This window comes from Myxococcales bacterium, assembly GCA_016717005.1.
Classification (GTDB): domain Bacteria; phylum Myxococcota_A; class Polyangia; order Haliangiales; family Haliangiaceae; genus UBA2376.
Window position 1 is genome coordinate 77501 of sequence record JADJUF010000008.1, and the last position, 115343, is coordinate 192843.

91 protein-coding genes, 2 tRNA genes, 1 rRNA gene and 8 pseudogenes (1 of these 102 cut by a window edge) are annotated in these 115343 nt (G+C 74.2%); 46 read left to right on the forward strand and 56 right to left on the reverse strand.

Annotation, left to right across the window (positions count from 1 at the left end):
• The first annotated feature begins 182 nt into the window (after positions 1–182).
• Together rrf and IPL61_10115 are read left to right on the forward strand one after the other, a co-directional pair.
• A 5S ribosomal RNA gene (gene rrf, locus IPL61_10110) occupies positions 183–299 on the forward strand.
• 734 nt (positions 300–1033) lie between these two features.
• The gene (locus IPL61_10115; protein MBK9031668.1) at positions 1034–2878 is read left to right on the forward strand and encodes a PQQ-binding-like beta-propeller repeat protein; all 1845 of its coding nucleotides are present in this window, start codon (positions 1034–1036) and stop codon (positions 2876–2878) included.
• Between the two features lie 484 nt (positions 2879–3362).
• Here IPL61_10115 and IPL61_10120 read toward each other — a convergent pair whose 3' ends face one another.
• On the reverse strand, positions 3363–8669 hold the full coding sequence (locus IPL61_10120; protein MBK9031669.1) for a hypothetical protein: 5307 nt from the start codon (positions 8667–8669) through the stop codon (positions 3363–3365).
• An 803-nt stretch (positions 8670–9472) separates the two neighbouring features.
• On the opposite strand from IPL61_10120, the gene IPL61_10125 reads away from it, so the two are divergent.
• From IPL61_10125 to IPL61_10140, 4 genes are all read left to right on the forward strand, one after another.
• Positions 9473–9628, forward strand: coding sequence for a hypothetical protein (locus IPL61_10125; protein ID MBK9031670.1), 156 nt, complete (start codon positions 9473–9475; stop codon positions 9626–9628).
• A gap of 888 nt (positions 9629–10516) precedes the next feature.
• Positions 10517–11962, forward strand: coding sequence for a hypothetical protein (locus IPL61_10130; protein MBK9031671.1), 1446 nt, complete (start codon positions 10517–10519; stop codon positions 11960–11962).
• Between the two features lie 481 nt (positions 11963–12443).
• Positions 12444–12821 carry a cation transporter gene (locus tag IPL61_10135; GenBank protein MBK9031672.1) on the forward strand — a complete coding sequence of 126 codons (378 nt, stop codon included), beginning with the start codon at positions 12444–12446 and terminating at the stop codon, positions 12819–12821.
• An 11-nt stretch (positions 12822–12832) separates the two neighbouring features.
• Positions 12833–13477 (forward strand): hypothetical protein, encoded by a 645-nt coding sequence (locus tag IPL61_10140; GenBank protein MBK9031673.1) that lies wholly within the window; start codon positions 12833–12835, stop codon positions 13475–13477.
• Positions 13478–13502: 25 nt separating this feature from the next.
• On the opposite strand, the pseudogene rny reads toward IPL61_10140, so the two are convergent.
• The 3 genes and pseudogenes from rny to IPL61_10155 all read right to left on the reverse strand — a co-directional run bounded on the left by rny (position 13503) and on the right by IPL61_10155 (position 16142).
• Positions 13503–15056: pseudogene (gene rny / locus IPL61_10145) on the reverse strand (ribonuclease Y).
• Positions 15053–15598: a 5-formyltetrahydrofolate cyclo-ligase gene (locus IPL61_10150; protein MBK9031674.1), complete on the reverse strand. Its 546-nt coding sequence runs from the start codon at positions 15596–15598 to the stop codon at positions 15053–15055. The pseudogene rny and the gene IPL61_10150 overlap by 4 nt, the downstream one beginning before the upstream one ends.
• Before the next feature lie 202 nt (positions 15599–15800).
• Positions 15801–16142, reverse strand: coding sequence for a PilZ domain-containing protein (locus tag IPL61_10155; GenBank protein MBK9031675.1), 342 nt, complete (start codon positions 16140–16142; stop codon positions 15801–15803).
• Between the two features lie 130 nt (positions 16143–16272).
• Here IPL61_10155 and IPL61_10160 point away from each other — a divergent pair.
• The 3 genes from IPL61_10160 (at position 16273) to IPL61_10170 (ending at position 17076) form a co-directional block, all read left to right on the forward strand.
• Positions 16273–16344: transfer RNA gene (locus IPL61_10160), tRNA-Lys, on the forward strand.
• A gap of 9 nt (positions 16345–16353) precedes the next feature.
• A tRNA-Glu gene (locus tag IPL61_10165) sits at positions 16354–16426 on the forward strand.
• Positions 16427–16521: 95 nt separating this feature from the next.
• Positions 16522–17076: an ankyrin repeat domain-containing protein gene (locus IPL61_10170; GenBank protein MBK9031676.1), complete on the forward strand. Its 555-nt coding sequence runs from the start codon at positions 16522–16524 to the stop codon at positions 17074–17076.
• Positions 17077–17179: 103 nt separating this feature from the next.
• Here IPL61_10170 and IPL61_10175 read toward each other — a convergent pair.
• The 5 genes and pseudogenes from IPL61_10175 to IPL61_10195 form a co-directional block, all read right to left on the reverse strand.
• Positions 17180–17800 (reverse strand): annotated as a pseudogene (locus tag IPL61_10175) (PEGA domain-containing protein).
• Entirely contained in the window at positions 17797–19302 is a 1506-nt protein-coding gene (locus IPL61_10180) for a type II/IV secretion system protein (protein ID MBK9031677.1), read from the reverse strand. Before IPL61_10180 ends, IPL61_10175 begins: the two are co-directional and overlap by 4 nt.
• Before the next feature lie 155 nt (positions 19303–19457).
• Positions 19458–19880: a hypothetical protein gene (locus IPL61_10185; GenBank protein ID MBK9031678.1), complete on the reverse strand. Its 423-nt coding sequence runs from the start codon at positions 19878–19880 to the stop codon at positions 19458–19460.
• A 1394-nt stretch (positions 19881–21274) separates the two neighbouring features.
• Complete coding sequence (locus IPL61_10190; GenBank protein MBK9031679.1) at positions 21275–22951, reverse strand: adenosine deaminase; 1677 nt, start codon at positions 22949–22951, stop codon at positions 21275–21277.
• Between the two features lie 90 nt (positions 22952–23041).
• Positions 23042–24055: a hypothetical protein gene (locus IPL61_10195; GenBank protein MBK9031680.1), complete on the reverse strand. Its 1014-nt coding sequence runs from the start codon at positions 24053–24055 to the stop codon at positions 23042–23044.
• Positions 24056–24227: 172 nt separating this feature from the next.
• Here IPL61_10195 and IPL61_10200 point away from each other — a divergent pair, with 172 nt between their 5' ends.
• Complete coding sequence (locus IPL61_10200) at positions 24228–25685, forward strand: dicarboxylate/amino acid:cation symporter (protein MBK9031681.1); 1458 nt, start codon at positions 24228–24230, stop codon at positions 25683–25685.
• Between the two features lie 184 nt (positions 25686–25869).
• Here IPL61_10200 and IPL61_10205 read toward each other — a convergent pair whose 3' ends face one another.
• A complete protein-coding gene (locus IPL61_10205) occupies positions 25870–26457 on the reverse strand; it encodes a DUF3365 domain-containing protein (protein ID MBK9031682.1) in 588 nt (195 codons plus the stop codon).
• Positions 26458–26703: 246 nt separating this feature from the next.
• Between IPL61_10205 and pnp the strand changes: the two genes are divergently transcribed.
• Together pnp and dut are read left to right on the forward strand one after the other, a co-directional pair.
• Entirely contained in the window at positions 26704–28827 is a 2124-nt protein-coding gene (pnp, locus tag IPL61_10210) for a polyribonucleotide nucleotidyltransferase (GenBank protein ID MBK9031683.1), read from the forward strand.
• An 8-nt stretch (positions 28828–28835) separates the two neighbouring features.
• Positions 28836–29279: a dUTP diphosphatase gene (gene dut, locus IPL61_10215; GenBank protein ID MBK9031684.1), complete on the forward strand. Its 444-nt coding sequence runs from the start codon at positions 28836–28838 to the stop codon at positions 29277–29279.
• A gap of 244 nt (positions 29280–29523) precedes the next feature.
• Here the strand turns inward: dut and IPL61_10220 are convergent, their stop codons facing one another.
• A complete protein-coding gene (locus IPL61_10220; GenBank protein MBK9031685.1) occupies positions 29524–30075 on the reverse strand; it encodes a hypothetical protein in 552 nt (183 codons plus the stop codon).
• Positions 30076–30301: 226 nt separating this feature from the next.
• Between IPL61_10220 and IPL61_10225 the strand changes: the two genes are divergently transcribed.
• Together IPL61_10225 and IPL61_10230 are read left to right on the forward strand one after the other, a co-directional pair.
• A complete protein-coding gene (locus IPL61_10225; protein ID MBK9031686.1) occupies positions 30302–31228 on the forward strand; it encodes a trypsin-like serine protease in 927 nt (308 codons plus the stop codon).
• A gap of 9 nt (positions 31229–31237) precedes the next feature.
• Positions 31238–32419, forward strand: coding sequence for a class I SAM-dependent rRNA methyltransferase (locus IPL61_10230; GenBank protein MBK9031687.1), 1182 nt, complete (start codon positions 31238–31240; stop codon positions 32417–32419).
• 42 nt (positions 32420–32461) lie between these two features.
• Here IPL61_10230 and IPL61_10235 read toward each other — a convergent pair whose 3' ends face one another.
• From IPL61_10235 to IPL61_10270, 8 genes and pseudogenes are all read right to left on the reverse strand, one after another.
• On the reverse strand, positions 32462–34366 hold the full coding sequence (locus IPL61_10235) for a GMC family oxidoreductase (GenBank protein ID MBK9031688.1): 1905 nt from the start codon (positions 34364–34366) through the stop codon (positions 32462–32464).
• Between the two features lie 50 nt (positions 34367–34416).
• A complete protein-coding gene (locus tag IPL61_10240) occupies positions 34417–35643 on the reverse strand; it encodes a hypothetical protein (GenBank protein MBK9031689.1) in 1227 nt (408 codons plus the stop codon).
• 133 nt (positions 35644–35776) lie between these two features.
• Positions 35777–36142: pseudogene (locus IPL61_10245) on the reverse strand (HEAT repeat domain-containing protein).
• Complete coding sequence (locus tag IPL61_10250) at positions 36142–36507, reverse strand: hypothetical protein (protein ID MBK9031690.1); 366 nt, start codon at positions 36505–36507, stop codon at positions 36142–36144. Before IPL61_10250 ends, IPL61_10245 begins: the two are co-directional and overlap by 1 nt.
• A 236-nt stretch (positions 36508–36743) precedes the next feature.
• Complete coding sequence (locus IPL61_10255; protein ID MBK9031691.1) at positions 36744–38903, reverse strand: (Fe-S)-binding protein; 2160 nt, start codon at positions 38901–38903, stop codon at positions 36744–36746.
• Between the two features lie 126 nt (positions 38904–39029).
• Positions 39030–40505 carry a hypothetical protein gene (locus IPL61_10260; protein ID MBK9031692.1) on the reverse strand — a complete coding sequence of 492 codons (1476 nt, stop codon included), beginning with the start codon at positions 40503–40505 and terminating at the stop codon, positions 39030–39032.
• Positions 40506–40512: 7 nt separating this feature from the next.
• On the reverse strand, positions 40513–41145 hold the full coding sequence (locus tag IPL61_10265; GenBank protein MBK9031693.1) for a phosphoribosylglycinamide formyltransferase: 633 nt from the start codon (positions 41143–41145) through the stop codon (positions 40513–40515).
• A complete protein-coding gene (locus tag IPL61_10270) occupies positions 41142–42182 on the reverse strand; it encodes a phosphoribosylformylglycinamidine cyclo-ligase (GenBank protein ID MBK9031694.1) in 1041 nt (346 codons plus the stop codon). The genes IPL61_10265 and IPL61_10270 overlap by 4 nt, the downstream gene beginning before the upstream one ends.
• A 112-nt stretch (positions 42183–42294) precedes the next feature.
• Between IPL61_10270 and IPL61_10275 the strand changes: the two genes are divergently transcribed.
• Positions 42295–42954: a glycosyltransferase gene (locus tag IPL61_10275; protein MBK9031695.1), complete on the forward strand. Its 660-nt coding sequence runs from the start codon at positions 42295–42297 to the stop codon at positions 42952–42954.
• A 19-nt stretch (positions 42955–42973) separates the two neighbouring features.
• Positions 42974–43636 carry a Crp/Fnr family transcriptional regulator gene (locus IPL61_10280; GenBank protein ID MBK9031696.1) on the forward strand — a complete coding sequence of 221 codons (663 nt, stop codon included), beginning with the start codon at positions 42974–42976 and terminating at the stop codon, positions 43634–43636.
• Positions 43637–43759: 123 nt separating this feature from the next.
• On the opposite strand, the gene IPL61_10285 is transcribed toward IPL61_10280, so the two are convergent.
• Complete coding sequence (locus tag IPL61_10285; protein ID MBK9031697.1) at positions 43760–44074, reverse strand: hypothetical protein; 315 nt, start codon at positions 44072–44074, stop codon at positions 43760–43762.
• Between the two features lie 261 nt (positions 44075–44335).
• Here IPL61_10285 and IPL61_10290 point away from each other — a divergent pair.
• From IPL61_10290 to IPL61_10300, 3 genes and pseudogenes are all read left to right on the forward strand, one after another.
• Positions 44336–45253, forward strand: a pseudogene (locus IPL61_10290) (acetyl-CoA carboxylase carboxyltransferase subunit beta).
• On the forward strand, positions 45234–46499 hold the full coding sequence (locus tag IPL61_10295) for a bifunctional folylpolyglutamate synthase/dihydrofolate synthase (protein ID MBK9031698.1): 1266 nt from the start codon (positions 45234–45236) through the stop codon (positions 46497–46499). The pseudogene IPL61_10290 and the gene IPL61_10295 overlap by 20 nt, the downstream one beginning before the upstream one ends.
• A gap of 44 nt (positions 46500–46543) precedes the next feature.
• Positions 46544–47116, forward strand: coding sequence for a hypothetical protein (locus IPL61_10300; protein ID MBK9031699.1), 573 nt, complete (start codon positions 46544–46546; stop codon positions 47114–47116).
• Between the two features lie 75 nt (positions 47117–47191).
• Here IPL61_10300 and IPL61_10305 read toward each other — a convergent pair whose 3' ends face one another.
• Positions 47192–48451 carry a serine hydroxymethyltransferase gene (locus IPL61_10305; GenBank protein ID MBK9031700.1) on the reverse strand — a complete coding sequence of 420 codons (1260 nt, stop codon included), beginning with the start codon at positions 48449–48451 and terminating at the stop codon, positions 47192–47194.
• A 32-nt stretch (positions 48452–48483) separates the two neighbouring features.
• Positions 48484–49359: a GNAT family N-acetyltransferase gene (locus tag IPL61_10310; protein ID MBK9031701.1), complete on the reverse strand. Its 876-nt coding sequence runs from the start codon at positions 49357–49359 to the stop codon at positions 48484–48486.
• 66 nt (positions 49360–49425) lie between these two features.
• On the opposite strand from IPL61_10310, the pseudogene IPL61_10315 reads away from it, so the two are divergent.
• The 7 genes and pseudogenes from IPL61_10315 (at position 49426) to IPL61_10345 (ending at position 56155) form a co-directional block, all read left to right on the forward strand.
• A pseudogene (locus tag IPL61_10315) lies at positions 49426–50945 on the forward strand (chorismate-binding protein).
• A gap of 1 nt (position 50946) precedes the next feature.
• Entirely contained in the window at positions 50947–51540 is a 594-nt protein-coding gene (locus IPL61_10320) for an aminodeoxychorismate/anthranilate synthase component II (protein MBK9031702.1), read from the forward strand.
• An 86-nt stretch (positions 51541–51626) separates the two neighbouring features.
• A pseudogene (gene trpD / locus IPL61_10325) lies at positions 51627–52590 on the forward strand (anthranilate phosphoribosyltransferase).
• Positions 52587–53375, forward strand: coding sequence for an indole-3-glycerol phosphate synthase TrpC (gene trpC / locus IPL61_10330; GenBank protein MBK9031703.1), 789 nt, complete (start codon positions 52587–52589; stop codon positions 53373–53375). The pseudogene trpD and the gene trpC overlap by 4 nt, the downstream one beginning before the upstream one ends.
• Positions 53372–54022, forward strand: coding sequence for a phosphoribosylanthranilate isomerase (locus IPL61_10335; GenBank protein MBK9031704.1), 651 nt, complete (start codon positions 53372–53374; stop codon positions 54020–54022). The genes trpC and IPL61_10335 overlap by 4 nt, the downstream gene beginning before the upstream one ends.
• Positions 54023–54122: 100 nt before the next feature.
• Positions 54123–55337, forward strand: a complete 1215-nt coding sequence (trpB, locus tag IPL61_10340; GenBank protein MBK9031705.1) for a tryptophan synthase subunit beta — start codon at positions 54123–54125, stop codon at positions 55335–55337.
• Positions 55338–55348: 11 nt separating this feature from the next.
• Complete coding sequence (locus IPL61_10345; protein ID MBK9031706.1) at positions 55349–56155, forward strand: tryptophan synthase subunit alpha; 807 nt, start codon at positions 55349–55351, stop codon at positions 56153–56155.
• On the opposite strand, the gene IPL61_10350 is transcribed toward IPL61_10345, so the two are convergent.
• Genes IPL61_10350 through IPL61_10365 form a run of 4 tightly spaced genes read right to left on the reverse strand, consistent with a single transcriptional unit; the run spans position 56152 to position 58395 of the window.
• Entirely contained in the window at positions 56152–56682 is a 531-nt protein-coding gene (locus tag IPL61_10350) for a DUF721 domain-containing protein (protein ID MBK9031707.1), read from the reverse strand. The two genes, IPL61_10345 and IPL61_10350, sit on opposite strands and share 4 nt — an antisense overlap.
• A gap of 2 nt (positions 56683–56684) precedes the next feature.
• Positions 56685–57305 (reverse strand): PilZ domain-containing protein, encoded by a 621-nt coding sequence (locus IPL61_10355; protein MBK9031708.1) that lies wholly within the window; start codon positions 57303–57305, stop codon positions 56685–56687.
• Between the two features lie 49 nt (positions 57306–57354).
• Positions 57355–58077, reverse strand: a complete 723-nt coding sequence (locus IPL61_10360) for a polyprenol monophosphomannose synthase (protein MBK9031709.1) — start codon at positions 58075–58077, stop codon at positions 57355–57357.
• A 33-nt stretch (positions 58078–58110) separates the two neighbouring features.
• Positions 58111–58395 (reverse strand): hypothetical protein, encoded by a 285-nt coding sequence (locus IPL61_10365; protein MBK9031710.1) that lies wholly within the window; start codon positions 58393–58395, stop codon positions 58111–58113.
• Positions 58396–58500: 105 nt separating this feature from the next.
• Here IPL61_10365 and IPL61_10370 point away from each other — a divergent pair, with 105 nt between their 5' ends.
• The 3 genes from IPL61_10370 to IPL61_10380 are packed head-to-tail and all read left to right on the forward strand — an operon-like array spanning position 58501 to position 62371.
• Positions 58501–59346 (forward strand): aminotransferase class IV, encoded by an 846-nt coding sequence (locus IPL61_10370; protein MBK9031711.1) that lies wholly within the window; start codon positions 58501–58503, stop codon positions 59344–59346.
• Between the two features lie 9 nt (positions 59347–59355).
• The gene (locus tag IPL61_10375) at positions 59356–61065 is read left to right on the forward strand and encodes a cyclic nucleotide-binding domain-containing protein (protein MBK9031712.1); all 1710 of its coding nucleotides are present in this window, start codon (positions 59356–59358) and stop codon (positions 61063–61065) included.
• A 1-nt stretch (position 61066) separates the two neighbouring features.
• On the forward strand, positions 61067–62371 hold the full coding sequence (locus IPL61_10380; GenBank protein MBK9031713.1) for a hypothetical protein: 1305 nt from the start codon (positions 61067–61069) through the stop codon (positions 62369–62371).
• A gap of 804 nt (positions 62372–63175) precedes the next feature.
• Here IPL61_10380 and IPL61_10385 read toward each other — a convergent pair.
• From IPL61_10385 to IPL61_10395, 3 genes are all read right to left on the reverse strand, one after another.
• The gene (locus IPL61_10385; protein ID MBK9031714.1) at positions 63176–63751 is read right to left on the reverse strand and encodes a hypothetical protein; all 576 of its coding nucleotides are present in this window, start codon (positions 63749–63751) and stop codon (positions 63176–63178) included.
• Positions 63752–63815: 64 nt separating this feature from the next.
• Positions 63816–64598, reverse strand: coding sequence for a hypothetical protein (locus IPL61_10390; protein ID MBK9031715.1), 783 nt, complete (start codon positions 64596–64598; stop codon positions 63816–63818).
• A 39-nt stretch (positions 64599–64637) separates the two neighbouring features.
• A complete protein-coding gene (locus IPL61_10395; GenBank protein MBK9031716.1) occupies positions 64638–65246 on the reverse strand; it encodes an AgmX/PglI C-terminal domain-containing protein in 609 nt (202 codons plus the stop codon).
• A gap of 332 nt (positions 65247–65578) precedes the next feature.
• Here IPL61_10395 and IPL61_10400 point away from each other — a divergent pair, with 332 nt between their 5' ends.
• Positions 65579–66157, forward strand: coding sequence for a hypothetical protein (locus IPL61_10400; GenBank protein ID MBK9031717.1), 579 nt, complete (start codon positions 65579–65581; stop codon positions 66155–66157).
• Here the strand turns inward: IPL61_10400 and IPL61_10405 are convergent.
• The 7 genes from IPL61_10405 to IPL61_10435 form a co-directional block, all read right to left on the reverse strand.
• Positions 66055–66447: a hypothetical protein gene (locus tag IPL61_10405; protein ID MBK9031718.1), complete on the reverse strand. Its 393-nt coding sequence runs from the start codon at positions 66445–66447 to the stop codon at positions 66055–66057. The two genes, IPL61_10400 and IPL61_10405, sit on opposite strands and share 103 nt — an antisense overlap.
• 56 nt (positions 66448–66503) lie before the next feature.
• Positions 66504–67631, reverse strand: a complete 1128-nt coding sequence (locus IPL61_10410) for a tetratricopeptide repeat protein (GenBank protein MBK9031719.1) — start codon at positions 67629–67631, stop codon at positions 66504–66506.
• On the reverse strand, positions 67628–70795 hold the full coding sequence (locus IPL61_10415; GenBank protein ID MBK9031720.1) for a tetratricopeptide repeat protein: 3168 nt from the start codon (positions 70793–70795) through the stop codon (positions 67628–67630). The genes IPL61_10410 and IPL61_10415 overlap by 4 nt, the downstream gene beginning before the upstream one ends.
• Positions 70792–72780, reverse strand: coding sequence for a hypothetical protein (locus IPL61_10420; GenBank protein MBK9031721.1), 1989 nt, complete (start codon positions 72778–72780; stop codon positions 70792–70794). The genes IPL61_10415 and IPL61_10420 overlap by 4 nt, the downstream gene beginning before the upstream one ends.
• Before the next feature lie 4 nt (positions 72781–72784).
• Positions 72785–73561 carry a hypothetical protein gene (locus IPL61_10425; protein ID MBK9031722.1) on the reverse strand — a complete coding sequence of 259 codons (777 nt, stop codon included), beginning with the start codon at positions 73559–73561 and terminating at the stop codon, positions 72785–72787.
• Positions 73562–73640: 79 nt separating this feature from the next.
• Complete coding sequence (locus IPL61_10430) at positions 73641–74333, reverse strand: outer membrane beta-barrel domain-containing protein (GenBank protein MBK9031723.1); 693 nt, start codon at positions 74331–74333, stop codon at positions 73641–73643.
• A complete protein-coding gene (locus IPL61_10435) occupies positions 74330–75064 on the reverse strand; it encodes an outer membrane beta-barrel domain-containing protein (GenBank protein MBK9031724.1) in 735 nt (244 codons plus the stop codon). Before IPL61_10435 ends, IPL61_10430 begins: the two co-directional genes overlap by 4 nt.
• Positions 75065–75160: 96 nt before the next feature.
• Here IPL61_10435 and IPL61_10440 point away from each other — a divergent pair, with 96 nt between their 5' ends.
• Complete coding sequence (locus IPL61_10440; GenBank protein ID MBK9031725.1) at positions 75161–76522, forward strand: sigma 54-dependent Fis family transcriptional regulator; 1362 nt, start codon at positions 75161–75163, stop codon at positions 76520–76522.
• Positions 76523–76796: 274 nt separating this feature from the next.
• On the opposite strand, the gene IPL61_10445 is transcribed toward IPL61_10440, so the two are convergent.
• From IPL61_10445 to IPL61_10460, 4 genes are read right to left on the reverse strand one after another with little or no spacing between them, the layout of a single operon-like run.
• Positions 76797–78086 carry a DUF3570 domain-containing protein gene (locus tag IPL61_10445; protein ID MBK9031726.1) on the reverse strand — a complete coding sequence of 430 codons (1290 nt, stop codon included), beginning with the start codon at positions 78084–78086 and terminating at the stop codon, positions 76797–76799.
• Complete coding sequence (locus IPL61_10450; GenBank protein MBK9031727.1) at positions 78077–78301, reverse strand: DUF4266 domain-containing protein; 225 nt, start codon at positions 78299–78301, stop codon at positions 78077–78079. The genes IPL61_10445 and IPL61_10450 overlap by 10 nt, the downstream gene beginning before the upstream one ends.
• A 9-nt stretch (positions 78302–78310) precedes the next feature.
• A complete protein-coding gene (locus IPL61_10455) occupies positions 78311–79096 on the reverse strand; it encodes an SH3 domain-containing protein (GenBank protein MBK9031728.1) in 786 nt (261 codons plus the stop codon).
• On the reverse strand, positions 79096–79617 hold the full coding sequence (locus IPL61_10460) for a hypothetical protein (protein MBK9031729.1): 522 nt from the start codon (positions 79615–79617) through the stop codon (positions 79096–79098). Before IPL61_10460 ends, IPL61_10455 begins: the two co-directional genes overlap by 1 nt.
• Positions 79618–79728: 111 nt before the next feature.
• Here IPL61_10460 and IPL61_10465 point away from each other — a divergent pair, with 111 nt between their 5' ends.
• Both IPL61_10465 and IPL61_10470 read left to right on the forward strand, forming a co-directional pair.
• Positions 79729–82443 (forward strand): tetratricopeptide repeat protein, encoded by a 2715-nt coding sequence (locus IPL61_10465; protein ID MBK9031730.1) that lies wholly within the window; start codon positions 79729–79731, stop codon positions 82441–82443.
• A gap of 2 nt (positions 82444–82445) precedes the next feature.
• Positions 82446–83708, forward strand: coding sequence for a hypothetical protein (locus IPL61_10470; protein ID MBK9031731.1), 1263 nt, complete (start codon positions 82446–82448; stop codon positions 83706–83708).
• Between the two features lie 112 nt (positions 83709–83820).
• On the opposite strand, the gene IPL61_10475 is transcribed toward IPL61_10470, so the two are convergent.
• From IPL61_10475 to IPL61_10485, 3 genes are read right to left on the reverse strand one after another with little or no spacing between them, the layout of a single operon-like run.
• Positions 83821–85233: an acetate--CoA ligase family protein gene (locus tag IPL61_10475; GenBank protein ID MBK9031732.1), complete on the reverse strand. Its 1413-nt coding sequence runs from the start codon at positions 85231–85233 to the stop codon at positions 83821–83823.
• A complete protein-coding gene (locus tag IPL61_10480) occupies positions 85230–86030 on the reverse strand; it encodes a hypothetical protein (protein ID MBK9031733.1) in 801 nt (266 codons plus the stop codon). The genes IPL61_10475 and IPL61_10480 overlap by 4 nt, the downstream gene beginning before the upstream one ends.
• Positions 86027–86977 carry an electron transfer flavoprotein subunit alpha/FixB family protein gene (locus IPL61_10485; protein MBK9031734.1) on the reverse strand — a complete coding sequence of 317 codons (951 nt, stop codon included), beginning with the start codon at positions 86975–86977 and terminating at the stop codon, positions 86027–86029. The genes IPL61_10480 and IPL61_10485 overlap by 4 nt, the downstream gene beginning before the upstream one ends.
• A 106-nt stretch (positions 86978–87083) precedes the next feature.
• Between IPL61_10485 and IPL61_10490 the strand changes: the two genes are divergently transcribed.
• The gene (locus tag IPL61_10490; protein ID MBK9031735.1) at positions 87084–87425 is read left to right on the forward strand and encodes a Rieske 2Fe-2S domain-containing protein; all 342 of its coding nucleotides are present in this window, start codon (positions 87084–87086) and stop codon (positions 87423–87425) included.
• Between the two features lie 7 nt (positions 87426–87432).
• Here the strand turns inward: IPL61_10490 and aroC are convergent, their stop codons facing one another.
• On the reverse strand, positions 87433–88515 hold the full coding sequence (aroC, locus tag IPL61_10495; protein ID MBK9031736.1) for a chorismate synthase: 1083 nt from the start codon (positions 88513–88515) through the stop codon (positions 87433–87435).
• A gap of 81 nt (positions 88516–88596) precedes the next feature.
• Here aroC and IPL61_10500 point away from each other — a divergent pair, with 81 nt between their 5' ends.
• The 4 genes from IPL61_10500 (at position 88597) to IPL61_10515 (ending at position 92893) form a co-directional block, all read left to right on the forward strand.
• Positions 88597–89391 carry a hypothetical protein gene (locus IPL61_10500; protein ID MBK9031737.1) on the forward strand — a complete coding sequence of 265 codons (795 nt, stop codon included), beginning with the start codon at positions 88597–88599 and terminating at the stop codon, positions 89389–89391.
• Positions 89392–89615: 224 nt separating this feature from the next.
• Positions 89616–92486: a tetratricopeptide repeat protein gene (locus tag IPL61_10505; protein MBK9031738.1), complete on the forward strand. Its 2871-nt coding sequence runs from the start codon at positions 89616–89618 to the stop codon at positions 92484–92486.
• Positions 92486–92650, forward strand: coding sequence for a hypothetical protein (locus tag IPL61_10510; protein MBK9031739.1), 165 nt, complete (start codon positions 92486–92488; stop codon positions 92648–92650). Before IPL61_10505 ends, IPL61_10510 begins: the two co-directional genes overlap by 1 nt.
• A 21-nt stretch (positions 92651–92671) precedes the next feature.
• The gene (locus tag IPL61_10515; protein ID MBK9031740.1) at positions 92672–92893 is read left to right on the forward strand and encodes a hypothetical protein; all 222 of its coding nucleotides are present in this window, start codon (positions 92672–92674) and stop codon (positions 92891–92893) included.
• Positions 92894–93196: 303 nt separating this feature from the next.
• Here the strand turns inward: IPL61_10515 and IPL61_10520 are convergent, their stop codons facing one another.
• The 7 genes from IPL61_10520 to IPL61_10550 form a co-directional block, all read right to left on the reverse strand.
• Positions 93197–93826: a threonylcarbamoyl-AMP synthase gene (locus IPL61_10520; GenBank protein MBK9031741.1), complete on the reverse strand. Its 630-nt coding sequence runs from the start codon at positions 93824–93826 to the stop codon at positions 93197–93199.
• Positions 93823–94440, reverse strand: coding sequence for an RlmE family RNA methyltransferase (locus tag IPL61_10525; GenBank protein MBK9031742.1), 618 nt, complete (start codon positions 94438–94440; stop codon positions 93823–93825). The genes IPL61_10520 and IPL61_10525 overlap by 4 nt, the downstream gene beginning before the upstream one ends.
• An 85-nt stretch (positions 94441–94525) precedes the next feature.
• A complete protein-coding gene (gene rplC, locus IPL61_10530) occupies positions 94526–95254 on the reverse strand; it encodes a 50S ribosomal protein L3 (protein MBK9031743.1) in 729 nt (242 codons plus the stop codon).
• A gap of 55 nt (positions 95255–95309) precedes the next feature.
• The gene (locus IPL61_10535; GenBank protein MBK9031744.1) at positions 95310–96104 is read right to left on the reverse strand and encodes a TatD family hydrolase; all 795 of its coding nucleotides are present in this window, start codon (positions 96102–96104) and stop codon (positions 95310–95312) included.
• Positions 96101–96541, reverse strand: a complete 441-nt coding sequence (locus IPL61_10540; GenBank protein ID MBK9031745.1) for a hypothetical protein — start codon at positions 96539–96541, stop codon at positions 96101–96103. The genes IPL61_10535 and IPL61_10540 overlap by 4 nt, the downstream gene beginning before the upstream one ends.
• Positions 96538–97110 (reverse strand): HEAT repeat domain-containing protein, encoded by a 573-nt coding sequence (locus IPL61_10545; GenBank protein MBK9031746.1) that lies wholly within the window; start codon positions 97108–97110, stop codon positions 96538–96540. Before IPL61_10545 ends, IPL61_10540 begins: the two co-directional genes overlap by 4 nt.
• Before the next feature lie 19 nt (positions 97111–97129).
• On the reverse strand, positions 97130–97609 hold the full coding sequence (locus IPL61_10550; GenBank protein MBK9031747.1) for a hypothetical protein: 480 nt from the start codon (positions 97607–97609) through the stop codon (positions 97130–97132).
• Positions 97610–97671: 62 nt separating this feature from the next.
• Between IPL61_10550 and IPL61_10555 the strand changes: the two genes are divergently transcribed.
• The gene (locus IPL61_10555; GenBank protein MBK9031748.1) at positions 97672–98088 is read left to right on the forward strand and encodes a hypothetical protein; all 417 of its coding nucleotides are present in this window, start codon (positions 97672–97674) and stop codon (positions 98086–98088) included.
• 65 nt (positions 98089–98153) lie between these two features.
• Here IPL61_10555 and IPL61_10560 read toward each other — a convergent pair whose 3' ends face one another.
• Positions 98154–99122, reverse strand: coding sequence for a hypothetical protein (locus tag IPL61_10560; protein MBK9031749.1), 969 nt, complete (start codon positions 99120–99122; stop codon positions 98154–98156).
• A gap of 834 nt (positions 99123–99956) precedes the next feature.
• Positions 99957–100805 carry a DNA polymerase III subunit delta' gene (gene holB, locus IPL61_10565; protein ID MBK9031750.1) on the reverse strand — a complete coding sequence of 283 codons (849 nt, stop codon included), beginning with the start codon at positions 100803–100805 and terminating at the stop codon, positions 99957–99959.
• A gap of 119 nt (positions 100806–100924) precedes the next feature.
• On the opposite strand from holB, the gene IPL61_10570 reads away from it, so the two are divergent.
• Together IPL61_10570 and IPL61_10575 are read left to right on the forward strand one after the other, a co-directional pair.
• Complete coding sequence (locus IPL61_10570) at positions 100925–102238, forward strand: pyridoxal phosphate-dependent aminotransferase (protein ID MBK9031751.1); 1314 nt, start codon at positions 100925–100927, stop codon at positions 102236–102238.
• A gap of 100 nt (positions 102239–102338) precedes the next feature.
• Positions 102339–103211, forward strand: coding sequence for a hypothetical protein (locus IPL61_10575; protein MBK9031752.1), 873 nt, complete (start codon positions 102339–102341; stop codon positions 103209–103211).
• Positions 103212–104167: 956 nt separating this feature from the next.
• On the opposite strand, the pseudogene IPL61_10580 reads toward IPL61_10575, so the two are convergent.
• Positions 104168–105691 (reverse strand): annotated as a pseudogene (locus tag IPL61_10580) (3,4-dehydroadipyl-CoA semialdehyde dehydrogenase).
• Positions 105692–105741: 50 nt separating this feature from the next.
• Between IPL61_10580 and IPL61_10585 the strand changes: the two are divergent.
• From IPL61_10585 to IPL61_10595, 3 genes are all read left to right on the forward strand, one after another.
• Positions 105742–106776, forward strand: coding sequence for a potassium channel protein (locus tag IPL61_10585; GenBank protein ID MBK9031753.1), 1035 nt, complete (start codon positions 105742–105744; stop codon positions 106774–106776).
• Positions 106777–107158: 382 nt separating this feature from the next.
• Positions 107159–109012 (forward strand): trypsin-like peptidase domain-containing protein, encoded by a 1854-nt coding sequence (locus IPL61_10590; GenBank protein MBK9031754.1) that lies wholly within the window; start codon positions 107159–107161, stop codon positions 109010–109012.
• A gap of 13 nt (positions 109013–109025) precedes the next feature.
• Positions 109026–110039, forward strand: a complete 1014-nt coding sequence (locus IPL61_10595; protein MBK9031755.1) for a fructose-bisphosphate aldolase class I — start codon at positions 109026–109028, stop codon at positions 110037–110039.
• Between the two features lie 42 nt (positions 110040–110081).
• Here the strand turns inward: IPL61_10595 and IPL61_10600 are convergent, their stop codons facing one another.
• Positions 110082–110654, reverse strand: coding sequence for a Uma2 family endonuclease (locus IPL61_10600; protein MBK9031756.1), 573 nt, complete (start codon positions 110652–110654; stop codon positions 110082–110084).
• A 106-nt stretch (positions 110655–110760) separates the two neighbouring features.
• On the opposite strand from IPL61_10600, the pseudogene dnaE reads away from it, so the two are divergent.
• Positions 110761–114278 (forward strand): annotated as a pseudogene (dnaE, locus tag IPL61_10605) (DNA polymerase III subunit alpha).
• 57 nt (positions 114279–114335) lie between these two features.
• On the opposite strand, the gene IPL61_10610 reads toward dnaE, so the two are convergent.
• Complete coding sequence (locus IPL61_10610; GenBank protein ID MBK9031757.1) at positions 114336–114728, reverse strand: hypothetical protein; 393 nt, start codon at positions 114726–114728, stop codon at positions 114336–114338.
• Positions 114729–114969: 241 nt separating this feature from the next.
• Here IPL61_10610 and IPL61_10615 point away from each other — a divergent pair, with 241 nt between their 5' ends.
• Positions 114970–115343 carry the 5' end (the start) of an SUMF1/EgtB/PvdO family nonheme iron enzyme gene (locus IPL61_10615; GenBank protein ID MBK9031758.1) on the forward strand. Its footprint extends 514 nt past the window's final position, so only the first 374 of its 888 coding nucleotides appear in the window; its start codon is at positions 114970–114972; the stop codon falls past the right edge of the window.

A 115343-nucleotide genomic window follows, 5' to 3' on the forward strand; every position in this document is an offset into this window, starting at 1 on the left:
CCGACCCTCCACGGTCGGGGCGGCACACGAATCTTCGGGTTCGTGGCGCGCCGGGACATAGGCCAGGTCGGTCAGTCATCTATCGATTCGCATCACAAGGCTGGCGACCCCACCCGGGGCGCAGCCGTCCAGACGAACCTCGAACGTCAGCACATCGTTTGCTCGTGCTTCGGTATTTTTTTCCCGGCGGCAATTCCGGAGAGGCCACACCCGTTCCCATCCCGAACACGGAAGTTAAGCTCTCCAGGGCCGATGGTACTGCAGGGGCAACTCTGTGGGAGAGTAGGTCGCTGCCGGGGTCTTTTTGCGCTGGTCTCAGGACATGTCCTGGGCTGGTCACAGCCCGCATCTAACGATGCGGGCTGTTTTCTTTTTTCGGTTGGAGCGGCTTGGGCTCCGGCTTGGGCTCGGGCTCCGGATCGGGCTCCGGATCGGGCTCCGGATCGGGCTCCGGATCGGGCTCCGGATCGGGCTCTGGCTCGGGCTCCGGCTCCGGGTCCGGCTCGGGCTCCGGCTCGGGCGCCGGCGCCGGCGCCGGCCTTCGGCCTGGTGGAGATGGTTGCCCGGCGAGGGTGTGGCCGAGGCGCAGGCGGTGGCGCACCCATGGGCCGTGCTCAAACATGCCTCGCGCTGACGAGATCCCCGACCGAGTGCTCCTGCGGTCGTCGGCGTTGCTCGAGGTGAGCTCGTGGGCGCTGCGGAACTGCGCGCGGCCCATGGGTGCGTCACCTGGCGCCTCGGAGAAGCGCTGGCCACCGTTTGACCGCTGCGGCCCGGCACGCGAAGCGTGGGGACAGGCTCCTGGGTCGCAGGTGCGCGAGATCGCGAGGGAATTTGGAGCTGGCGCGGCGGAAAAAGGGACAGGCTCCTGGGTCGCAGGTGCGCGAGATCGCGAGGGAATTCTGGGCTACCGCGGCGGAAAAAGGGACAGGCTCCCGGAAAAGGGGACAGGCTCCTGGGTCGCAGGTGCGCGAGATCGCGAGGGAATTCTGGGCTACCGCGGCGAAAATGGGGACAGGCTCCTGGGTCGCAGGTGCGCGAGATCGCGAGGGAATTCTGGGCTACCGCGGCGGAAAAAGGGACAGGCTCCTGGGTCGCAGGTGCGCGAGATCGCGAGGGAATTCTCGGCTACCGCGGCGGAAAAAGGGACAGGCTCCCGGAAAAGGGGACAGGCTCCTGGGTCGCAGGTGCGCGAGATCGCGAGGGAATTCTGGGCTACCGCGGCGGAAAAAGGGACAGGCTCCTGGGTCGCAGGTGCGCGAGATCGCGAGGGAATTTGGAGCTGGCGCGGCGGAAAAAGGGACAGGCTCCTGGGTCGCAGGTGCGCGAGATCGCGAGGGAATTTGGAGCTGGCGCGGCGGCAAAGGGACAGGCTCCTGGGTCGCAGGTGCGCGAGATCGCGAGGGAATTTGGAGCTGGCGCGGCGGAAAAAGGGACGGGCTCCTGGGTCGCAGGTGCGCGAGATCGCGAGGGAATTCTGGGCTACCGCGGCGGCAATGTGGTTGGCTGCGGCGAGCGGTTCGAGCGGGGGGCGCGGTATGCTGGCAGCGTGCGCGCCATCAATGTCCGTTGTCCCAACTGCGGCGCGAGCCTGACTGTCGACGACGGCGCCTCGTCGGTGGCGTGCCAGTACTGCGGCACGTCGGCTCGGATTCAGACGCGCAGCCGGGTCTTCCAGGTGCCGCGCGCGTTGCCCCTGGCGCAGGGGCCGATCGCGCGCCAGCCATTCAACAGGGCCGTGCTCATCGGCCCGATCTTGTTCTTGGTCATCGCGGCCGCGGTCGGGGTGTCAGTCGTCGTGCGGGCGCCGCGCCGGGCCTCGCCTGCGGCGGCCCCGCAGGCGCCGCAGCCCGGTCAGAGCGTGAGCGTCGAGGCGCCGCCGCCGAAGATCTACCCGGACACCTGGGCCACCGGCTTTCCGCTGATCACCGATGTCGACGGCGACGGCGGCGACGACATGATCGGCCTCACGCGCAACGTCCACGACGGCGACCGGGGCCAGATCGGCGCGTTCTCGGGCGACACGGGCGCACCGCTTTGGCGCGGCGACCCCATCGGCACCTACAGCGAGTCGGTGCAGAACACCCTCTACCTCGCCGGCGACCTGATCCTGATGGCGACGCCGGCCGGCGAGCTGCGGGCGTTCGCGCGCGCCGACGGCGCTCCACGCTGGACCGCCGCGCTCGGTGAGCGGATCAACGTCGCGTGCGTCATCGGCGACCAGGTCGCGGCGGCGGTCGTCGGCACCAACGATCGTCGCTGGCACACGGTCGCGCTGGTCGACGGCGAGCAGGCCGATGCCGCGGCGCCGCGGCGGGTCGAGCCCCGCGACCGCACCCGCACGTCGCTGGCCTGGGTCGAGGGCAAGCTGCCGGCGGGGACGTGCGTGCCGCTCCCCTCGAACGACCGCAACGCCATGCCCGGCCTCGCCACGGCGGACTCGTGGTCGAAGCTGCCGAAGATCGAGGGCATGTCGGTGGTCCGGCTCGTCCGCCGTGGCGAGGGCCCGATCGTCGCGGTCGGCCGCAAGTGGCCGGGCACGGGCGTCCCGATGCTCGCGGTCCTCGACGGCCGCACCGCTCGCTGGACCACGGTGGTCCCGGACGCCAACCCGCTCGAGGCCCGCGCCGACGATCACCACGTCACCGTCGGCGCCGATGCGGTCTTCCAGGTCTGGGAGGGGAAGGACGGCCCCCACCTCACCGCCTTCGACCTCGCCGACGGACGCCGGCGCTGGGACGTGGCCCTCGACAAGGACCAAGCCCGCGTCGTCATCGGGGCGGTGATCGTCGGCGCCCGCGTGGTCGTCGCGGGGTGGGGCGGCCTTCAGGCCTTCGGCGTCACCGACGGCGCGTTCGCCTACACGCTCGGCGGCTGACGCGATCCGGAGCGCGCGGCCTGCGATCGTCGGCGGTTGCGCGCGGCGGCTCGGCTTCGGGGACCGGCTCCTGGGTTCCAGGTGCTCGAGATCGCTATGGAATTCGAGCGTACCGCGTCAGGAATGGGGACAGGCTCCTGGGTTCCAGGTGCTCGAGATCGCTATGGAATTCGAGCGTACCGCGGCCGGAATGGGGACAGGCTCCTGGGTTCCAGGTGCTCGAGATCGCTATGGAATTCGAGCGTGCCGCGGCCGGAATTCTGCCGCGGTAGGGCGGAATTGGTCATCGATTTCGGGCAGTTGCGACCCAGGAGCCTGTCCCCAATCCTGCCGCGGTAGGGCGGAATTGGTCATCGATTTCGGGCAGTTGCGACCCAGGAGCCTGTCCCCAATTCGGCCGCGGTAGGGCGGAATTGGTCATCGATTTCGGGGAGTTGCGACCCAGGAGCCTGTCCCCAATTCGGCCGCGGTAGGGCGGAATTGGTCATCGATTTCGGGTGGTTGCGACCCAGGAGCCTGTCCCCGGGAGGTCGATGTCGACCTGGTGCTCGTGCTGGTCGTCGAAGAGGGGGATGGTGTGGTCGGGCTGGAGGGTGCCGTCGCAGACGACGCGGTGCGTGCCGCGGTGGTTGCGGACATGGATGTGGAAGCAGGTGGCGCGGTGGCGGTAGTGGAGCTCGAAGCCGTCCCAGGCGTCGGGGAGGAGGGGCTCGACGCGCAGGCGATCGACCTCGAGCTGGACGCCGAGGAGCGACTCGAGGATGAGCCGGTACATCCAGGCGGCGGAGCCGGTGTACCAGGTCCAGCCGCCGCGGCCGGCGTGCTGCGGGTTGGTGTAGACGTCGGCGGCGACGACGTAAGGCTCGACCTTGTACACGTCGATCGCCGCAGGGGTGTCGCCGTGGTGGACCGGGTTGATGAGGCCGAACAGCTCCCAGGCCCGTGCGCGATCCCCGGCGGCCGCGAACGCCATCGCGGTCCAGACCGCGGCGTGGGTGTACTGGCCGCCGTTCTCGCGCACGCCGGGGACGTAGCCCCGGATGTAGCCGGGCCGGAGGTCCGAGGTGTCGAACGGCGGATCGAACAGCTGGATGAGCCCGAGATCGCGCCGCACCAGGCGCTCGTCGACGGCGGCCAGCGCGCGCCCGGCACGCTCGGGGTCGCCGGCGCCCGACAGCACGGCCCAGCTCTGGGGCAGTGAGTCGATCTGGCACTCGGCGTTGGTCGCCGAGCCCAGCGGCGTGCCGTCGTCGAAGTAGGCGCGTCGGTACCAGCCGCCGTCCCAGCCCTCGGCCTCGATCGCGATCCGGACCTGCTCGGCGCGGGCGACGCAGGTGTCGGCGAAGGCGTCGTCGGCCCGGGTCCGGGCCAGCGCGGCGAACCGGGTCAGCACGTCGTGGAGGAACCAGCCCAGCCACACGCTCTCGCCCCGGCCGTGCTCGCCGACCCGGTTCATGCCGTCGTTCCAATCGCCGCTGCCCATCAGCGGCAGGCCGTGGGCGCCGAACCGCAGGCCGTTGCGGATCGCCCGCACGCAGTGCTCGTACAGCGTCGCGGTCTCCTCGGCTCGGGCCGGCAGATCGTAGTAGCTGTCCTCGTCGTCCTTGACCTTGCGGCCGTCGAGGAAGCCGACCTGCTCGTCGAGCACGCCGGTGTCGCCGATGGTCGCGACGTACCGGCAGACCGCGAGCGGCAGCCACAGGTAGTCGTCGGAGATGTGGGTCCGGACGCCGCGGCCGAGCGGCGGGTGCCACCAGTGCTGGACGTCGCCCTCGCGGAACTGGCGCGCGGCCGAGCCGAGGATGTGCTCGCGGAACAGGGCGGGCTGGGCGTGGATCAGCGCCATCGCGTCCTGGAGCTGATCGCGGAAGCCGTAGGCGCCGCCCGACTGGTAGAAGCCGCTGCGGCCCCACATCCGACAGGCCAGCACCTGGTAGAGCAGCCAGCCGTTGGCCAGGAAGTCGAGCGCGGGATCCGGCGTCTGGACGTGGACCGCGCCGAGGGTCCGGCTCCAGGTGGCCCAGACCTGCTCGAGCGCGGCCCGGGCCGGCCCGACGCCGCGGAAGCGGTGCACCAGGTGGCCGGCGTCGCCGAGATCGCGGCCGGAGCCGAAGGTGAACGCGACCTCGCGCGCCTCGCCGTCGCCGAGCTCGATCACCGTCTGCATCGCGAGGCAGGGGTCGAGCGCCGCGCCGACCATGCCCGACAGCCGGGCGGCGCTCATCGCCGCCGGGCGGGCCATCGTGCCGTTGCGGCCGAGGAACGAGGTCCGATCGCCGGTGACCGCGCGCTGGTCCTCGCTGCAGTCGAGGAACGCGACCCGGGCCGCGAACTCGGTGTTGTAGGCGTTGCGGGCCATCAGGCCGCGGCTGCCGCTGTCGAGCTCGGTGACCACGTGCGGCAGGTTGGTGGTCCGGTTCGCGCCCAGGACCAGCTCGAAGTAGCCGGTGAGCGAGACGCGGCGGGGCCGGCCCGACTCGTTGCGCAGCTTGATCACGACGAACTTCACCGGCGCGTCGGTGGCGACGAAGGTGGTGAGCTCGCTCGCGAGGCCGTAGGCGGTGGTCTCGAACACGCTGTAGCCGAAGCCGTGGCGGGTCGCGTAGACCGAGGCGGCGCCCGCCGGCAGCGGCGTCGGCGACCAGCACCGGCCGTCGTCCTCGTCGCGCAGGTAGAAGGCCTCGCCGCTGACGTCGGTGACCGCGTCGTTGTGCCAGGGCGTCAGGCGGTAGCTGTGCGCGTTCTCGCACCAGGTGTAGGCGCCGCCGCTCTCGCTGACGACGGTGCCGAACCACGGGTTGGCGAGCACGTTGACCCACGGCGCCGGGCTGCGGGCGTCGCTGCTGGTGGTGATGACGTACTCGCGGCCGTCGGGGGTGAAGCCGCCGACGCCGTTGAACCCGACGAGGTCGGGGCGCTCGACCGGCTCCGCGGCCGCCGGCGCGCGTTGCAGCCTGGGCGCGACGCGGCGGTCGCCGCCGCGCAGCAGCGGCGTGGCGGCCTCGGCGCGGACCCGGCGGTCGAGCAGCTCGGCGATCGAGGCGCCGCTGTCGCTGACGATCAGCCGGGCCACGGTCTGCATCAGGACCTTGTCGTCCTCGGAGATCTGCTCGCCGCGGCGGACGAAGATGCCGCCGGGGCGATCGATCAGGCTGCTGTCGGTCACCGCGGCGATGACCGCGAGGATCTCGTCGTGCAAGACCTGGCGGTAGCCGGACGGGTCCTCGTTCCAGATCACCAGGTCGGCGGCGACCCCCTTGAGCCGCCAGTAGGTGTGGGCCCGGACCAGCTGCCGGATGAGGTCGAGGTGGGCGACGTCGGCGATCCGGACCAGCACGATCGGCAGGTCGCCCGAGATCGAGTACGCCCACAGGTTGGCCTGGCCGCCGCGGTTGCGGGCGATCAGGCTGCGGGGCGCGCGCAGGATCGGGTTGGCGTACAGCACGCTCGAGGCCAGGCGATCGTAGAGCTGGGTGTCGAGGTTGGAGGCGTCGAGCCGGCGCTGCACGACCCGGCCGTGGGTCCACGACAGCTCGAGCACGCGATCGGGCGCGTGCCGGTCCCGGTACTTCTCGATCAGGTGCAGCGCGCCGGCGCGGGTCTCGCTGACGCCGGTGGCGACGTGGAAGCGCGCGGTCGCGTCGGGCGCGACCACGATCCGGCCGCGGATCGCGACGATCGGATCGAGCACCGCGCCGGCGCTGTCGGTGAGCCGGTCGCGGTACATGGCCACCGGATCGGTCACCGAGCGGCCGCGGCCGAGGAAGGCCGCGCGCGAGGTCTCGTACGACACCGGCCCGGCGCCGGCGCCGTGCAGGGTCAAGAGGTGGAGCATCCACGGCGGCTGGTCGTCGCCCGAGCGCGGTCGGCGGGTGGCGAGGATCGCCTGCTGGTCGGCGACCAGCTCGGTCTGGACGAACAGGTTGCTGAACGCGGGGTGGGCCGCGTCGGCGGCGGCGGTGGTCAGCACCACCTCGGCGAAGGTGGTCAGCTCGATCGTGCGCGCGGTCCGGCCGCGGTTGGTGACCGTCACCCGGCGCAGCTCGACGTCGTCCTCGGGCGACACGCTGATCTCGACGTGGGTCTCGAGGTCGCCGTCGGTGCGGCGGAACTCCGCCCGGCCCGGGGCGTAGATGGCCTCGTAGCGATCGGCGGCGACCAGGGTCGGCTGGTGGGCGACCGACCAGAACCGGCCGCGGTCGACGTCGCGCAGGTACCCGAACGAGCCCCAGCAGTCGCGGGTCGGATCCTCGTGCCAGCGCGTGACCGCGAGGTCGCGCCACCGGCTGTAGCCGCCGCCGGCGTTGGTGATCACGACGTGGTAGCTGCCGTTGGACAGCAGGTGGACCTCGGGGCTGGGCGTGTTCGGCGTGGTGTAGACCCGCAGGTCGTGCTCGGCGTCGGCCGCGGCCGCGCCCGCGGACGAGACCTCGGCCGGGTGCGGGTTGATCCGCGCGACCTGCGGCACGCGCTCCTGCAAGAGCAGCTCGGTCGCGCGCACCGCCGGATCGGCGACGAACCGGCGCTGCATCGGCCGATCGAGCAGGACGTAGGCCAGGGCCAGGAAGCTCATGCCCTGGTGGTGAGCCATGAACGACCGGATGGTCACGTGGCTGGCGCCGGGCGGCAGGCGGGCCGGGGTGTAGTCGATGGCCTCGTACAGGCCGTGGGCGCCGAGCTGGCCGTCGGCGATCAGCCGGCGCAGGTTCTCGGTCGCGGCCCGCGGCGCGACCATCAGCCCCATCACCGTCGAGTACGGCGACACCACGAGGTCGTCGCCGAGCCCGCGCTTGAAGCCCAGGCCGGGGACGCCGAACGATCGGTACTGGTAGTTGAGCTGCGCGTCGGTCTTGTTGTAGCCGGACTCCGAGATGCCCCACGGCACGCCGCGCTCGCGGCCATACTCGATCTGGCGCTCGACGATCGCGGTGCAGGTCTGATCGAGCAGCGTGCCGTCGTACGTCGGCATGATCAGCAGCGGCATCAGGTACTCGAACATCGAGCCGCTCCACGACAGCAGCGCCGGCTGGCGGCCGGCGGTCGTGAGCTGGCGTCCGAGGCTGAACCAGTGCTCCTGCGCCAGCTTGCCCTGCGCGATCGCGAGGAAGCTGGCGAGCCGGGCCTCGGACGCGAGCAGGTCGTAGTTGCCGGGGTCGAGCTGGTGGTCGGCGACGGCGTAGCCGATGCTGAGCAGGCGGCGGGCGGGGTCGTAGAGGAACTCGACGTCGAGGTCGGCGAACGCCCGGCAGCGGCCGGCGAGCGCGGTGAGCTCGGCGGCGCGCTGATCGGCGCGCGCGGTCGCCAGGTCCGGGTCGGCCGGCGCGAGCCACGCCCGCTCGGCGCGCGCGCGCGCGCCGTCGTCGACGAGGGCCTGGGCCCACGCGCTGGCCTCGGGATCGTCGTGCGCGTCCACCAGCTCGCGCAGCGCGTCGGCCTCGACGGCGAGCTGGGCGAGCTGGGCGTCGGCGGCGGTGTCGGCGTCGTCGACCGCGTCCGGGACCGACCCCGCCGCGGGCTGCAGCCCCGCGCGCGCCCGGGCGATGGCCTCGGCGACCTCGGGCCAGGCCGCGGTGGTCTCGGCGAGCACGTCGAGGATCGCGCCGAGCCCGCGGACCAGCGCGGCGCCGCGGGGCGCGCGCGTGGCGGAGCTCGTCGAGCCCGCCGGCGAGCGTGAGCAGGTGGCCGGCGAGGTTGCCGCTGTCGACGGTCGAGACGTAGCGGGGCAGCAGCGGCGCCAGCGTCGTGGTGTCGTACCAGTTGAAGAAGTGACCGCGGAAGCGCTCCATCCGATCGAGCGTGTCGAGCGTGCGCGTGGTCCGCACGATCAGCTCGCCGGCGGTGACGTAGCCGAAGTCGTAGGCGGCGAGGCTGGCGGTGAGCGACAGCCCGATGTTGGTGGGCGACGTGCGGTGGGCCACGCCGAGCGGCGGCTCCTCCTGCACGTTGTCGGGGGGCAGGTAGTTGTCCCCGGCGACCACGAAGGTGGTGAAGAACCGCCAGGTCCGGCGGGCGAGCCCGTGCAGGAACAGCTCCTCGGTCGGTGACAGCGCCGGCTGGGCGCGCGCGACCGGTCGGCTGAGCCACCACGCGAACACCGGGGCCACCGCCCACGCGGCCAGCACCAGCGCGGCCGGCGCCAGCGCGGCCGGCGCCAGCGCGGCCAGCACCCCGGCCGAGCTCAGGGCCACCGCCGGGCCGACCCAGCCGGCGACGAACGCGCCGCGCAGGGTCGGCGGGCCGCCGCGCTGGGCGTCGGCGTTGGTGCGCCACTGCAGCAGGTGTTGCCCGGTGACGAGCATGCGGCCGGCGGTGCGGAAGATCGCGTCGAGCGACAGCAGCGCCTCGAACGGCAGGCTGGCCAGCGCGAAGGCCTCGCGGCCGAGCTGCCGGGCGAGGCTGCGCGCGGTGTCGCGGAGGTGGCGGCCGCGGGCCTGCTGCTTGGGGCGCCGGGCGAGCGCGGCCGCGCTGACCAGCAGGCCCGGCACGACCAGGATCGCGACCACCGCCAGCGTCGCGCCGAGCGCGGCGCCAGGCTGCGTCCAGCCGATCAGCACCAGCGCGAGCAGCGCGATCGGCACGACGCTGCGCCGGAGGTTGTCGAGCACCTTCCACTGCGACAGCCCGGAGATCGGGTTCCGGTACGAGGCCTTCGCCCCCGGCACGCGCCGCCGCAGCCACGCCACGATCTGCCAGTCGCCGCGGGTCCAGCGGTGGCGCCGGTTGACGTCGGCGGCGTGGGTCGAGGGGTAGTCCTCGATCAGGATCACGTCGCTGACCAGGCCGGCGCGGGCGTACGCGCCCTCGAGCAGATCGTGGCTGAGGATGTGATTCTCGGGCAGCCGGCCGGCCAGCGCGCGCCGCAGCGTGTCGACGTCGTAGATGCCCTTGCCGACGAACGAGCCCTCGTCGAAGACGTCCTGGTACACGTCCGAGACCGCGCGGGTGTACGGATCGATGCCGGGCTCGCCGCCGAACCAGCGGGCGAAGCGCGAGCGGGCGATGCTGGCCATGCTGGCGCCGACCCGGGGCTGCAGGATCGCGTAGCCCGCGGTGACCCGGCCGAGCGCGTCGTCGAAGTGGGGCCGGTTGAGCGGGTGGGCGAGGGTCGCGGCCAGGAGGTGGGCCGCCTCGCGCGGCAGCGCGGTGTCGCTGTCGAGGGCGATCACGTACCGTACGCCGGCGAGCCGGTCGACCGGGCCGACGACGGTGTCGAAGCGCGCGAGGTCGCCGCGCAGCGCCTCGTTGAGCTCCTCGAGCTTGCCGCGCTTGCGCTCCCAGCCCATCCACAGCCGCTCGCGCGGGTTCCAGCAGCGCTTGCGGTGGAGCAGGAAGAAGCCGCCGTCGCCGGGGTAGCGCGCGTTGAGCGCGTCGATCGCACCGCGCGCGCGCAGCAGCAGCGCGGCGTCGCCCTCGGCCTGCTCGGTGGCGGCGTCGCGGAAGTCGGTGACGAGCGCGAAGCCGAGGTTGGGGTCGCGGTTGGCGAGGAACCGGATCTCGAGCGCCTCGACCAGCTCGTCGACCTCGGCGGCGTCGGTGAGCATGGTCGGGACCGCGACCAGCGTGCGCTGGGCCGCGGGATGCCCGCGCGAAGTCGAGCCGCGGCAGCACCGCCGGATGGATCAGCATCGTCGCGGCCCAGTGGACCAGCGCGATCGCGATCTGGCTGGCGCACAGCGCGAGCACCGCCAGCCACGCGATCGCGAGCCAGCCCCCGTGGCCGAGCGGGACCAGCGCGGCCAGCCCGACGGTGGCGGCGGCGGTCGCCAGGACGACCGCGCCGCCGTAGGCGGTGTGGCGGGCGCGCTGGAGCCCGCGTCGGAGCCGCAGGCGCACCGGGCGGCGCATCCCGGCGACGCGCTCGAGCTCGCCCCGGCCGCGATCGATCAGGAACCAGCCGACGTGCGCGGTGCGGCCGGCGCCGGCGGCGGCGAGCGCCAGCGCCGCGCGCGCGATCTCGACCTCGGTCAGGGCGCTGCGCCGGGCGATGTCCTCGACGACGTGGCGGTAGCGGTCGCGGGTGGCGAAGTCCATCGCCGGGTAGGCCCCGGCCGGATCGCCGCGCAGCGCGCGCTCGACGACGCTCATCGACTCGACGAAGACCCGCCAGTCGGTGGCGACCAGGAAGCGCAGGCTGCCGATGCTGTTGCCGATCGAGACCTGATCGGCGGCCTGGGTCTGGCTGGCCTGCTGGAAGACCTGCTCGATGGTCTGGCCCTGTTCGGCCAGGCGCTGCTCGAGCCACGCCGCCGGGAGCGCGAGCGCGGCGCCGTGACCGCGGAGGCGGCTGGCCAGCTCGGCCAGGAACGGATCGGTCAGCGCCGGCGCGTCCTCGACCATGTCGGCCAGGACCAGCACGACCTGCGCCGGATCGCCGAGCCCGACCTCGGTCATCCGCTCGACCCAGCCGGCGGCGCGCTCGCGGTCGCGGCGGCCGGCGGCGACCGCGGACACCACCCGCCGCAGGTTCTCGAGCAGCGCCAGACGCAGCATGATCGGGATCGCCCACAGCTCGCCGAGGCGCAGCGGCGCGATGACCTGGTACGCGCCGATGAACGCGCTCAGCCCGTCGCTGTCGACCCGCCCGTGGGCGTGCGAGATCAGCTCGAGCGCGAGGTCGTAGACCCGGGGCGTGTCGGGGCGGGCGGCGTTGGCGAGCCGCGGCAGCTGGCGGCTGTAGGAGCGCGGCAGGTGCAGGCGCGCGGTCTGGATCTGCTCCTCGATCAGCGGGTAGTTGTCGATGAACCACTCGGCGGCCGGCGTGATCCGGCGGCCTCGGGCGACCGCGTCGGTGATCAGCGCGTAGGCGTCGGCGAGCGCGGCCTGGTTCTCGCCGAGCCGCGCCAGCAGCCGGTCGGGGCCGCGGCGGCGCGCGACGTCGAGCTCGTGCCAGCCCGCCATCTTCGTCGCGTGGCGGGCGAGCTGATCGACGCTGAACAGCTCGGCCCGGATCGGCGCGCGCGCGCCCGCCGGGTCGCGCGCCCCGTCGACCGAGGTCTCGCCCGGCGGCGACCGTGGCTTGCGGTGTCGTCTCCCCCGGCGCCGCCGCCAGCACGCTCACGGACGATCGCGATTCATCTCCGGTAGATACCCCGCGAATCCGGCCTTGTCTGACGCAAAAGATTCGTGGCTTCGTCATTGACGGCGACGCAGCGTCGGTGGTCGACGGGCGCCGTCGACGGTCGTGGCGCGCTGTCGACGGTCGCCGCGCGTCGTCGCGCGTTGCCGACGGTCGCCGCGCGTTGTCGACGGTCGCCGCGCGTCGTCGACGGTCGCCGCGCGTCGTCGACGGTCGCCGCGCGTTGCCGACGGTCGCCGCGCGTCGCCGCGCGTTGTCGACGGTCGCCGCGCGTCGTCGACGGTCGCCGCGCGTTGCCGACGGTCGCCGCGCGTCGTCGACGGTCGCCGCGCGTTGCCGACGGTCGCCGTGCGTGCCGACGGTCGCCGTGCGTGCCGACGGTCGTCACGCGGCGCCGCCGGTGCTGACGGCGCCGGGTGCGCCGCGGCGGGTGTCGCGGTCGCCGGGGCCGGGTCCCGGGCGCCGACCTGATGTATATACCCGGCCCCGATGGCGACGCCTGCCTCCCCGATCAAGGCCGTGCTCGCGGCGCTGGCCGCGAACCTGTTCGTCGCGATCATCAAGCTGATCGCGTTCCTGCTGTCCGGCTCGGGCGCGATGCTGTCGGAGGCGATCCACAGCGCCGCGGACACCGGCAACCAGCTGCTCCTGTTCTTCGGCCTGCGCCGCAGCGCGCGCGAGGCCGACGACCGCTTCCACTACGGCTACGCCGGCGAGCGCTTCGTCTTCGGCATGCTGTCGGCGGCCGGCATCTTCTTCGTCGGCTGCGGCGTCACCGTCTACCACGGCGTCACCGCGCTCCAGCACCCGCACATGCCCGAGCTGAGCGCGGTGACCTTCGTGGTGCTCGGCGCCCCTCGTTCGTGATCGAGGGCGGCGTGCTGCTCTACGCCATCCGCACGCTCGCCCGCGGGCGCGGCGAGCTGCCGTTCTTCCAGTACGTCCGCGAGCGCGCCGACCCGGCGACGGTCGCGATCCTGCTCGAGGACGGCGCCGCGGTGCTCGGCCTGCTCTTCGCGGGCGGCGGCATCATCGCCGCCTACGTCACCGGCGATCCGGCCTGGGACGCGGTCGGCTCGATCGTGGTCGGGGTCGTGCTCGGCGCCGTCGCGGTCCACCTGGTGTTCGCCAACCGCGAGCTCTTGCTCGGGCGCTCGGTGCCCGAGGGCATCGAGGACCGCTTCACCGAGATCCTGCTGCGGCGCCCCGGGATCCGGGCGGTGCGCGACGTCAAGACCCGGCAGCTCACGCCGGAGCTGTTCACGTTCAAGGCCGAGATCGTGCTCGAGGACGAGCACCTGGCCCGGCTGCTCGACGGGGCCGTGCCGACGACCCCGGCGGCCCTCGACGGCGCCGCCCGGGCCCCGACGATGCGGCGGATCGCGACCGCGGCGATCCACGCGGTGGCCGCCGAGATCCAGGCGACCGAGCGCGCGGTGCGGGTCGAGATCCCGCAGGCGACGCACATCGATCTCGAGATCGCCGACCCCACGCCCGACCCCGACGACGCCGTCAAGATCTGAGCCGCCGGCGCGGCCCCGCCGACGCTCAGCGGGCGTAGTCGGAGGCGCGGGTCTCGCGCACGACCACGACGCGGATCTGGCCGGGGTACGACGACTCGGACTCGATCGCCCGGGCCAGGTCGCGCGACAGCACGATCGCCTGGGCGTCGTCGACCTGATCGCTCTGGACCATCACCCGGACCTCGCGCCCGGCCTGCAGCGCGAACGCCTTGCCGACGCCGTCGAAGCGCTGGCAGATGGCCTCGACGTCGTCGAGCCGCTTGATGTACGAGGCCAGGGTCTCGCGCCGGGCGCCGGGCCGGGCCGCCGACAGCTGGTTGGCGGCCGCGACCACGTGATCGAGGATCGACGTCGCGGGCACGGTGCCGTGGTGCGCGGCGATCGCGGACACGACCTTGGGCGACTCGCCGTGCTTGCGCGCCAGCTGCGCGCCGATGTCGGCGTGGTCGCCCTCCTGCTCGTGGTCGACGCCCTTGCCGATGTCGTGCAGGAGGCCGGCCCGGCGGGCCAGCTTGACGTTGAGGCCCAGCTCGCCGGCCATGATGCCGGCGAGGTACCCGACCTCGACCGAGTGGGCCAGCAGGTTCTGGGCGTACGACGACCGCATCTTGAGCTGCCCGAGCAGGCGCACCAGCTCGGGGTGGACCCGGTGGATGCCGAGATCGAACGCCGCCTGCTCGCCGGCCTCGCGGCAGACCTTGTCGACGTCCTTCTCGGCCTTGCGCACCACCTCCTCGATCCGGGTCGGGTGGATGCGGCCGTCGGCGACCAGCGCGCCGATCGCGAGCCGCGCGATCTCGCGTCGGACCGGGTTGAAGCACGGATCGTGATCGCCTCCTGGGTGTCATCGATGATCATGTCGATGCCGGTCGCCGCCTCGAGCGCGCGGATGTTGCGGCCCTCGCGGCCGATGAGCCGGCCCTTGAGGTCATCGGAGGGGAGGGGCACGACCGCGATCGTGCGCTCGTGCACGAACTCGCTGGCGTAGCGCTGGATCGCGGTCGCGATGACGGTCTTGGCGCGCGCCTGGCTCTCGCGCTCGGCCTCGTCGGTGATGGGCTTGATCTCGGCGGCGGCGGCGGCCTGGGCCTCGGCGGACGGCGTCCTCGAGCCGGGCCCGGGCGGCCTCGGCCGACAGGCCGGCGACCTCCTCGAGCCGGGTCTTGGCGGCGGCCTGGGCGGCCTCGGCCTTCTCGAGCGCGGCGTCGACCTGCTTGGTCTTGCCCTCGGCCGAGCGCTCGCGCTTGTCGAGCTCGGCGCCGCGGCGCTCGCCGTCCTTGCGCTGCCGATCGAGCTCGCGCTCCCGGGTGGTCAGGCCCTCCTCGCGCTTGCGCAGCTCGTCGCGCCGCTGCCGCAGCTCGTCGTCGAGCTCGCTCTTGCGCTTGGCGGCCAGCTCCTGGCCGGCCAGCTCGGCGGCCTTCTTGATCCCGGCGGCCTCGGCCTCGGCCGCGGTCCGCAGCTTGGCGACGGTCTCGTCGGCCACGCCGGCGTCGCCGGCGCCGCTGCGGCCGGCGCGCCCGAGCACGAGCCCGAGCACCGCGCCGCCGATGATGGCGACGATCACATAGACGATGGTCATGGGGGCGAACCTCGTCGGGCGCGCGCGGCGCCCGCGGACAACGCGACCTCGGTCGCGATCATGTGGACAGGCACGTCGTGGGGCGAGGGCGCCAGGTGGTCGACGAGCTGCAGCTCGAACACCAGGCCGATCCGCAGCGCGCCGACGCAAGCGGGGAGGGTGCGATCGTAGTGCCCGGCGCCCCAGCCGAGCCGGTTGCCGCGCCGGTCGAGCACCAGCGCCGGGACGATGACGGCCGCGAGGCGGTCGAGGCCGACCTCGGGGCACGCCTCGGGCGGCTCGGGGATCTGCCAGCGCCCGACCGGGACCAGGGCGTCGGGGCTCGCGAGCCGGAACTGCAGCGCCACCCGGCCCGGGCGCACGACCGGGTACGCCAGCGCGACCCCGCGGGCCAGGAGCCCGGCCGCGATCGCCGTGGTCGCGAGCTCGCCGCGCATCGCGCTGTAGAGCGCCACGACCGCGCCGGCCGGGACCTCGGCCAGCCCCGCCAGCGCGTGGGCGCAGGCGGCCGCGGTCGCGGTGGTCCGAGCGTCCCCGGACAAGGCCGCCCGCGCGGCCCGCCGCGTCCCGGGCGACCTGGCGCGTCCGTCCGCGCGACCGCAGGGTCAGCCACGGTGCCCTCGGGCCGCGCGATACGTCTGGCCGGGACCATGCTCGGCATCATACTTTCGGGCCCCCCTGGATCAAGCGAGCGCGACCAGCTTGCGCGCGAACCCGAGCTTTTTCGCAGCGATCCGCGGCGGCTCAGCGCGACGAGTGGGCCGAGAGCACGATGTTGGCGATCTGCCGCCGCGCGTGGTCCTCGAGGTCGTCGAACGAGAAGCCCAGGCCGCCGTGGGGCCCGGGATCGTGCCGGGCGACCCGCCCGCGCAGCACCAGCTGGCGGTCCCGGAGGTGGACCTCGACCACGCCAGCGGTGCCGATGTCCTCGGTGTGGAGGCCCGCGAAGAACAGCCCGTGGCGTGACAGGTCGGTCACGACCCCGTGGATCGCGCCGTGGACCGAGCGGTAGGTCGCGGTCAGGCGGACCGGGACACGCTCGGCGATCCGGCGGTCGGTCACGATCGACCACCCCGGGGCAGGCATCCCACGCTAGAGTCGGGTGCCGGGTACATCGCGCGCGAGGATAGCAAGCGCACCCACTGTTGCGAAGGTCCCTGGACGGGATCCTTGCAAGCGCCCCGGCCTTGGGGCAGATTGCGTTGCCCCGGAGCTAGGTCCCATAGCTCAGCGGTAGAGCAGCGGCCTTTTAAGCCGTTGGCCGAAGGTTCGAATCCTTCTGGGCTCACGTACTTACGACCCCATCGTCTAGAGGCCTAGGACACCTGCCTTTCACGCAGGCGACACGGGTTCAAATCCCGTTGGGGTCGCTTCTATTGGTGAACCAAGCCGCCTTCGCCACGCGCCCGCGCCCCGGCGCTGCCGGCGGCCGCCGTCGTCCGTGGCGCTGGTCTAGGCTACCGGCGTGGCGATCCATGACGATGTGGCGGCGGGCGACCTCGCCGCCTTGCGCACGTACCTCGGGGCCGGCGGCGACGTCGACGCGCGTGACTACCGGAGGTTCACGCTGCTCCATCGAGCGGCGGGGGTGGGTCAGCGCGAGCTGGTGGCGCTGCTGCTCGATCGCGGCGCCGACGCGCGCGCCCTGAACACGTATGCGGCCACGCCGCTCCACGAGGTCGCGGGCGGTGGCGGCCGGCGTCCTGCCGCCGCCCGCATCGCGATCGTCGAGAGACTGCTCGCCGCCGGATGCCCCATCGACGCACAAGACTCGACCGGTCGCACCGCGCTCTGGTACGCCGCCGCGACCTCGACCGCCGCGTGGCCGCCCGATGAGGCGCGCGTTCGCCTCGCCGTGCTCGATGCGCTGCTCGCCCGTGGCGCCGATCGCACCATCGCCGCGAGGGGTACGCAGGGCACGCCGCTCGACGCCGCACACGGCCGCCATCAGTCGAAGAAGTACGCGCGCGCGTGGCCCGAAGCGGTCGCGGTGCTGTCGCGACCGGCGCGTCGATCGTAGGCCGTAGCGGCACGCCGCGCGGTCGCCGTGTCGCGACGCCGACCCCGGTGCCGGCTTGCGGCGGGGCAATCAGCGGCCGGGGGGCGCGCGCGAGCGCCGGGGCGATCGCGAACACCAGATCGCGCTCGCATGTGACCGTCGTGCGCCACGGCGCGTGGCCGGTGGCGGTGAGCTCGACCGTCACCTGGGATCCGGTGAGGCAGGGGACGCTGGCGAGCAACGGGGTGGTGCCGCGCTCGACGCCATCGATGATCACGCGGGCGCCCGCTGGCGTGGCGTCGATCGAGAGGTAGGCGGTGGTGCCGGAGCCCGCGCGGGCCCAGGCATCGGCCGGGGCCTCGCGCGCCTGGCCGTCGCGCGCCGGGCGGAGCAGCCGCGCCCTGCGGTCGAGCGCGTCGTGGATCGCGGGGTAGAAGAAGGCGGCGGCGAGCAGGAGCGCCAGGACGGCGGTGAGGAGGCGGGCGGCGTCGAGGCCGCGCCCGGGCGGGCGCGCAGCGAGGGTGCGCGTCGGGGCGGCGTCGGGCGGCGCCGCGGCCAGGAGGTCCGCGGGCGACGCCGGCAAGGGCGATACGACCGCGGTGGCGGTGGCGGACGGCTTCGGCTCTCGCTGGTAGCGCTCCTGGATGTACAGGATCTCGTCGGCCCGGCCGAGCTGGACCGGGTCGTCGCCGGGCGAGCCCGCGCCTGCACCGCCATCGGCCGCGCGCGGATCGCGGTCGCTCATCCGCACACCCGGAGGACCTCGCGCAGCGAGGTGGCGCCGGTCCGGACGCGCTCGATGCCGGCGTGGAGGAGCGGCACCATGCCCTGGCCCTCGGCGGCCGCGTGGATGCGTGGGGTCGGCACCTTGGCGTTCACCAGCTCGCGGATCGCGGGCGTCACCTCGAGCAGTTCGTAGATCGCGGTCCGCCCGAGGTAGCCGGTCCGGTCGCACTTGGGGCAGCCGCGCGGGGCGTAGAACTGCTCGTCGGCGATCCCCGCGAGCTCGAGGCGGAGCCGCTCGTCGGATGACGGCGGCTCGAGGACGCGGCAGTGCGGGCACAGCGACCGGACCTGTCGCTGGGACAGGCAGGCCAGCGACGCCGAGGCGAGGAGGAACGGCTCGACGCCCATCTCGATCAGGCGATTGAACACGCCGGCCGCCGAGTCGGCGTGGACCGTGGTGACGATCTGGTGGCCGGTGAGGCCGGCCTGCACCGCGATGTGCGCGGTCTCGCCGTCGCGGATCTCGCCGACCATGATCACGTTGGGATCCTGGCGGAGGATCGAGCGCAGGCCAGCGGCGAAGGTGAGCCCGACGTCGGGCTTCACCTGGGTCTGGGTCAGGAACGGCACGTCGAACTCGATCGGGTCCTCGATCGTCGCGATCTGCGTGGTCTCGCCGCGCGAACGCTTGATGTGCGCGAGCGACCCGTAGATCGTCGTGGTCTTGCCGCTGCCCGTCGGTCCGGTGAGGAACACGATGCCCTGGGGCCGCGTGAGCATCATCCGGTAACGCTCGAGCAAGCGCTCGGGCAGCCCCAGCGCCCCGAGATCGGGGAGCGCGAGCCCGATGTTGGCGACGCGCAGGACCGCGCGCTCGCCGTGGTTGGTCGGCAGGACCGAGATGCGGAAGTCGACGGGGTTGCCCGCGACGGTGAGCACGAAGTGTCCGTCCTGCGGTTGGTCGGCGCGAAACGTGATCAGCCTCGCCATCACCTTCAGCCGCGCCACGAGCTGCTTGTGGTGATGGCGTGGGCACGTCATCACCTCGTGCAGGACGCCCTGCACGCGGAACGCGATGTCGGTGCCGGCCGCGAGCGGATGCAGGTGGACGTCGCTGGCGCCGATGCGGACCGCGCCCGTGAGCATGGCGTCGACGAACGCGACCATGTCGGGCTCCTTGGCGTCGGTCAGGCGCCGGAGCTGACGGCGCAGATCGATCAGGACCTCGTGGACGACGTCCGCGGCCAGCGCTTCGATCGTCGTCGGGGGGAGCGCGGGCGCGGTGGGGCGGGTGGCGGAGGGGCGCCGGCGCTTGAGCGCGAACCCGGCGAGCCCCGCGACCACGAACCCGATCCCGGCCCCGACCACCGCGCCGTCCGCCGCGCGGTCCGCCGCGTAGCGCTGCGCCTGGCGCCCGGCGGCCGACGCGCTGCTCGGCCGGTACGCGCCGACGAACGCGGCCACGCCCCCAGTGACCACGAGGACCGCCAGCGTCCAGGTCGTCCAGATCGCCGCCCGCATCGACGGAATCTACCGGAGCAGGTGGCCCGGCGCCAGCAGCTCGCCCGTCGTGCCTCCACCGCGCGGCCGCGAGGTTCGACGGTCGCGAATCGCGCCCCATCGCGAAGTGCCGGACGAACGGCCCGGACCCTTGATCCGCCGAGATCGCGGGCGCTTCACCGCCCAGTCGTCCGGGTGGAAGCCTGGGGCTGGCGGCGGCGATCGTCGACAAGCTCGAACCTTCGGCGCACGCGGCGCGGCACCGGCGCCGGACGACCGGGCACCGGCCCGTCGCGCATGATCGTGAGCCGGCGCGATCCTGGCCTCGCGCGCAGGGCGAGCGCGACGGCGCGTCCAGGCACGTCATGCCGCGCTGATCGACCTCCTCCGCGGGTGATCGTGGTGCCGTCGAGGATCACCGGGCAGTTGCGCGTGCGGTCGCCGGTGGCGCCGCCGAAGCGGAGGGCGTCGGTGCCGGCGCCGGCCTTCGACGCGCCGACCACGTACGCCGCGTGGGCGCGGATCGTCGCCACGGCCGACGCGTCGCTGGTGGTGATCGTCGCGGTGTAGCCGCCGTCGATGTCCTCGGCCAGCGCCACCGTGGCCTAGCCCGGGTAGGCCGGCATGTCGGCGACGTCGGCCGCTTGACCCCGCGCCGGTCGGGCCCGGGCCGGTGCAGCTGCCGGAGCACGGCCCGGCGCGCCGCCGGTCGATGAGTCGGGCGTCGACCGCGAAGGCGATCGCGGCCAGGAGGATGCCGGTCATCAAGACTGAGAACTTCCTCCGCTGCAGCCTGCCGACGCACGGTCGCGCGGGCCGATGCGCGACGAGTCGGTCGAGCCGCGCGTCGAACACCGGCATCCGGCCGCGGCCCGAACTTCGAGCAAGCGGCCGGGCCGAGCTCGGCGAGTTATCGCGTCGCGGCGCCGGGCGATCGAGCGCGGGGCGGCGCGGCACCTCGACCGGGTCGGCCACCGTGAGGTCGCCGACGCCCAGTCCGACCTGGCGACGGCAGCTCGCTCCAGTCGGCGCAGCGCGCGGGGCGCCGCTGGCCGCGGCCGGGGCGTCGACGACCAGCGCCGGAGCGCCACGCGGCGAGAGCCGCGGTGACTCGTCGCGGATCGGCGGATCGACGACCACCCGGCGCCGAGGACGAGGTGATGATCGCGGTAGCGGCGCGCGACCAACGGTCGCGCCACGCGCCGACGCGGTCGCAACGGCCGCGTGGCGACCTTGAACGCGTAACGGTCGGGGTGGCGCCATCGATGGACTCCGGCACGAGCTCGGCCGAGCGGACCTGCGAAGCGGCACGACATCGATCGCGACGGGACGATCGTCGAGACGCGGTCGCCGTCGACCGTGCGGACCCCAGGCCGGGGTGGAGCACCGGCGCCACGGTCCTGGCGGTGCTGCAGCCACCGAACGCCGGCGGCGATCTGCCGAGCGACGGGGATCGCACCGATCTCGGGCGCGCGGGCCAGGAAGGGCGTCGGCGTCGGGAGCGTTCCGGGACAGGCGGTGACGCGCACGGCGAGCGCGCCCATGACGAGCGCAGATCGGGTTGGCGCCTTGCGCACGATGCGGATTGCAACGCCGCGCCCGGGGCGCGGGCCATCCCTGCGGCGGCCGGGCATCAGCGTCATCGAGCGATCGCGGTGGTCCATGACCCGCGGCGGGGACAACGTGACAGCACGCTCGTGGCGCCCGGGCCATGACCTGCGCGGGCCCTGGCGACGGCGAGCCCGCGGTGACAGCACCGGGCAGACGCTCAGGATGGCGCGCGCCTTGCTCCGCGGGGGCCAGGAGAGTCCGGGCGGTGGTCCTCGGCGGCTGGCCGCCGACCTGGTCGGCGCGGTCGGTCCGCGCGATGGCGCGCGCCGGCCGCGGCTGCCCACGACGACGTGGTCCGCGGGGACGCGCAGCGACCATCCTCGGCGCCGGCCCCTGAGCCCGGGCCCGGGCCGCAGTGGCGAGGGCGCGCCGGCGGCGGACCTCACGCCCCGGGCTGGCTGCGCTCGAACGACAGGAACCGGCGCTCGAGCTCCCACTGCAGGCGGGCGCGCTCGCTGGTGTCGAGGAACTGCTGGCAGGCGGGCGCGGGCGGGCCGCCGACGGCGACGGTGGCGGTGGCGGCGCAGGCGGCGACGGGGGCGACGGTGGTGATCGAGGTCCAGAGGCTGGGGCCGGGGGCGAAGGCGTGCTCGAGGCTGGCGCGGGCCATGGCCTTGAGCTGGCGGTAGGTCAGGTGCTGGTCGAGCGCGGCCCGCCGGTACTCGCCGGCCAGGCTCGAGCGCGACACGCCCTGATCGTCGGTCGCGAGCGCGACCGGCACGCCGCGCGCGAGGTACGCGGCCAGCGGGTGGGCGGCGCCGCTGACCTCGAGGATCTGGTCGTTGCTGCTCAGGCAGATCTCGACCAGCACGTCGCGGTCGCGCAGCAGGTCGAGCAGGCCGGTGGCGTCGGTCTCGGACAGGACGTCGAGGCCGTGGCCGATGCGCGTGGCGTGGCCGACCTCGACCGCGCGGCGGATGTGGAAGGTGTTGGCGGTGCTGCCCGGCGGCAGGAACGCCGGCGTCAGCTCGCCAGCGTGGAGCGTGACCTGGAGCGGGCTCACGCCCGACTCGGTGTACTGGTGGTACAGGAAGTCGAGCATCGCCATGTGCAGCTCGTAGTTGGTGAGCGCGGCGCTGTCGTCCTCGGGCGACGACAGGTTGGCGCCGACGATCTGGCCGGTCGCGCGCGCCATCTCGAACGCGCCGACCAGCTGGCCGAAGATCTGGTCGTTGGCGCCGGTGCGCGAGACCTGGGCGACGAACCGCATCGTCACGTCGCAGGCGCTCGGGGGATCGATGCCGTCGCAGCCGAGCGCCGCGCGGTAGCCCGTGGTCGCTGAGGTCACGACCGCGACGTCGGCGGCGACCCGGCTCGCGAACAGCGGGTCCGCGGTCAGCGTGGCGTAGAAGGTCGGCAGATCGGCGGCCGTGACCGTGCCCGCCCAGTCGGCCGCGGCCAGGGTCCCGACGTTCCGGGCCAGGTTGAACATCGTCTCGACGTAGAGCTGGTTCTCGCTCGCGGCCCGGGTGGCGACGTCGGCCAGCTCGTCGTCGCGGTGGGCGCCGGCGATCGCGCCGAACTTGCCGAACGTCGCGAAGAAGTGGTCGTGGCCGGACTGGGCGCCGGGGACGAAGCCCTCCATCGACCACGCGGCGACGATCTGATCGTAGAACGCGCCGCTGACCGGGGTCGGCAGGTTGGTGGTCGAGCACTGGCCGGCGAACACCGCCGCGAACGTGGTCGCGTTGATGCAGTTGCCGTCGGCGCGGGCCCAGTCGAGGAAGGTCTCGGCGTAGACCGCGCCCGACAGGTGGTTGTGCAGATCGGCGCCCTTGGGCACGCCGGCGAGGAACACCGTCAGCGCCAGCGGATCGCCCAGGACCGCGTCGAAGCGATCGGCGGCGCGCTGCTCGGCCTGCGCCGCGCACTCGACCGGAGTGGCGCACGCCGGCGGTGCGGCGTCGGGGTCCGGCCCCGCGTCCGGGGGCAGCGCCGCGTCGCGCGACCCGGCGTCGGCCGGCGTGTCGGGCGTGTCATCCCCGCCGCACCCGACGAGCGCGGCGATCACCAGCAGCGCAGACCAGCGAGACGCCGCGACCCGGACGACGGAGGACATGGGGCGGGACCCTACACCGGCCGCCGCCCGCGCCGCGCGGACAATCGTCGACCGGTGGCGGTCAGCGCGCGCGGTGATCGCGCCCCCGGGTCAGGCCGCGGCGGCGGCGGCGGGCGCGACCGACAGGTGGTCGGTGTAGCGGGCGGTGGCGCACGCGTGCCAGTCGTAGTTGCCCTGCATCCAGCGCTCGAGCAGGTCGAGCGCGGCGCGGTCGTGGTCGGTGGCGGCGCGCACGATCAGGTAGCCGCGGACCACGTCGTCGCACGCGCGGCAGGCGGCGTGGAAGGCCGCGGTCTCGTCGAGCTGCTCGTGCTCGGCGAGGACCCGGATCAGGTTGGACGGCTCGCCGAGCGCGCGCTCCTTGGGCCACGAGAACACGTCGTTGATCCACGACACCGACAGGTTCGCGGCGCGCGCGAGGGGGCGCAGCGACGGCGGCAGCGTGCGCCCCTCGACCGCGAGGCCGAGCGCGACGCACGCGTCGACGGCGCTGAACGCGACCCGCACGTCGGCGTAGTCGGCCACCGACGTGAAGCCGTCGCGGCGCCGGCGGGTCTCCTCGACCACGCCGTCGAGGTACGCGTCGAGTTCGTCGAGGTACGCGCCGGTCGGCGCGCCGCGGGCCTCGAGCCGGCGGGTGAGGTCGGCGAGGGCCGACGCCACGGCGTCGAGCCCCTCGCGCCGGCGCGCGGGCGGGCGCCCGGAGCGCGCGGCCAGGCGGAGCCCGTCGATCGCGGCCTGGGCCCGCGCCGGGTCGCGGCACACCGCGTCGCGGCCGGTGTCCATGCGATCGTCGAGGACGAAGAGCGCGGCGATGAAGTCGGCGGCGAGGCGCAGCGCGTCGCGATCCTCGCGGTGGTAGACCCGCCCGGCGAGCTCGTGGAAGCGCGCGCGCTCGAACGTGCGGCGGCTGCGCTGGTCGAGCAGGCCGTGATCGCGGAGCCAGGCGAGGTTGCCCTCGGCGATCGCGTCAGTGTCGGGGTGGCGGCCGCTCGCGAACGGCAGGAAGAACCCGTCGCGCAAGGGCGCGAGGCCGGGCACGGCGACCTGGACCGGACGGGCGGTCGCGGGCGCGAACGGTGGCTGCGGGAGAGCTCCAGGCATGATCGGTCCTCGGCGGTGGGCGGTCACAGGCGCGGCGCGACACGCGGCGCGACGACCTGCTCACCCCTGACGTGACCGCCGGCGCGATCCGGTTCACGCCGATCGCACGTCGCCGCGCGATCTGGGCGACGGCCCCCCGCCGCGCCCCCGCGAGGCGGCCTACACTGCCCCGATGACCGAGGCGACCTCTCCACCGGCTCCGGGGGCCGGTCCGGGGGCCGGCTGGCGCTTCTGGCGCTGGCAGCTCCACTCCCAGGTCTTCCTGGGGCTCCTGCTCGGCGCGGTGGTCGGGCTCGGCCTGGGGCTGCTCGCGGTCGAGCGGATCCCCGGCGACACCGAGGCGGCGCAGCGGGGCGTGGTCGGGGTCAAGGCGGTGCGCGGCACGATGCCGTTCGCGCTGATCGCGCTGGTCGGCGAGATGTTCTTGAACGCGCTGTTCGCGATCACGATCCCGCTCATCACCACCAGCATCCTCCTGGCGGTGACCCGGATCGGCGGCAACCGCGACTTCGGCCGGCTGGGCGCGAAGACCCTGGGCTACTACCTGATCACCAGCTTGATCGCGATCCTGACCGGGCTGGTGCTGGTCAACCTGTTCACCCCCGGCCTGTCCCACGGGGTCGGCATCCTCGAGGGCCAGGACCTGTCGGCGTTCCAGGGCGAGCAGGGCGAGGTCGCGCGGCGGGTCGCGGGCAAGGAGCTCGGCGACTTCCTCGGGATCTTCCGCAGCATGATCCCCAACAACCTGTTCGCGGCCGCCACCGAGGGCAACTTCGTCGGCCTGATCGTCGTGTCGATCGTGGTCGGCTACTTCCTGGCGCGGCTGGTGCCCGAGCGCCGGCGCGCGCTCGAGACGCTGGTCGAGGCGATCTACGACCTGAGCCTGATGGTCACCCACGTCATCCTGCGGCTGGCGCCGATCGGCGTCGCGTGCCTGATCGCGCGGACCTTCGCCGAGCAGTACGCGACCCTGTGGCCCGACGCCCGGTTCGCGTCGTTCCTGGCCGGCATCGCCACGTTCGCCGCGGTCGCGTTCGCGGCGCTGATGGTGCACTTCCTGGTGACGATGCCGCTGGTGCTGCGCTTCGTCGCCCGGGTCAACCCGGTGCGGCACTACCGGGCGATGGCGCCGGCGCTGGTGACCGCGTTCTCGACCGCGAGCAGCTCGGCCACGCTGCCGGTCACGATCGACTGCGTCGAGAACCGCGCCGGCGTGTCGCCGCGGATCGCCGGCTTCACGCTGCCGATCGGCGCCACCTGCAACATGGACGGCACCGCGCTCTACGAGTGCGTCGCCGCGATCTTCATCTGCCAGGCCTTCGGCGTGCACCTGTCGTTCGGGCAGCAGGCGGTCGTGGTCATGGTCGCGCTCCTGACCAGCGTCGGCGTGGCCGGGGTGCCGTCGGCGTCGCTGGTGGCGATCGCGATCATCCTGCGCACCGTCCAGGCCCAGCTGCCCGACGGCCCGCAGCCCGACCTGATCCTGGGCATGGGCCTCTTGTTCGTGTTCGACCGCCCGCTCGACATGGTCCGGACCGCCGTCAACATGTTCGGCGACTCGGTCGGCGCCGTGACGATCGCGCGCTCCGAGGGCGAGACCAGCGTGCTGACGCCGCCGCCGCTGACCTGACTGCGACGCGGGTCGTCGAGGCTCAGGGCCTGTAACTTCTTCGGTCGAGCACCGGTCCCCGCGCCGGGAGCTGCGCGTCTCGCCTGGGGCCCCGTCGGGGCCTGCCCCCGAGGTACCAACGCGATCCGCGCGTGATCTCGGACCTCCGCGGACCCTGCGGCCTTGCGACCGGGCCTCTGGAAGCTCAGGGCGTGGCGCGGTACTCGGCCCAGGCCAGGCCCCGGAGCGCGCCGTCGGCGTAGCCGGTGGCCTGGTCGTCGGGGTAGGCGGCGGCGAGGGCGGCGCGGACGTCGGGCTCGAGGTCGGCGCCGTGGCACTTCAGGCACAGCGCCTGGGTCACCAGCGGCTCGGCGTAGCGGACCTGGCCGTCGGGGAGCTGGCGCACGTAGTGGGCGCCGTCGAGCTTCTTGCCGGCGGCGGCGGTGGCCTCGAACTCGGCCAGGGCCTCGGCCTGCCAGCCGGCGACGGCGTTGGCGGGGTTGCGCGGCTTGCGGGTCGCGCGCCCGAGCGTGAGGCCGTCGACGCCGACGCGCTCGGCGATGGTCTTGGCCGCGGTGCCGCACACCTCGATCGCGTGGGGCGTGCCGCCCTCGAGGGCCTTGCTGAGCTCGGTCCGCAGCTGCTGCTTGAGCGCGCCGACCGCCTGCTGGCCCCGGGCCGCGGCCGCGGGCGGCGTGGCGCTCGACGGCGGCGCCGGCGGATCTTTCGGGCGGTCGCGCCCGCAGGCGGCGGCGAGGACGGCGAGGCAGGGCAGGGCGATGCGGGACGTCACAGGCGGGGTCTAGCACCGCCGCCGGGAGGCTGCGAGGGCCGCGCCCGGCGATCGCCGCCGGGGCCGTTCCCCCCTCGCGTCGGTCCGGAACTTGTGGCAGTGTGCGCCCGCAAACGGTCGACTCACGTAGGCGCGGCACGGCATGAACCTTCTGTCGAGCCCTGGAGCTTCTGGCTCCCGGGCTGGAGTGACGGCTCAGACCGGCGGGTCACGAGGGGCGGCCCTCAACCCGAAAGGTCTGTAGATATGGCGTACGTTCAAGAGTCCTGCGTCGTCGGCGGGAAAGAGATCACGATCGAGACCGGCAAGTGGGCCAAGCAGGCCGGCGGCGCGGTCCTGGTCCGGCAGGGCGAGACCGTGGTGATGGTGACCGCGACCGGGTCGCAGCAGCCGCGCGATCTCGACTTCATGCCGCTGACCTGCGAGTACCAGGAGAAGTTCTACGCCGCGGGCAAGATCCCGGGCAGCTACTTCCGGCGCGAGGCCCGGCTGACCAACGAGGAGATCCTGGTCTGCCGCCTGATCGATCGCCCGTGCCGCCCGCTGTTCCCCAAGGGCTGGTTCATCGACACCCAGATCATCGCCAACGTCATCAGCTACGACAAGCAGCACCCAACCGACGTGCTGGCGATGACCGGCGCCTCGGCCGCGATCCACATCTCGGATCTGGTGTGGGACGGCCCGCTGGTCGGCATCCGCGTCGGCTACATCGACGGCAAGCTGGTCGCCAACCCGACCTTCGCCGAGCGCAAGCTGAGCACGATGGACATGATCGTCGCCTGCACCAAGGACGCGATCATGATGGTCGAGGGCGAGATGCACGAGGTCGGCGAGTCGCTGATCATCGACGGCATGCTGTTCGCGCTCGAGGCGGCCCAGCCGCTGATCGCGCTGCAGGAGCGCCTGCGCGCCTCGAACGGCAAGCCCAAGCGCGAGTTCACCAAGCCGGTCGCCGACGAGAACCTGTTCACCAAGGTCTCGGACCTCGGCCTCGCGGCCCTGGCCAAGGCGATGGCGACCAAGGAGAAGAAGAAGCGCTCGAGCGCGGTCAGCGAGGCCCACAAGGCCGTCGCCGATCAGCTCACCGCCGAGGGCCAGCCCTGGGCCGGCAAGCGCAAGGAGGTCGACGGCGCCTGGTCCAAGCTGGTCAAGAAGCACGCCCGCGGCCAGACCCTGGCGACCAAGAAGCGCATCGACGGCCGCGCCCTCGACGAGGTCCGCCCGATCCACATCGAGGTCGGCGTGCTGCCCAAGGCCCACGGCTCGGCGCTGTTCCAGCGCGGCGAGACCCAGTCGCTGGCGGTGGTCACGCTCGGCACCAAGTACGACGAGCAGAAGCTCGACACGCTGCTCGGTGACATCAAGAAGCAGTACTACTTGCACTACAACTTCCCGCCGTTCTCGACCGGCGAGGTCAAGATGCTGCGCGGCCAGTCGCGGCGCGAGGTCGGCCACGGCTTCCTGGCCGAGCGCTCGGTCGGCCGGGTCCTGCCACAGTACGAGGACTTCCCGTACACCGTGCGCGTGGTCTCGGAGATCCTCGAGTCCAACGGCAGCTCGTCGATGGCCTCGGTCTGCGGCGCGAGCCTCGCGCTGATGGACGCGGGCGTGCCGGTGACGATGCCGGTCGCGGGCATCGCGATGGGCCTGATGAAGGAGGGCGACGAGTACGCCATCCTGTCGGACATCCTCGGCGACGAGGACCACCTCGGCGACATGGACTTCAAGGTCACCGGCACCAAGGTCGGCATCTGCGCGCTGCAGATGGACATCAAGGTCGACGGCCTGACCCGGCAGATCCTCGAGGAGGCGCTGGCCCAGGCCCGCCGCGGCTACCTGCACATCCTCGACAAGATGAACGAGGTGCTGCCGGCGGCCCGCGACGAGCTGTCGGGCAACGCGCCCCGGATCGTCACGGTCCAGATCAAGCCCGACAAGATCCGCGACATCATCGGCCCGGGCGGCAAGACCATCCGCGCCCTGGTCGAGCAGACCGGCGCCCACATCGACGTGAGCGACTCGGGCGTCGTGTCGATCGCGTCGAGCGACGCGCGCAGCCTCGAGCAGGCCCAGGCGCTGATCGCCGGCCTGACGATGGAGCCCGAGGTCGGGCAGTACTACTCGGGCATCGTCAAGCGCATCATCGAGATCGGCGCGTTCGTCGAGATCCTGCCGGGCACCGACGGCCTGCTCCACATCAGCGAGATCTCGAACGAGCGCATCCGCGCGGTCGAGGACGTGCTCAAGGAGGGCGACGAGGTGATCGTCAAGTGCGTGAAGGTGGACCGCGACGGCAAGATCCGCCTGTCGCGGCGCGAGGTCCTCGAGGCCAAGCCCGGCCCCGAGGAGATCAACAACTTCGTGGTCTGAGGGCGGGGGTGACCGCGCCGGTGGTCCGCTTTCGCAGGCTGCGTCCCGACGCGGTCGTGCCGGCGTACATGACCGCCGACGCCGCCGGGCTCGACCTGGCCGCGGCGCTCGACGCGCCGGTGGTCCTGGCGGCGGGCGCGCGCGTCACGGTCGGCACCGGCCTGGCGCTGGAGCTGCCGCGCGGGTTCGAGGGCCAGGTCCGGCCGCGCTCGGGCCTGGCGCGCCAGCACGGCGTGACGGTGCTCAACGCGCCGGGGACGATCGACGCCGACTACCGCGGCGAGGTCGCGGTCGTGCTCGTCAACCACGGCGCCGAGCCGCTGACGATCACCGCGGGCATGCGGGTCGCGCAGCTGGTGATCGCGCCGGTGGTGCAGGCGACGCTCGAGGTGGTCGACGCGCTGTCGCCCACCGGCCGCGGCACCGGCGGCTTCGGCTCGACCGGCGCCTGAGCTGCGCGGCGGCCGTCGGGGATCGGCTCGACCGGCGCCTGAGCTGCGCGGGCTCGTCGGCGGCGGCTCGTCGGCGGGATCGCGGACCGCACCCGCGCCAGCGGCCGTCGAGGATCGCACCCGCGCCAGCGAAGGGCCGTCAAGGGTCGCGCCCCCCAGCGAACGGCCGCCGAGGATCGCACCCGCGCCAGCGGACGACCGCCGAGGATCGCGGCCGCGCCAGCGGCGGTCGACGATGGGCCGGTCAGGGCAGGTGGATGCGGTTGCCGGTCGAGTGACAGCCGGCGGCGTTGCAGTTGGGCTGGTTGACCATCGCCGACATGGCGAGGTCGGTGTTAGGGCACAGGCTGGCCTTGGCCCGGACCGGCAGCGTGATCGGGGTCTCGAGCCAGAAGTTGCCGTTGGTCGCGGTGACCATCTTGGTCGGCGTGCCCATGCCGTTGGGCAGGAGGATCGTGGCGCCGGCGAGCGGCGTCGTCCCGGCCGCGCTGGTGTAGAGCGTGCCGGCCAGGTAGAAGCGCGGCACACCCGCGGTGGCGCCGTCGTGGCAGCCCTGACCGACGCACGCGGCGCCGGGGTTGTGCTGGCCGTTGCCGGGGATCTGGGCGGGCTCGCAGTTGGCGTTGCCGCCGCCGTCGCCGCCCCCACCGCCGCCGTCGCCGCCCCCACCGCCGTCGCCGCCGCCGCCGCCGCCGCTGGCGTCGATCGGATCGCCGGGGAGGGCGTTGGGGTCGCCAACGGTGCAAGCGCCAAGGCCGATCAGGAGGAGGCCGGTCAGGGTGCGGGAAGCGACCATGGGCTCGATGCTAGCAAGCACCAGGCCCGCGCGAGACTTGCGCGGTTCCGGCCGCCAGGCCGCAATTTCGTGCACTCAGGCTGCAACCAGAGGTCCGCAGCTGGGGCCCGAGTCCCCGCACCGGGGTTCGGATGCCTCGGCAAGTATCCGAAACGGTTGATGGGGATCTCTCATTGTGGCCGGCCTGGCGCCTGCATCGCACGCTCGTGTGTATCGCCTCGCGCTGGTGCTCGCGGCTGGGACCTTCGCAGGCGGCTGCGTCGAGCCCGGCGCGGAGCCCAGCCTGGGCACGACCGGCGACGCCATCATCGGCGGCGCGCCGACCGGGACCGGCCTGTACCCGGCCATCGGGGCCATCTATGAGGGCGGTGTGATCTGCACCGGCACGCTGATCGCCCCGGACGCGGTGCTGTCCGCGGCCCACTGCTTCCAGGAGGGCGCGCCGCCGCCGGCGTTCACCCTCGATCACGACGCCCGCGGCGCGGTCACGACCATCGCCGGCGCGGCGGTCGTCATGCATCCGATGTGGGACATCGATCGGCCGATCGGCGACGGGCCGCAGCTGTACTACGACCTCGCGATCCTGCGCCTGGCCGAGCCGGTGACCGGCGTCGAGCCGCTGCCGATCCCGAGCGCGCGCGAGGCCGCGACCCTGGCCGACGGCATGATGGTCACGCTGGTCGGCTACGGCGAGACCGTCGACGGCGATCCGGCCAGCGCGGGCCTGAAGGTCGACGCCGAGGCGCCGATCGTCGCGCGCAGCCCGAGCGAGCTGCAGATCAGCAACCCGGGCGAGGCCCAGAACTGCTACGGCGACTCGGGCGGGCCGGCCATCGTTGATCTCGGCGAGGGCCCGCGGGTCGTCGGCGTGGTGTCGCGCGGCGCGACCGCGGTGCCGACCTGCGATCAAGGCGGCGTCGACACCCGCGTCGACTACTACCAGCGCTGGATCCGCCAGCAGGTGCCGGCCGCGTGCGTCGGTGGCCAGGCCTGCGCCGGCGGCACCGATCCGCCGCTGCCCGATCCCGACGCGGGGCTCGGCGCCGAGATCACCGGCGGCTGCGCGGCCGGCGGGCGCGGCGACGGGGGCGCGGCGATCGCGCTGGTGGTTCTGGCGGCGGCGGTGCGGCGGCGACGGCGCGCGATCGAGTAGGCTGGCGCCGTGCCCGCGCCGATCCTCGAGGTGACCGCCGAGGCCGCCACGTTCGTCGCGGGCGGCGGCCGCGACGTCGACACCGCGCGGCTGCCGGCCGCGGCGAGCCACGCCGCCGGGGCGGTCGTGACGCTGATCGATCCGCGCGGCGACGACGTCGGCGTGGCGATCGTCGACCCCGACAACCAGCGCCTGCGGGTGATGCTGGTGCCGGCCGACGGCTTCCCGACGGTGAGCGCGGCGGTCCTGAGCTGGCGGCTCGAGCGGGCGCTGGCGTGGCGCAAGGCGCTGGGGCTGCCCGGCGACGACGCGACCTATCGGCTGGTCCACGGCGCGGGCGACGGGCTGCCGGGGTTCACGTGCGACGTGCTGGGGCGGTACGCCGTGCTCTACGCGTACGCGCCGGCGCTGGTGCCGTGGGCCAAGCAGCTGGCCGAGGCCGTGCGCGGGTTCACCGGCGTGCGCGGCGTGGTGGTCAAGGTCCGCGCCCGCGGCGGCGCCAGCGAGGTCGCGCAGGAGATCGTCGGCGACGCGCCGCCCGAGCGGTACGTGGCCGAGGAGCACGGCGTGCCGGTCGAGATCCACCCGCTCGGCGGGCTCAACGTCGGGCTGTTCACCGACATGCGCGAGGAGCGCCAGCGCCTGGGCCGGTTCGTCGGCGGCGGCGCGGTGCTGAACCTGTTCTCGTACACCGCGATGCTGTCGGTCGCGTGCGCGCGCGCCGGCGCCGCCTCGGTGGTCTCGGTCGACACCTCCGACGGCGTCGCGGCCTGGGCCCGCGGCAACTTCGCGCGCTCGGGGTTCGATCCCGCCGACAAGCGCTGGCGGTTCGAGACCGGCGACGCGGTGCGGTTCCTGGCCCGGGCCGACAAGGCCCGCGAGCGCTACCGGCTGATCGTGATCGATCCGCCGACGTTCTCGACCGCGCGCGGCGCGCCGTGGACGCTCGACCGCGACTACCCGGCGCTGATCGGCCAGGCCGCGGCGGTGGTCGAGCCCGGCGGCTGCCTGTGGCTGGCGGCCAACACCCACGAGCTCGGCTCGCTCGGTCGCCTCGTCGCCAAGGGCCTCAAGCTGGCCGGCCGGGACGGCGTGATCGTGGCCCAGGGCGGGCTGCCGGCCGACTATCCGACGGTGGCGGCGCAGGCGCGCGACCGCTACCTGCAGATCGTGGTCGTGCGCGTGGCGTGACCCTGCCGGCGTGCAGCGGACTGCTGCCGAGCCGCCCGCCGCTCAGCTCAGGCGCTGGGCCAGGCGCTCGGCGGCGCGAGTGGCCAGGGCCATGATCGTGACCTGGGGGTTGACGCCGAGCGAGCTCGGCACCGACGCGCCGTCGATGACGTAGAGGCCGGGGGTGTCGTGGACCTGGTGATCGGGCGACACCACCGAGGCGCTGGGATCGAGCCCGAGCCGGGCGGTGCCGAGCGGGTGGTAGGCCGACAGGTCGAGGTCGCTGGCGCGGATCGTCGCGGCCCGGAGCCGGGCGAGCTCGTCGACGCTGTGGATCTCGGTGTGGCCGTGGACCGGCAGCATGACCGTGCGCGCGCCGCCGGCGAAGAACACCCGGGCCAGGATGTCGATGCCGCGGCGCAGGCGCGCGACGTCGGCGTCGCCAAGGACGTAGGTGATGACCGGGCGGCCGCGCACCAGGCGCACGCGCCCGCGCGAGGTGTCCGCGACCATGAGGCCGAAGCTGGCGATGTGGTCGAAGCCCTCGCACAGCTCGATCAGCCGCGGCCCGAGCTGCGGCATCAGCGCGGCGGTGAACTCGAGCGGCGTGGCCGCGCCCTCGAACAGGATCCCCTCCTCGGCGAACTCCTCGATCGCGAGGCCCTGGGGCACGCCGCGCCAGCTCTCGATCGGCTCGTCGAACACCGCCAGCGCGCCGGCGGCCGGGTGGATCGACAGGTTGCGGCCGAGCTGGCCCGAGCTGGTGCCGACGTGGTTGCGCTCGAGGAAGGTCGGCGTGATCAGCGCGCCGCACGACACCACGACCGCCCGGGCGCGGACGGTCAGCGTGCGCCCGGCGTGGGTCCGCGCCACGAGCCCGACCGCGTGGCCGCCCTCGACGATGATGCGCTCGGCCCGGACGCTGGTGAACAGCTCGGCGCCGGCGCGCAGCGCCAGCGGCACGTACGACACGTTGGTGGAGCGCTTGGCGTCGGTGGGGCAGCCGAAACAGCACACGCCCTGGCCGTCGCAGTCGGGCGCGTTGCGGGCCAGCGGCGCGTGGCGGTAGCCGAGCGCGTCGCAGCCCCGGGCCACGACCCGGGCGCAGCCGCCGAGCACGCTGGCGGCGGTCGGCGCCACGCCCAGCACGCGCTCGACCCGCTCGTAGTACGGCGCCAGGTGATCGCTGGTGAACTCCGTCAGGCCGTAGTCCTGGCGCCAGTGCGCGAGCACGCGCTCGGGCACGCGGTAGCAGGTGCCGGAGTTGACGGTGGTGGTGCCGCCGACGGTGACGCCGATCGGGATCGGGATCGTGACGTTGCCGAGCGAGAACGTGGCGCCGCCGGCCCGGTACATCTGCTGCTGCATCGCGAACGGGCGGCCGGTGAACTCGTGGCGCTCGAAGTAGCGGCCCTCCTCGACCATCGCCACCGCGAGGCCGGCCTCGGCCAGCTCGCGCGCCACGACCGCGCCGCCGGCGCCGGTGCCGATGATCACGACGTCGACCTCGATCGCGAGGTCGTGGTCGGTCGCGGCCAGGTCGTGGACCCGCTCGCGCGGGTAGGGCGCCCGGGTCTCGCGCTTGCCGCGGGTGTCGTAGACGCAGCCGAGCCGGCGATAGAGCGCCGGATCGTCGAAGTGCGCGACCTTGAGCGGCACCAGGAGCGCGCGCACCGCGGTCCGGCGGGCCAGGTCACCGGTCCGCCAGCGCTCGAGCATCGCCAGGCGCTCGTCGGTCGAGAGCCGGGCGAAGCGGCGCCGGCGGGTCAGCAGGGCCGCCGCGTCGAGGGCGCTGAGGATCGCGCCGAAGCCGCGCTGGGCGAGCTCCGGGAACCCGCCGAAGGCCTGCTCGACCCGGTCGACGGTGTGCGACCCGCCGGCGGGCATGAACTGCCCGGCCGGCAGCGCCGCCTCGGCCACGGCGGTGAGCGTGGAGCGGTGCGCGGATGACAGCGACATCAGGGCCACGGCGACCAGCCTACCGCAGAGCGGTCCAATGGTTCAACAGGTGCGGGCGCTCACGGCGCCGAGCGCGCGAACCCGGCGTCGAGGAACCCGTAGCTGGCGGCCAGGCTGGCGCCGAAGAACACCTCGCCGGCGTCGAGCCGCAGGTCCGCGCCGGCCCGGATCGACGAGGCCCGGTTGAGCGTCCAGGTCCAGCCGGCGGTGCCGCCGACCGCGAGGCCGAGGTCGGTGTCGTCGAGGTCGTCCTCGGACGCGGCCAGCGACGCGCCGACGTCGAACGCGCCGACCAGCTCGCCGTGATCGGCGTGGACGAACCGGCGCCAGCGGGCGTCGGCGCCGACCCGCCACGGCGCCGGCACGCCGTCGTCGGCGAGGATCCGGTAGCGCGCGTCGAGGTGCCCGAGCACGTCGTGCGCGAGGCCGAGCTGGCGCCCGACGGTGACGGTCGCGAGGACCAGCTCGGTGCGCCCGTCCGGCACCATCGGGTCGTCCTCGCGCAGCAGGTACTCCTCGCCGATCTGCAGGCTGGCGTCGACGCCGCTGACCCGGTGGTCGAAGCTCGGGTCGCGCAGCACCTCGAGGATCGCGAACGTCGTGCCGGCGTCGGGCTCGCCGAGGAGCACGCCGGCCTCGCGCAGGATCGCGACGGTCGCGGTCAGCTGGCGGTAGCCGGTGCGATCGCGGCGGGTGTCCCACCACGCCGACTGCAGCTTGGCGGCGAGCGCGTCGTCGATCGGGCGGCCCAGCGCGCGGCTGGCCTCGAGCAGGTGCTCGAGCTGGCGCGCCCGCAGCCGCGGCCCGACGTCGATGACCCGGCCGTAGCCGCCGCCGATCGCGACGCCGAGATCGGCGACCGTGCGGACGTCCTTGGTCGCGGGATCCATCGGATCGTCGCGCTCGATCGCGAGGTACTGGATCCGCGCGGCCACGACGCCGCGGCCGAGGCCGTAGAGCCCGGGGCCGGCGTAGGCGCGGAACTCGCCGCCGCCGTCGAGGTCGACGATCGTCGCGCGGGAGGTGGCGGGGCCGTCGGGGTCGCGCAGGCCGGCGATCACGCGGGCGCCGGCGTGCGCGCCCCACGCGGTCTGGTCGCGATCGATCCAGCGGGCGTAGCGGCCGCTGGCGTCGAGGTCGAACGCGGTGCGCTGGCGGACGGTGTCGTAGGCCAGCGTCGCGGCGCCGACCGCGAACGTGAGCGCCTCGGACTGGGCCAGGACGCCGTCGTCGAAGCGGTCGGTGGTCGGCGGCGGCGGCGTGCGGGCGCCGAGCAGATCGGGCACGCCGTCGGGCGGCGGCGCCCGGTCGGGCGTCGGATCCGTGGTGCGATCGGGCGGCGGCGTGGGATCCGGCGTGGGATCGGGCGTCGGATCCGGCGGGGGCGGCGGCGGCGGCGGCCGCGGCCCCGAGCTTGGCCAGCGCCTTGCGCGCCAGGTCGCGCTGGGTGCGATCGCGCGACGCGTCGCTGGCGATCTTCTCGAGCACCGGCACCGCGCTCTTGTCGCCGAGCGCGCCGAGCCCCTCGATCGCGATCTCGCCGATCACGTCGAACGCCTCGTTGTCGGCCAGCTTGATCAGCGGGGCGACCGCGCGCTTGTCGCCGCTGGCCGCCAGCTTGCGCGCGGCGTCGCGGCGCTGCTCCTTCCAGGTCGGCCGATCGACGCCGGCCGGCTGCTTCTCGACCAGGCCGATCAGCGCGGGCACGTCGGCGGGCTGGGCCTGGGCCGGCGCGGCCGCGGCGGCCGCGAGCGCGACCGCGAGGATCCACGGGGCGCGGGTCATCACTGCGCCCCGAATTCGAAGCAGAGCGGGTGGGCGTACGGGTGGGGCGACCCGGGCGCCAGCAGCTCGTCGCAGGTCGAGCTGGCGACGCAGGCGATCACCAGCGCGGCGCGGTCGGCGGGCATGCGCTCGAGCTCGTCGACGCACTGGCCCCAGTCGCGGTCGCCGTCCTCCGCGGCGTCGAGCGGGTAGCTGCCGCACTCGACCAGCCGCGTGCACGCGCCGGCCGGCGTGGTCTGGCTGTCCGGGCAGCCGGCGAGGGCGCCGCCCGAGGCGCAGCTGCCGCGGGTGCCGTCGACGTCGTCGGTGTCATCACAGCCCGCGCTGGCCAGCAGCGCGACGAATACAACGGCCGTACTTCGCATGGGGACGGAGCATAGCTCGGCGCGCCCGCGCCGTGGCGTCGCCGGGCGCGCGGTTGGGGCGACGTCGGCGCGTGGAACTCGTTCGGTCGAGCGCCCGTCCACGCGCCGGGCGTGTCGCGTCCTGGGTGGCGCGGTGTGGGGGCCGGCCCCTCGAGATGCCGACCTGGTCATCCCTCGTCCGCCCCCCGCGCGGCCGCGCCGCGCCCTCGACTGCTCGGCGGCGGCGCCGCCCTCGACTACTCGGCGGCGGCGTCGCGCTTCTTGCGGGCCAGCGCGCTGACCGGCACGTCGAACGACTTGGCCACCAGCTCGGCGATGTCGAGCACCTGGATCCGCTCGTCCTGGTTCCGCTGCTTGACGCCGTCGGTGATCATGATGTTGCAGAACGGACAGGCGACCGCGACCGCGTCGACGCCGGTGGCGAGGATCTCGTCGGTGCGGTTCAGGTTGACCCGCTCGCCCTCGTGCTCCTCCATGAACATGCGGCCGCCGCCGGCGCCGCAGCAGAAGCCGTGGCGCTTGTTCCGGGTCAGCTCGGTGACGCCGCCCGACGGGGCCAGCGCGGCGAGCACGTCGCGGGGCGCGTCGAACTCCTTGTTCCAGCGGCCGAGGTAGCAGCTGTCGTGGTAGGTCACGCGCTCGACCGGCGAGCCGCCGACCTCGAGCTTGCCGGCCTTGATCAGGTGGTCGATGAGCTGGGTGTGGTGGACCACCTCCCAGTCGCCGCCGAACTGCGGGTAGTCGTGGCGGAGCGTGTGCAGGCAGTGCGGGCAGCTGGTCACGACCTTCTTGACGCCGGTGGCGTTGAGGGTCTCGACGTTCTGCTCGGCCAGCATCTGGAACAGCATCTCGTTGCCGGCGCGCCGGGCCGGATCGCCGGTGCAGCCCTCGCTGTGGCCGAGCACCGCGAAGTCGACCTTGGCCGCGCGCAGCACGGTCACCATGGCCCGGGTCTGCTTGACGATGCGGGCGTCGAAGGCGCCGGCGCAGCCGACCCAGAGCACGTACTCGGGGTTGGGGTGATCCTCGATCGTCGGCACGTCGAGGCCCTCGGCCCACTCCATGCGCTTGCTGGCGGCGATGCCCCAGGGGTTCGACTGGCGCTCGACGTTCTTGAACATGCGCGCGAGCTCGCCCGGGACCTTCTCCTGCTCGAGCACCAGGTTCTGGCGCATCTGGATGATCTTCATCGGGTGCTCGATGAACACCGGGCACACCTCCTGGCACGCGCCGCAGGTGGTGCAGGCCCACAGCGTGTCCTCGGCGATCCGGCCGCCGGTCAGGCGCGGCATGTCCTCGGACTGCTGCCGGGCCGCGGCCAGCGCGGCGCGGCCGGCGATCAGGTCGGGGTGCTCGTGGCCGGGCTGGTCGAGGCCGGAGCGGGCCGCGTACTCGGTCAGGCCCGCGACGTCGCCCTCGAGCGCGGTGATCTTGTCGGCGAGGGCCACGCGATCGAGCATCTCGTAGCGGATGTCGTGCACGAGCTGCATCGGCGACAGGTTCTTGCCGGTGCCGTAGGCCGGGCAGTAGTTCGAGCAGCGCGCGCACTCGGTGCAGGCGTAGGTGTCGAGCAGGCTCTTCCACGAGAACTGCTCGTACTTGCCGACGCCCCACTGGTGCTCGTCCTCGAGGTCGAGCTTGGGCAGGTCGAGCGTGCGGCTCGACAGGTTGCGCGTGTAGATGTTGGGCAGCGCGCCCAGCAGGTGGATGTGCTTCGAGTAGGGCAGGTAGTTGAGGAACGTCAGCACGATCAGCACGTGCAGCCAGTACGAGAACACCGCGCCGCGGTGGGCGGTCGCGGCCGACACCGGCGCGAGCAGCGAGCCCAGCCACTTCGAGATGATCAGGCCCTCGGGGCCGGCCTGGCCCAGGGCCCGGGCCTGGGCGACCTCGTAGCCGTGGTAGAGGAAGTGCGTCAGCATCAGCGACGCGATCGCGCCGAGGATCAGCGCGGCGTCGAGCGTCATCGGGATCAGCGCGGGCCGCACCAGCACGCGGCGGATGACCGCCCAGGTGACCATCGCCAGGACGATCAGGTTGAACACGTCGATCACGCCGTAGAGCGGCCGGTACAGCACGCCCGGCATCCAGCGGTGCAGCGCCAGCGGCGGCACGACGCCCGAGATCAGCAGGTCGGCGGTCGCGATCGTGATGATCAGGAAGCCCCAGAAGATGAACAGGTGGTGCTTGCTGGTGCGGTGCAGCGGGCCCTCCTCGGCGACCTTCTTCTGACCGAAGAAGTAGATGCCGACCGAGGCCAGGCGCGCGCCTAGCTGATCGGTGCGTGGACGGGGATCGGGGGCGCCACCGGCGACCGCGCGGCCGAACAGCCACATGGTCCGCGCGAAGAACGTGAAGGCGGCCGCCAGCAGGATGACGAACAGGGCGATGTTCATGCGTGCCTCGGGTCTCGTGTAACACGCTGCGTCGGGGGCTGTCTCGCCGGTGGCGGCCCGCGATCGGCCGCGCTGACGGTGGCTCAGCGGTGGTCGGCTCGGCGATGAACCCGCCGCAGCGCGGGCTCAGGCGCTGACGACCTCGTCGCGCAGGAAGTCGCGCTTCTTGCCGGCCAGGTGGCAGGCGATCCGCGCGGCGTTCCAGCCGACCGCGAGCTCGCCGTCGAGCCCGAGGTTGGGCAGCACCTGCGGCGACGCCAGGGTCAGGTTCTTGACGCCGGTGGCGTAGGGCACCCCGGCCAGGCCGCTGCCGCCGTCGAGGTTGGCGCGCCACACCGCCGGCAGCACCGCCGGTCCGCCCTGGGGCGGATCGAAGCCGCCGCGGCCGCCGGGGACCACCGGGGCCACCCCGTCGTAGGGCGAGTGCATGACCACCAGGTGGGTGTGCACGAACGGGACGATGTCCTCGACCCGCTCGAGCACCTGGGCCCGGAACGTCGCGAGCGCGGCCGGGGTCGGGGGCGCGGCGTCGTCGCCGGCGCGCGGCACGGTCGCGGTGACCGTCAGCACGACCCGGCCCTGATCGTCGGGCTCCGACGCGAACATGCCGAGGGCGTTGGCGCCGACCAGCGGCGCGCGCGGATCGGCGACCGCGAGGACCGCGGGCGCCATGCCCTCGGGGATCGCCGCCGCGTCGATGACCAGGTTGATCGCGTAGGTCCAGCCGGCGACCTCGGCGCCCGCGGCCAGCTCGACCACGCGCTTGGGCGGCTTCTTGCCGAACAGCGGCACCAGCTCGTCGACCGGCACCGCCGCGACCACCTGGCCCGCGCCGAGCTCCTCGCCGGTGGCGAGCCGGACCGCGGTCAGCTTGGTCCACCCGGACACCAGCTCGGCGGCGACGCCGACCCGCAGCTCGCCGCCGGCGGCGGTGAGCTTCTCGATCAGCAGCTCGCGCAGCCCGGTGCCGTCGCCGCGCAGGCCCGGGGCGCCGGCGCGCCACAGCTCGAGCGCGCGCGCGATCGCCAGCGGCGGCGGATCGATCGCGCCGCCGCCCGCGGCCGCCGGGAGCGCGGTCAACGCCGCCAGCAGCGGCGCGTCGGCCAGGGGTTGCCACCACGCCGCGGCGGCCTCGGTCGCGCGCGCGGCCTGCTTGACCGCGTCGCGGCGCTCGAAGAAGCCGACGCCCGGGAACGCGTCGTCGCCGGTGAGCAGCGCGTCGCCGGCGCGGGCCACCTCGGCGGCCTGGTCCCACGCCGCGAGCGCGCGCTCGGTGGCGTCGGGGAGCTCGCGCACCAGCTCCTTGGCCTGGACCTGGGCCTCGCTCGACAGATCGATGCGCGCGTCGGGGCCGACCAGCTGCGCGGTCACGCGGACCTCGCGGACCCGGCGCTTGAGCGCGTGATCGAGGCCGAGCTCGCGGACGATGCGGGCGGCGGCGCCGGTGCCGCGCCCGGGCAGGAGGCCGAGCGCGGTCGGCAGCTTGAGCGGGCCCAGCGGGTAGCGCGCCGGCCGGGTCTCGTCGGCGAGCACCAGCGTGCGCAGGCCGCGGCGCGCGCACAGCGCCGCGCACGCCAGCCCGGGGGTGGCGTCGCCGATCACGATCAGATCATACGAGTTGGTCGGCACCGTCGGCCTCGGGGCTGATCGTCACGACGCGGCCCGCGACCGCGATCTGGCCGGCGGCGAGCGCGCGCACCACCATCGGCAAGAGCTGGTGCTCCTCGCGCTGGATGCGCTGGTGGAGCGCCGCGGCGTCGTCGTCGGCGCGGACCGCGACCGCGCGCTGGGCGATGATCGGGCCGGTGTCGACGCCGTCGTCGACGAAGTGGACCGTGACGCCGCTGACCTTGGCGCCGTGGGCCAGCGCCTGGGCCGGGGCGTCGACGCCGGGGAACGCCGGCAGCAGGGCCGGGTGGGTGTTGACGATCCGGCGCGGGAACGCGGCGACGAAGGTCGTGGTCAGCACCCGCATGAACCCGGCTAGCACGACCGCCTCGACCTCGTGGCGGGTCAGCTCGGCCAGGAGCGCTCGCTCGAACGCGGCGCGATCGCCGAACGCCTGGTGATCGATCACCACCGCGGGCTTGCCGGCGGCGGTCGCCCGCGCCAGGGCGGGCGCGCCGGGCCGGTTGGAGATGACCACCGCGATCGTCGCGGGGGCCAGGCGGCCGGCGTCCTCGGCGGCCAGGAGCGCGCCCAGGTTGGTGCCGCGGCCCGACACCAGGACGCCGATCTTCATGCGGCGTCCCCGACGAAGCGGCTGGCCTCACCGCCGGCGCGCGGCACCAGCTGGCCGATCGCGCGGCCGCGCCAGGGCGCGAGCGCCGCGATCGCGGCGGCGGCCGCGTCGGCCGGGACGACGATGATCATGCCGATGCCGAGGTTGAACGTCCGGCGCAGCTCGTGGGCGTCGACGCCGGCCGAGGCGATCAGGGTCATGACGCCGGGCACGTCCCAGGTCGCGGGATCGAGCTCGACCGCGAGCGCGTCGTCGGCGAAGATCCGCGGCGGGTTCTCGGTCAGGCCGCCGCCGGTGATGTGGGCCGCGGCCTTCCACGGGTGGCCGGCCAGGGCCCGGAACGCCGGCGTGTAGATGATCGTCGGGGTGAGCAGCGCGTCGGCGACGGTGGCGCCGCCGAGCTCGGGCGGGGTCGCGTCCCAGGCCAGGCCCAGCACCTCGCGCACGACCTTGCGCGCCAGCGAGTGGCCGTTGGAGTGGAGGCCGCTCGACGGCAACCCGATGACCACGTCGCCGGCGATCAGGGCCTGGGCCCGGGGCCGCAGCTCGCTGCGCTCGACCACGCCGACGCAGAAGCCGGCCAGATCGTAGTCCTGCTTGGCGTAGAGGCCCGGCAGCTCGGCGGTCTCGCCGCCGACGAGCGCGCACCCGGCCTGGCGACACCCTTCGGCGATGCCGGTGATGACCCGGGTCGCGACCTCGACGTCGAGCTGGCCGGCCGCGAAGTAATCGAGGAAGAACAGCGGGTCGGCGCCGGTCACGAGCACGTCGTTGACGCACATCGCGACCAGATCGATGCCGACCGTGTCGTGGCGGTTGGTCGCCATCGCGGTCAGCAGCTTGGTGCCGACGCCGTCGGTGCCCGAGACCAGCAGCGGCTCGCGCAGCCCGGCCGGGATGCGACACAGCGCCGCGAACCCGCCGATGCCGCCGACGACCTCGGGGCGCATGGTGGCGCGGGCCAGCGGCCGGATGCGGTCGATCAGCGCGTTGCCGGCGTCGATGTCGACCCCGGCGTCCTTGTAGGTGATCGCCATCGGTGCGGATGTCGCACAAAACCGGCGTGCGGGATAGCGGCGATCGGCCAAAGCCACCGGATCGGCAGGTCGACGTTTTGACACCGCGGCGCCGGCGTCCCATGATCGTCGGGTGAGGCGCGCGCGCACCGACGTCGTCATCCCGGCCCAGGACGCCGAGCGCGAGCTGCCGACGGCGCTCGATCGCGCGGCGCTGCGCGAGGCCCACGCGGTGATCGTCGTCGATCGCGCGTCGCGGGACGGCACCGCCGGGATCGCGCGCGATCTCGGCGCGGTCGTGCTGCGCGAGCCGTCGGGCGGGTACGGCGCCGCGTGCCTGCGCGCGCTCGCGCACTTCGGCCAGCAGCCCGAGCCGCCCGAGGTGGTCGCGTTCGTGCCCGCCGACGCCCGGCTCGACGCCGAGCAGCTCGGCCGGTTGCTCGCGCCGATCGTCAGCGGCGAGGCCGAGCTGACCATCTCCGGCACCGTCGATCCGCGCCTGCGCGACCGCGCGATCGGCCGCCTGATCGACACGGTCTACGGCCAGCGCTTCGGGCGGCCGGGGCCGGTCCGCGCCATCCGCTACCCGGCGCTGGTCGCGCTGGGCATGAGCGATCGCGGCGCCGGCTGGGACGTCGAGATGCTCGTGCGCGCGCTCCGGCTCGGCCTCAACATCGTCGAGGTCGACCTCGGCACCACGATCGTCCCGAGCCGCTCGAGCGGCGTCCGCGCCGCCTGCGCGGCCGGCGGGCGCACGCTGTTCCACATCCTGCGTCACGCCACCGTGCGATGACGCGGACGGGAGAGTCGACGTGTCCGAGAACCTGATCGAGCGCTTCGCCCGCGACTACGCCCCCGGCTGCGTGCTCTTTCGCGAGGGCGACCCGGGCGACTTCATGTACGTCATCCAGAGCGGCACGGTCGAGATCCGCCGCGGCGAGCGGGTCCTGGCGGTGCTGCCGCCCGGCGAGTTCCTCGGCGAGATGGCGCTCATCAACGCCCGGCCGCGCTCGGCCACCGCGGTCGTGCGCGAGCCGGCGCGCCTGCTGGTGATCGAGGCGCGCACGTTCGAGGCGATGCTGCGCGGCCGGGTCGAGATCGCGGTCCGGATGATCCGGACCCTGGCCGGGCGGCTCGAGCGCGCCAACCAGCAGGTCGAGCTCTTGCTCCTGCCCAACGCCAACCACCGGGTCGTGCAGTGCCTGCGGCAGATGGCCGACGAGCAGTACGCCGCCGCCGGCGGCGCCCACGACTACGCGGTGCACCTGCCGCTGCGGGTCGACGAGCTGGCCGAGCGCGTGGCGCTGACCACGCGCGAGGTGGCCGAGGTGCTCAACCGGCTGGCCGCCGCGCAGCTCGTCACGACCGCCCGCGACGCCGGCATCGACGCCGACGGCCTGGTCATCCCCGAGGTCGGGCGCCTGCTCGACTTCCTCGAGTTCCTCGAGCTGCGCGACCGCTTCCCGAACACCTGAGCGTCAGCGGGCGCGTGCCTCGCGACGGACCTGCGCCCCGCGTGGACGACGGGCCTGGCCTCCCGACGGACCTGCGCCCGCGTGGACGACGGCCGCACGAATCGAGCTGCGGACCGGCGCTGATCAGGCGGCGGCTTCGCCGTCGCGGATCTCGCAGACCTTGCGGACCAGGCGCTGGAGCTCGTCGTTCTTGCCGTAGACCAGGGTCTCGAGCTCGGGCGCCATCTGCGACAGCTGCTGGGTCAGCGCGGTCGTGCTGGTGCCGGTCAGGAGCGTCGAGACGACCGCGGCGATGAACGAGCCCTCCCAGATCACTCGCACGGCTTCGGCCGGCGACGACGCCTGCACCACCTTGAACCCCTCGGCCTCGAGCGCCCGGCCGATCTCTTCCCGCTCGCTCTCGATTTCGTTGATGATCAGGACAGAAGACGCGGACATCGCAAACCTCACGAAGACGAACCCGAGCGATCAGTCGACTAGCCCTGGACCTGGAGCCCCAGGTACGGGCGCTGGTTACGTACCAGACTCGAGCGGAAACCGCGAGATGGTTTGCTCCAGAAGCGGCGTCAAATTGGCCGATGTTGAGCAATGTCGGTGGGTTGCGTGCCGTGCCCGGCGCCTCGCGATCCCGGAGCCCCGGCGCCATGCCGACCCGCCCCGCTTGCGGTGGGCGGCCGGTTTGGGTATTCACGCGCTCCCATGGCCTGGTGGTCTCGTTCGGGCGGCCTGGAAGCCGAGCCCAAAAAATCCGTCCCCAAGGGGATCTGGATCAAGTGCGAGAAGTGCGCTGCCACGCTCTACGAGAGCGACCTCATCGCCAACCTCCGCGTGTGCACGTCGTGCGGACATCACCTGAAGATGTCGACCGACGAGCGCATCGGGATGATCCTCGACAGCGAGTGGACCGAGCACGACACCCACCTGACCAGCTCGGATCCGCCTGGGGTTCCCGCGTCGACGGCAAGAAGTACGCGGACCAGATCCGCTCGGCCACCAAGAAGGTCGGTGACGGCGACGCCTACCGCGCCGGCACCGGCACCGTCGGCGGCATCCCGGTCGAGACCGGCTTCTTCGTGTTCGAGTTCATGGGCGGGTCGATGGGCTCGGTGGTGGGCGAGAAGATCGCGCGGCAGTTCGAGCGCGCGCGTCGCCCACCGGCGGCCGTCGATCCTGTTCACGGCCTCGGGCGGCGCCCGCATGCAAGAGGGCGTGCTCTCGCTGATGCAGATGGCCAAGACCTCGGCCGCGCGCGCGCGCCTGCGCGAGGCCCGGGTGCCGTACATCGCGGTGCTGCTGCACCCGACCACCGGCGGCGTCGCCGCGTCGATCGCGATGCTCGGCGACATCATCCTGGCCGAGCCCGACGCGCTGATCGGCTTCGCCGGCCCGCGGGTGATCGAGCAGACCATCCGCCAGCAGCTGCCGCCCGGGTTCCAGCGGTCCGAGTTCTTGCTCGAGCACGGCATGGTCGATCAGGTCGTGCCGCGGCTCGAGCTCAAGGCCGCGCTGGTGCGCGCCCTGCGCTGGTTCACGCACGCGCCCGGCCCCGACGTCGGCGACACGCTCGACGAGTCCGAGCTGGGCTCGTCGAGCGACCGTGACGACGACCTACCCTGAGGTCCTGGCGCGGCTGTTCGCGGCGCGCCGGGCCGGCATCGTCTTCGGGCTCGACCGGATCGCCGGGGTGCTGGCGGCGCTCGGCCACCCCGAGCGGCGCCTGGGCACGGTGGTCCACGTCGGCGGCACCAACGGCAAGGGCTCGACCGCGGCCCTGGTCGCGGCGGTCGCGCAGGCCGCCGGCGCCCGGGTCGGCGTCTACACCTCGCCGCACCTGGCTAGCCTGCGCGAGCGGTTCACGGTCGACGGCGCGCTGGCCGACGAGGCCGCGGTGGTCGAGGCCTTCGCGCGCGTGGTCGCGGCCGGCGGCGAGGCGCTGACGTTCTTCGAGCAGGTCACCGCGCTGGGCCTGGTGATCCTGGCCGAGGCCGCACCGCAGATCACCGTGCTCGAGGTCGGCCTGGGCGGACGGCTCGACGCGACCACCGCGGTGCCGGCCCCGATCGCGGCGGTCACCGGCGTGGCGCTCGACCACCAGGATCTGTTGGGCGCGACGCTGGCGCAGATCGCCGACGAGAAGGCCGGGATCTGGAAGGCCGGCCAGCGCGCGGTGATCGGCCGCGCCGGCGAGCCCGAGGCGGTGCCGATGCTGGCCGCGGCGGCCGCGCGCGCGGGCGTGGCCACGACGCGGCTCGTGACCGACGCTGACGTCGCCCGGGCCCCGGCCACCGCGCTCGCCGGGGACCACCAGCGCGCCAACGCCGCGTGCGCCGACGCGGTGCTCGACGAGCTGGTCGCGGTCGGCGCGCTGGTCGCGCCGGCCGACGTGCGCGCGGCCGGCTACGCGGCGGCGGTGCACCCCGGTCGCCTCGAGCAGGTCGCCCGCGGCCCGACGGTGGTCCTCGACGGCGCCCACAACCCGGCCGGCGCGGCGGCCCTGGCGCGCGCGATCGCGGCCCGGCCCGAGCGCCCGCGCGTGCTGGTGCTGGCGATCAGCGCCGACAAGGACGTCGACGGCATCGTCGCGCCGCTGGCGGCGGTGGTCGATGCCACGATCGCGACCCGCTACGATCAACCGCGGGCGCTGGCCCCGGCGGCGCTGGCGGCGCGGGTGCGGGCGTGCGGCGGGCTGGTCGAGTGCGCCGACGATCTGACCGCGGCGGTCGACCAGGCCCGGACGGCGGTCGGCCTGGGCGGGCTGGTCGTCGTCGCGGGCTCGCTGTTCGCGGTGGGGGAGGTGCGCCCGCGGTTCCGCCCGATGGCGGTCGATCCGCTGGTGCTGTCCGACCCGTCCCGGCGTGGGTGACCGCAAAGTTTGCTCGCGGCGGCTGCGCCTCGTAGGATCCATGCATGGGTCGCACCGCCGCCGCCGTGATCACTGCGCTGTCGCTCCTCGCCGGTCCGGCGTGGGCCGGGGGCCCGGGCGACGACGGCACCCACCACAAGGAGGGCGAGTACGGCGGCGTGAGCCCGAGCGGGCGGCCGTCGCCCGACGCGAAGACGACCCGCCCGGCGCCGAAGACGCTCGGCTGGGTCGGGTTCAGGGCCGAGGACGGCGCCGGTGAGGTGTTCTTCCAGGCCGCGCAGCCGTTCACGATCAGCCAGCGGGTCGAGGGCGGCGAGGTGATCGTCTCGCTCGCGGGGTTGACCCGGCAGGCCCACAACACCCGGCGCCCGCTCGACACCCGGTTCTTCGACGCGCCGGTCGCGCGCATCAGCGCCAGGACGGTCAAGGCCGCGCGCGCGCGCAAGGGCAAGCCCGGGCACCCGGCCGGCGTCGAGGTCCGGATCGCGTTCAAGTCGGGCGCGCCGGTGTCCGAGGGCGTGGCGCGCACCGCGACCGAGCCCGACGGCCTCTCCTACGTCTACCTGACCTTCGCCGGGGCCGCGCCGTCGGCGGGCCCCGACGACAGCCCCGAGTGATCGGTCACGCCTCGGCGAGGCCGGGGGCCGCGAAGCCGCGGGTCAGCTCGAGCACCTCGCCGCGCACCCGCGCGATCACGCCTCGGCGAGGCCGGGGGCCGCGAAGCCGCGGGTCAGCTCGAGCACCTCGCCGCGCACCCGCGCGAGCGCGGCGTCGTCGGTCGGCGCCTGCGCGACCTGATCGATCCACGCGGCGATCTGGGCCATCTCGGCCTCGGCCATGCCGCGGCTGGTGACCGCGGGCGTGCCCAGGCGGATGCCCGACGGATCGAACGGCTTGCGCGGGTCGAACGGCACGGTGTTGTAGTTGCAGACGATGCCGGCGCGATCGAGCGCCTTCGCCAGCGGCTTGCCGGCGGTGCCCTTGCTGGTGACGTCGACCAGGACGAGGTGGTTGTCGGTGCCGCCGGTGATCACGGCGAAGCCGCGCTCGACCAGGCCGGCGGCGAGCGCGCGGGCGTTGGCGACGATCTGCGCGGCGTAGGCGCGGAACCCCGGGGTCGCGGCCTCCTTGAGCGCGACCGCGAGGCCGGCGGTGGTGTGGTTGTGGGGGCCGCCCTGCAGGCCCGGGAACACCGCGCGATCGATCGCCTTGGCGTGGCCCTCGCGGCACAGCAGCATGCCGCCGCGCGGGCCGCGCAGGGTCTTGTGGGTCGTCGACGACACGACGTCGGCGTGGGGCACCGGGCTCGGGTGGACGCCGGCCGCGACCAGCCCCGCGATGTGGGCGATGTCGGCGACGAAGATCGCGTCGATCTCGCGCGCGATCGCGGCGAAGCCCGCGAAGTCGATCGTGCGCGGGATCGCGGTGCCGCCAGCGAACAGGAGCCGCGGCCGCTCCTTGAGCGCGAGGGCGCGGACCTCATCGAGGTCGATCCGGTGGGTGTCGGGCCGCACGCCGTACTGGACCGCGCGGAAGTACGAGCCGGTGATCGACACCGGCCAGCCGTGGGTCAGGTGGCCGCCGGCGGGCAGGCCCAGGCCCATGATCGTGTCGCCGGGCTTGCAGAACGCGAGGTACACCGCCAGGTTCGCGGGCGAGCCCGAGTAGGGCTGGACGTTGGCGTGCTCCGCGCCGAACAGCGCCTTGGCGCGATCGAGGCACAGCTGCTCGATCCGATCGATGTGGGCCTGGCCCTCGTAGTACCGCTTGCCGGGGTAGCCCTCGGAGTACTTGTTGGTGAGCACGCTGCCGGTGGCCGCGAGCACCGCCGCCGACGCGTAGTTCTCCGACGCGATCAGCCGGATCGTGTCGCGCTGGCGCTGCTCCTCGGCGGCGATCAGGTCGGCGAGCTCGGGATCGGTGGCGCGGACGACATCGGTGGCGTGGGACATGGCGGGCGCAATCTACCCGCGGCGGCGGCCGGTCACAACGCGAGATCCCACAGCTCCTTGCGGGCCCGCTCGACGAACCCGGCTCGGCCGTGCAGCGCCAGCGACGCCGGGTTGTCGCTGGCGACCATGGCCCGGACCTCGGCGACGCCGGCGCCGGCGGCGATCGCCAGGACGTCGGCGATCATGGCCCGCCCGAGGCCGCGGCCCCGCCACGCCGGATCGACGCCGATCGCCTCGATGACGCCGTGATCGGGGGCGGTCGCGCCGATCACGAACCCGACGCAGGCGCCGGCGGCGTCGTGCCAGGCCGAGGTCGCGGCCGACCAGGCGCCGGGGCCATCGAGCAGCTCCGCGAAGTCGGCGGCGGCCATCGGCGCGGTGTTGGCCAGCGCGGCGAAGGCCTGCTCGTGGAGCGCGTGCGCGGCCGCGCGATCGATCGCGTCGCCGCGGCGCGGCGTGGCGGCGACCGCCGGGGCTGGCAGCGACGGCGCGGTCGGCCGGGCGAGCTGCACGAAGTCGATCGAGCGGCGGAACCCGCGCGCGACCACCTCGGCCAGCTTGTGCGGCTCGCAGGTCCGGGTGCTGACCCGCGCGGTCGCGACCCCGGGGCCACGGCCGGCCGCGACCGTCGCGTCGAGGAGCGCCCCGGCCGCCGGGCCGTCGTCGGCGGCGAGCGGCCACAGGAACAGCCACGGCGCGGCGCGCACGAACCCTCCGACCCCGACGACGCGGCCGCCGCGGGTCGCGACCGTGGCGTGGGCGCCGCCGCCGAGCGCCGCGGCGGTGAGCATCGAAGCCGCCTGGGCCGGCGTCCACGCGGGATCGGGATCGAAGCAGCGCGCGCTCAGCGCGGCGACCGCGTCGGCGTCGTCGGGGGTGAAGGGGCGGAGCGCGAGATCGTCGGGCACCCCCGCAGTCTACGCTGGGGTCCGCGGCGTGACGGCGGCCCGCGCTCGGTGTACACAGGTCGGCGCATGTACCATCCGGCGCGGGACGAGTTCGTGCGCGCGGCCGCGACCGCGAACCTGATCCCGGTCTACCGCGAGCTGTGCGCCGACAGCGACACGCCGGTGTCGGCCTACGCGGCGCTCGGCGGCGGCGCCTACAGCTTCTTGCTCGAGTCGGTGGTCGGCGGCGCGACGTGGGCGGCGTACTCGTTCGTCGGCGTCGCGCCGCGCGCGGTGCTGACCGTGCGCCGAGGGGATGGCCGCGGGTGACCTGGTTCGACGTCGACGGCGGCGGCCCGCCCCGGACCGCCGCGTGGGCGGCGGCGGATCCGGCCGAGGCCCTGGCCGAGGTCATGGGCGAGCTGCGGCCGAGCCCGGCGCCGGGGCTGCCGCGGTTCTGGGGCGGCGCGGTCGGATGGATCGCCTACGACTGCGTGCGCGCGTTCGAGGATCTGCCGGCGCGCCCCAAGCCCGGGCTGAGCGTGCCGACGCTGTGCATGGCGATCACCGACACGGTCGTCATCTTCGACAACCTGCGCCAGACGCTGAAGGTCGTCGCGACGCCGTACGTGGCCCGGCCCGAGCGCGCCGAGGCGGCCTACGATCGGGCGTGCGCGCGCATCGACGCGATCATCGCGACCCTGCGCGGGCCGCGGCCGGCGCTCAAGCCGCTGGCCCCGCTGCCGCCCGACGCCCCGATCCCCGCGGCGGCCTCGGCCTTCGGCCAGGCCGACTTCGAGGCGGCGATCGACCGCATCAAGGACTACGTCCTGGCCGGCGACGCGTTCCAGGTGGTGCTGTCGCAGCGGCTCGACGTGGCCCGGGGCGACGTCGATCCGCTCGACGTGTACCGGTCGCTGCGGGTGATCAACCCGTCGCCGTACATGTTCCACCTGAACTACCCCGAGGCGGTGGTCACCGGCGCCTCGCCCGAGACGCTGGTGCGCCTCGAGGCCGGGACTGTGTCGCTGCGGCCGATCGCCGGGACCCGCCGCCGCGGCGCGACCAAGGACGAGGACGCCGCGCTCGCGGCCGAGCTGCGCGCCGACCCCAAGGAGCTGGCCGAGCACCTGATGCTGATCGATCTGGGCCGCAACGACGTCGGCCGGGTCGCGCGCACCGGCTCGGTCCAGGTCACCGAGCAGATGGTGATCGAGCGGTACTCGCACGTCATGCACCTGGTCAGCCACGTCGAGGGCGAGCTCGCCGACGGCAAGACCTGGCGCGACGTGCTGCGGGCGGCGTTCCCGGCCGGCACCTTGTCGGGCGCGCCCAAGATCCGGGCGATGGAGATCATCGACGAGCTCGAGCCGACCGATCGCGGCCTCTACGGCGGCGCGGTCGGCTACGTCAGCTACACCGGCAACCTCGATCTCGCGATCGCGATCCGGACGCTCGTGACCACCGGCGCCACGATCCACGTCCAGGCCGGGGCCGGCGTCGTCGCCGACTCGGTCGCGACCGCCGAGTGGGAGGAGACGCTGGCGAAGGCCCGCGCGGTGCTGCGCGCGGTGGCGATGGCCGGGCAGCCGCCGGAGGGCTCCTGAGATGCTGCTGCTGATCGACAACTACGACTCGTTCACCTACAACCTCGCCCAGTACCTCGGCGAGCTCGGCGCCGACGTGCGGGTCGAGCGCAACGACGCGCTGACCCTCGACGGCATCGCCGCGATGGCGCCGCGCCAGCTCGTGATCTCGCCCGGGCCGTGCACGCCCAACGAGGCCGGCATCTCGATGGACGTGATCCGGCGCTTCGCCGGCGTCATCCCGATCCTGGGCGTGTGCCTGGGCCACCAGTGCCTGGGCCAGGTCTACGGCGGTCGGATCGTCCGGGCCGCGCAGGTCATGCACGGCAAGACCAGCAAGGTCTTCCACGACGAGCGCGGGCTGTTCGCGGGCGTGCCCAACCCGTTCGTCGCGACCCGCTACCACTCGCTGGTGATCGCGCCCGAGTCGATGCCCGACGAGCTCGAGGTCACGGCCAAGACCTGGGACGACGAGATCATGGGCGTGCGGGTCAAGGCCCTGGCCGGCACCGCCACGCCGGTCGAGGGCGTGCAGTTTCACCCGGAGTCGATCATGACCGCCGCCGGCAAGGACCTGCTCGCCAACTTCCTGCGCGCCAGCGGCGGGGCCGCGTGAGCGCGCGGGTCAAGGCGGCGCTGGCGACGGTGATCGCCCGGCGCGATCTGCCGTTCGACGAGGTGGCCGCGGTGTTCGGCGAGCTGATGGAGGGCGCGGCGACGCCGGCGCAGATCGGCGCGCTGCTGGTCGCGCTGCGCATGAAGGGCGAGACCGCCGACGAGCTGGCCGGCGCGGCCAGCGCGATGCGGGCCCGGGCGCTGCCGCTGGCCGGTCGCCGACCCCGCCCGCGCGGTCGACACCTGCGGCACCGGCGGCGACAGCTCGGGGCAGGTCAACGTGTCGACGCTGGCGGCGATCGTCGCGGCCGCGGCCGGCGCGCTGGTGGTCAAGCACGGCAACCGCGCGGTGTCGTCGAAGGCCGGCTCGGCCGACGTGCTCGAGGCCCTCGGCGTGCGCATCGACGCGCCGCCCGAGGCGGTCGCGGCGTGCCTGGCCCGGGTCGGCATCGGCTTCGCGTTCGCGCCGGCGTTCCACGCCGCGACCCGCCACGCGGCCGGGCCACGGCGCGAGCTCGGGACCCGGACCCTGTTCAACCTGCTCGGGCCGCTGACCAACCCGGGCGCGGTCGCGCACCAGGTGGTCGGCGTCTACGACAAGGCCTGGTGCGCGCCGATGGCCCGGGCCCTGGGCCGGCTGGGCGCGCGCCGCGCGTTCGTGGTCCACGGCGACGGCGGCATCGACGAGATCGCCGTCACCGGCATGACCTGGGTCGCCGAGTGGACCGGGCAGGGCGTGCGCGAGTACGCGGTGGCGCCGGCCGACTTCGGCGTCGCCGGCGCCGATCCACACGAGCTGATCGGCGGCGACGCCGCGACCAACGCGCAGATCCTGTGGCGCGTGCTGACCGGCGCCGACGCGATCGATCGCGCGGCCCCGACCCGGGCGGTGCGCAAGGCCGCGGTCATGACCGCGGGGCTGGCGCTGCACGCGATCGGCGTCGCCGACTCGCTGCGCGGCGGCGCGGCCCTCGCGACCGCGGCGATCGACGACGGCCGCGCCGCCCGCGCGCTCGAGGCGTGGATCGCGGCGTCGAAGGAGGCGGCGTGAGCATCCTGGCCGAGATCCTCGCGGTCAAGGCGACCGAGGTCGCGGCCGCGCGCGCGGCGCGCTCGCTCGAGGACCTGACCCGCGCGGCCCGGGCGTCGCCGCCGGCGCGCAGCCTGGCCGCGGCCCTGGCGCGGCCGGCCGGGGGCGCGGTGCGGGCGCTGGCCGAGATCAAGCGGGCGTCGCCGTCGGCCGGGCCGATCCGCGCCGGCGCCGATCCGGTGGCGATCGCGCGCGGCTACGTCGCCGCTGGCGCCGCGGCGCTGTCGGTCCTGACCGATCGCCAGTTCTTCGACGGCGATCTCGCGTTCCTGGCGCCGGTCCACGCCGCGGTGGCGGTGCCGCTCCTGCGCAAGGACTTCGTGATCGACCCCTACCAGATCGACGAGGCCCGGGCCGCCGGCGCCGACGCGGTGCTGCTGATCGTGGCCGCGCTCGACGACGGCGCGCTGCGCGAGCTGGCCGCGTGCGCGCGCGAGCACGGGCTCGACGCGCTGGTCGAGGTCCACGACGCCGCCGAGGCCGAGCGCGCCCTGGCGCTGGCGCCGCGGCTGCTCGGCGTCAACCACCGCGATCTGACGACGATGACGATCGACATGAGCCTGACCGCGCGCCTGGCGCCGCAGGTGCCGCCCGGCACCGTGCTGGTCGGCGAGAGCGGCATCCGGATCCGCGCCGACGTGGTCGCCCTGGGCGCGGCCGGCGTCGACGCGGTGCTGGTGGGCGAGGCGCTGATGCGCGCCCCCGATCCGGGGCGGGCGCTGGCGGCGCTGCTGGAGGACGCATGACCATCCCGGTGAAGATCTGCGGGGTCACCCGTATCGACGACGCGGCCTACGCGGTCGGGCGCGGCGCCGCGTTCGTCGGCCTCAACTTCTGGCCGGGCTCGCAGCGCGTGGTCGAGCGCGGCCTGGCCCGGGCGGCGGCGCGCGCGATCCGCGCCGTCGATCCGCGCGCGCGGGCGGTCGGCGTGTTCGTCGACGCGCCGGTGGCCGAGATCATCGCGACCGCGGCCGCGGTCGGCCTCGACATCGTGCAGCTCCACGGCGACGAGCCAGCCGCCGACGGCGCCGCGCTCGCGGCCGCGGGCCTGACGGTGTGGAAGGCGATCGCCGTGGCCGGGCCCGACGATCTCGCGCGGCTGGCGCGGTGGCCGGCCGCGGCCCACGTCCTCGACGCCGCCGGCCCTGGCCGCGGCGGCACGGGCCAGGTCATCGACTGGGCGCTCGCGGCCCAGGCGGTCGCCGCCGGCCACACGATCGTCCTCGCCGGCGGCCTGACCTCGGTCAACGTCGCGACCGCGATCGGCGCCGTCCGGCCGTTCGCCGTCGACGTCGCGTCGGGGGTCGAGCGCGCGCCCGGCGACAAGGACCCGACCAAGGTGCAGCAGTTCATCGACGCCGCGCACCGCTCGGTCAGCTACCTGCGGCGCTGACGCCCCAGCGCGAGCGGGCCGCTCGGACGTGGCGCCCGGCCGTGCGCTCGTCGGCCCCCGCGGCTGTCGCGCGCGGGCCTTGGCGGTAGACTCGCGCGCGATGATCCTCGCCACCGCTCACGATCCCGGGCCGCGCGGCCGCTTCGGCCCGTTCGGCGGCCAGTACGTCGCCGAGACCCTGATGCCGGCGCTGGCCGAGCTCGAGGCGGCGTGGCGGGTGGCGCGGGTCGACGAGGGTTTCGGGGCCGAGGTCGAGCGCCTGCTCGTCGACTACGTCGGCCGGCCGTCGCGCCTGTACCACGCGGCCCGGTTCGGCGCCGAGGTCGGGGCCACGGTGCTGCTCAAGCGCGAGGACCTCAACCACACCGGCGCGCACAAGATCAACAACTGCGTCGGCCAGGCGCTGCTGGCCCGGCGCATGGGCAAGCGCCGGCTGATCGCCGAGACCGGCGCCGGCCAGCACGGCGTCGCGACCGCGACGGTCGCGGCCCTGTTCGGCATGCCGTGCGACGTCTACATGGGCGCCGAGGACGTGGCCCGGCAGTCGCTCAACGTGTTCCGGATGAAGCTCCTGGGCGCGCGGGTGATCGCGGTCGCGAGCGGCACCCGCACGCTCAAGGACGCGATGAACGAGGCGCTGCGCGACTGGGTCACCAACGTCGGCGACACGTTCTACGTGATCGGCTCGGTCGCCGGGCCGCACCCCTACCCGTGGATGGTGCGCGAGCTGCAAGCGGTCATCGGCATCGAGGCCCGGGCCCAGTGCCTGGCTCAGCTCGGCCGGCTGCCCGACGCCCTGGTCGCGTGCGTCGGCGGCGGCTCCAACGCCGCGGGGCTGTTCGCGGGCTTCGTCGACGACGCCGCGGTCAAGATGATCGGCGTCGAGGCCGCGGGCGAGGGCGTCGCCAGCGGGCGCCACGCCGCGACGCTCGGCGCCGGCCGCATCGGCGTGCTCCACGGCTCGAAGTCGTACGTGCTGACCCACGCCGACGACGCCCGGGTCGGGCAGATCGCCGAGGCCCACTCGATCTCGGCCGGCCTCGACTACCCCGGCGTCGGCCCCGAGCACGCCCACTGGCGCGACGTCGGGCGCGCGCGCTACGTCAGCCGCACCGACGCCGAGGCGCTGGCCGCGCTGCAGCAGCTGGCCCGGACCGAGGGCATCCTGTGCGCGCTCGAGACCGCCCACGCGATCGCGGCGGTCGCCGAGGTCGCGGCCGAGGTCGGGCCCGACGGCGTGATCGTCGTCAACCTCTCGGGGCGCGGCGACAAGGACATGATCACCGTGGCGCAGCGGCTGGGGGTGTCGCTGTGACCGCCGCGGGCGTGACCGCCCCGCGCCTGCGCGCGCGCCTGGCCGCGGTCGCCGCCGAGGATCGCGCGGCGCTGATCGTCTACCTGACCGCGGGCGACCCGTCGCCGGCCGCGACCGCCGACGTGATCGCGGCCGCGGCGCGCGGCGGCGCCGACGTGGTCGAGCTGGGCGTGCCGTTCTCGGATCCGTCGGCCGACGGCCGCGCGATCCAGGCGGCGATGGAGCGGGCGCTCGCCGCCGGCGGCGGGCTGGTCAGCGCGCTGGCCGCGGTCGCGGCGGCGCGCGCGGCCGGCGTCGACGTGCCGATCGTCCTGTTCGGCTACTACAACCCGATCTTCGTCTACGGCGTCGAGCGGTTCGCCGCGGAGGCCGCCGCGGCCGGCGTCGACGCGGCGCTGACCGTCGATCTACCGATCGAGGAGCTCGACGAGCTGGCCGCGCCGCTGGCCGCCCAGGGCCTCGGCGTCGTGCCGCTCTTGGCGCCGACGTCGACGCCCGCGCGCGTCGCCCGGCTGCGCGCGCTGGCGCCGCCGTTCGTCTACTACATCTCGCTGACCGGCGTGACCGGCGCCGCGTTCGATCCGGCCCGGGTCGCCGGCGATCGCATCGCGACGATCCGCGCCGCCACCGGCGCGCCGGTCGCGGTCGGGTTCGGCATCAAGACCCCGGCCGACGCGGCCGCGGTCGCGGCGGTCGCCGACGCCGTCGTGGTCGGCTCGGCGGTGGTCGAGCGGATCGGCGCGGCCGGCGCCACCGGCGCGGCCGCGGCGGTCGAGGCGTTCGTGGGCGAGCTGCGCCAGGCGATGACGCGCGGCTAGCGGCAAGGCCGCGTCAGCGGTCGTGGCGGGTCCGCACGTCGCGGATGAGCGCCGCCAGCTCGGGGTCGTCGACCAGCGCGGCCTCGCGCGCGATCGCGGCCGCGCGCTCCGGGCGGCGCCGGCGTCGCGACCCGTCGGGGCGGCGGACGGCGCCGATCACGATCGCGCCGCAGCCGCGCCAGGGGATCGCCGCCGTCGACCAGGCGCGCGGCGCCGAAGTGCAGGCGCAGCTCGGTCACCGTCGGCGGATCGCCCAGGCCGGCGTTGATGTCGGCGATGACCCGGTCGCGCAGCAGCCGGAGCTCCTGCATCCAGGTCGAGGTCTTGACCCACACCGACAGCACGCCGTTGCGCAGGCCGTCGGGCGCGGTCACGCGCGCGATCTGTGGCCCCACCAGCGTCGCCCACTCGATCAGGATCCGGTGCGCCCGCACCTCGGGCGTCAGGTGGTGGAGGTCGATCAGGTCGCGGAGCAGCGCCTCGACCGGCAGGGTGTCGCGGACGCGCGGGTACGCGTCGCGGGCCATCGCTACTCGACGACCAGGCGCCGCACCAGCTCGCGCAGGCGGCGCGCGCCGTCGCCGTCGCGGCTGACGAACCGCAGCCCGGCCGCGCCCTGGGGCGTGTGGTAGCTGACCCGCGCCGCCACCGTCATCGCGGCCGCGGCGCCGGGCGGGGTGATCTCGAGCACGACCTCGGCGCCGATCGGCGGCGGCACGTCGGCGGTCAGCAGCGCGCCGCCGGCGCTGACCTCGACCAGCGACCCGGTCTCGAACGCCAGCTGCTCGCCGGCGCGGAACCGCACCGCCACCGTCAGCGGGAAGCGATCGTGCTTGCGGCGCGGCACGTCGGCGATGCGGCCGTCGAGGGCGTTGCCGATGAAGTCGCGCTTGTGCTCCTCGCCGGTGGCGAAGTGGACGCTGGCGCCGGCCCGCACCCGCAGGCGCGGCAAGGCCGGGCGCCACGAGTGGACCGCGCCGCGGAACACCACCTTGTTGGGCAGCGACGGCGCGGTGACCTCGACCAGCACCTCCTCGCCATCGCCGACCTTGTCGGTCGTGGGCACGAACAGCGTGTCGGGGGCGACCCCGGCGGCGATCAGCTCGCGCCACTCGTCGGCAGTGCGGACGCGGAGGCGGAGCAGGCGCATGTCGAGAACGCTACAACAAGACCTGCCCGGATTGAACCCTATCGGCGCCTCACCGAGATCCCAGGCGCAGCCGCCAGACCTGGCTCATCGCCTCGACGAAGATCTTCCGGGACATCTTCGACTGCCCGATCCGGCGATCGACGAAGACGATCGGCACCTCGACCACGGTCAGACCAGCCTGCAGCGCCCGGTACTTCATCTCGATCTGGAACGAGTAGCCGTTCGAGCGGATCGCGTCGAGGTCGATGGTCTCGAGCGCGCGCCGCCGGTAGCAGATGAAGCCGGCGGTGACGTCGCGCAGCTTGACGCCGAGGATCGTGCGCGCGTACAGGCTGCCGCCGCGCGAGATCAGCTTGCGGCCCAGGCCCCAGTTGCGCGTGCCGCCGCCCGCGACGTAGCGCGAGCCGATCACCACGTCGGCGCCGGCCACCGCCCGCTGGTACAGCCCCGGCAGGTAGCTCGGGTCGTGGCTGAAGTCGGCGTCCATCTCGAACAGGTAGTCGTAGCCGCGGCCCAGGCCCCAGCGGAACCCGTCGAGGTACGCGGTGCCGAGCCCGAGCTTGCCGGGCCGGTGCAGCACGTGGACCCGGGGATCCCGCGCGGCCAGCTCGTCGAGCAGCTCGCCGGTGCCGTCGGGCGAGTTGTCGTCGACGAACAGCAGCTCGCCGCCGGGCAGCGGCGGCAGGAAGTGGCGGACGACGTCCTCGACGTTGCCGCGCTCGTTGTAGGTCGGGACGATGATCAGCGCGCGGGGAGCTGCCGGCTCGGACATCGCGCGCACCATACCCGATCGCGCGCCGGGCGATCAGCTGCGGCGGGCGCGACCGCGCCGACGCGGCTCGCTGTCCTCGTCGTCGTTCGCGGCCTCGCTCTCGGCCAGCGCCGCCAGCCGGGCGTCGATGGCGTCGAGCCGCGCGACCAGGGCCGCGACCTCGGTGGCGCTCGGCAGGTCGAGCGCGGCCCGCAAGCGGGCGAGGGTGGCGGCGACGCGCGAGCGGACGGCGGTCGTGGTGGCGGTCCAGCGCACGGCGATCGCGTGCGGGATCTGGGCGGACGGAGCGGGCTCGGCGGTGGCGGTGGTGGTCGTCATGGGACCGACGTTAATGCGTTGCGTCATTTCTGCAAGATGTAAAGATCGTTCATGAAACGAACTCGCGTCAGGGGCGGGGGCTGGTAGAACCGCACCATGCCGGCGATGGCGTCGATCGATGGCGAGGTCACGCCGCTGGCGCGGGCCGCGATCCCGGTGACCGACCGCGGCCTCTTGTTCGGCGACCACGTCTTCGAGATCGCGCGCGCCCAGCGGGCGTGGCTCGTCGACGGCGACGCCCACCTCGCCCGCCTGGCGAGGTCAGCGGCGGCGTGCGGCCTGCCTCCGCCGGCCGCGGCCCTGGGCGCCTGGATCGCCGCGACGATCGACGCCGCGGCCGAGCCCGCCGCGGTGGCGCGGGTGATCTGGACCGCCGGCGACGGCACCGCGGTCCGGCGCCGGCGCGCGCAGCCCGGGCGCGCGGTCGTGCTCGTCGAGCCGTTCACGCCCAGCCCGAGCGTCGGCGTGCGGCTGGTGACCCGGACCGTCGAGCGCTGCGGGCGCACCGGCGCGCTCGTCCCGGCCGGCGCCAAGACCGGGAGTTACCTGGCGAGCGTGCTGGCCCTCGCGGCGGCCGACGCGGTCGGCGCCGACGACGCGCTGCTGGTGGATCCCGACGACCGCGTGCTCGAGACCGCGACGTCGAACGTGGCGATCGTCGAGGGTGGCCGCGTGACGATCGCCGACGGGCCCGTGCTGCTCGGCGTCACCGCCGCCCGGCTGGTCCAGCTGCTGTCCGCGGACGGCGTCGCGATCGCGCGTGGGTTGGTCACGCGGGCGCGGCTCGATCGGGCCGACGAGGTGTTCACGACCAGCAGCCGCCGCGGCGTCACGGCCGTCCTCGCGATCGATGGCGCCGTCAAGGGCTTCGGCCCGACCACCCGTCGCGCGATCGATCGGTACGACGGGTGGATCACCAGCGGCCGTGCGGGGCCGCCGCTCGCGCTATAGTCGCGCGCCATGGCCCGCCGTGACGCCCGCCAGGTCCGCGACGAAGCCGCACGTGCGGCCGCCGAGGGCAAGCACCGCAAGGCGGTCGAGTGCTACCTCGAGCTCGAGCGCCTCGAGCCGAGCGAGCCCAACTGGCCCAAGCGGGCGGCGGAGAGCTACCGCCGGCTCGATCGTGAGCGCGAGGCGGTCGCCGCCTACGAGCGCGCGATCGAGCGCTACGTCCAGGGCGGCTTCATGGTCCAGGCGATCGCGGTGTGCAAGGTGATCCTGTCGCTCGAGCCGGGGCACGACAGCGCCAAGCGTCGGCTCGCGACGATGAGCGAGCAGCAAGACGCCGGCCGGTCCCAGGCCGGGGCGCTGGCCGATCGCCACCTGTCGCTGCACGGCCTGCCGGTGGTCGAGATGCTGCGCGCCAGCGAGCCGACGCGCGGCCGCCCCACGACGACCCCGCCGTCGGTGTCGTTCGTCCGCCCCGCGGTCCAGGCGCCGCCGCCCGAGCCCGCCACGTCCGCGACCGCGACCGCGACCGAGGGCGAGTTCACCCTCGACGGCACCGAGGAGCCCCGCGACGCCGTCGAGGAGGACGGCCGCGAGCGCTCGGGGTCGCACATCACGATCGATCGCGGCGCGCCGCTCGACTCGGTGGCGCTGGCCACGGTCATGCCGGGCGCCGAGGCCGAGGTCGACGATCGCGGCGAGTCGTCCGGCATCATGGTCATCCCGATCGACGACGAGCCGTTCGAGGATGGCCCGTCGATCGAGATCTTCTCGTCGCTCGTGGCCGGCGAGGGCGACAGCGACGCCGGCATCGAGATCGAGCACGGCGACGACCCCGAGGAGCTGTCGATCGACGACCTCGAGGAGGTGCCGCTCCTGGCCGAGCCGAAGGCGTACTCGGAGTCGGCCCGCAAGGCGCTGGCGGCGACGCCGCTGTTCGCGAGCCTGTCGTCGGCAGCGCTCGAGTCGCTGATCGAGCGGCTGGCGCTGGTCGATCTCGTCGACGGCGACACGCTGTTCCGCCAGGGGGACGCCGGCACGACGCTGTACGTCGTGGTCGACGGCGAGGTCGCGGTCGTCAGCGAGGGGCCGCCGCGGATCGAGGTGTCGCGGCTCGGCCCCGGCGCCTTCTTCGGCGAGGTCGCGCTGGTGACCGAGCAGCCGCGGTCGGCGACGATCGAGGCCACCGCGACCACGCAGCTGCTCGCGATCGATCGCGACGTGATCGCGGCGCTGGTGTCGGACCACGCCGACGTGCTGCCGGTGATCCTGCGGTTCCTGCGCGAGCGGCTGGTCGACCGGCTGGTGCAGACCCACCCCCTGTTCGCGCCGTTCGCTGACGCTGATCGGCGGTACCTGGTCAGCCGCTTCAAGTTCCTCGAGATCGAGCCCGGCACGACGATCACGCAGCAGGGCGTCAAGGCCCAGGGCCTGTACGCGCTGCTGGCGGGGCAGGTCGACGTGCTGCGCGACAACGCGCCGATCGCCGCGCTCGGGCCGGGTGAGCTGATCGGCGAGACCTCGCTCCTGTCCGGGGAGCCGAGCCAGATCACGGTGCGGACCCGACCCAAGTGCCTGGCGCTGTGCCTGCCGGCGACCGACTTCCGCGAGATCATCATGACCCACCCGCAGGTGCTCTCGTACATCGGCGAGCTGGTCGAGGAGCGCGAGCGCAACTTCGCGTCCCGGATCTCGGCCAGCACCCGCGCCAAGATGGTGTGACGTGAGCGACGAGACCCGCGCGCGCCTGCGCCGCCGCCTCGGCGCCGACGCGCGGGTCGGCCTGGCCCGGATCTGGGCTCGCGCCAAGCAGATCGTCACGACCGATCCGACCTCCGCCGATCACGACGATCGGATCGTCGACGAGGCCGCCGAGCGCGAGCTGGCGCGCCACGCCGGCGTGCTCAAGGGCGGCGTCGCGAAGGTGGCGCAGCTGCACGCCTACACCGGGCGCGGCGCGCCGGCCGAGCTGCGGGCGCTCTGGGACGCGGCCCCGGCCGCGGCGTCGGCGGCGATCGCGGAGGTGGTCCTGGCCGAGCTGGGCGCGCCGCCCGAGGAGATCTTCGCCGAGTGGGATCCGTCGCCGATCGCGGCCGCCTCGCTCGGGCAGGTCCACGCCGCCCGTGACGCCGACGGCCGCGCCCTCGCCGTCAAGGTGCAGTACCCCGGCATCGCGGACGCGCTGACCGCCGACGTCGCGTCCGACGGGTTCGTGCGCCGGCTCGCGGGGCTGCCGCTGGGCCACGCGCTGTCGGCGCCGGCGCTCGCGGCGATCCGCGCGGCGATCGTCGGCGAGCTCGACTACCGGGCCGAGGCCGACGCGCTCGAGCGGGCGGCCGCGGCCTGGGCCGGCGATCCGGCGATCGCGATCCCGGCGGTCGATCGCGCGCGCTCGACCGGACGGGTGCTGACGATGGCGCGGGCGCCGGGGTTGCCGCTGGCCGAGCTGCCGGCGGGCGACGGGGCGCTGCACGCCGAGGTCGCGCTGGCGATCGTGCGGTTCGCCTGGGGCACGCCGCTCAACCACGGCTTCTTCAACGCCGATCCCAACCCCGGCAACTACCTGGTGAGCCAGGGCGACCCGGTCCGGGTGTGGTTCCTCGACTTCGGCTGCACCGTCGAGCTCGACGCCGACGCCCGGGCCGCCGATCGCGCGATCTGGCAGGGCATCCTCGACGAGGATCCGTTCGCCGGCGCCGAGCGCTTCCGCATGGCCCTGGCCGCCGCCGGGATCCTGCACACGACCTCATCGCTGTCGACGGTGGTCCACCGCGACTGGGAGCGGGCGCTGGCGGCGCCGTTCGCGACCGACGCGCCGTTCGCCTGGGATCGGCACTACGCGGGCGAGCTGACCGCCGCCACCCGCGACGTGCTGGCCGCCGGCGGCCTGGCCCTGCCACCGGCCGTGACGCTCCTGTGGCGTCAGCGCATGGGCGTGGCCTCGGTCCTCGGCATGCTCGAGCCCCGGGCGCACTTCCGCCGCGCCCTCGCCACGACCCTGGGCCCCAACAAGCACGCCCTGCGCTGACCCGCCCGCGTCGACGCGATCAGTCGACGAGCGGCGGGAGGCGCTGCGGGGTGGCGCGGGTCCCCTCGGGCCGCGGCTCGGGGCGCCCGGCACAACGCGAGCGGAGTGCCGCACCACGACCGTCCGGCGCCCGCCCACCCGGGCCGTGGAACTTACGCGTCCGACGGAGACCCGGACCACCCCTGCGCTCGCCGGTGCTCGTGGCGATCGCCGCGGCGATCGTCCAGTGCGCGACGCACCCATGACGGGCGGCGGGCTCCCCGCCGGAGCCCCGGACCGCTCGCCGGTGCTCGTGGCGATCGCCGCGGCGATCGTCCAGTGCGCGACGCACCCATGACGGGCGGCGGGCTCCCCGACGGAGCCCCGGACCGCCCGCCGGTGCTCGTGGCGCTCGCCGCGGCGATCGTCCAGTGCGCGATCGCACCCATGACGGGCGGCGGGCTCCCCGACGGAGCCCCGGACCGCCCGCCGGCGCCCGTGGCGCTCTCCGCGCGGATCACCGCGGTCGCGTCGTCCAGCGGAACGTCCCCCGCGGCCCTCGTCGCGCTGCCCCAACGGTGGTGTCGTACCCGCGTCCTTCCCGCGATCCGATCGCGTCGCGCGCTCGAACACCGCGGCGATCGCCACAGTCGTCGCGAGCGCAGGGGTGGTCCGGGTCTCCGTCGGACGCGTAAGTTCCACGGCCCGGGTGGGCGGGCTCCGGATGTCGTGGTGCGGCACCCCGCTCACGTCGAGCCGGGCCCCCCGAACCGCGGCCCGAGGGGACCCGCGCCACCCCCAGCGCCTCCCGCCTCCAGCGATCCGCTATCGCGCCCCGCCGTACGTGTAGCGTAGGAAGGCGCGGACCTCGACCCCCGAGAGCGCGTCGAAGCCCGGCGCGAGCCAGTACTCGCCGCCGAGGCCGAGCGCGTAGTGCCGGTTCTGGAGCTGGTACTCGAAGCCGCCGCCGCCGGCGACGAGCAGCGAGAACCGCTCGTCGGGATCCTGGACGCCGACCTTGGCCAGGACGTTCGAGGACAGCATCGCCGCGCCGGCGCCCCCCTCGACGTAGAGCGCGATCGCGTTCAGGCGCGCGGTCACGCGCGCGTCGGCGCGGGCGCGGTAGAGCTGGACGTACTCGCCCTCGGGCGGGGCCGGCACGGTCGCGGCGTGGGTCGACGACCCGGCCGCGACGCCGACCGAGAACCACGAGAACAGATCGGTGCCGAGCCGCAGCGCCAGCGCCGGCCCGGGCTGGACCCAGGCGCTCTTCGCGGCCAGCGCGCCGCCGCCGCCGAGGCCGACCTCGGCGAACACGCCCTTGCTGGCGGGCCGGGCGTGCGCCACCGCGGGCGCGACCGCGGCCGCGGCCAGGACCAGAACGACGGCCAGACGGGGCATCGCCAAAACTGTCGTCGCCGGGGCGCGCGCCGTCAAGTCGTCGCCGTCGTGATCGCGGGGGTGATCATGGCGCCGGCGGGGGCGGCGGGATGTACTCGGCGGGCGTGAACGTGACGATGTCCGTGGCGGGCGCCGCCAGCAGCTGCTCGTGCAGGATGCCGCGTTGATCGCGCACCCGCAGCGTGTACTCCAGGACGACGTGCTGGTCGGCCTCGACGCTGATGTCGTATCGGATCATCTGTGAGACCGCGTCCTGCGGCACCGGCACCCCGGCCACGAGCACCGTCGGGTCATCCTCGTTGATGTTGAACATCGCCGCGAACGGATTGACCATGCCCCGGGAGATGGCCTCGAGATCGAGCGAGGCCTCGCGCAGCTGGTCCTCGCGCACGACGCCCGACAGCGTGCCGCCGGCCGGGACCCGCATCGGGATGCCGCCCGCGAGCGACGGCGGGGTCTCGTCCTCGTCGGGGTCGATCACGAAGTTGAGCGGCACGTAGTAGAAGAACTGGTTGCCGCCGTCGATCTTGACCTTCACGCCCGCCTCGGCCATCGCCAGGTTCTTGACGGTCCACTCGATCGACACGTCGAGATCGCCCAGCCGCACGTAGGCCAGCTCGATGCCGAGCTCGGTCTCCCGGGCCTGGCGCTCGAGCATCGCCGGCATCGTCTCCGGCTTGATCGGCAGCGTCACCGACGCCGTCGCCACGGTGCTCGGCGGCATCGTCGGATCGCCGGTGTCGACCCCGACCTCGATCGCGGCGGGCCCCGGGATGTACTGGGGGTCGCTGGCGCAGGCGCTGGCCGCGAGCGCGGCGACGAGCGATGTGCAGGCGAGGGCGCGCATGGAGGCTCCTGGGCGACGAGGGCGCATGATCGGGCTGGGTCAGCCTTGCGAGAAGATGAACGGGTAGTTGACGACGCCGCCGCCCTTGGCCGGGAACTTGAGCTTGGCGATCTGACGCAGCACGCAGTCCTCGACCGAGGCGTTGTGGAGCGAGCTCTTGCCGGAGTCGACCTTCTGGCGGGTCACGTCGCCGCCGGGGGCGATCGAGAAGTTCACGACCAGCTTGCCGCCGATGCCCTTGGTCTTGTCGAGCTCGCGCTGGTAGCAGGACTTGATCAGCCCGGCGCGCGACTTCACGACCTTGTCGATCTCCTCGCGGGTCAGGCCGCCGAAGTCGCCGCTCGCCGAGCCCGTGCCGACCACCGCGACCTCCTTGACGCCGCTGCCGGTGCCGCCCGCGCCCTTGGGCGCGCGGGTCTCGCCGGTGTCGATCTTGCCGTGGCTGACGAAGTCGCCCTCGGCCGAGCCGCCGCCGCCGGGGCCGTTGCCCTTGCCGCCGCGGGTGGTGCCGGTGCCGCCGAGCTCGTCGCCGACGCCGGTGCCGTCGCCCTTGCCGTAGCCCATGCCGCCGGCCTTCTTCTCGCCGGGCAGGCCGGTGAACTTGCCGAGCTGCGTGCGGACATCGGTCTGCAGCAGCGTGTCGAGCACCTGCCGGTTCTCCTGGTCATGAACGCGACCTGCGGCGGCGGCGGCGGGGCGTCGCGCGGCACGTCGAGGGCGTTGGGATCGCGGGCGCGCTCGACCTCGCCCTTGCCGCCGGACTTGCCCGACTCGCCCTTGGTGGCGGACTTGATGTTCTTCACCTCGCCCTGGGCCGAGGCCGACGCGGCGGCCGCGCCGACCGCGGGCGGCGGCGGCGGCGGATCCGGCGGCGCGGTGAGCCGGCTGATCAGGTAGCGGCCGGTCAGATCGTCGGGGCCGGGGTAGACGATGTCGTCGGAGTCATCCTCGAACTGGAACGTCGCCCAGAGGAAGACCATGTGCAGCATCAGCGAGAACGCCAGCGCCGGCAGCAGCAGGCCCAGGATGATCGGGCCGGCGCCGAGCGGGACCTCGGCCGGGACGAACTGGAAGAACAGCTGGTAGTGGCCGGACTCGTCGAGATCGATCACGCCCCAGTCGCGGACACCGATCGGCGTGGCGCGGAACTCGCCGGCGGCGCCGTCGCCGCCCTCGCCGCCGCGGCGGACGAAGTCGTGGACCTCGCGCTTCTCGCCCTCGATGCAGACCGTGCCGCGCATCCCGGCCGACAGCGTCAGCAGGTAGCCACGGTTGCCGGGCCGGATGATCGCGAACTCGGCCGGCAGCGACAGATCCGGGATGACGAAGGTCGAGCTGGCGCTGGCGCCCAGCGTGATCGGCTGGCCGACGCTGACGCGGTCGCCCATGACCTCGCCGCGCCAGACCAGCGCCGCGCGCAGCGCGACCGGGACGACCGGCGCGCCGACCGCCGGCCTCACAGCTTGCTCTCGTCGATCGAGTTCACCATCTCGGGGATGAACGAGCGGCGCTCGAGCGACGCGCGCTCGAGCTCCTCGCTGGCTCGATCGAGGAAGTAGAGGAGCTGCGGCGTGCGCAGCCGACCGTTGATGTCGAGGCCGGTGAAGTCGAACACCTTGGGCTTGCCCTTCCCGGCGTCCTCACCGGCGGGCGCCGGCGCAGGAGCACCAGCGGGTTCGACCTCGCCGCCGCCCGCGGGCTTGGGTGCCGGCGTGGGGGCAGGGGCGGGCGCGGTTGGCGCCGGCCTGGGCTTGGCCGGCTTGCTCCGGCCGCGGCGGCGCCGTTGGGCGTCCGCCGACGACGTCATCGCACACATCACCACCAGCGCGACCAGGGCGCTGGCCCCCACCAACGACGTGGTCCGGGGGCGCGGGCCCCCGCTCGATCGAGCGGACGATGGTGTGGTCACAAGCCTAACTCCTTGCGCTTCTGCTCGGCGGCCACTCGCTTCGGGTGCCCCGACCCAGCGTCTTGCAGGAATCGCTCCAGATCGGCCTTGGCGCCGGGGACGTCCTCGAGAAAGTCGGCCTTGAGCGTCGCGAGGTTCCACAGCGCGTCGCCGCGGGCGCGGGACCGTCGCGGCGCCTTGTCCACGACGGTCTGCCACGCCTTCTTCGCCTGGTCGAAGTCTTTCTGCCCGCGCAGCGCCACGCCCAGGGCCACGCGGGCGCCCCAGTCGTCGGTGCGCTTGCCGACGATCACGTCGAGCTCGGCCTTGGCGCGGACGTAGTCGCCGGCGTCGAGCAGCACGCTGGCCTTGTTGAAGCGCGCGTCGAGGTAGCCGGGATCGAGCGAGGTCGCGTAGTCGAACCGATCGAACGCCTCCTGGGCCTTGCCCTGGCGCAGGTAGAGCAGGGCGAGCGCGTTGTAGGCGGCCGGATCCTTCTCGTCGAGCTCGATGGCGCGGCGCACGACCAGCACCGCCAGCTCCTCGCGGCCCTGGGCGAGGTACAGGAGCCCGAGCTCGGTGTAGATGCGAGCGTTGGCGCCGGACACGCGCAGCGTGTCGCGCAGCACGTCGATCGCGTCGTCGTAGCTGCCGCTGTCGCGCAGGAGCGACGCGAGCCGGGCGGCCGCGTCGCGCCGCAGCGGATCGTCGGGGTCGCTCTCGCGCAGGACCTGCTCGTAGTCGGCGCGCGCGTCCTTGGTGCGTCCGAGCCGGCGCAGCACCTCGGACCGGGCGACCCGGGTCGGGGCGTGGTTGGGGTTGACGGCGAGCGCCTTGTCGAACGCGGTCACGGCGCCGTCGTCGTCGCCGTCGTTGCCGCGCAGCACGCCGAGGTCGTGCCAGCCCTCCCACAGCTTGCCGTCGATCTCGACCGCCGCCGCGAGCCGGGCCTTGGCGGTCTCGGGCGCCTCGGGGCCGCCCAGGCGCAGCGCGCGCATGGCGCCGTCGAACTCGCGCCGGGCCTCGGGCTTGACCGGGTCGAGCACGACCTTCGGCGCCTTCGTGCCGGTGGTCTGGATGCGTCGGGTGGCGCTGCTGCCGCCGCACGCGGCCACCAGCGCCAGCGCGATCAGGGCGCGCCTCATCGCGACACCTCGTCGATCAGCTCGCCGCTCAGCGGGCGATCGCCGGAGCGCACGTCGCTGCGGCTCTCGCGCTCGGGCGGGTACTGCTGCGACGACAGCCGCCCCAGCGCCTCGCGGATCTTCTTGGTGTAGGCGTCGTAGACTTGCATCTTGATGGCCTTGCCGTAGCCGGCCTCGTACAGCTCGATGGCCTTCTCCTCGATGTCGAGCACGTAGCTGTCGAGGGCCTCGCGGTAGGCGTCGGCCTCGGCCGGCGACAGGCCGTTCGGCGTCGGGGCGGTCCGGAGCGCCTCGGCGAAGCTGTCGTAGATCTGCCCGACCCGGTACAGCGACGCGGTCGCCCACTTGAGGTCCTCGTAGTCGACGACGCTCAGGTAGATGGTCTGGGCCTTGCCGAGCAGCTCGGACTTCTTCTTCAGGGTCTTCTGCAAGAGCTTGGGCTTCACGTCGAGCCCGACCTTCTCGTACTCGCGCAGCGCCAGCTCGCCTTGCAGGTAGCGGCCCTCGGCGGCCCAGGTCTTGGTGGCCGCGCGATCCTTGCCCTCGAGGCGCTTGTAGGTCCGGGCGGCGTCGTCGAGCTCGCTGTCGGCGCGCTTCCACTGGCCCAGCGCCAGCGAGGTGCGGGCCGACCGGACGTGGGCCTCGAGCACGCGGCGGACGTTGTCGCGGTACGACTTGGCGTAGCCGCGATAGGCGGCGTCGGCGCGGCCGTCGTCCCCGGCCTCCTCGTAGACCACGCCGATCCGGAAGGCGACCTCGGGCGCGTCCTTGCGGTCGGCGAAGCGCTTGGCGTAGGCCTGGTAGTGGGCGATCGCCTTGTCGCTCTGGCCCAGGGCCTGACGCAGCACGCCGGCGTTGTAGAGCGCGTCGGGGGCCTTGGCGCTGCTCGGGAAGTCCTTGATCAGCACCTCGTAGGCCTCGGCGGCGCGGTCGAAGTACGCGACGCGCTCGTAGACCTGGCCGGCGGCGAACGCGGCCTTCTCGGCCTCGGGCGCGGTCTTGTAGCTGGCGGCCAGCTCGAGGTAGACGTCGGCGGCCTTCTCGGGCTCCTTGGCCTCCTCGAACATGACGCCGGCGTTCATCATCGAGGTCGCCGCGAGCTTGTGCTTCGGGAACTCCTTGGGCACGCGCAGGTAGAAGCCGGCGGCCTGCTCGAACTTGCTCGCCTTCTTGTACTTCTCGCCCGAGCCGATGATCGACTCGACGATCAGGCGATCGAGCCGCTCCTGCTCGGCCGGCGCGGCGAAGGCCTTGGCGCTCTTGAGCCGCCGGGCCCAGTCCTCGATGTTCTCGAAGTCCTCGGCCTTGCCGAGCGCGGCCAGGATGCGATCGCCGGCGGGCCCCGCGTCGGGGTGGTCGGGGTACTTCGTGACGATCACGCCGAAGCGCTTGATGGCCTCGTCGTAGTTGCCGTAGTCGTAGAACCGCTGCCCGTTCTTGAAGATGACGTCGACCAGCTCGGGGTCGGCCGGGAACAGCGTCGCGTACAGGTCGACGGCCTCGGCGAACTTCTTGTCGACCTCGACCAGCTCGCGCTTGCCGGCGGTGTCGGCCGGGCGCGCCTTCTCGAACGCGGCCATGCCCGCGAGCAGGGCGTCCTTGTGGTACTTGCCGACCGGCGCGGTCTTGCCGACCGCGAGGAACTCGTCGCCGGCGGCCTCGTAGTCGTAGAGCTTGAGCAGCAGGATCTGCGCGCGGAAGAACCGCAGCTCGGCGGCGCCGGGCGCGTCGGCGAACGCGCTGAGGTAGAGCGCGTAGCCAGCGGTGGCCTGGCGGTAGGCGGCGGTGAGCCCGTTCTTGTCGAGGAACGCGCGGTACTTGGCGTCGTCGGCGGCGGTCGGTTCGGCGGGGCGCTTGGGCGGCTTGGCGCCCTTCTCGCGGGCCTGGGCGTCGGCGTGGAGGTTCTTGGCCAGCGTGCGCAAGAGCTCCTCGCTGGCGCCCAGCGAGCGGTTGAGGCCGTCGCGGTTGCGCTGGGCCTTGGCCCACGCGGTGCCGGGACCGTAGGTGTCGACCAGGATCTTGGCGGCGGCCAGCGACTCCGGCTGATCGAGCGCCGAGGCCCAGGTCTCGACGATCAGGCGCTGGTAGGCGGCGGCGCCGAGCGCGTCGGGCTCCATCGCGATCAGGAACTTGTACGTGTCGACGGCGCGGTCGTACTCGGCCTGGGCCAGGTACGCGTCGGCGACCTTGATGAGCACGTCGCGCGAGTAGCGCTCGCCGCCGATCGAGGCGAGGAAGTCGAACACCTCCTTGGCCGAGATGGCGCGGTCCTCGGTGAAGACGATCACCAGGTACTCGAGGGCCTCGTCGCGCAGGCCGGCGCGGCGGCGCTGCTGCGACGCCGAGCCCGAGCGATCGGCCTCGACCGCGAGGTCGAGCACCTCCTTGAAGCGCTTGGCGGCCAGCTCGGGCTCGCCCAGCTTCCAGTCGCACCACGCGGTCTTGAACAGCGCGAGGTCGTACGTGGCGGAGCGCTTGTCGGTCAGGATGTTCTGGTAGGCCGAGCGGGCCTTGTCCCAGGCGCCGGCGGCGAAGTGGTGCTCGCCGACCATCATCCAGGCGTCGCCGTAGAGCGGCGACGCCGGGAAGCGCTCGATGACGTCCTGGAACCGGGCCATCGCGTCGTCCTCGCGCCCGGCCTCCTTCGCGGCGAAGCCGACCAGGTACAGGACCAGATCGGTGCGCCGGAACGTCGGGTGGTGATCGAGGATCTGCTGGTACATGCCGGCGCTCTCGGCCAGCTCGATGCGCGGCTCCGGCGGCTCGGTCTTGCAGTCGGTCGAGGTCTTGCAGCGCTCGAGGTCGCGCTCGTACCCGTCCATCGCGACCAGGTAGGTGCGGCGGGCCTCCTCCCACAGGAGCTCGGCGAGCTTGAACAGGCCGTCGGCCTGGGCGTCGCCCTCGGGGTTGCCGGCGAGGAACTCGCGCAAGAGGCCGATGGCCTCGAGCCGGCGCTCGTCGCGCTGCTTCTGGGTCGACGTCAGGAGCTTCTGGAGCTCGGCGTCGAGCACCGGCGCCTCGGGCACCGGCGGCCGCTTGCGCAGGTACAGCTCCGAGGTCGGCCCGCGATCGAGGTTGACCTCGGCCACCTGGGCGCCGGCCTCGGGCGCGGCCGCGGCCAGGCCCACGGCCACCGCGGCGCCGAACAGCGCGCGCCGGATCATCGCCAGCCCTCGTACTCGTCGGCCCAGTACTCGCCCTCGAACGGCCACAGCTCCTCGTCGTCGCCGATCATGCCTTGCTCCCACAGCCGGCCGTACAGCTCCTCGGGGAACCGGCCGCTGGCGAGGTCCTGGACCTTGATGTCGAGCGCGCGCTTCTGGCCGATGACCGCGTCGACCTTGCCCAGGCGGGCCTTGTCGAGGATCCGCTTGGTGCTCGTGTAGAGCCGGTCGACCATGGCCTGGGATTGTCGCGCGGACGCGTCCTCGAGCGAGCGCAAAAGCGCGTGGCTGTCCCGATCGAGCCGGCGGGCGCCGCGGAGATCGTCGTCGAGCAGCGGCCGCAGGCCGGCCGGCGCGGCGCTGGCGCGGTCGGCGTCGGCGGCGGCGGCGAGCGCCCGGGCCTTGGCCGTCGCGGCGTCGACCTTGCTCGCGAGCGCGGCCAGGCGGGCGCCCTCCTCGGCGGCGACGTCGTCCGGGACCGTGCCGGCGGCCTTGCCCCGGGCCAGCTCGCGCCGGGCCCGGGCGACCTGCTCGTCGAGCGCGCGCAGATCCTCGGCCACGCCGTTGGCGTCGACCGCGGCCTCGTCCTCGAGCGAGAGCTCGCCCGAGACCGCGCCCACGCGATCGGCGCGGCTCTGGCGGGCCAGGCCGTTCCAGACCCGGACCAGGCCCGGGGCCTCGCCGGCGGCGCGGCGCAGGCCGGTGACCGACTCGTGCAGGCGCACGAACCCGGGATCGAGCCGGACCAGGCCGAGCACGCGCGCGGTGACGTCGGCCGAGTGCGCGGCCGGCTCGTTGCCGGCGGCCTGATCGCGCCAGCGCGCCAGCGCGCGATCGAACAGCACGCGCCGGGCGTCGGGATCCTTGCGGATGCGGTCGAGCTCGGTCACGACCGGCGCCAGCTCGGCGACGACCTGATCGTAGGTGGTGCGGGCGTCGTCGAACTTGCAGTCGGCCAGCTCGACGTACGCCGCCAGCAGGGCGGCCTCGGGCCAGGTCGGCGCGTCGGGGTACTGGCGCCGCAGGTCGGCCACCAGATCGCGCGCGGTCGCGAGCTCGCGCTTCTGGTACATCGACCACGCCGCCTCGAACAGCGCGTCGGGCAGGTGGACCGAGTCCGACGGGATCTGGAAGTAGTGGTAGTAGGCGTCGTCGTACTCGCCGCGCTCGTGGGCGAGGCGGCCCAGGCCGAGCCGGGCCAGGTCCTTGATCGTGAAGTAGCGCTCGTCGACGACGAACGTGATCCGATCGCTGTCGGCGGTGCCGGCCACCTCGCACATCGCCTCGGCCGCGTCCCGCCACTGGCCCTTGCGGGTGCGGATGACGCCGCGCAGGTACAGCGCCGACGAGTACATCCGGCTCTTCTTCGAGATCGTCGCGAACTGGCCCTCGGCCGCGATCAGGTCGTCGGCCTGGTAGGCGGCGCGGCCGCGCAGGTACGCGCGCTCGCCCGCGGCGCTCGGCGGGATCGCCGCGCCGGCGTCGAGCGCCTCGATCCGGGCCAGCGTGCCGGCGAAGTCGCGGGTCTCGAGCGCCAGGTCGACCGCGCGGCGGTGGGCCGGTCCCCAGTAGGGGGCGTCGGGGCCGCGCCGCAGCACCCGCTCGAACGCCTGCATCGCCGCGCCGTAGGCGCCGGCGCCCTGGAGCGCGACGCCCAGGTAGTACTCGGCGTTGCCGTACTCGACGAAGTCCGCGAAGTCGGCGTAGCGCGGCGACTCGACGATCGTCGCGAGCGCGACGGCGGCGTCGATCGGATCGCCGTCGCGCAGCAGCCGCTCGGCCGCGGCCAGGTCGCGCGTGAGCGTGGCCTGGTCGCCGCTGGCGGCGTCGACCAGGCCCATGCGCTCGAGCTCGGCGAAGTAGCGCCCGGTGGCGGTGGTGGGCGCGGGCGCGACCTCGGCCGGCGCGTCGGCGGCGCCGCCGGGCTCGTCGGCGCTGGCGGTGCCCGCGAGGCCCAGCGCGGCCGCGGCGATCAGCGCGCGCACGCGGCTAGCGCGCACGGGGGGCCTCGCCGGTCCGCCGCGCCGGCGGCGGCGCGGCGCTGGTCTTGCCGGCCTTGGCGGCCGCGGCCCGGGCGGTGGTCTTGACGTCGACGTCGAGGTGCAGCCGGTAGCCGCCGCGCTCGCCGCGCTTCCAGCCGTAGGCGATGTCGCCGTCGTCGGCGCTGCGCACCGCGACCTCGAGATCCTTGCCGGCCACGGCCTGGACCACGAACGTCGACTCGGTCGCGGTCGTGAAGCGCTCGTCGTCCTTGCCGATCAGCTCGAGCCGCACGCTGATCAGGTGCCGGCCGGGCGCGATCCAGCCGTCGAACCGGACCGCGTCGTCGGTGGCGATCGCGCCGGCGGTGTCGTCGAACACGCCGGCGCCGTCGAGCCGGATCACCGCGCGCGACACGCCCCAGAACCGGGCGCTGCCGAACTTCATCTTGATCTGGATCCGGGTCGAGTAGAGCGCGCTGGCGATCGTCGCGGCCCGGGCCCGCGACGCGAACAGCTCGTCGCGCAGCTTCAGGTACTCCTGCCGGAGCGTGTCGACGTCGTTGGCCTCGCTGGCGGGCGCGGTCTCGGGCGTGGTCGACTCGGACGAGGGCTCGGGCGTCGGCGGCGTCGGCGGGGTCGGGGCGGGCGCGGGCGTCGGCGCGGCGGGCGGCCCCGGCGGGGGCTTCTTCACCGGCTGCGCGGTCGCGCCGACGGCGCCGAGGACCAGCGTCGTCAGGACGGCGAGCGGGCGACCGCGAGAGTGGAGCCAGGTGCGTCCGTGCATGGAGAACTCCCGTCGATGCAGTGCGGTTCAGTAGGCGAGCGGTCCGGGGCTGGTGACGAGCCGCGCGGCGGCCCGCGGGTCAGTTCCCGAACGGCAAGAACATCGAGAAGCCGAAAGTGACCGAGGTGTCGTTGACCAGGAAGCGCTCGTCGAGGAGCTCCTGCCGGTACACGCGATCGCGGGCGTCGAGGCGCAGCGCCACCGCGTGGCCGACGAACAGCTTCATCCCGACCCCGGCCACGCCCATGGCGCCGCGGCTGGTGGCCGAGTCGACGACGCCGACGCCGGCGTCGAGGTGCAGATCGAACCGGGCGACCGAGCCGCCGAGGCGGAGCTTGCCGTAGACCGGGCTCCACACCAGCAGCGACTCGCCGTACAGGACCTGCGCGAAGTCGTCGGCCAGGACCACGCCGCGCTCGTCCTCGATCGCGCGGATCACGTCGGCGTTGGCGTGGGTGACGCCGCCGCCGAACTCGACCGCGGTCTGATCGGTCATGTGGAACGTGTAGGCGCCGCCGAGGACCCAGGTGCCGCTGAACAGATCCGACGCGTAGTAGCCGCCGAGCGCGGTCAGCTCGTGCCGGTGCTGCTTGACGAACAGCCGGTCGACCGCGCCCCGGCGCTTGCGCTTGAGCGCGAGCCGGTCGGCGATCTCGCGATCGACGCACATCGAGGTCGTGCGCTCGTCGGTGACCTTGGGCTCGGCGCGCGCGGGCGCGGCCGCGGCGACCGCGACGACCAGGGACACCAGGGCAGGGGTGAGCGTCTTCACAGGGGGGTGGGGATCCACAGGCCCAGCGCGAAGCTGGCGACCAGGTTGTTGGTGAGGCGGGTCTCGGCCGCGGCCTCCTGCACCGTGATCACGTCGCGCGCGTCGAAGCGCACCGTCAGCAGGCTGGTCGTGAACAGCTCGAGCGCGAACCCGGCGTCGAAGGTCGCGCCCTGGACGCTGTCGTGGATCAGGCGGCCGCCGCCGGCGTAGACCAGGAAGTCGCCGTGGACGATGTCGCCGCCCATCTTCATCTTGGTGTGGATCGGCGACCACACCAGGTTGGCCAGCGGCAGGTAGCCCATGCCCTTCTCGAACCGATCGTCGCCGAAGAAGTCGGCCAGCGGGCTGTCGAGGTCGAGCGCGACCGGGGTCAGCTCGAAGCCGAGCTCGAGGCCGAGATCCTCGGTGAACCAGAACCCGATCGCGCCGCCCGCGATCCACGACGACGACGTCAGGTCGCCGGCGTAGAGGCCGCCGCGGGCCATCAGCTCGACGTGGCCGCGCTTGGTGAACGCGCGCTTCTGGACGCCGCGCGGCCGCAGCGTCTGGCCGAGCTCGTCCTTGATCGACTGATCGAGGCACGATGGCAACGGCGCCTCCGACGGCGTCGCGGCGGCGGCGGCGGCGTCGGCCTCCGCGCGCGCCGGGTCGTCGGCGCGTGCGGGCGCGGTGGCCATGACCACCAGCGCCGATCCGACCATGGCGACGAGTCCCCTGCGGATGCGCAGCACTGCCGGGACGGTAGCGTGGCGCCCGGCGCGGGGTCAACGCGCGGAGGCGCCGCGATCCATCGGGGGGCGCGGGCCACCGGTGGTACACTGGCGGCGATGGATGTCCTGGGCGGAACCCGGATCCGCCGCGAGGCGACCCCGGCCACCGTCAACCTCCGGCGCTGCAAGCTGGTGGTCACGAAGGGCACCCAGCGCGGCACCGAGTTCGTGGTCGCCAGCGACGTGCTCCGGGTCGGCAAGGCGCCCGAGAACGATCTGGTGGTGTCCGACGAGACCGTCTCGCGCGTGCACTTCGAGATCGTCCGCGACGCCAAGGGCTACCTCGTCCGCGATCTGCACTCGACCAACGGCACGTTCCTCGACGGCGCCGAGATCAAGGAGGCGTACCTCCGGGCCGGGTCGGTGGTCGCGGCCGGCGCGGTCGAGCTGAAGTTCACGCCGTTCGAGGAGCGGATCGAGATCCTGCCGTCGGAGCGCGAGACCCTCGGCGAGATGGTCGGCAAGTCGACCGCGATGCGCGAGATCTTCGGGCTGATCGAGCGGATCGCGCCGACCGACGCGACCGTGCTGATCGAGGGCGAGACCGGCACCGGCAAGGACATGATCGCGCGCACGCTGCACCTGCTGTCGCCGCGGCACGCCGGCCCGTTCGTCGTCGTCGACTGCGGCGCGGTCGCGGGCACGCTGATCGAGAGCGAGCTGTTCGGCCACGAGAAGGGCTCGTTCACCGGCGCGGTCACGACCCGGCAGGGCGCGTTCGAGCTCGCGAGCGGCGGCACGGTCTTCCTCGACGAGCTCGGCGAGCTGTCGCTCGACCTCCAGCCCAAGCTCTTGCGCGTGCTCGAGCAGCGCGAGCTGCGCCGGGTCGGCGGCGCCAAGACGCTCAAGGTCGACCTGCGGGTGATCGCGGCGACCCGCAAGGATCTCCGCAGCGAGGTCGAGAAGGGCAAGTTCCGGGAGGACCTCTACTTCCGCCTCAACGTCGTCCCGATCACCGCGCCGGCCCTGCGCGACCGCAAGGACGACGTGCCGGCGCTGATCGATCTGTTCCTGACCAAGCTGGCGCCGGCCGGGCTGCCGGTGCCGACCCTGACCGACGCGACCCGGGCGGCGCTGTACGCCCACGACTGGCCGGGCAACGTGCGCGAGCTGCGCAACGTCATCGAGCGGGCGCTGGCGCTGGGCAGCGATCCCGGCGCGCTGGTGGCGCCGCTGGGCGGCGACCTGATGCGGACCGCGAGCGCCGGCGAGCTGGTCGACTTCCAGGCCGGGCAGTCGTTCCGCGACACCAAAGAGCGCTGGACCGAGGCGTTCGAGCGCCGCTACCTGACGTGGCTCCTGCGCCGGGCCGAGGGCAACATCTCCAAGGCCGCGCGCGACGCCGACATGGATCGGAAGTACTTGCATAAGCTCTTGCGCAAGTACGGCATCGGCGTCGAGGGCCCGGCCGACGACTAGCGGCGCCGCTGGGCGAGCCGCTGGCGTTCCGCTGGCGGTCGTCGACGCCCACGTCGGCCCGGAGGAGCGCTCGGTCCGTCGCGATCGTCATCGCCGAGGGCCATGCGCGATGGTCGCGCGCGCGTGGCCCGCGCGTGAGCGCGACCTGGCGCGGGCGCTCAGGCAAGCCCACCGTACGCGCCGCCACGGGCCCGGGCTCGGCCGACGACCCGCGCCGCTGCCGGGCGCTGGGCGGCGCGCGCGCGTCGTCGGCGCCGCCGCGGGCGATCCGCGGCTACCAGGCGGTCCGGAGGCCCAGCTGGACCTCGAACGCATCGAGCAGCTGGTTCGAGCTCAGGAACTGGGTGTCGCGGCCGCCGACGTTGGCGGCCTCGTCGTCGGCCGGGAGCTCGTCGAGCAAGTAGACGTCGGTCTTGAGGTTCCAGTCGACCCGATCGAACAGGCCCCAGACCTTCTTGTCGTCCTCGGCCACCGACAGGAGCGTCAGCTTGCCGCCGATGACGGCGTTGCGGACCGGCGACAGCTCGCGGTCGCCGGTGAAGTACGAGCCCGCGGTCGACTCGGTCTCGTAGAAGAACGCGTCCTTGAAGAACGTCGCGGCGGTCTGCTGGTACGCGCGGGCCCGGACCCGCAAGAGCAGCGACGAGCCCATGTACTGCGAGTAGGCCAGCTCGACCGTGCCCGAGTTGATGCCCCAGTTGTCGGCGTAGGCGCGGCCGGACAGGTGCACGGCCGAGCGCAGCTTGGGCAGGTAGCGGTTGAGCTTGACCGACAGCGCGACGCGGGCGCGGGTGTCGGGGATGTGCTCCTGCGGCTCGTTGGGGCCGACCCGGACCCGGCGGTACGGGTTGGACTGGAAGCCGTCGAGGACCTGGCCGAACAGGCTGGCCTGGAGCACCATCGTCGGCGACAGGTTCTGGGTCACGGTCGCCTGGGCGGTGTCGATCGTGAGCTCGCGCCAGGTGGTCGTCACCAGCATCGTCGCGTCGAGCGTGTCCTTGCCGAACACGCCGTAGTCCTTGGCGCACGGATCGGCGCCGGTCAGGGCGCGGCGCTCGAGCGGCTGCAGCTCGGCGTTGGCCTTGTCGCAGGCCTGATCCCGGGCGTGGCTGTAGCTGACCGCGAGGTTGGTGTTCTTGCCGGGCAGGTCGACCGCGCCCGAGCCGCCGACCGACAGCGACAGGTAGTCGCGCTCGACGCCGACGGTGCCCGACAGGCCCAGGCGCGAGCGCCGGCCCGCGAAGCCGAGCCCGAGCGTGCCGACGTGCCGGAGATCGGAGAACGTCGTGGCCGACGAGACCGCGTCGACCGCGTAGACCGCGGCGGTGGCGCCGGTGACCGCGTCGGCGGCGTAGCCGAGCGCGAGGGTGGTGTGGTCGCCGACGTCGACGCTGGCGTCGAGCTGCGGGTGGACGACCGTCAGGCCGCCCTGGCCGCCCTGGCGCTGCTCCTGGTACCACGTGGTGTTGACGTCGATGCCGTCGTCGGCGCGGGCCGGCGCCGCCCGCGCGGCGAGCAGCGCGGCCAGGCCCGCGAGCGCGGCGTGCGTGCGGGTCAGTTGCACCCGCAGCCCCCGCCGCCGGCGCCGGCGCCGCCGGCCGCGCCCTCGCGGTTGGTCAGGACGTGATCGTCGGCCGCGGCCTCCTGGGGATCCCCGTCGAAGGCCATGACCGGATCGGCCAGGAACTCCTTCTCGTTGGGCCGCACCGCGTAGCGACCGCACGCGCTCAGGCCGGCCAGGATGGCGAGCGACACGACGAGGGCGGACAGGCGCAGCATGGTGGACCCCTAGAAGAAGATCGCGAGGCCGCCGGTGACCTCGTCGCCGGACTCGGAGCGGTTCTGGTCGAACAGCACCCAGCGGCGGTAGTCGGTGCGCAGGGTGATCTGCTTCTTGAACGTGATCTCGAAGCCACCGCCGGCGTCGAGCGCGGCCAGGGTCTCCTCGACGTCGGTGAAGTTGTCGGCCTTGGGCCGCAGGTGCGCGGCGCCGAGGCTCGCGTGCAGGAACGGCCCGATCGCCGCGCCCGGCGCCAGCCGCAGCGTCCAGCCGGCGCCGGCGAGGAACACGTCGGTCTGGGCCCGCGGCGACAGCCCGGCGAAGCCCTCGACCGCGAAGTAGCGGTCGAGCACGTAGGCTGGCCGCAACAGGAACAGGCCCTCGCGATCGAGCAGCCCGGCCGAGAACGAGATCTCGACGTCGGCGTAGGGCAGGGGCGACGGGCCCAGGATGGCGCGCCGGATGCTGCGGCCCATGCGCGTGAACACGCCGGCCGCCTCGTCGGGGCCGACCTCGAACGGGAACACCAGCTCGCCCAGGATCCAGCCGGTGGTGCCGTCCTCGAGGACGATCCGGTACCAGAAGCCGCGGGTGCCGCGCTCGACCACCTCGAACACCTCGCCGCGGCGCGCGTCGTAGATGTTGCGGTAGCTGCCGCCCGGCCCGGTGTAGACCGGCGCGTCCTGGGCGATCACCCGCAGGTAGGCGTCCGCGTCGGCGGCGCGGGCGCCGGCGACCGTCGCCAGCGCCGCGGCGGCCAGCGCGACCGCGAGCACGCGGCCGACGTCGGTCATCAGAACCAGCCCTCGAACACCGCGACCGACGGGTCCGCGGCGGTGAACATGTCGCCGCCGCCGTGCGGATCTTCGCCGGTCAGCGGCTTGGTGAACAGCGAGCTGGCCTCGGGGGTGCCGCAGTTGAGGAAGCGGGTCACGACCTGGTAGTTGCGCGTGAAGTCGATCGGCTCGCTGACGTCGAGGCGCAGCGCCGAGCGTCCGTCGGTCTCGCCGTGGCAGCCGGCGCGCCCGACGCAGCTCTTGGCCATCTCGGGTTGGGCCAGGTACTCGGGCCAGATCCGGGTCCGGAAGTAGTCGGGCGACGGCCGGCACACGCCCGGCTCCACCGGGTCGTCGCCGAGATCGACGGTGGGGCAGCCGGCGCTCGCGAGCACCGCCGCCGTGACGAGGCCGCTGACGGCGGCGGCGCGACCGGCGCGCACCCACGCCCGTCCGCCGGCCCGGGCAGGGACGCGGCGGCTGTCGGAGGCACGGCGACCAGCGCCCTCGGGCTGGGTCCGGATGTCGGTGGCGACCATCCGGCGTCAACGTATCGCGGACCGCCCCGGGTTGTCATGATCGCTCGCTCGGATTTCGCGCGGGCCGAGCCGCTTGCGGCGATATGGTGCGCGCGGTTACGCTCGCGGCTCGTGGCAGACCAGCCGGCTGGATCCCGTCCTCCCAAGCCGCCGCTGGCGGTTGCTGCGGAGGGATCGCGGCCCCACGCGGTGCCGCCGCCGCTGCCGCCGGCGCCGAGCATGCGGGCCAGCTCGCGGTCCGAGACCCAGCCGCGGATCGCGATGCAGGAGCACCGGGCGGTGCGGTCGGCGATGGTCGCCCGCGACGGCCAGCTGAGCATGCTGCGCGACGTCGTGACCCGGGCGATCGACTTCCAGGCGCCGCAGCTGGTGACGCTGATCGGCAACCAGGGCACCGGCAAGACGCGCTTGATCGGCGAGCTGGTGCTGGGCCTCGAGGCGCCGGTGCGCGCCCACCACGGCCGCGCGCTCCCGGATGAGCCCGGCAGCGCGCTGGCGTCGATCCTGCGCGATCGGTTCGCGATCGAGGGCACCGGGCCCGCGGCCAGCGAGCGGTTCGGGGCCGAGATCGGCGCGATCTTCGGCGCTGAGGCCGCGCCCGATCTGTTGCACTGCCTGGGCCGGTTCGTCGGCCTCGACTTCCCGGCGTCGGCGTTCTTGCAGGTGGTCGCCGACAACCCGCGCCACGCCGAGGCGCTGTCCCGGACCGCGCTGCGCCGGCTGATCGAGCTCGACGCCGCGACCGCGCCGCTGGTGCTGGTGTTCGACGACCTCCACGTCGCCGACGATCACACGCTCGAGATCCTGACCGAGCTGGCTGCGGCGCTGGGCGGCTCGCCGGTCGTGATCATCGCCGCGGCGCGGCCGGAGATGCTGGTGCGCACGCCGGGCTGGGGCGAGGGCGCGGTCGACCACGAGCGGATCGACCTGCACAACCTCGAGCCCGACGACGCCGAGGCGATGTTCGCGAACCTGCTGGCGCAGTGCGGGCGGGTCCCCGACGAGCTGATCACGACCGCGATCGAGCTGACCGGCGGCAACCCGCAGTTCCTCGAGCAGCTGGTCCGCCGCTACCTGAGCGAGGGCGCGATCGACGCCACCTCGGGGCCGCTGTGGAAGCTCGACCTCGACGCCGCGCTCGCGATCGATCTGCCGATCAGCGTCGAGGAGGCCATCGAGGCCCGGATCGCCGCGCTCGACAGCGACGAGCGCGACCTGCTCGAGAAGGGCGCCGTCTTCGGCAACGTGTTCTGGAAGTCGGCGACGGTGGCGCTGACCCGGCTCGACGGCGCCGCCGCGTCCGTGACCGATCCGCTCGAGCGCGAGTGGGGCGACGGCGAGCCGATCCGGCGCCGCATCAGCGATCTGGTCTACGGCCTGGCCGAGCGCGACTACCTGCTCGTGCTCGACCTGGTCGACTCGTCGGTGCCGGGCGACGTCGAGATCGTCTTCAAGCACAACCTCGAGCGCGAGCTGATCGTCAACGCGACCGAGCCGCGCAAGCGCGCGCGCTACCACCTGCTGGCCGCCCAGTGGCTCGAGGCCCGGCTGACCGACGAGAGCGACGAGCAGCTCGAGTTCCTGACCGGGCTGTACGAGCGCGGCGGCGATCGGGCCAAGGCCGCGCGCTGTTACCTGCTGGGCGCCGATCGGGCCCGCGGGCGCTACGCCGCCGACGAGGCCCGCGGCCTGTACGAGAAGGGGCTGGCGCTCCTGGGCGCCGACGACGCGCCGGCGCAGATGGACGGCCTGCACAACCTCGGCGACGTGCTCGACCTGGTCGGCGAGTCGACGCTGGCGCTCGAGCGCTTCGCCGACATGCTCGACCTGGCGTGGCGCTTCGACAACCAGGCCAAGGCCGGCGCCGCCCACAGCCGGATCGCGCGGGTGCTGCGGCGCCAGGGCCAGTACGACCCGGCGATGGATCACCTGCGCCGCGCCAGCGACCTGTTCACGCACGCCCAGGACGACCGCGGCATCGCGTCGACGCTCGACGACATCGGCCGGATCCACTGGCTGCGCGGCGCCTACGGCCAGGCGCTCGACTTCCACCGGCAGGCGCTGACCCTGCGCAAGCAGCTCGGCGAGCGGCGCTCGATCGCGCTGTCGCTGGCCAACATCGGCCGGGTCCACTTCGACTCCGGCAACTTCAAGGCGGCGATCGCGCAGTTCCGCGAGGCCCTCGACCTGCGCCGCGACATCGACGATCGCTCGGGCGTGGTCGAGTCGCTGACCGACGTGGCCGGCGTCCACGGCGCCAACGGCAACCACGGCATGGCGCTGGCGCTGCTCGATGAGGCCCGCGAGCTGGCGGCCGAGATCGGCGACAAGCTGACCCTGGCCGAGGTGCTGTCGCGGGCCGGCGAGCACAAGATCGCCAGCGGCGACCTCGACGGCGCGATCGCGGATCTGGCCCGGGCCAAGGAGACCGCGCGGTCGCTGGGCGATCGGGTCGTGCTGTCCGAGAGCCACCGGCGCGCGGCCGAGGCCGAGCTGGCCCGCGGCGACCTCGCGGCGGCCGAGCGCGAGATCCGCTGGGCGCTGCAGATCGGCGAGAGCGTCGGGGCGCGGGTGCCGATCGGCGCCGCCCACCGCGCCGCCGCCCGCATCGCCGCGGCCCGCGGCGACCTCGCTTCCGCCGACGAGCAGTTCCGGCGCTCGATCGACGTGCTCGGGACGATGCGCAACGAGCTCGAGCTGGCGCGCGCGTACTGGGACTTCGCCGACTTCCGGACCGCCCGGGGCGAGGCCACCGAGGCCCAGGCCCTGCGGGCCCGCGCCGGCGAGGTGTTCGAGCGGCTGCGCGGCGCGGCCTCGACGGAGTGACCATGGACGACGACGAGCTGATGGGGCGGCTGGCGGCGGCGGTGCCGGTGGCCGCGCGCGAGGTCTGCGCCCGCCTGACCGAGGCCGGGTTCGAGGCGGTGACCGTCGGCGGCGCGATCCGCGACGTGCTCTTGGGGCGCACCGCCGGCGACTGGGACGTCGCGACCAGCGCCCACCCCGACGAGGTGGTCGCGCTGTTCCCGCGCACGATCCCGACCGGCATCGCCCACGGCACCGTCACGGTCATGGCGGGCCGCGGCGCCGACCGGCTGCCGATCGAGGTCACGACCTACCGCGGCGACGGCGCGTACGTCGATGGGCGCCGGCCGACGTCGGTGGTGTTCGGCGTGCCGCTGGTCGAGGATCTCGCGCGGCGCGATCTGGTGGTCAACGCGATCGCCTACGACCCGGTCCATCGCCGGCTCCACGATCCGTTCGACGGCCGGGGCGATCTGGCGGCGCGGCGGCTGCGCGCGGTCGGCGATCCGGTCGCGCGCTTCACCGAGGACGGCCTGCGGGTCATGCGCGCGATCCGCTTCGCCGCGACGCTCGAGTTCGAGCTCGACGCCGCGACCGAGGCCGCGATCCCGGCGGCGCTGCCGTCGCTGGCCAAGGTGTCGCGCGAGCGGGTCAAGGTCGAGCTCGACAAGCTGGTGGGGGCGCGGCGGCCGGCGGCGGCGCTGGCGATCGCGCGGCGCACCGGCGTGCTGGCGCAGGAGCTACCGGAGGCGACCCTCGCCGACGACGCCTGGGCCGCGCGGGTGGCGTGGCTCGAGCGCGCGCCCGGGCCGGCGCGCCTGGCCGTGCTGGTGGCGGGCGTCGGCGACGCCGCGGCCGCGGCCGCCGCCGCCGATCGGGCGCTGCGCCGGCTCAAGGCCGCCAACGACGAGCGGGATCGGGTCGTGCGGCTGGTGCGGCTGGCGCGGCTCGACGACGGCGCCGAGCGGGTCGTGCGGCGGGCGCTGGCGGCCTGCGGGCGGGCCCACGCGCCGCTGGCGGCCGCGCTGTGGCAGGCCCGGGCCGAGGCTGGCGATCCCACCGCGGCGCCGGTGGCGACCGCCGCCGCGCAGATCTTGACGCGCGGCGACGCGCTGGCGACCGGGGAGCTGGCGCTGACCGGCGCGGCGCTGATGACCGCGCTCGGCCTGGCGCCCGGGCCCGCGATCGGCCGGGCCCTCGCGGCGTGCCTCGACGCCGTGCTCGACGACCCCAGCCGCAACCAGACCGACGGGCTCGTCGAGCTGGCGCGCGCGGCGCTGGCCTGACGGCCGAGCGCAGGCCTACGCGGCGGGAGGCCGGGAGTTTCGCGTCCTGGGTGGGGGCCCTCATCGGGGCTTGCCCCGATGGGGGAGGGTTCGGCGACGAATCCTCTGGAACTCAGCGGAGCCGGATCTCGGCGTCGACGACGATCGTGTCGCCGCGGCTGGCGGCCACGACGATGCGCCCGAGGATCAGCTCGCCGATCACGTCGGCGTGATCGACCGCGAGGTGCGACGCGCGCCGCAGGACGTTGGCGAGGCCGACGCGATCGGGCTCGTCCTCGCCGGCGCGGGTCGCGACCAGCACGGCGGCCAGGGCGGTGGCGTCGGCGAGGCGCAGCGGCGCCGGCGCGGCCTCGGGCGGCTGGCCGGCCAGCTCGACGATCAGCGTCGGGCCGAGGTGCGGCAGGTGGGTGACGCGGGCCCGGACCTCGCGGCCGGGCGGTGGGCTGGCGCGGACGATGACCGCGCCGCGATCGAGCGCCTGGCCGGCCCGGCCCAGCACGCTGGCGAACGCGCGGCGGACGTCGGCGGCGCTGGTCAGCCCGCGCTCGACCGGACAGCCGTCGGGCTCGCCGAGCACGTCGGGGCCCCAGGGCTTCACGTCGACGGGGAAGCCGGCCTTGGTCGCGACCCGGAGCGCCGCGGACGGCGAGGTCGCGACCGCCTGGCGCGTGATCGGCACGCCGTACGCGGACAGGAGCACCTTGGTCTCGTGGTCGCCGAGCCGGCGATCGCCGGGCTCGATCTTGGCGAGCTGTCGCTCGAGCCGGTCCTCGTCGACCTCGAGCTCGGCCCGGGCCGAACGCCCGGCCGGGCCCAGGCCCAGCCGCGCGCGCTCGCGGGCGCGGCCGACGGTGGTCAGGGCGGTCAGCGCCGGGCGCAGGCCGACCAGCGCGCCCGGTGGCGCCAGCGCCAGCAGCTCGGCCCGCTCGCACAGCGGCACCCGCACCGCCGGCAGCGGCGACGCGTCGTCGCGCCACGCGCCGCGGGCGATCAGCACCGCGTCGGTCGGGGCCAGATCGTCGTCGGTCGCGGTCCAGCTCGGGCGCCGGCCGTCGTCGCCCGGCAGCGCCCGCGCGGTGGTCGCGAGGTAGCCGGCCTCGTCGGCGACCACCGCGACCCGGGCGCCGGCCGGCGCGCGGTGCGCGGCCAGCAGCGCCAGCGCCTCGATCCACGCGTCGGGATCCGCGAACACCGCGGCGCCGTCGGCGCGCAGGTGGGCCAGGGCGGCGGCGGTCTCGAGCCGCGGGCGCGCCACCCGCGCCAGGACGATCAGCGGTCGGCCCGCGGCCGCGCCGGCTCGGGCCGCGTCACGCAGCGCCGCCGCCGCCGCCGGTTCGCCCTCGATCCACGCGCCGCCGACCGCGTCGCCGGCGACCGCCGCGGCCAGGCCGTCGAGCTCGGCGCTGACCGGCCCGGGCAGGCCGCGCGCGCGCACGCTCGCGTCGATCACCGCGAACACCTCGGGCGACGCGCCGGCGATCACCACCGGGCGTCCGACCGCGAGCGCCAGCGCGGGGCGGGTCACGGCGCGGGCTCGGGCGCCGGGGGATCCGCCGACGCGGGATGATGCTGCGCGGGCTCCGGCGGCGCACCGTCGTCGAGGATGTGCTCGGCGCGCAGGCGCGCGACGAGGTCGCCGGCGCTGGCCAGGATCGTCGCCTGGCGGGCGCCGCGCAGCGGGCGCAGCCGGCCCGCCAGCGCGCGGCGCGGGCTCAGGCGGCGCGCGTCGAGGCCGAGATCCTCGAGCTCCCAGGCGGCGATCGCCTGCGCCGAGGCCGGCGGCGCCGGGGTGGCGTCGTCGCGGCCGCGGACCGGCGGGGCCGCCATCGCCAGCACGAGCGGCGCCGCGACGCGCAGCGTGAGCACCTGCGCGCCGGCGCCGTGGGCGATCTCGATCGCGCCGTCGACGACCCGCGCGGTCCGGACCCCGGTGACGTGGGCGACCCCGAGCAGCTCGGCCACGGCCGGCCCGATCGCGCCGACCCGCTCGTCGACGGAGCGGTCGCCGCACACGACCACGTCGGCGCCGATCTTCTTGATCGCGGCCGCCAGGATCTCGGCCAGGCCCAGGTAGTCGAGGTCGTCGAAGCCCTCGCCGCTGATCCGCACGGCGCGCGCGCAGCCGGCCCGCAGCGCCATGGCCAGGACCCGATCCTCGCGCCGAGCCGGGCCGACCGCGAGCGCGACCGCGTCGGCCTGGCGCTGGTGCGCGAGCCCGAGGCCGGCGACCAGGGCGCCGCGCTCGCACGGACCCAGCACCTGATCCTCGTCGTGCTGCCCCGGGTGGGCCTGCGCGCGCCGCAGCAGGATCGCGACGGTCACGACGCCTCCAGCGCGGTGAGGAGGGCCGGGACCAGGTCCTCGAGCGCGCCGACCAGGCCCCAGCGGGCCGACTTGAAGATCGGCGCGCGCGGGTCGCGATCGAGCGCGACGATCTCGGCGTCGACCGACACCGCGCCCAGGTGCGCGCTCGAGCCCGACGCGCCGCACACGACGTAGAGATCGGGATGGACCGCGCGCGCGCCGACGCCGATCTCGCGGTCGGCCGCGACCACGCCGCGCTCGCACGCGGCCCGGGTGCCGGCCAGCTCGGCGCCGAGCCGCGCGGCCAGGGCCTGGACCAGGGGCAGGGTCGCGGCGCTGACGCCGCCGCCGGCGACCACGATGATCCGGGCGCCGGCGAGGACGTCGCCGAGATCGGGCCGCTCGTCGAGCACCACCGGCGCAGGCCCGGCCGCGCCGTCGAGCGTCAGCGTCACCAGCTCGGCCTCGTCGCCGCCGGCCGCGGGCGGGCGATCGGCCGACAGGGTGATCACCGCGACCTGCTCGAGCTCGTCGAGCTGGACCCGCCGCCACAGCTCGCCGTCGTAGACCGGGCGGGCCAGCACGACCTCGCCGCGGGGGCCGGCCTCGACCACGGGATCGGCCAGGAACACCGCGCCCAGGCGGGCGGCGAGGCGGGCGGCGATGTCGCGGCCACCGGCGTCGGAGCCCAGCACCACGAGGCTCGGGTGGATGAGCTCGCAGACCTGCGCGAGCGCGTCGCCGCGGGTCATCCACAGCGCTGGCCGCACCGGGGCAGGCACCAGCAGGACCCGGTCGGCGCCGCCCCGGCCGAGGTCGGCCGTGAGCTCCTGAGCCGCGGTGCCGATCTCGCCTCCGGGCGGCACCCACGCAACCGCGTAGAGCGCGCCGCCGAGGCTCGAGGAGATCCGCCGACCCTCGCCGAGGATCGCACGCGCGGCGTCGGTCGGTCGCCCGTCGGCCACTTCGGTATGGACGAGGACACACGCCACCGTGGACGGACGCTACCGGCCGGCGCCCCAGGGGTCAAGATTCGCGACGGCCGTCAGACCCAGCCCGTAGCGTCGACCCGTGATCGCGACCTCGGCGGCCATCTACGACCTGTGCGGCATCGACCTCGACGCCGACCCGCGCCCCGCGCGCCCGTCGGTGGCGGAGGCCCTGGCCGCGGCGGTGCCGGGCAGCGTGGTGGCGGCGGCGGACGCCGGCCGGGCGGTCGCGCTGGTGGTGCTGCAGGACCGGCGGGCGTTCGTGGTCGACGACGAGTGCCCCCACGACGGCGGCCCCCTCTCGGACGGCTTCGTCGACGGCGACCGCCTGGTGTGCGCGCGCCACGGCTGGGAGGTCGACCCGTGCAGCGGCGCCTGCGGCCGACGCCAGAAGGTCGTCGCGCGGTCGCTCGGCATGATCTGACGGCCGCTCAGCCGCACTGGCCGCGGTGGCGGAGGTAGTGATCGGCGAGGGTCAGGAGCGTCATCGCCTCGACGATCGGCACGGCCCGCGGGAGCACGCACGGGTCGTGGCGACCGCGCGGGGCCAGCGTCGTCGCCGCGCCGGCGCGGTCGACCGTGGCCTGGGGCCGCATGATCGTCGCGGTGGGCTTGAACGCGATCCGCATCGTCAGCGCCTCGCCGTTGGAGATGCCGCCGACGATGCCGCCCGAGCGGTTGGTGCGGGTGCGGACGCGGCCGTCGGCGTCGGTGTAGAGCTCGTCGTTGTGGGTCGAGCCGCGCAGCCGGGTGCCCGCGAAGCCGGAGCCGACCTCGAAGCCCTTGACCGCGGGGATCGACAGCATCGCCTTGGCCAGGTCGGCGTCGAGCTTGTCGAACACGGGCGCGCCCCAGCCGGCGGGCACGCCCCGGGCCACCGCGCGCACGACGCCGCCGACCGAGTCGCCGTCCTTGCGCACCGCCTCGATGCACGCGGTCATCGCCGCGGCCGCGACCGGGTCGGGACAGCGCACCGGCGTGCGCTCGACCTCGGCCCGGGTCACGACCGCGCCGTCGACCTCGGCGCCGATGCCCTCGACCTCGTCGACCCACGCCACCACGCACACGCCCAGCGGCGCCAGGATCTGCTCGGCGATGACGCCGGCCGCGACCCGGCCGACGGTCTCCCGCGCGCTGGCGCGGCCGCCGCCGGCGACCGCGCGGATGCCGAACTTGGCGTCGTAGGTGTAGTCGGCGTGCGACGGGCGGTACGCGGCCTCGACCTCGGCGTAGTCCTTGCTGCGGGCGTCGACCGTGCGGACCATCAGCGCGATCGGCGTGCCCAGCGTCAGGCCGTCGTCGGACAGGCCCGACAGGATCTCGACCTGGTCGGGCTCGCGCCGCGGCGACGTCAGCGCGCTCTGACCGGGGCGCCGGCGATCGAGCGCGGCCTGGATCAGCGCGGCGGTGACCGGGAGCCGCGGCGGGCAGCCGTCGACGATCACCCCGACCGCGGGCCCGTGGGACTCGCCAAAGGTGGTCACCGAGAGCGCCGTGCCGAACCGGTTGGCCATGGCGGCACGGTATCAGAGCCGCGCCGGCCGAGATCGTGCCCGCGCCGCCGCCGCGCGGCGTCGAGCGAGTACAGTCGCGCCATGCGGATCTCGTCGCTCGTCGCGCTCGCCTGCCTCGCGCTCGTCGTCGCCGTCGGCTGCCCGCCGTCGGGGGCGCCGACCGCCCCGCCACCGCCGCCGCCGCCGCACCCCGGCTACCAGCCCGGCGCGGCGCTCGGCGCCGCGTGCGACCTCCACGGCGACTGCGCGTCCGGCGTGTGCGAGGGCCAGGGCTGCGGCCCGGGGCAGGGCGTGTGCGCCGCCGCCGACCGCATGTGCACGATGGACGCCGCCAGCTACTGCGGCTGCGACGGCCAGACGTTCACCGCGTCGGGGAGCTGCCCAGGCCAGCGCTACGCCGACCGGGGCGAGTGCGCGCCGGTCGACGTCGGCAAGCCCGACGGCGCCGCCTGCCTCGACGCGGCCGAGTGTGGCAGCGGCACCTGCGAGGGCGCCGGGTGCGGCGACGACGCGCCCGGCACCTGCGTCAGCGCGGCGCGGGCGTGCACGATGGACATGGCCCCCTACTGCGGCTGCGACGGCCAGACCTTCAGGACCTCGGGGACCTGCGCGGGCCGGCGCTACGCCAGCCGCGGCGCGTGCGCGCCCGCCGCCGCCCGCGCGGCCGGCGCCGCGTGCCTCGTCGGCGCCGAGTGCGCGAGCGGCGTGTGCGAGGGGCAGGGCTGTGGCGCGGACACGCCGGGCACCTGCGCGCCGGCGCAGCGCGCGTGCACCAAGGACCTGCGCACCTACTGCGGCTGCGACGGCGCGACCTTCCGCGGCTCGGGCAGCTGCCCCGGTCAGCGCTACGCCGCCAAGGGCGCCTGCACGCCGTAGTACCTCGCCACAGGGGAGATGATTGGTCGCGGGCGCCGAGGCGCGCCGACCGCAAGGCGCAACGACGACGGGCTCTCGTTGGAACTCGAGGAGTTGCAGCGCAGCGATCGGCGATGGAGCGGGCGTCCTCAACGGATCAGCTTCCCTGCGGCGAGGTCCAGGGCGAGATCGGCCGGCTGCGCGTTGCTGCGATCGCCGTGGCCGATGTACGCTCTGCGCACCGGATGGCCGAAGCACCACGACCGACCGCCGAGGAGCTGGAGGAGCTCGCGCTGATCGTCCGGCGCGACCCCGCGTCGCCGGCGTTCGTCGACCTGGCCCAGGCCTTCCTGGCGCTCGGGCGACCGCGCGAGGCGATCGACGCCGCGACCGCCGGGTTGCGGCACAGCCCCGACAACCACGAGGGCCGGCTGGCCATGGCCCGGGGGCACGCGGCGCTGCACCAGTGGAAAGAGGCCCAGGCCGAGCTCTTGCGCGTCGTGAAGGTCGACCGCACGAGCAAGGTCGGCTTCACGCTCCTCGGTGAGGTGCTGCTGCGCCGCGCCGACTACGAGCGCGCGACGCCGGTGCTGCAGCACGCGCAGAACCTCGACCCGTCGAACCCGGCGGTGCTGTCGCTCTTGCGCGCGGCCCGCAGCGGCACCCAGCTCGATCCGCCGCCACCGATCCCGACGCCGGTCGCGCCGCGCCGCGCCGAGCCGCGGGCCCGGCCGGCCCCGAGCGTGCCGCCGCCGGTCGCCGCGCGCCCCGCCGCGCCGCCACCACGCCCCGCCGCGCCGCCGCCGCCGCCCGCCCCGCGCGCGCCCCAGCCGTCGAGCTGGAGCGACGACGCCCCCACCTCGGTCGGCGCCGGCTCGTTCGAGGGCGGCTACCACGTCGACAGCGGCGGGCCGGCCCGCGGCGACGCCACGATGCCGTCGCTGCCGCCGGAGCACGTGGCCGCGCCACCGCCGCCGGCCGCGCCGCCGCCGCCGCGCCCGCAGCGGCCGAGCGTCGCGCCGCCCCCGGGCGAGGTCGTGCGGCCGCGCATCGTCTCGACCGCCAAGCCCGTGAACGCGGCGGCGGCGTCGCTGCGTCAGTCGGCGGCGGTCGGCGAGAACTTCCTCAACGATCTGCTCACCGGCGGCCTGCTCGACGTGCCGGGCGTCCGGGTGCCGGACGTCGAGTACGACCTCCGGCCCGATCGGCGCTGGGGCCGGTCGACGGTGCGGATGTTCATCGTGCTGTTCGTGCTGCTGATCGCCGGCGCCGGCGGCGGCGGCTACTGGTACTACCACTCCGAGCAGCAGCGCTCGGCCGAGGTCGCGCGCCTGCGCGCCGAGGCGGAGGCGCAGATCGCCCAGGGCACCTTCGACGGGCTGACCTCGGCGCTCCAGACGCTGGCCAAGGCGCTCGAGCGCGACCAGAAGAACACGCGCACGTTCGCGGCCGTGGCCGAGACCACCGCGCTGCGCTCGCTCTTGTACGGCACCACCGCCGACGGCGTCGACCAGGCCATCGCCGCGGCCAGCCGCAAGATCACCAAGCCGACCCAGGACGGCTACCGGGCGCTGGTGATCGCCCGGACCGCGGTGGCGCTCGCGCGCCTGACCGGGCCCCAGGGCGACGCGGCCAACGCCGCCACGATCGAGATCCTCAACAAGGCCCGGGTCGAGATCGACGAGTGGGTCACGGCCCACCCCGACGATCGCTGGGCGCGCTACCTCGCCGCCAAGTCGCTGCTCGCCGCCGGCGCGCGCAACGCCGCCGCCGACGGGTTCCGTCAGGCCGGCGACGGCGCCGACGGGCTGGCCGTGGCCGACGTCGATCGCGCCGACCTGCTGGTCGACGACGGCCAGTTCGACGAGGCGATCAAGCTGTACGACGCGGCGCTGGTCAAGGCGCCCGATCACCCGCTGGCGCTGCTCGGCCGGGCGCTGGCCCGCGCCGAGCGCGGCACCGACACGACCACGGCGATCGAGGATCTGAACGTCAAGCTCGACAAGGATCTCGGCGCGCGCGGCAACGGCTATCGCAACCTGGCGCTCGCGATGGCGTTCTACAACCTCGAGGAGCCGCAGCGGTTCTCCGAGGCGCTGGCCAAGGCCAGCGGCCCGCGCGAGGCGCGGTTCCTGGCGCGGGTCGCGCTCGCGCGCGTGCTCCAGGGCCACCTCGGCGAGGCCGCGACCGCGCTCAGCAAGGTCCAGTGGTTCACCGCCGGCAAGGCCGACCCCGATCCGCTGGTGACCCTGGTCAACGGCGCGCTGCAGCTCGCGGCCGGCACGCCCGAGGCCGCCCTCGACACCCTCGCCAAGCTCGACGGCACCCGCGCCGAGCTGCTGCGCGGCCTGGCGCTGATCGATCTGCGCAAGTACAAGGAGGCCCAGGCCGAGCTCGAGACCGCGCAGGAGCACGCGCCCGAGTCGCTCGAGATCAAGGTCTGGCGGCTGATGGCCCAGACCCTGGCCTCGACCGGCGCGGCCCGCGACGACGCGGCGGCGGAGCTCGAGAAGACCTCGCGCAAGCCCAAGAGCAAGGTCGGGCGCCACGCCCACGGCATGACGATGCTCTTGCTCGGCAACATCGAGGAGGCGCGCCGCCGGCTCGCGCAGGCGCTCGAGGACGTCTCCGACGCGCAGCCCAACCCCCTCGCGTACCGCACCCGCATCGGCCTGGCCACGATCGAGCGCCAGGCCGGCAACCTCGAGGCCGCGCTGACCCAGGTCGACGAGGCGCTCAAGGCCAACCCCGGCTACCTGCCGGCGCGCATCGAGAAGGCCCGCGCCCTGGTCGGCAAGGGCGCCGGCGACGAGGCGATGGCGGTGCTCGAGCCGGTCCTGAGCGAGGCCGAGCTGATGACCGGCGACGTCGAGGTGCTCGTCGCCGAGGCCACGATCACGCGCGACCAGCGCAAGATGCGCGACAAGGACAAGCAGGCGCTGCGCGACCAGGCCAAGGCCGCGCTCGAGCGCGGCAAGGCCAAGGGCGCCAAGCCCGAGGAGCTGGCCCGGGTCGCCGAGCTGGTGGAGCCCGGCCTGGCGGCGGAGCTCGGCGTGAGCGTGACGCCCGAGGCGCCCCCGCCATCGCGCAAGCCGCCGCGGCGGCGAGGGCGCTGATGCGCGCGCTGGCGCTGCTGGTCGCGCTCGCGGCCGGCGTGCCCGCCTGCAGCAGCGGCGACCGCGGCCCGTCCTCGGCGCCGTCGACCGCATCGACCGCACGCCCCCGGCCCCGTCCCGCCGAGCTGGCGCACTTGACGCTCAAGGTCCTCGGCGTCACGTGAGCGGACAGCTGTCCACGACGAGTGCGGTCGGCACTCGCGACGGTGCCCGCCGCCTACCAGGCCGGCTTCGACCTCGATCGTGACGAGTTCTACGTCAGCTACGATCGCGCGGCCGGCGCGCCCGCCGACGCCGCGCGCCCGATGATCGCCGCCATCAGGCAGGCGGGCTTCGACCCGTGGCTCAAGGGGCCGGGCTGGCCCGACGTCGCGCCCGAGGTCGTCGTGCTGCCCGCGATCGACTGAGGGACCGCGCGCTCGCCGGATCGCGCGCGCGCGCGCGCGCGGACCTTCGCCGGATCGCGCGCGCGCGCGCGGACCTTCGCCGGGCCCGCGCTCGCCGGCTCGTGCGCTCGCCGGATCGCGCTCGCCGGATCGCGCGGACCTTCGCCGGGCCCGCGCTCGCCGGCTCGTGCGCTCGCCGGACCGCGCGCGTGCTCGCGCGCGGACCTTCGCCGGACCGCGCGCGTGCTCGCGCGGACCTTCGACTCGCCGGGCCCGCGCTCGCCGGCTCGTGCGCTCGCTCGTGCTGGCCGGACGCGCGCGGCGTCAGAGGATGCCGTCGAGCGTGCCCTGGCCGGCGCGGATCACGATGATCTCGTCGCCGTCGATCTCGAGCACCGTCGACGGTGACTCGGCGGTGGACTCGGCGTCGACCACCAGGTCGATCTGGCTGCCGAACGCGTCGAGGATCTCGTCGGCGTCGCGGCACGCGACCTCGCTGCCCGGCGGGATCGCGCTGGTGGTCAGCAGCGGTCGGCCCAGCGCCGCGACGATCGCGCTGGCGATCGGGTGGCTGGTGATCCGGATGCCGACGGTGCGGCGCTTGGCGTCGGTCAGCGTGCGCGGCACCTCGCGGCTGGCCGGCACCACCAGCGTGTACGGGCCGGGGAAGATCCGCTGCGCCAGCCGGAACGCGGTCTGGTTCATGTGCGCGTACTGCGACGCCGTCGACAGGTCCGGGCAGATCAGCGCCAGCCGCTGGCTCTTCTTGATCTGCTTGGCGCGGGCGATCCGCTCGATCGCGTCCTTGGCCTCGATCGCGCAGCCCAGCGCGTAGACCGAGTCGGTGGGGTAGGCGGCGACGCCGCCGCCGTGGAGGATCTCGACCGCCTTGGCGATCTTGCGCGCCGACGGCGTGCCCCAGGGCTCGATGATCAGGCGCAGCGGATCGCTCACGGCGTCACCCCGCGGAAGCCGCTGGCGGTCACGTACTGCTCGATCGAGATCTGGCGGCTCGAGGCCGGCTTGATGACCTTGACCGTCGCGAACCGGGTCCGGGCCAGCGCGCACAGCTTCTGGAAGTCGGGCCCCTGGAACAGCTTGCCGACGAAGCGGCCGCCCGGCGCCAGGGTCGCGAACGCCAGCTCGAGCGCGCGCTCGAACAGGCCCTCGCTGCGGGCCTGATCCATGTGGCGGATGCCGCTGGTGTCGGGCGCCATGTCCGACATCACCACGTCGAACGCGGCCAGGTCGCCGAGCAGATCGGCCGGGACGACCGTGAACACGTCGCCGACCAGGAGCCGGGCCCCGGGCACGCCGGGGATCGCGACCCGGTCGATGCCGACCATCGCGCCGCCGTCGCCGATGCGCGTGCGGGCGTACTGCAGCCACGACCCGGGCGCGCAGCCGAGATCGCACACGCGATCGCCGGCGCGGAGCAGGCCGATCGCGCGATCGATCTCCTCGAGCTTGAACACGGCGCGCGCGCGAAAGCCCGCGTCCTTGGCCCGACCGTGGAAGTGATCGTGGCGGACGTTGCGATCGCCGAGCTTGGTCCTGCCCTTGGCCATGGTGGAGCGCCCGTGGTGGACGTACAAACGACAACGCCGGCCGACAGCGAGGCTATCGACCGGCGCGAGGACGCACGACCCGAGGCTAGCGGCCCGCGGCCGCCTTCTTCGAGGCCTTGAGGGGGTTCTTCGAGCGAGCCTCCTCCTTGCCCATGCCCTTGCGCTTGTACTGGGTCCGGGTCGCGGCCTTGCTGACGACGACGTAGCCGTTGACGCCGCCGGGGATCGCGCCGCGGACCAGGATGCAGTTGTCCTCCGCGAGGATGCGGAACACCTGCAGGTTCTGGACGGTCACGACCTCGTTGCCCATCTGGCCGGCCATGCGCTTGCCCTTGTGGACGCGCTGGGGGGTCAGGCGGCAGCCGATCGAGCCACCGTGGCGGAAGTACTCGTGGGTACCATGGGTGGCCTTCATGCCCTCCATGTTGTGGCGCTTGATGACGCCCTGGTAGCCCTTGCCCTTGCTCTGGCCGGCCACGTCGACGGGCGCGCCGTCGGTGAACATGTCGGCCGGGCCGAGCACCTGACCGAGCGTGTACTGCTCGAGGTCGGCGGCGGGGCCGCGGAACTCGCGGATCACGCGGACCGGCTTGGTGTTCGCGGCCTTGGCCTGGCCGAGCTCGGCCTTGTTGGCGAGGCGCAGCGGCTTCTCGTCGAAGCCCAGCACGATCGCGCTGTAACCGTCCTTGTCGACGGTGCGCTTGCCGACCACGACGCACGGGCCAGTCTGGATCACCGTGACGGGGACGCGCTCGCCGTCGTCGGCGAACACCTGCGTCATCCCGATCTTCTTGCCAAGTAGGCCCATTCGCATCGTCATGGTCGTGTCTCCTGAGAGCGCGCGTATATACCGGCGGTGTTTTCCGAAGTCAAGGCGCTGACGCCGCCGGCAACCGGAAGATCTTGGCGGTGTTGGCCACCGTGGCCGCGGCCAGCTCGGCCACGGTCACGCCGGCCGCCTCGGCCACGGTCGCGGCGGTGTGGGTCACGTAGGCCGGCTCGTTGCGGCGGCCCCGCACCGGCACCGGCGCCAGGTAGGGGCAGTCGGTCTCGATCAGCAGGCGGTCGAGCGGCACCTGCGCCACGGCCGCCCGGATCGGCCCGGCGTTCTTGTAGGTGACGATGCCCGAGAACGACACGTGGCAGCCCATCGCTACGTAGGCGGCGGCGTCCTCGGGCGTGCCGGTGAAGCAGTGGATGACCACGCCCAGCCCGGCGGCGCCGGTCTCGGCCAGGATGGCGCGGGCCTCGGCGTGGGCGTCCCGGACGTGGCACACCACCGGCTTGCCGACCCGGCCAGCCAGCTCGATGAACCGGCGGAAGGCCGCGGCCTGCGCCGCCCGATCGGAGTGGTCGTAGTAGAAGTCGAGGCCGGTCTCGCCGATCGCGACCACCTTGGGGTGGGGCGCGAGGCGCTCGTGGACCGCCCACCAGGCGTCGGTCATCTTGTCGGCGTCGTGGGGATGGGTGGCGACGGTCGCGAAGATGTCGGGGTCAGCCTCGGCCAGGGCCACCGCGCGCTCGGCGCTGATCGGCTCGCCGACCGCGCCGATGACGATGATCCGGCGGACCCCGGCGGCCCGGGCCCGGGCCAGGACCTCGGCGCGATCGCCGTCGAACTCGGGCCCGTCGACGTGGGCGTGGCTGTCGGTCAGCTCGATCATGGCGCCGCCTCGCGCGCGCGGATCGCGGCCTGGGCGTCGACGATGGCCGGGCGTAGATCGCGGCCGCGCCAGCGGGTGCCCAGGGCCTCGAGGGGCCCCAGCGCCCAGGCCCCGCCGACCCGGCCGAGCTGCTCGATCGCCAGCCCGCGCACCGGCAGCTTGCGGTGGCCCAGCGCGGCGACCAGGTGGGCGCGGGCGGCGGGGTGGTCGGGCGCCAGCGCCAGGGCGCCGGCGGCGGCCCGGACCGCCAGCTCGGGGGTGAGCCCGCGCTCGCCCAGCGCCCGCACCAGCGCCGGCACCGCGTCCCGGTCGTCGACCTCCTCGAGCACGGCGATCGCGTCCCAGGCGCGGTCGCGATCGGTCAGCGCCTGGTACAGCCGGGCCCGGCCGCGGCGATCGCCCAGCTGGGCCAGCGCGTAGGCGGCGTCGAAGCTCACGCCGCGTCGGCGTGCTCGAGCAGCCGCGCCAGGTGGCCGGCGGCGCGGCCGTCGCCCGTGGCGCCGAGCGACAACGCCAGCGCCGACAGCACCTGGGGATCGCTGTCGCCGAGCGACGCGACCAGCGGGCCGTAGGCGGCGACCGGATCGATCTCGACCAGCGAGCTGGCGGCCTGGAAGCGCAGGTCGGCGGGGCCGTCGCGCAGCGAGGTCACCAGCGGCGCGAAGCCGTCGACGTGGCCCAGCGCGCCGAGGGCGATCGCGGCGCCCTGCCGGACCACCGGCAGGCCGTCGGCGAGGCGGTTCACCAGCGCCGCGACCACCGCGGCGTCGTCGGGGTCGCCGGCGCCGGGGCCGAGCGCGCCCAGCGACGCCGCGGCCTCGGCCCGGACCTCGCCGCGGTCGTCGGTGAGGGCCTTGACCAGCGCGGCCCGGGCGACGTCGCGCTCCTCGGGCCCGACGTCGCCGAGCGCGTGGGCGGCGAGGATCCGCGCCTTGGGCGGCGCCGCCGCGAGATCGCGCAGCGCCGCCGCGGGCGTCATGATCCGGCTGGGCGGGAACAGCGACATCGGCCGGTGCGTACCACGATCACGGCGCGGTGGCGTCGAGCCGCGCGACCGTCTGGATCCGGTCGGCCGGGACCCGCGCGACGATCGCGGCGAACAGCGCGGCCTTGTCCTCGACGTCGTAGCTGGCGGGGGCGCCGTCGCCGGGCACCAGCAGGCTGCGCTCGGGGGCGCCGCCGTCGACGAAGCAGGTGGTCGTGGTCGGCGACGCCACCACCCGGACGATCTCGTCCCAGGCCAGGCGGAACCGGCGCCGCCCCGGGGTGCCGACCTCGAGGCCGTCGTCGTCGATGGTCACCACCAGCCGCCACGCCGGCGACGCCAGGTAGGCCAGGCCCAGCGCGACCACCACCGCGCCCAGCACCGTCAGCCCCGGCAGGCCGTCGAGCGCGCCGACGACGCCGACCGCCGCCGCCAGGCCGATCGTGATGAGCGCCAGCGCGCGCATCCGCGGCCGGAACCGGAACCGGCGCGGATCGTGTGACGGCGCGGGCGTGATCATCCGGTGATCATGCACCAGCCGCGCGCGCCAGCAACCGCGCGATTGCGGTTACACTCGGGTCGATGTCGCGTGAACTCCGTCGTGCGCGTCGTGTCGCCGTGTCCCTGCCGGCGCTGGTCGAGTCGATCGCTCAGCCCGAGGTCGCCTTGCACCCGACGGTGCAGGCGGTCTACCAGCGGATCGACGCCGATCGCACGTCGCTCGGGTACTCCGGGCCCGGCATCGTGCGCGATCTCTCGACCAACGGCGCGTTCATCGCGTGCGAGCCGCTGCCGCTGCTGGCGCGGGTGCGGGTCGGCTTCGAGCTGCCGCACTACGGCGCGGTCGAGGCGGTCGGCTGGGTGCTGTGGATCCGCACCCGCGACTGCGAGATCGCCGACGCGCTCGGCGACGCGGTGCCGCTGCCGCGCGGGATCGGCCTCCTGTTCGAGTCGCTCGCGATCGAGGCGCGCGTCCACATCGCCAAGCTCGCGCGCTGAGCCCCAGCGGGCTGTGCGCCAGGCGCTGCGCCCGCGCTGCGCGTGCGCTGGACGGGCCCGCCTGCTCAGACCTGCGACGGATCGTCGGGCGGCGCGGCGCCGTCGGGATCGTGGGGCGGCGCGGCGCCGTCGGGATCGTCGGGCGGCGCGGCGCCGTCGACGGCCGGCTCGGGCTCGTCGGCGCTGTCGTCGTCCGGCTCGCTCGGGCCGGCGGCGCCGGGCTTGCCCTGGGGCGGGAACAGCGGCCGTACCTCGCTGGCGGCCAGCATCTGTGACTCGCCGGGTCCGAACGCGACCCGCACCCGCTGCCGGATCACGTCGACCTCGACCACGCGGCCCTCGCCGGTCGCGGTCACGACCCGCTTGCCGAGCTTGGGCAGGCCCTTGCGCAGCTCGGCGTAGGTGGCCTGCTCGTAGACCAGGCAGCACTTGAGGCGGCCGCACTGGCCCGACACCTTGGTCGGCGACAGCACCATCCCCTGATCCTTGGCCATCTTGATCGACACCGGCACGAACTCCGGCAGCCAGGTGGTGCAGCACAGCTCCTGGCCGCACGAGCCGATGCCGCCGACCTGCTTGGCCTCGTCGCGCGCGCCGACCTGCCGCAGCTCGATGCGCGCGCCGCTGGCGGTGCCGAGGTCGCGCAGCAGCTCGCGCAGCTCGACCCGCTCGTCGCTGGTGTAGTAGAGGTTCACCTTGCCGCCGCGTCCGCCCGGCCCGGGGGGGCTGGCGTGCTCGACACGGAACACCTTGATCGGCAGGCGCAGCGCCGCCGCGCGATCCTTGGCGAGGCGCAAGAGGTCGCCGCCGCCACCGCCACCGCCACCGGCCGCCGCGGGCTCGGCGCGGCGCAGGATGCGGCGGGCCGGCCGCTCGCGCACCGCGCGGCGCGTCGACGCCACCGCGACCGTCGCGACCCGGGTCGAGCGCTCGCCCTCGACGACGACGCTGTCGCCGACCCCGAACGCGTCGCCGCCCTCGCACCAGAACACCTTGCCGGCGGCGGCCAGGCGCACGCCGACCACGTCGACCATGCGCGTCGCCCAGCCGCTCGGGCGCGATCCCGGCCAGCTCCGCGGTCGACGGATCGGGGTCGTCCCAGGGGTCCGCCGGCAGATCGGCGGCGAGGGTGATCGCCGGCGTCGGCTCGTCGTCCTCGACCGGCGCCGGCGCGACCGGCCGGGCCGCGCGCACCTCGACGGCGTCGTCGTCGACGTCGGTGTCCCAGCCGCTGTCGACCGACAAGCTCGCTCCCCCGGGCGCGGGCGCGGTCGGGCCGCGTCCACCGGCACCGTCGGGCCGCGATCGCGCGTCGGGCCGGGCGCCGCGCGCGGGGCGCGCCGCACCGTCGCGCGGTCCCCGCGGCTGACCGTCCCGGCTCCGCCGGCCGCGTTCACCCTCGGGGCGAGGGCCGCGGGCCGCGCCCTCGGGGCGCTGCCCACCGTCGGGCCGGGGGCCGCGCGCCGCGCCCTCGGGGCGCTGCCCACCCTCGGGCCGGGGGCCGCGCGCCGCGCCCTCGGGGCCGGGGGCCGCGCGCCGCGCCCTCGGGGCGCTGCCCACCCTCGGGGCGGGGTTGACCGTGGGCCCCTCGGGCCGGGGTTGACGTGGCCCCTCAGGGCGTCGCTGGCCGCGGGGCCGATCACCCTCGGGCCGGGGGCCGCGGGCGCGCTCGGGGCGTCGCTCGCCGGTCGGGGCCGCGGCCGCGCCGGGTGCTGGGCCTGCGGCCGGGGCGCGCGCGGTCCCGCCGTCGCCGGCCGCGCCGTCGCTGGCCGCGCCGTCGCCGGCCGCGCCGTCGCTGGCCGCGCCGCCACCACCGCCGCGGCGACGACGACGTCGACGGCCCTCGGCCGGGGGCGCCTCGCCCTCGCTCATTGGGTCACCCGCGCCAGGCGGTGGACGATCGCCTCGATCGACACGCCCGGGTTGCCGTGGTGCAGGGCCAGGGCGGTGTGGGCGTGGGCCAGGGCGCTGGCCCGGGCGCCATCGCGCCGGGCCGCCTCGGTCGCGCCCGCGTGCGCCGCGGCGGTCGCGCGCCCGCCGAGCTCGATCGCCGCGAGCTCGACCACCGCCGCGGCGTCGAGCTTGTCCTCGCTGATCTTCTGGGCGACCCGGATCGCGGCGCCCGGGCCGCGATCGATCGCGGCGACCAGGGCCTCGGCCGCCGTCGCGACCCCGTCGTCGCCGGCGGCGCGCCGGGCGGAGACGTCGAGCGCGGCCAGGGCGATGCGCTGGCACCGGCTGCGGATCGTCGGCAGCAGCTGATCGGGGGCGGTCGTCGCCAGCACGAACCGGGTCCGCGCCGGGGGCTCTTCGAGGGTCTTGAGCAGCGCGTTGGCCGCGGCCGGGGGCAGGGCGGTGGCCTCGTCGACGATGAACACCCGCTCGCGGGCCTCGTGCGGCGGCAGGCCGACCGCCGCGACCACGTCGCGCCGCACCGTCTCGATCGGGATGATCTGGGCCGCGCCCTCGCGGGCCAGGGTGATCACGTCGGGGTGGACCCCGGCGGCGATGCGCTCGCAGGTCGCGCACACGCCGCAGCCCTCGCCGGGCGCGGTGTCGCAGTTGAGGGCCGACGCCAGCGCCAGCGCCAGGTCGCGCTTGCCGGCGCCGGTCGGGCCCGACAGCAGGAGCGCGTGGTGCAGCCGATCGCGCTGCAGCGCGCCGCGGATGATCGCGACCGCGCGCGGCTGCGCGGTGAGGTCGGCGAAGGTCGGCACGCCGCCACGCTACCAAATCGACCGCGCCCGCGGACCAGGCCCGGCCGCGAATCAGGTTCGGATCGCGCCGTGGTCGCGCGATGTTGTCGCCCGCGCCGGCTGCGCGTAGGTTCCGCACGATGTCGACGACGCCCCCGCCTGTCCGCGCCCCGGCCGCCCCGACCGAGCCGACCATCACCGCGTTCCGCGAGGTGCCGCGCACCGGCGTCATCTTCGTCACCACCGAGGCCCGCAAGCGCGGCTTCGACCCCAGCGCCACCGACTGGTGCAACCTGGGCCAGGGCATGCCCGAGGCCGAGGACCTGCCGGGCGCGCCGCCGCGCCACGCCGCGGTCACGATCGATCCGGCCGACCAGGAGTACGCGCCGGTGGCCGGGATCGGCGAGCTGCGCGAGACCATCGCGTCGCTCTACAACGACCTGTTCCGTCGGGGCCTGCCGTCGCAGTACTCGGCCGACAACGTCGCGATCTCCGGCGGCGGCCGCACCGCCCTGACCCGGGTCGCCGCGTCGCTCGGGCACATCAACCTCGGCCACTTCCTGCCCGACTACACCGCGTACGAGGAGCTCCTCGACGTGTTCCGGCTGTTCTCGCCGATCCCGATCCTGCTCGAGCGCGAGCGCGGCTACGCGTTCTCGGCCGCGGATCTGCGGCGCGAGGTGCAGGGCCGCGGGCTGGGCGCGGTGCTCCTTTCGAACCCATCGAACCCGACCGGCAAGGTCATCGGCGGCGAGACGCTGGCCGAGTGGGTGGCGGTCGCGCGCGACGAGGACTGCGCCCTGATCCTCGACGAGTTCTACTCGCACTACATCTGGCGCCCCGACCTCGCGGCCCAGGGCGGGATCTCGACCGCGGCCCGCTACGTCGAGGACGTCGACCGCGATCCGGTGGTGATCCTCGACGGCCTGACCAAGAACTGGCGCTACCCGGGCTGGCGCATGACCTGGACCATCGGCCCCAAGAAGGTCATCGAGGCCGTGACCTCGGCCGGGTCGTTCCTCGACGGCGGCGGCTCGCGGCCGCTGCAGCGGGCGGCGATCGGCCTGCTCAGCCCCGAGGCCACCCGGGCCGAGACCGCGGCGATCCAGGCCGAGTTCGGCAAGAAGCGCGCGAAGATGCTCAACGGCCTGCGCGACGCCGGCTTCACCGTCGATCTGCCGCCCGAGGGCACGTTCTACGTGTGGGCCTCGGCCCAGCACCTGCCGCCGTCGATCAACGACGGCATGAGCTTCTTCCGGGCCGCCCTCGACCAGAAGGTGATCACCGTCCCCGGCGACTTCTTCGACGTGAACCCGGGCAAGCGCCGCGGCGCGGGAAGCTCCCGTTTTCGCAGGCATCTTCGGTTCTCGTTCGGCCCGCCGATGGCGCGGATCGAGCTGGCCCTCGACCGCATCCGGGGCCTGGTCAGCGACGCCGCCGCGCGCGACCGTTGAATCGCGGGCCGGCCTGGCCCGTCTTCCTTGTGACCCCCCTCCCGGGCGGTTAGACTCCACGCGTCTCGCTCTCCCACGACCCGTGCCCGAAGGGGGCCCCATGCGCACTCGCTCGATCGCCACCGTCCTCGCCCTCACCTTTGGCCTCGGGCTCGCCGTCACCACCGACGACGCCTGGGCCAAGGGCCGCCGCAAGAAGCCGGTTCCGGTCAAGAAGGGCCCGGCCGAGCAGAAGGTGCCGCCGCCCAACGCCGAGCAGAAGAAGGCGCTGGGCGAGCTGATGGGCGCCTACAAGTTCGGCATGGACAAGGACGAGATCATCGGCACGCTCGCCAAGCAGATCGACGAGCGGTTCGCCGAGCAGATCTCCGCGACCAGCGACGTGATGTCCCAGGACAAGCTGCGCAAGGAGAAGCAGAAGGAGATCCAGCGCATCAAGCAGTCGTACATCGCGTTCGACGGCAAGAAGTCGGGCTGGGACGTGTCGCTGATCGACTCCGAGTTCGCGCACAAGACCGGCGAGTCGATGCTGGCGTACTGGGAGAACGCCGGCGGCAAGAACCAGAAGCGGTTCTTCTTCTTCTACGAGGGCAAGCTCTGGAAGATGTTCGTGGCGATCGACACCAAGGCCCTGGCTGACGACCAGCGCAACTTCACGTTCTTCCGCGGCCTGATGGAGTCGCGCTACGGCAAGGCCAAGACCGTCGAGGGCCGCGCGGTCTGGAACGCCACCGAGTTCGAGGTCCAGGCCGTCGACAAGATGGCGTTCTACGGCTCGTTCGGGCTGCTGATCCAGGACCCGAAGCTGCTCGTCGAGGTGCAGGCGACCCGCAAGGCCAACGCGCCCGAGGCCAAGAAGCCCGACGCGATCATCGAGGTGATCCGCGAGAAGGGCAACGACTCGGACAAGGTCAACCTCGACGAGAACTCCGACGCGGTCGACGCGATCATCAACGGCTCGAAGGGCAAGTGATCGCGGCGCGCGCGGCCTGACGGGCCGCGTTCACCGAGATCTCGCCTGACGACGCCGCCGCCGCGACCGGCGGCGCGCTCGACTGGGGCAGCGCGGCCCAGTCGCTGCTGCAGAACGTGTCGGGACAGCTCGGCGCCGGCTCGCCCGTCGCTGGTGTCCTCGGCGCGTTCGTCGGGATGCTCGGCAAGCCGGCGGCGGGCCCGGTCCCGGGCCCGGTGCGGATCCCGGCGGCGCCGTGGGCGGGGCGGGCTAGCCAGCCCGCAGGTCAAGGCTCTAGCCTGGACGGCCGTCGCCTCACCGTGCTACCGACGGGCATGGTCGACGACGGTGCGGCGCTCCGCCGGTTCCGCGCAGAGCACGCGGGTGTGTTCGCGACGCTGTGGCGCCGGATGGGCGAGTTCGACCTCGTCGACGTGTCGCTGGCCGACGCCTACCTGGCGGCGACCGCGGCCTGGCCCGACGGCGGCATCCCCAGCAACCCCGCCACCTGGATGGCGACGGTCGCGATGTCGGCCACGACCGGCGTGGTGTCGCGGCGCGCCGAGCCCGAGGCGGCCACGCCCGAGGGCGATCTGCGGGCGCTGCTCGCGGCGTGCTGCGGGCCGGGGCTGACCGCCGAGCAGCGGGTCGTGCTGGTGGTGCGCGCCGTGGCCGGGCTGATGCCGGCCGAGATCGCCACGCTGCTGGCGCTGCCCGAGGCCGAGATCAAGCGTCGGCTCGACGGCGCCAAGACCGGGCTGCGCAAGCTCGGCGGCCGCGCGCCGGTGCTGGCCGTGCCCGACGACGAGCGCCAAGCGCTGGTGCGCGGGACCGTCGACACGGTCCGCGCCGCGCCCGGGGCCGAGGCCGCCGAGGTCGCGGCCCTGCTCGACGAGCAGGTCGCGCGCGCGTTCGCCTACGCCGGGCGAGCCCGTGCCCGCGCCGCCACGGCTTACAGCCCCCCGAGGGATCGTCGCGTCGCCCTGCAGGGCGACCCGCTGCTGGTACAGCGCCAGGCCGCGCAGGCCGCCGAGCTCGGCGCCGTCGCCGGCGCGGCCGGGGCCGCCGTGCTGGAGCTGGGGCAGGGCGGTGCCCGGGCCGGTCGACAGCGGCGCCATCTTCTCGCTGCCGATGTAGACGCGGCCGCTGACCGCGCCGGCGGCCGGGACGAACCGCGCCAGCCAGTCCTTGTCGTCGCTGTAGCACGAGGTCGCGAGGCTGCCGTGGCCGCGCGCGACCAGGGCCGCGCCGACCTCGGCGGTGCCGTCGTAGGCCGCGACCGTGGTGACCGGGCCGAACACCTCGTGCTCGTGCATGACCGCGCACCCGGCCGCGTCGGCGGTGGTGCGCACGACCGGCCCGACGAAGTAGCCGGTGCCGGCGGCCACGCCCACCGGCGAGATCGCGCCGACGCCGCCGTAGCCCTCGTCGGTGACCGCCGCGAGCCGCGCGATGCCGGCCGCGATGTCCTGGTGCTGGGCCGCGGTCGCGAGCGGGCCCATGCGCACGTCGTCGCGGGTCGGATCGCCGATCACGATCGTCGCCAGGCGCTCGCGCAGGGCGTCGAGCACGTCGGCGCGGCGCTCGGCCGGCACCATCACCCGGCGGATGGCGGTGCACTTCTGGCCGGTCTTCTGGGTCATGTCGCGGACCACGTCGGCCACGAACAGCCGGCCGGTCTCGCTGGCGAGGTCGACGTCGGGCGCCAGCACCGCGGCGTTGAGGCTGTCGGCCTCGATGTTGACGCGCACCGACTCGGCGACGATCCGCGGGTGGCTGCGCAGGGTCCGGGCGGTGCCCGACGAGCCGGTGAACGCCAGCACGTCGAAGCTGCCCAGGTGATCGATCAGATCGCCGGCCGGCCCGCACAGGAGCTGCAGGGTGCCGTCGGGCAGGAGCCCGGCGTCGGCCCACAGCTTGACCACGCGGTAGGTGACCAGGGCGGTCGCGGTCGCGGGCTTGCACAGGACCGGCATGCCGGCCAGGAACGCGCACGCCAGCTTCTCGCCGAGGCCCCAGGCCGGGAAGTTGAACGCGTTGACGAAGACCGCCACGCCCGGCCGCGGCACCCAGGCGTGCTGGCCCGACAGGCGCGCGGTGCGCCCGAGCTGCGCCGGGTCGCCGTCGGCCAGGATCCGGCGCTCGCCGAGGGTCTTGGCCAGCTCGGCGTAATGGGCCAGCGTGCCGCTGGCGCCGTCGAGGTCGAACTTGGCGTCGCCGCGGGTGTTGCCGCCGTTGGCCACGGCCAGGGCGATCAGCTCCTCGCGCGCGCCGTGCATGGCCTTGGCCAGGGCCGCCAGGCGCTCGCCGCGCTCGGCGAAGGTCATCGCCCGGAGCGTCGCGCCGCCGCGGTCGCGGGCGTAGGCCAGGGCCTGGCCCAGCGGGAGGTCGCGGCCGTGGACGGTCGCGAGCGGCGCCTCGGTCGTGGGGTTGACGAGCGTGGTGGCGGGACCGGTGCCGGGGTGCCAGGCGCCGGCCAGGTAGCTGGCCAAGATCTCCATCGGCGCGGACCATACACCGGGCCCGCCGTCCCGTCGTACGATGCGCCGCCGTGTCGTCGTCGATCTGGAACCGCTTGCTCGCCGGATTCGTGGCGATGATCATCGTCGTGCTCGGCGGCGCCACCGGCTACTGGTGGATCGGGAACCACCAGTGGCCGTGGATCGACTGCCTGTACATGACGATCATCACCGTCACGACGGTCGGCTACGGCGAGACCCTGCCGGGCATGGACCAGGCGCCGTACGCGCGCGGGTTCACGATGCTCCTGCTGGTGTTCGGCACCGGCGTCCTGGTGTACTTCGCGTCGATGATCACCGCCTTCGTCGTCGAGGGCGACCTGCGGAACGTGCTCAGCGCCCAGCGGATGAGGAAGAGGACTCGCGCCATGAAGGACCACTTCGTCGTGTGCGGCGCCGGCTCGACCGGCGGCCACATCATCACCGAGCTGCTCATCACCGGTCATCGCGTCGTCGCGATCGACACCAACGAGGTCGAGCTGCGCGAGCTCGCCGCCGCCCCCCCCAAGGCCGACTTCAGCTACGTCGTCGGCGACGCCACCGACGACGAGATCCTGGGCCAGGTCAACCTGGCCCAGGCCAAGGGGCTGGGCGCGGCGCTGTCGTCGGACAAGGACAACCTGTACCTGGTGGTCGCGACCCGCCAGATCACGCCCAACGCGCGGATCATCGCCCGGTGCTCGGAGCTGACCCACGTCGACAAGCTCAAGCGGGCCGGCGCCGACGCGGTGGTCTCGCCCAACTTCATCGGCGGCATGCGCATGGTGTCCGAGATGGTGCGGCCGTCGGTGGTGAAGTTCCTCGACGAGATGCTCCGGGACAAGAACGCGATCATGCGGATCGAGGAGGTCGTGATCATCGCCGGGGCCGACCTCGCGGGCACGACCCTGCGCGACGCTGACATCCGCGGCAAGCACGGGCTCAACGTGCTCGCGGTGCGGCCCGACCCCGGCGCCGGCTGGGAGTACAACCCCGCGCCCGAGCGCGTGCTGGTGGCGGGGACCACGGTGGTGGTGATGGGCTCGGCCGGGCAGGTCAAGGCGCTGCGCTCGCGCGCCGAGGTCTGAGCCGCACCGCGCCTGGTGGCCGGGACCACGGTCGTTGATGGGCTCGGCCGGGCAGGTCAAGGCGCTGCGGTCGCGCGCCGAGGCCTGATCTGCACCGCGACTGGTGGCCGGGACCACGGTCGTTGATGGGCTCGGCCGGGTAGGTCGAGGCGCTGCGGTCGCGCGCCGAGGACCGCGCTGCGCCGCGACCGCCGTCGGGCGCCGCGGTCGCGCGCTCGCTCGGCCGCGTGGACCTCGGCCGAGGAGGACCGCCGATCGGACCCAACGCGCGGCGGCCCTCGGCCATTCCCGGGCCGCGCCGGCAGGTAAGGGCCACGTAAGGGGTGAATCGCCCGGGCCGGTAGCCGTCGATCTGGACAGCCGTCCGCGTCAGGTTGATGTCATGAACGCCCGCTCCATCTTGATCGCGTCGCTCCTCGTCGCGGGCGCCGCGCCGGCCCGCGCCGGCGACCCGCTCGTCGACCTCCAGCACGAGTTCGCGGCCTGGACCGGCGCCGAGCTGGTGTTCGAGCGGGCCGGGCTGCCGGCCGGCCGCTGGTTCGAGCGGATGCCCGCGCTCGAGCGCGCCGCGCGCGTGGACGCGGCGCGCCTGCTGGTGGCTGAGGCCCGGCACTACCCGCGGGGGTGGCTCGGGCAGCGCGGGCTGGTGTCGGTCGGGGTGTTCGCCGGGCTGGCGTCGGACGCGGGCGACGGGTTCCGGCCCTGGGACGACGACCTCGGCGGGTATCGCTACTTCGGTCTGTGGAACGGCCGGGACGCGATCGCCGCGGCCTACTACACCGACGGGCAGCTGCCGCTGACCTTCCACCACGAGCTGTTCCACCACCTCGACGGCGTGAGCGGCTTCGCGGACGACGACGCGGCGTTCGCGGCCGCGGTCGCCGGCGCTGCCCGGTACCCGGCGCTGGCGCTCGCCGCCGCCGATCGCGCGGCGCTCGCGACCCGGGCCGGCGCGCCGCTGGCCGACGCGGTCGGTGACTACGCCGGCAAGAGCGCCGGCGAGGATCAGGCCGAGACCGCGCGCTGGTTGCACAGCCACCTGGCGACGGGGCTGTGGCAGGCCGCCGCCAAGCCCGAGCTGGCCGGCAGCCAGCGCATCCTGCATGTCCTGGCCGAGTACGCCGGCGCCGGCGCCGGCGGCCCCGACGCCGCGTACCTGGTCGACGTCGCGCTGGGGCGCGACCCGACCGCGCGCGCCCGGTCGACGTTCGCGACCGCGGCGGTCGCGGCCGAGCAGGACCTCCGCGATCGGATCGCCCCGCGCGGTCAGTACGTGGTGTGGGGGCGCGAGGAGGCCGACGGCGGCAACCCGACGCTGCGCGCCGACGTCCTGCGGTTCGCGACCGTGGCCACGGCGCTGGGCGCCCAGGCGGCGGCCGAGCGCGCGCCGACCCGCGCGCGCGCGGCGGCGGCGGCCCGGCTGCGCGCGCTGCTCGACGGCTACCGCGGCTACATCGCCGGCCGCTGGCGCATCTCGCCTGGCACCGCGACGACCTTCGACCGGGCCGCGGCGGCGATCGAGCGCGCCCTGGCCGCGCCGGCGCCGGCGGTCGCGCCGACCAACCCGTACCTGGCCAAGGTCGACGCCGCGATCGCCGACCGCGCCTGGCGCGCGGCCATCCGCGCGGTCCAGCCGGCGGTGGTCAAGCTCGGCGGCGGCTCGGGCGTGAACCTGGCCGGGGTCGGGCTGATCTTGACCGCGGCCCACGTGGTCGATGAGGTCGGCCGCGAGGTCACCGTCCGGTTTCCGGACGGTCGAGCGTTCGCGGGCGTGTGCACGCACCTCGACGCCGACCGCGACGTCGCGCTGGTGGCGCTGACCGGCGCCCGCGAGCTGCCGGTGGCGCACCTGGCCGCCGCCGCGCCCGCGGCCGGCGACGACGTCGTGGTGATCGGCCAGCCCGGCACCCGCACGCCCGACGGCGACGCCACCGGCTACCAGCCGTGGCACGTGTCGGTCGGGACGATCCGCGGCTTCCGGACCGGGAGCCGGACCGGTGAGCAACATCTGGGCCGGACCAAGCACGACGCCTGGACCTACTGGGGCCACTTCGGGCAGTCCGCTGTTCGATCGCGCCGGCCGCGTCGTCGCGCTGCACAACAGCTGGGACTCCGCCACCGCGATGCGTCACGCGGTCACGTGGGAGGCGATCGTTGCGTTTCTCGACGACAGCGGCGTCGCCGCGCGGTGATTTTGGCGACGCGATCGCGCGTTGCGAGCGCGCGGTGTTGGTAGTAGCGTCCGCGCCATGACGACGCACGATCTCGACTCCACCGCGCGCGCCCTGGTGGCGCCTGGCAAGGGCATCCTCGCTGCCGACGAGAGCGCCGGCACCATCAAGAAGCGCTTCGACGGCATCAAGCTGGAGGCGACCGAGGAGAACGGGCGGCGCTACCGCGAGATGCTGTTCACCACCGCCGGCGCGGCCGAGCACATCAGCGGCGTCATCCTGTTCGACGCCACGATCCGCCAGGCGACCGCGGGCGGGCAGCGCTTCGTCGATCTGCTCACCAGCCAGGGCATCATCCCCGGCATCAAGGTCGACGCCGGCGTGATGGACCTGCCGGGCTGCCCCGGCGAGAAGATCAGCGCCGGCGCCGACGGCCTGCGCAAGCGCCTGGCCCAGTACCGCGAGCTGGGCGCGCGCTTCGCCAAGTGGCGCGCGGTCATCGACATCGCGCCCGGCATCCCGTCGGCCTTGTGCCTGCGCGCCAACGCCGAGGCGCTGGCCCACTACGCCGCGTGCTGCCAGGCCGAGGGCATCGTGCCGATCGTCGAGCCCGAGGTGCTGATGGACGGCGATCACGGCCTGGCGCGCTGCGAGGACGTGACCACCGAGACCCTGCACCAGGTCTTCGACGCGCTCTACGCGTACAAGGTCCGGCTCGAGGGCATGCTGCTCAAGCCCAACATGGTCATCGCCGGCGCCAAGTGCGTGCACCAGGACGCGGCCGACGTGATCGCCGAGGCCACGCTGCGCTGCTTCCGCCGCACCGTGCCCGCCGCCGTGCCCGGCATCGTGTTCTTGTCGGGCGGCCAGGCCGACGTCACCGCCACCGCGAACCTCGACGCGATCAACCGCCGCGGCCCGCACCCCTGGCCGATCAGCTTCTCGTACGGCCGCGCGCTCCAGGCCGCGTCGATCGCGACCTGGGCCGGCCAGGACGCCAACATCGCCGCCGGCCAGGCCGCGTACCTGCACCGCGCCAAGATGAACGGGCTCGCCGCCCGTGGCGCGTGGACCCAGGGCGCCGAGGGCTGAGCCCCGCCCGTCCGGACCGCGCGTCGAACACGTCCGAACAGGTCAGAACAGGTCGTCGACCGCGACCGCGAGGGCGGGCAGCGCCAGCGACGTGATCGTCGCGCCGCGCGCGAACACCTGGACCTCGCGGTAGGTCCGCTCGCGCGGATCGGGCTGGCCGTGGCGGTGGACCAGCTGCCGCTCGACGTCGACCACCCAGTACTCGGTCACCGCCGCCTCGGCGTAGATGCTGGCCTTCGGACCCAGATCCTTGCGCAACGAGTCCGACGCGACCTCGACCACCAGGTGCGCGGTCTCCGGATGGCGGCCCCGCGGCCAGGCGCCGCGCGCGTCGGTGACCGCCAGGTCCGGCTCGGGCTCGGACCGCGCCAGGGTCAACGGCAGCTGCGGCCGGACCTCGAGCGACGCGCCCTCGGTCACCTGGAACAGCCGCCGGCACAGCACCGTGATCACCTTCGCGTGCGGGATCCCCTGGGGACTCATCGCCACCATCACTCCCTCGAGCAGCTCCAGGCGCTCGTCCTCATCGAACACGCCGGCGTCGATCATCCGGTGGTACTCGGCCACCGACAGCGGCCGCTGCCAGCCAGGCTCGATGGGCACCGGGGTGAGCATGGGCCGATCCTAGCGCGGCGCGCGGTGGCCGACCACCGTCGCCGCCGGGTCCGGATACCGGACGACCTCCCTCGGGGCGGCGCGGGTGCGGTAAGCCTCACCTGCCATGGGCGAGTTCACCCACCTGCACGTCCACACCCAGTACAGCCTGCTCGACGGGGCCATCCGGGTGAAGGATCTGTTCCCGACCTTGAGGGCCCGCGGCATGGACACCGTGGCCGTGACCGATCACGGCAACATGTTCGGCGCGATCGACCTGTACACCGAGGCCAAGAACCACGACGTCAAGGTCATCTTCGGCTGCGAGACCTACGTCGCGGCGGCCGACCTGAAGGACCGCACCAACCGGCGCAACTACCACCTCGTGCTGCTGGCCGAGAACGCGACCGGCTACAAGAACCTGTCGTACCTCAACTCGATGGGCTACCTCGAGGGCTTCTACTACAACCCCCGGGTCGACAAGGCGCTCCTGCGCGAGCGCCACGAGGGCATCATCGCGATGAGCGCGTGCCTGGGCGGCGAGGTCGCGCAGACCCTGGCCAAGGGCTCGCTGGCCGAGGCCGAGGCGGTCGCGCGCGAGTACGACGACATCTTCGGCCACGGCAACTTCTTCCTCGAGCTGATGCCGACCAAGACGCCCGAGCAGCAGGAGCTCAACGAGGCGCTGGTCAAGATGGGCGCCAAGCTGAACATCCCGCTGGTCGCGACCAACGACTGCCACTACGTCGACCGCGCCGACGCCGCCGCCCACGAGGTGCTGATGGCGATCCAGACCGGCAAGAGCCTCACCGACGAGAAGCGGATGAAGCACACGGTCGACAGCTACTTCCTCAAGTCGCCGGCCGAGATGAACGCCGACCTCGGCCACGTGCCGCAGGCGCTCGAGCACACGGTCGAGATCGCCAAGCGCTGCAACGTCAAGCTCGACCTCGGCAAGACCTTCCTGCCCAAGTACGGCGTGCCCGAGGGCCACACCCTCGACAGCTACATCGGCGAGGTCGCCGGGGCCGGGCTCGAGCGGCGCTTCGCGTTCCTCAAGGCCCGCGGGCGCGCGTTCGACGTCGATCAGTACCGGGCCCGGCTCGCGGTCGAGCTCGGCGTCATCCAGAAGATGGGGTTCTCGGGCTACTTCCTGATCGTCTGGGACTTCATCAACTGGGCCAAGCAGCACGGCATCCCGGTCGGCCCCGGCCGCGGCTCCGGCGCCGGGTCGCTGGTCGCGTACTCGATGGGCATCACCGACATCGACCCGATCGAGTTCAAGCTGCTGTTCGAGCGGTTCCTGAACCCCGAGCGCATCTCGATGCCGGACTTCGACGTCGACTTCTGCATGAACCGGCGCGACGAGGTCATCAAGTACGTCCAGGAGAAGTACGGCCGCGAGCGCGTCGCGCAGATCGCGACGTTCCACCAGCTCAAGGCCCGCGGGGTCATCCGCGACATCGCCCGGGCCATGGACATCCCGTTCGCCGAGGCCGACCGGCTCGCCAAGCTGGTGCCCGAGCCGGTCGCCGGCAAGACCCCGCCGGTCAAGGAGGCGATCGAGAACACGCCCGAGCTCAAGGCGCTCTACAACGATAGCCCGATGCACCGGCAGCTGCTCGACATCGCCGCGCGCTCGAGGGCCTCAACCGCCACGCCGGCATGCACGCCGCCGGCGTCGTGATCTCCGAGCTGCCGGTCTGGGAGTACGTGCCGTGCTTCCGCGGCCAGAACGGCGAGATCGTCACCCAGTTCGCGATGAAGGAGGTCGAGAAGGCCGGGCTGGTGAAGTTCGACTTCCTCGGCCTCAAGACGCTGACGGTGATCCAGACCGCGGTGCGGCTGATCAACGAGCAGCGCGGCCCCGCGGTCGAGCAGTTCGACATCGCGCTGATCCCCGACGACGACGCCGGCGTCTACAAGATGATCTCGCGCGGCGACACCACCGGCGTGTTCCAGCTCGAGTCGAGCGGCTTCCGCGAGATCCTGAAGAAGCTCAAGCCCGACTGCCTCGAGGACATCGTCGCGGCCGTGGCGCTGTACCGCCCGGGCCCGCTCGAGGGCGGCATGGTCGACGACTTCATCGACCGCAAGCACGGCCGCAAGAAGGTCGAGTACCCGCACCCGTGGCTCGAGGTGGTGCTCAAGGACACCTACGGCGTCATCGTCTACCAGGAGCAGGTGATGCAGATCGCCCAGGTCCTGGGCGGGTACTCGCTCGGCCGCGCCGATCTGCTCCGCCGCGCGATGGGCAAGAAGTCCAAGGAGGTCATGGACAAGGAGAAGGCCGGCTTCGTCGACGGCGCCAAGGGCAAGGGCGTCGACGAGAAGATCGCCGACTCGGTGTTCGAGCTGATGGCGTTCTTCGCCGGCTACGGCTTCAACCGGTCGCACTCGGCGGCCTACGGCTGGGTCACGTACCAGACCGCGTACCTCAAGCACCACTACCCGCACGAGTTCATGGCGGGGTTGATGTCGTGCGACGCCGACAACATCGACAACATCGTCAAGTTCATCGGCGAGGCCCGGGCCATGGGCCTGACCGTCGAGCGGCCCGACGTCGACGAGAGCGCCGCCGACTTCACCGTGACGCCGCGGCCGGGCGCGCTCGCCGACAAGGTCATCCGGTTCGGGCTGGGCGCGGTCAAGGGCGTCGGCGCGACCGCGGTCGACGCCGTGCTCGAGGCCCGCAAGGACGGCGGCGGGTTCGCGTCGATCTTCGACCTCGGCCGGCGGGTCGACACCCAGAAGTGCAACCGCCGGGTGCTCGAGCAGCTGATCAAGAGCGGCGCCTTCGACGGCCCGATCGCCGGCGGGCGGCACCGGGCCGGGCTCCTGGCCGCGCTCGACGGCGCGCTCGAGCAGGGCGCGGCCGAGCAGCGCGATCGCAAGAGCGGCCAGACCTCGCTGTTCGGGCTGATCGCCGCGCCGACCCCGGCGCCGGGCGCGGCGCCCCAGGGCGAGACCTACCCGGCGGTCGAGCCGTGGCCGGCCAAGCAGCTGCTGGCGTTCGAGAAGGAGGCGCTGGGCTTCTACATCTCGGGCCACCCGCTCGATCGCTACCGCGACGACCTCGCGCGCTACGCCAGCGCCACCACCAGCGACTTCATCGAGGGCCGGCGCTCGGCCGGCGAGGCGGCGGTCGGCGGCGTGGTCTCGCAGTACCGCGAGATGATCACCAAGAAGGGCGACAAGATGGCCCGGTTCGTCCTCGAGGACCAGGCCGGGACGCTCGAGGTGGTGTGCTTCCCCAAGACCTTCGAGAAGGTCCGCCACGTGCTGGTGTGCGACGAGCCGATCCTGTGCTCGGGCAAGGCGGTCAACGAGGGCACCGCCGAGGAGGCCCAGTGGAAGATCTTGCTCGAGGACGCCCAGCAGATCGGCGAGCTGCGCAAGGCCAAGACCACGAAGGTGTTCATCGACCTCAACGCCGACAGCGTCACCCGTGAGCAGATCGGCGAGCTGCGCGAGATCCTGCTGGGCGCGCCGCGCGGCGCCTGCCAGGCGATCGTCCGCCTCGCGATCCCGACCCGCAGCCAGTCGGTCATCCCGCTGGGCGATCGCTGGATGGTGAGCCCGTCCGACGAGCTCATGACCCGGCTCGAGCGGGTGTTCGGCGAGCGGGTCGCGACCTTGGCGTAGCGGGGCGGGGGGGGGCGGGGGGCGCGTCGACCAGCCGTGAGCCGCCCGTTCGGCGCGCTACCGATCGGGGTCGGTGAAGCTGGCGCGGTCGGGCAGGGTGTCCTCGAACGCGAAGTAGAGGAGGCTCGAGCTGGTCGGCGGGAGGCTCCGGTAGCGCAGCATCGCGCGCTGCTTGCAGGTGTACTTGAAGAGCTTGGTCCACTCGCCGCCGGTCGCGCCCCAGGACTCCGCGGCGAAGTGCTGGATGACCTCGGTGCTCGCGACCGGCCGCCCGCCCATCGAGCGGACGAAGTCGACGATGCGCTGCACGACCTCCTTGCCCGTGTCCGACAGCCCCAGCTTGCGGGCCGCCTCGTCGCACGCCTTGACCGTCACGTTGTGCGCCGGCAGCAACCACTCGTCGTTCGCGAGCACGTACTGCCGTCCGTTGATCTCGAGCTCGGTTCGCATCGTGGCAGGACTCCTTGCGTGGCCGCCATGCACCGCCCGGTCGGGTCCGGGCTGTGGCGCAGGCGGCTGCGATCGTACGCCTCGCGCGGGGCTCGGCGGCGCTGGAGTCGCGGAATCCGACCGTTGCCCGTCGCCGGGCGATCGCCCTGGCGACGAGGGGCCTGCCCTGGGCTGGGGTCCTTTCGCCGGCGAGCGGTCGGCGACCGGCCGCCCGCACGCCGTGGCTGCTACGATGAGGCGCATGGTGCGTCGTGACGAGCACATGCCGATGCGACGCGCGTGGGTTGTCGCGGTGCTCGCCGTGGCTTGCAGCGATGCCAGGGAGCAATGGCCGGATCCCCGTCGGCACGTCGCCCGCGATGCAGCCCCCATCGACTCGCCGGCGGTGGCGATCGATGCCGGGGTTCCGCTCGATCCGACCGGGATGGTGCTGGTGCCGGCGGGCGAGTATCTGATCGGACGCACCGGCGAGGACGCGTTCGGAGCACCACTACAAGCCGTGACCCTCCAAGGGTTCTACATCGACAAGACCGAGGTCACCGTGGCCGCCTACGGGCGGTGTGTGGCCGCGGGCGCGTGCACGGTGCCGGGCGTCGATGACAGCTGTCCGGCGCA

Coding starts and splice junctions, on each gene's coding strand:
- IPL61_10305 (MBK9031700.1), bottom strand. CDS start 48,451: ATGTCCCACGCCACCGATGTCGTCCGCGCCACCGATCCCGAGCTCGCC.
- IPL61_10365 (MBK9031710.1), bottom strand. CDS start 58,395: ATGACGACCACCACCGCCACCGCCGAGCCCGCTCCGTCCGCCCAGATC.
- IPL61_10355 (MBK9031708.1), bottom strand. CDS start 57,305: ATGCGCCTGCTCCGCCTCCGCGTCCGCACTGCCGACGAGTGGCGCGAG.
- IPL61_10460 (MBK9031729.1), bottom strand. CDS start 79,617: ATGGTCGCCACCGACATCCGGACCCAGCCCGAGGGCGCTGGTCGCCGT.
- IPL61_10320 (MBK9031702.1), top strand. CDS start 50,947: ATGCTGCTGCTGATCGACAACTACGACTCGTTCACCTACAACCTCGCC.
- aroC (MBK9031736.1), bottom strand. CDS start 88,515: ATGGCCAACCGGTTCGGCACGGCGCTCTCGGTGACCACCTTTGGCGAG.
- IPL61_10195 (MBK9031680.1), bottom strand. CDS start 24,055: ATGCCTGGAGCTCTCCCGCAGCCACCGTTCGCGCCCGCGACCGCCCGT.
- IPL61_10450 (MBK9031727.1), bottom strand. CDS start 78,301: ATGCTGCGCCTGTCCGCCCTCGTCGTGTCGCTCGCCATCCTGGCCGGC.
- IPL61_10510 (MBK9031739.1), top strand. CDS start 92,486: ATGCGCGCGCTGGCGCTGCTGGTCGCGCTCGCGGCCGGCGTGCCCGCC.
- IPL61_10535 (MBK9031744.1), bottom strand. CDS start 96,104: ATGATCGAGCTGACCGACAGCCACGCCCACGTCGACGGGCCCGAGTTC.
- IPL61_10135 (MBK9031672.1), top strand. CDS start 12,444: ATGGCGACGCCTGCCTCCCCGATCAAGGCCGTGCTCGCGGCGCTGGCC.
- IPL61_10375 (MBK9031712.1), top strand. CDS start 59,356: ATGGCCCGCCGTGACGCCCGCCAGGTCCGCGACGAAGCCGCACGTGCG.
- IPL61_10590 (MBK9031754.1), top strand. CDS start 107,159: ATGAACGCCCGCTCCATCTTGATCGCGTCGCTCCTCGTCGCGGGCGCC.
- IPL61_10255 (MBK9031691.1), bottom strand. CDS start 38,903: ATGAACATCGCCCTGTTCGTCATCCTGCTGGCGGCCGCCTTCACGTTC.
- IPL61_10200 (MBK9031681.1), top strand. CDS start 24,228: ATGACCGAGGCGACCTCTCCACCGGCTCCGGGGGCCGGTCCGGGGGCC.
- IPL61_10360 (MBK9031709.1), bottom strand. CDS start 58,077: ATGTCCGAGCCGGCAGCTCCCCGCGCGCTGATCATCGTCCCGACCTAC.
- rplC (MBK9031743.1), bottom strand. CDS start 95,254: ATGCGAATGGGCCTACTTGGCAAGAAGATCGGGATGACGCAGGTGTTC.
- IPL61_10270 (MBK9031694.1), bottom strand. CDS start 42,182: ATGGCGATCACCTACAAGGACGCCGGGGTCGACATCGACGCCGGCAAC.
- IPL61_10555 (MBK9031748.1), top strand. CDS start 97,672: ATGTCGCGTGAACTCCGTCGTGCGCGTCGTGTCGCCGTGTCCCTGCCG.
- IPL61_10285 (MBK9031697.1), bottom strand. CDS start 44,074: ATGTCCGCGTCTTCTGTCCTGATCATCAACGAAATCGAGAGCGAGCGG.
- IPL61_10250 (MBK9031690.1), bottom strand. CDS start 36,507: ATGCGAAGTACGGCCGTTGTATTCGTCGCGCTGCTGGCCAGCGCGGGC.
- IPL61_10505 (MBK9031738.1), top strand. CDS start 89,616: ATGGCCGAAGCACCACGACCGACCGCCGAGGAGCTGGAGGAGCTCGCG.
- IPL61_10370 (MBK9031711.1), top strand. CDS start 58,501: ATGGCGTCGATCGATGGCGAGGTCACGCCGCTGGCGCGGGCCGCGATC.
- IPL61_10610 (MBK9031757.1), bottom strand. CDS start 114,728: ATGCGAACCGAGCTCGAGATCAACGGACGGCAGTACGTGCTCGCGAAC.
- IPL61_10440 (MBK9031725.1), top strand. CDS start 75,161: ATGGATGTCCTGGGCGGAACCCGGATCCGCCGCGAGGCGACCCCGGCC.
- IPL61_10570 (MBK9031751.1), top strand. CDS start 100,925: ATGTCGACGACGCCCCCGCCTGTCCGCGCCCCGGCCGCCCCGACCGAG.
- IPL61_10500 (MBK9031737.1), top strand. CDS start 88,597: ATGCGGATCTCGTCGCTCGTCGCGCTCGCCTGCCTCGCGCTCGTCGTC.
- IPL61_10575 (MBK9031752.1), top strand. CDS start 102,339: ATGCGCACTCGCTCGATCGCCACCGTCCTCGCCCTCACCTTTGGCCTC.
- IPL61_10180 (MBK9031677.1), bottom strand. CDS start 19,302: ATGCGGGCGGCGATCTGGACGACCTGGACGCTGGCGGTCCTCGTGGTC.
- IPL61_10155 (MBK9031675.1), bottom strand. CDS start 16,142: ATGCCTGCCCCGGGGTGGTCGATCGTGACCGACCGCCGGATCGCCGAG.
- IPL61_10410 (MBK9031719.1), bottom strand. CDS start 67,631: ATGAGGCGCGCCCTGATCGCGCTGGCGCTGGTGGCCGCGTGCGGCGGC.
- IPL61_10550 (MBK9031747.1), bottom strand. CDS start 97,609: ATGATCACGCCCGCGCCGTCACACGATCCGCGCCGGTTCCGGTTCCGG.
- IPL61_10545 (MBK9031746.1), bottom strand. CDS start 97,110: ATGTCGCTGTTCCCGCCCAGCCGGATCATGACGCCCGCGGCGGCGCTG.
- IPL61_10525 (MBK9031742.1), bottom strand. CDS start 94,440: ATGGCCAAGGGCAGGACCAAGCTCGGCGATCGCAACGTCCGCCACGAT.
- IPL61_10190 (MBK9031679.1), bottom strand. CDS start 22,951: ATGTCCTCCGTCGTCCGGGTCGCGGCGTCTCGCTGGTCTGCGCTGCTG.
- trpB (MBK9031705.1), top strand. CDS start 54,123: ATGATCCTCGCCACCGCTCACGATCCCGGGCCGCGCGGCCGCTTCGGC.
- IPL61_10335 (MBK9031704.1), top strand. CDS start 53,372: ATGACCATCCCGGTGAAGATCTGCGGGGTCACCCGTATCGACGACGCG.
- pnp (MBK9031683.1), top strand. CDS start 26,704: ATGGCGTACGTTCAAGAGTCCTGCGTCGTCGGCGGGAAAGAGATCACG.
- IPL61_10385 (MBK9031714.1), bottom strand. CDS start 63,751: ATGCCCCGTCTGGCCGTCGTTCTGGTCCTGGCCGCGGCCGCGGTCGCG.
- IPL61_10560 (MBK9031749.1), bottom strand. CDS start 99,122: ATGGTCGACGTGGTCGGCGTGCGCCTGGCCGCCGCCGGCAAGGTGTTC.
- IPL61_10470 (MBK9031731.1), top strand. CDS start 82,446: ATGGACGACGACGAGCTGATGGGGCGGCTGGCGGCGGCGGTGCCGGTG.
- IPL61_10390 (MBK9031715.1), bottom strand. CDS start 64,598: ATGCGCGCCCTCGCCTGCACATCGCTCGTCGCCGCGCTCGCGGCCAGC.
- IPL61_10600 (MBK9031756.1), bottom strand. CDS start 110,654: ATGCTCACCCCGGTGCCCATCGAGCCTGGCTGGCAGCGGCCGCTGTCG.
- IPL61_10300 (MBK9031699.1), top strand. CDS start 46,544: ATGGGTCGCACCGCCGCCGCCGTGATCACTGCGCTGTCGCTCCTCGCC.
- IPL61_10220 (MBK9031685.1), bottom strand. CDS start 30,075: ATGGTCGCTTCCCGCACCCTGACCGGCCTCCTCCTGATCGGCCTTGGC.
- IPL61_10595 (MBK9031755.1), top strand. CDS start 109,026: ATGACGACGCACGATCTCGACTCCACCGCGCGCGCCCTGGTGGCGCCT.
- IPL61_10415 (MBK9031720.1), bottom strand. CDS start 70,795: ATGATCCGGCGCGCGCTGTTCGGCGCCGCGGTGGCCGTGGGCCTGGCC.
- IPL61_10265 (MBK9031693.1), bottom strand. CDS start 41,145: ATGAAGATCGGCGTCCTGGTGTCGGGCCGCGGCACCAACCTGGGCGCG.
- IPL61_10455 (MBK9031728.1), bottom strand. CDS start 79,096: ATGACCGACGTCGGCCGCGTGCTCGCGGTCGCGCTGGCCGCCGCGGCG.
- IPL61_10425 (MBK9031722.1), bottom strand. CDS start 73,561: ATGCACGGACGCACCTGGCTCCACTCTCGCGGTCGCCCGCTCGCCGTC.
- IPL61_10350 (MBK9031707.1), bottom strand. CDS start 56,682: ATGGCCCGCGACGCGTACCCGCGCGTCCGCGACACCCTGCCGGTCGAG.